Here is a 110,216-nt window from a genome sequence, read left to right as displayed (position 1 = left end):
GAGCACCGCGAGCAGCGCCGCGATCACGACGAGCCGGTCGCGATGCCAGGCCCAGTACGGCCGGAACACGGACGGATGCAGCGAATGGCTGACCGCGAAGATCACGATCGCCGCGAGCACCGGCTCGGGCGTGCGCGCGAGCTGCGGCAGCAGCAGCCAGACGATCAGCGCGACCACGCCGGCCGCCCACAGGCCGGCCACGCGCGACTGCGCACCGGCCGCCTCGTTCGCCGACGTCGCCGAATAGCCGGCGCCGACCGGCATCCCGTGCAGGAGGCCCGACACGAGGTTCGCACAGCCGAGCGCGACGAGGTCGCGGTTCGGCGATACGGTATCGCCATGCTTCAGCGCGAAATTGCGGATCGATCCGTACGATTCCGCGTACAGGATCAGCATCAGCGCGAATGCGAGCTCGACCGTCTGCATCCATGCATTGCGATCGAGATGCGGCAAGCCGAATTCGAGATGCCGGAAGTCGATATGGCCGACGATCGCGATTCCGTACCGCTGCCAGTCGATCGCATAACTCGCCGCGATCGACAGCACGATCACGACGAGCGTCGCGGGCACGCGCGAGCGGCGCCCGAGCCCGAACAGCAGCGCGAGTGCGGTCGCACCGAGCACGACGCTCGCGAGATTCGCGTGCGGCGCGCCTGCGAGCAGGTCGAGCGCGACGTGCGGCGCATCGCCGTGCTGCACGGCAATCGCGAGAATCTTCGGCAACTGCTTGATGACGATCGTCAGCGCGAGACCGAACGTGAAGCCGCGCAGCACGGGCCGCGCGACGAAATCCGACATGCCGCCGAGCCGCGCGACGCCGGCCAGGATGAACAGCACGCCCGTCATCGCGACGAGCGCCGCCGCGAGCGCGAGCTGCGCGGCCAGCGCCACCCCCGATTCGGCGAGCACGGTCGCGGCGAGCACCGCGGCCGACGACGACGTCGACGACACGATCGCGAAGCGGCTGCTGCCCGTCAGCGCATAGACGACGAGCCCCGACAGCAGTGCGATCAGGCCAGCCTGCGGCGGCAGGTTGGCGAGCCCCGCATACGCGACCGCCTCGGGAATCAGCAGGCCGGCAATCGACAGGCCGGCCAGCGCATCGAGGCCGACGCGCCGCGTGCGCGGCGCGGCCGGCGCGTCGAGCGTCGCGAAATGGTCCGGATGTTGCGGGCCGGCGTCGGGGCGAATCGGAGCGGTCGTCATGGGGCGGTGCGCGCCGTGCGCCGGTCAGGGTTTGAAGGCAATCACGCCCGACCAGCCGGGCAGATAGCGCGCATCCTGGTCGTGCGCGCGATGCAGCGCGATATCGAGCGCCTTCGCGAAGTTCTTGCGGATCTGCTCGGGCGACACGTGCTGGCGCAGATAGTCGGCCCACAGGAATTCGCTGAACGGCGTCGCATCCTTCGCATAGCCGCCCGCCGTGCGCAGCTCGCCGGCGAGGCTGCGGTACGGATCGTCCTCGAGGCCCGTCAGCGCCTTCGGCAAATGCGCATAGTCGCGCCGCGAGCCGTCCGGACCGAACGGATGCACCCACTGGTTGTGTTCCATCATCCGCCAGAAGATCGTGTCGTCGAGCCACGACAGGTCCTTCAACAGCATGGCGTTCACGCGCGCCTCGCCCTCCTCGATCAGCGCGAGACCGAGATGATGATGATCGGTGATGTAGTGCAGCCCGTCCGGGCCGAGCACGGCCGGGAACCAGTGCGATTCGATCGCGGCCTTGCGGGCGCGCCTGTTCAGCGTCTTCCAGCGCTTGCGCTTCGCCTTGACTTCGCGATAGCCGACCGTCATCTGGGTCGGACGCAGCGCGTCGAGCCTGACGGGAATGAGATGAACGTCGTTGCCGAGTGCCATGGTCGTACCCCATGTAGCGAAATTCCGGCAACGATACTCCTGATCGCGCACGCCGTTAATCCGTCGTCACCGCGATCCGCCTTCGCTCAATGATCCGCGACGCCCGCTGCCTGCGCGACGCCGCGCTACGCACGCAAATCGTTGCGTTCGAGACGATGACGAATGTAGGGAATGTCGTCGTGCACGATGCTCACGCGCCGCATCCCGAGCTTGCGCGCCACGTTCAGCGAGCCGCTGTTGGCCTCCGCGATATCCGCGATCACGCGCGGTAGCCGCACGGTGTCGAACGCATGCCGCACGACGGCCGCCGCGGCTTCGCTCGCGATGCCGCGCCCCCACGTCGCACGCACGAGCCGCCAGCCGATCTCGACGTCGCGCGACCCTTCCTTGTAGTCCGGAATCAGCAGGATCCAGCCGATGAACACCTCGGGCGCGGCCTTCTCGAAAATCGACCAGTAGCCGAGACCCGGAGGATAGTCGCACGTGATCCGGTGCGTGACGAAGCGGCGATGCTCGACGGGGTCGTGCCACGGGCCCGCGATGTGGCGCGTGACCTCGGGATCGCGATCCATCTCGATGCACGCATCGAGATCGGCCAGCACGCGCGGACGCAGCCACAGCCGCGCGGTTTCGAGCATGGGCAATGGGTCGGCGGAACGGTCGTTCATCCGGACTCCTGATTCGGTGGCGATGCGCAGCGAGCGCATTACAGAACGGATACAAAAAGCCTTCCGCAATGATACAGAGTCCTGTCGCGGGCCTCGCACCGTTCCGTTTCCGTTTCCGAAACAGTGCATTTCGTAGGGATTATTCCCGATTCTCGGTTATCGCGCCCCACAGCGCGCGGCGCGCAAGCCTACACTCGATCAGTGCCCCGCGTCGCGCGCGAGCCGGGCCGGCATCCGCATGCACAATCGCGAGCGCGCAAGCCAACGAGGAGACCCGCACATGAGCTGGACCCGCGAGCAACGCAACGTCACGATCGCCGCCTACCTGGGCTGGACGCTCGATGCGTTCGACTTTTTCCTGATGGTTTTCGTGCTGAAGGACATCGCCGCGGAATTCGCGTCGACGATCCCCTCAGTCGCGTTCGCGCTCACGCTGACGCTCGCGATGCGCCCGCTCGGCGCGCTGATCTTCGGCCGGCTCGCCGACCGCTTCGGTCGCCGCCCCACGCTGATGGTCAACATCGCGTGCTATTCGCTGCTCGAGCTTGCGTCGGGTTTCGCGCCGAGCCTGACCGCGCTGCTCGTGCTGCGCGCGCTGTTCGGCATCGCGATGGGCGGCGAATGGGGCGTCGGCTCCGCGCTGACGATGGAGACCGTGCCGACCCACGCGCGCGGCTTCGTGTCCGGGCTGCTGCAGGCCGGCTACCCGAGCGGCTATCTGCTCGCGTCGGTCGTGTTCGGCCTGTTCTACCAGTACATCGGCTGGCGCGGGATGTTCATGGTCGGCGTGCTGCCCGCGCTGCTCGTGCTGTACGTGCGCGCGCACGTGCCCGAATCGCCGGCCTGGAAACAGATGGAGAAGCGAGCGCGCCCGGGCCTCGGCGCCACGCTGAAGCAGAACTGGAAGCTCACGATCTACGCGATCGTGCTGATGACCGCGTTCAACTTCTTCTCGCACGGCACGCAGGATCTCTATCCGACCTTCCTGCGCGAACAGCACCACTTCGATCCGCATACCGTGTCGTGGATCACGATCGTGCTGAACGTCGGCGCAATCGTCGGCGGCCTGTCGTTCGGCGCGATCTCGGAGCGGATCGGCCGGCGCCGCGCGATCTTCATCGCCGCGCTGATCGCGCTGCCCGTGCTGCCGCTGTGGGCGTTCTCCAGCGGCGCGATCGCGCTCGCCGCCGGCGCGTTCCTGATGCAGATCTCGGTACAGGGCGCGTGGGGCGTGATACCGGTTCACCTGAACGAGATCTCGCCCGACGAAATCCGCGCGACCTTCCCCGGCGTCGTCTACCAGCTCGGCAATCTGCTCGCGTCGGGCAATGCGACGATGCAGGCGTCGCTCGCCGTGTCGAACCACGACAATTACGGCTTCGCGCTCGCGCTCGTGGCCGGCATCGTGGCCGTCGCGATCGCCGTGCTGATCCTGTTCAGCCGCGAACGGCGCGGCATCGACATGACGCAATCGGTCAATACGCGTACCACCGCCGGGTGAACCCGCACGTTGCGGCAGCGCGTCATCGCGCGCGCCCCGCCCCGTCGGGCGCGGGCGCCGGGCTTTCCGCACCTGCACATCGAACTAGAGGAATTGATCCAGATTCCGCGCTTGCCCGGCCTACCCGCGATTTTTTATCTTAATAAAAACGACTGTTTGAATCAGATAATCAAATCACCTGTTCGCGGCCGGGAAACCGGCATGGGAGGCGGAACATGGCAGTAAGTCAGGACGGGCGGCCATCTGCGGGACGGCCGTCGGGGGCACGATCATCCGGCACGCGGCAGACCGGCGGGACGAAGGCGCGCATTCTCGATGCGGCCGAGGATCTGTTCATCGAACATGGCTTCGAAGCGATGTCGATGCGGCAGATCACGTCGCGCGCGACGGTCAATCTCGCTGCAGTCAACTACCACTTCGGCAGCAAGGAAGCGCTGATCCACGCGATGCTGTCGCGCCGGCTCGACCAGCTGAACCAGGAACGCCTTGGCATCCTCGACCGCTTCGATGCGCAACTCGGCACGCACATCACCTGCGAGCACGTGCTCGGCGCGATGTTCATTCCGGCGCTGAAGGCGTCGCGCAATCCCGAACGGGGCGGACCCGGGTTCCTGCGGCTGATCGGCCGTGCGTACACCGATCCTTCGCCGTTCGTGCGCAACTTCCTGACCGCGCACTACGCAAGCGTCGCGGGCCGCTTCTTCGACGCGTTCCAGCGCGCGCTGCCGCACCTGCCGCGCACCGAGCTCGGCTGGCGGCTGCACTTCGCGATCGGCGCGCTGTCCGGCGCGCTCGCGGGCGCCGAGACGGAAAGCCTGATCGACGAGTTTTCGCAAGGCCGCACGATGAACGACGTGCAGATGATCGCGCGGCTGTCGTCGCTGATCGTCGCCGCGCTGAAGGCGCCGATGCCCGACAGCGCGCAGTTGTCGATCTTCGCGGCGGTGCTCGACGACGCGGGCGCAAGCGAAGCGTTCGGGCTGCCGCAGTCGGGCACGACAGCCGCCGAGGCGGCCACGCTGCATTCCACGAACTGAGCGCGCGAGGCCACGCGCGGCTTCCTGTTCACGATTTGATTGATACGCGCGATCGGGCGCGGCGTCGAGAGGCCCGCGTCGACCAGCCGCGAAGCACGGGGCATGGGCAGGCGTTCAAGCGCGGGCCCGCGCCGAGAGCCAAGACCGGAGACACGTCATGTCATCTTCCGCAGCACCCACCTCGGCCCAACTTCCGCCGAACACCGACGCCGTCTGGTACGCGTCATACCCGCCCGGCGTTCCGCACGAGATCGACGTCACGCAATACGCGTCCCTCGTGCAGTTCTTCGACGAATGCACGACCCGCTTCGCCGACCGCGTCGCCTACGTGAGCGCCGGCGCGTCGATGACCTACCGCACGCTCGCGCGGAAAGTCGACGCATTCGCGTCGTATCTGCAAAGCATCGGCGTGAAGCCCGGCGATCGTGTCGCGATCATGCTGCCGAACACGTTCCAGTATCCGGTCGCGCTGTTCGGCACGCTGAAGGCGGGTGCGATCGTCGTCAACGTGAATCCGCTCTACACCGCGCGCGAACTCGCGCATCAGTTGAAGGACAGCGGCGCGCAGACGATCGTCGTGTTCGAGAACTTCGCGCGCACGCTGCAGGACGCGCTGCCGGAAACGCAGGTGAAGCACATCGTCGTCACCGCGCTTGGCGACCTGCTCGCCGACGGCTTCAACGCGAAAGGCCGCCTGATCAACTTCGTGCTGAAGCACGTGAAGAAGCTCGTGCCGGACTACCACCTGCCGCAGGCGATCCGGCTGCGCTCCGCCCTCGCGCTCGGCGCGCGCGGCAAGCCGCAACCGGTGCAGATCACGCGCGACGATCTCGCGTTCCTGCAGTACACGGGCGGCACGACCGGTGTCGCGAAAGGCGCGATGCTCACGCACGGCAACCTGATCGCGAACCTGCTGCAGGCGAAGGCCTGGATCGCCGACCAGGTGTCGGGCGACGTCGAAACCGTGCTCACGCCGCTGCCGCTCTATCACATCTATTCGCTGACGGTGAACGCGTTCATCTTCATGGGGCTCGGCGGGCGCAACATCCTGATCGCGAACCCGCGCGACATGAAGATGGTGATGAAGATCATCCGCCACGAGACGTTCACGGGAATCACCGGTATCAACACGCTGTACAACGCGTTCCTCGACAACGAGGAATTCCGCAAGCGCGACTTCTCGAAGCTCAAGCTCGCGATGGCGGGCGGGATGGCGATGCAGCGCGCGGTCGCCGAGCGCTTCCAGCAGGTGACGGGCCGGCCGGTGGTCGAAGGCTACGGCCTCACCGAGTGTTCGCCGATCGTCACGATGAATCCCGTGGACCTGAACGACATGGCCGCATTCAGCGGTTCGATCGGGCTGCCCGCGCCGTCGACCGTCGTGCGCTTTCGGCGCGAGGACGGCACCTGGGCCGCGATCGGCGAGCCGGGCGAGCTGTGCGTGCACGGCCCGCAGGTGATGCGCGGCTACTGGCAGCGCCCCGACGAGACGGCGAAGGTGATCGACGCCGACGGCTGGCTCGCCACCGGCGACATCGGCGTGATGGACGAGCGCGGCTTCATCCGCCTGATCGACCGCAAGAAGGACATGATCCTCGTGTCGGGCTTCAACGTGTATCCGAACGAGATCGAGGAAGTGCTCGTGATGCATCCCGGCATCAGCGAAGCCGCGGCGATCGGCATTCCGGACGAGGTCCAGGGCGAACGGATCAAGGTATTCGTCGTGCGGCGCGACCCGTCGCTGACGGCCGAGGACGTGCTCGCGCACTGCCGCAAGAACCTGACCGGCTACAAGATGCCGAAATTCGTCGAGTTCCGCGACGCGCTGCCGCAGACGAACGTCGGCAAGATCCTGCGCCGCGCATTGCGCGACGAGGAACTCGCCAAACTCAAGGCCGCGAAGCAAGGCTGAACGATCCATCGCTCCGGGAGTTGCCGTCGATGAACGAAGCAATGAAACGCCACGCGCGACATGTCGCTACGGCGGCCGCTGCGTGCGTACTGTCGCTCGCACAGGCGGGCCTGCATGCACAGGAAACGGCTGGCGCCGCGAGCGCGGCGCAGGCGGCCGCGCTGCCGACGGAGCTCGCGAAGGTCACGCACGAGCCGCTCGCGCAACAGGCGCGCTGGCTGCGCACGGCGGCCCAGCGCGGCACGCTCGCGCAGCTCGACGACGCGACGCTCACCGCGCTCTTCAAGGCGCTCGATCCGCTCGCCGTGCCGCTCTACATCCGGAACGGCCCGAACGGCTATCCGTCGTACCAGTTCACGATGGTGCGCCAGGAGCGCATCAGCGGAAAATGGCCCGACACGCCCGACCGCATGCTCGTGAAGACGACCCGCGAGCCGCTGCGCGTGTATGCGAAATGGCTGCCGGGCGGCGCGCATGCCGGACAGGAAACCATCTACGACACGACGCAGCGCAAGGACGAGATGTACGGCCATCTCGGCGGCCTGCTCGGCAAGATTCCGCTGTGGACGGCGATCGACGGCGCGCTCGCACGCGCCCAATCGAATCATCAGGTGAAGGATCTCGGCACCGAGTTCATCGCGAACCTGTACCTGACCGAAGGGAAGAAATACGTGGAGGCCGGCGTCCAGCGGCCGACCGATGTGGAGGCCAAAACGATCGACGGCGTGCGCGTCGTCGCGCTCACCTACGAAACGCCGACCGGCCGGCCGCAGTTCTATGCGAAAAAGGAAGTGCTGGGGCTCGACCTGCACGCCCCCTATTTCCGGACCGTCGAATCCTATGACAACGACGGCAGGATCTTCGAGCGGATCGTCATCGAGAAAATCGCGCCCACGCCGTTCGACGACACCGCATTCGACCCGAAAAACCCCGACTACGCGTTCTGACGCGCGTCGGCGGGGCTCGCCACGGGCTCAATCGTCATCGTCGTCATGGTGCCGATGCCAGTGCTTGTAATAGTGCTTGCGCCACTTGCGGTAGCGATCGTCGTCGTCATCGCCGTAATAGCCATATCCGTAGCCCGGATAGGCGACGACGGCGGGCTGCGGCGCGACATAGACGGGCGCCGGCTCGACATAGACCGGCGCGACGGGTACGCCGATGCCGACCGACAGGTCCACGTGCCCCGCCACTGCACTACCGGAAACGAGCAACGCCATGCTTCCGATCACTGCTGCCACTTGCCTCTTGTTCATGCTCCGCATCCCTGATAAGCCGGCCCGTCCGGCTCGCGCGACCAATGTAAGCGCGGCGCGCGGACCGCGGTGATACGGGGTTGCGAGAGTCGTAACGCAGCGTAACGAAACGGCTTCGGCCGTTCGGCCTAATCGCGAAAATGCGCCGGAACGTCTATAGTGGGTTACGGTTCGACACAATCGCGACTGCGCGCTCCCCTATCGAACAGGGTAGAATTCCGCCAAACGCCTTGTGGACGAACACGCCACACACACGCACAACATATTCACTGACGCAGGCTCCTGCCGCACCTCAATGGCCAATCCCGCAGAATCCCATCCGCAAAACGACTTCATCAATTCGGCGCGCAAGGAACGTAAGCGTGTTGAAATCTATCTCGTCAACGGCATTCGTCTGACGGGGTGTATCGAGTCGTTCGACCAGTATCTGGTGATGCTGCGCACCCCCGTGGGTCTGCAAGGCATCTACAAGCGCGCGATTTCCACGATCCAGCTCGACACGGGCGGCTCGCGCCCGGGCGGCGGCGGCCCCCGCGGCCCGCGCACCGGCGGTCGCCCCGGCGGCCGTGAAGGCGGCGGTCACAGCCCGTACGGCTCGCACGGCGGCTCGCGCGAATCGCGCGGCGACGGCGGCTACGGCTCCCGCGAGCCGCGTGAAGGCTACGGGTCGCGCGAACCGCGCGAGGGTTACGGCTCGCGTGAGCCGCGCGAAGGCTACGGCGCACCGCGCGAGCCGCGTGAACCGCGCGAAAGCTACGGCGCGCCGCGCGACACCGGCGACGCCTCGGGCAACGCCGCGCCGTCGGATTCCCGCGGCGGCAACGGTCCGGTCATCGTGACGCGCCGCCGGCGAATCGTGCCGGACGGCCAGTAAAACAAAAAGGGCAAGCCAGTCGGCTTGCCCTTTTCACTGGTGCGGCCGGCGCGGCACGTCGTCGCACCGCCGCTACCGCGTTCAGCGTGCCGTCGCCGGCAGGCCCGCGTCGGCCTCGCGCTGCAGTGAACGCACCTGCTGCTGCAACGCCCGCAGCTGCGACTGAAGTTGAGCCTGTTGCGCCTGCAGCGTCGCCGTTTCGCTCCGTACGCTCTTCTGGCGATCCGCCACCGCCGCCTGCTGCTGGCGGGCGATCGAGATGTCCGCCTGCAGACGCCGCGCGCGGTCCTGCACGACTTCGATCTGCTTGTCCATCTGCGCCTTCTGCGATTCCAGCTTCGCCGCGCGCAGTTCGTCGACGGCCAGCCGCTCGGCCTGGTGCGAGAAATCGCGATAGATCGCTTCCGCCCGCGCTTCGTTGTAAGTCTTGATCACGCGCCAGAACGCCTTTTGCTGGAACAGCGCGACGAAGTACGCACCGTCCTTGACGTTGAATAGCAGGCTCGCGCCGTAGCTGCCGTTGTAGCTCGTGCGCATTTCCGTCAACGCGTGCGACTGGATCTGGCGCTGCAGATCGTCAACCGTGCTCGGCCCCGTCGACTCGCCCGCTTGCGGCTGCACCGACGTCTGTGCCTGCGAATCGATCACCGGAATCGCGGCTACCGGCGCCGACGCCGGCTGCACCGCCGACGAATCGCTGCCTGCCAGCCCCTGCGCGAACGCGCCTTGCATGCCTCCCACCAGGGCGAGCACTACGCTCACCCGCCCCAACCCCGTCATATGGCTCATGAAGTTTTATTCCCGCGCGGATCGTTGTCATTCCACGCGATTTTATCTCATTAATTACTCGCTTTCGCGGGTCTCGGGTTCTTCGTCGAAGATCTGGTACTTGCGCATTTTTTCCCACAGCACCTTGCGGCTGATGCCGAGCTGCTGGGCCGTGTCCTGACGCCGCCAACCGTTTGCGTCGAGCGCGGCGATCACGCGGTTACGCTCGTTCATGTCCCACTTGCTGCGATCGACGAACACCTCGGCCGCACTCTCCGCCGGCACCGGCTGGGCCGAGCTGCGTGCGTGCGCGATCAGCCGCTGCAGCCGCGCGGCATCCCAGCCGCCCGTCTGCCGTACCGTCACGCCGACGCGCTCGGCCAGGTTGCGCAATTCGCGCACGTTGCCGGGAAAATAGCTGTCCGCCACCGAATCCGTGAGCCAGTACGGCAGGTCCGACAACTCGGCGAGCCGCTCCTCGCCGACCACCTGGGCGACGAACGACTTGAACAGTGCGATCTTGTCCACCGCACCGCGCTCTTCCAGCGACGGGATGCTCAGTTCGATCACCGCAAGCCGATAGTAGAGATCGGCGCGGAACAGCCCTTCCTTCACGAGCTGCGGCAGTTTCTTGTTGCTCGCCGCGACCAGACGGAAATCGACCTTGACCGGCGCCGTCGCGCCGACGCGCAGCACCGCGCCGTCCTCGAGCACGCGCAGCAGCTTGACCTGCTGGTACAGCGGCAGATCGCCGACTTCGTCGAGGAACAGCGTGCCGCCGGCCGCCTGCTCGAAATAGCCTTTATGCGCAACAACCGCGCCCGTGAACGACCCTTTCGCATGGCCGAAAAACAGCGATTCGAACAGGCCGTCCGGAATCGCGCCGCAGTTCACCGGCACGAACTCGCCGTGCCGATAGCGGGAATGCTTCTCGTGCAGCAGCTGCGCGATGCGCTCCTTGCCGACGCCGGTTTCGCCGTGCAGCAGCACGTTGGTGTCGCAGTCGGCGAACGTATCGACTTCGTGCAGCAGCGCCTGCATCGATTCGGAGTGCGCGACGAGTTCCGACGGCCGCAACGTTTCGGCGGCGTGCGCGCGCAGTTGCGTGACGAGCTTGCCGATCATGCCGCGCAGTTCCGCGCACGTGAAGTCGAGCGGCAGGATGTGCGAATACTCGGGCGGATACTGCGACGCGTCGTGGTCGCGCGCCGCGCCGACCCAGACGACCGGCATGCCGATATTGGCCTGCCAGTCGCGCAGGAATGCCGCGCCGCCTTCGATCATCGTCACGCTGATGATCGCCAGCGATCGCCGCATCGCGGCGCGCTCGGGCGAGACCGTCGCGTTGTCGGCGCGGATCACTTCGACGTCGAAGCTCGCCATGCACCGGGCGACGCGGTCGACGATGTCCGCCTTGCCTTCCCAGACGTACAGGTCGAGCTCTTCGATTGCGGGCGTATTTCTCATCTGATCTGCTTCTTCAGTAAACCGTTTGGGCGACCCCGCAATTGAGCGAGATCTGATGGACCGTCGCCGCACCGACCTGGACGCCGAGGAGATTCAGCAGCGGAACGAGGACTGCATCGAGACTCGACAGGAGCGGGCCGAGCAGGCCGGTCAAAAACGTGAGCAATGTGGAGACGAAGTTCCCCGGGACCGTCAGGACGTTGGCGCCGAACAGGCCGAGATTGACGGTGATATTCGCAGCCGCGAGTTGCGTCAAAGCCGAGCTAAGCGCCGAGCCGAGCGCATTCGAGTTCACTGTCCAGTAATTCGCATCGATCCCCGGTACGCCGCTGAACGTATGCGATTGAGACGCGCCTTGGACCTGAACCGATATGTTGGACATGGAAACTGTCAACTGGGCCAGCCCGAGAACATTGGAGTTGATGATCTGTGCAGGCGACGTACAGCTGTAATTCGACGACAGGCTGATCTTGCCGGATGAATCGAGCGGCGGCTTGCCGATACACAGATTGGCCACGCCCGGTTGCGCGGTAATGACGACCGTGCTTGCCGCCTGCGTGGAAGCGCATTGCGTCGAGTTCAACGTTGCGGTGCCGGTACCGGCCTGAAGATAAATCGGCAGATTGACATCGACGTTCACGTTCAGCAATGCCAGCAAAGCCCCCAGCAGCGGCAACTGCGCCGTCCCAAGATAGACATTCAGATACACGCCCACCGCCGCCGTCGACGCCTTCGTGCGCCACGTTCCCGTCGCCGGATCGATCCCGCCCTCACCGATGCCGATCGACGGCGGGCTGATGATTTGCACCTGCAACTGCGTCCCCGTCAGCCCGCCGAGATTCAGCGACGGCACGTTGACCGCGACCGCCGGCTTGCCCGTTGCCGCGATCTCCGCGCCGACCATCAGCAGGTCGAGCAGATCGACCTGCGCGTTGAGCGCCGCCTGCGTATCCGCGAGCGCGACGTTCAGCAACCCGCCCACGCCGCCGAGACCGATCGACGTGCCCGGAACGTTCGCGTTCAGAATCGCTTGCAGCGTGGCAATGCTCGCCTGCAGGCTTGCGTTCGCGACGGTCGTCTTCGTGGCCGCGTTCACCATCAACTGAATCAGTTGCGGCAACGTGAGCTTCAGCGCGAGCAGTTGATCGACCGTCCCCACGCCCGCCGCCACGACGAGGTCGCCGACCGTCACGTTCGTGCACGCAAGCGCTTGATACGATGCGATGTTCAGGTTCAGATTGGCGCCGAGCAGCGCACCGACCAGTCCGTTGACGAGCCCCGGATTGCCGGACGTCGGCGCGGATCCGCCCGCGCAACCGACCCCGCCGAGCGCAGCCAGGGTTGCGCCGACCGAGAACGTATCGATGTTCGTCGAACGCGCGGTCGATACCGCCGATATCGTCTGCGGCGGTCCGACGAAGAAGAACGGCACCTGACGCGTGACGACCACCTTGGCCGCGTTCAACTGCGTGGTCCCGGATGTCGCGGCAGCATAGTAGCTGGGTGCCGGGTTGACGGACGTATCCCAACGGCCGCACTCGATGTTGATCGTGTCGCCGTTCGACACGTTGAGCCCGTTCGACTGCGCGTTGCTGGTCGCGGTGGCAGTCGGCTGCGAACAGACGTCGTCCATCCGCTGCACGGCCGCGAGCGCGGCCATGTCGGCAATCCGTTGCACGTCCCGGCGCTGGTAAAAGAGATTACCGACGCCAATGGCGCCAAGCGTCGTGATGGCGATCAGCGTGGCGATGATCGCCATCACCGAGAACGCGCCGCGCTGTCGTGACGCGCGACGGATCCTGCCGCCACTGTGCCGGGTAGTCACCGTTGTGCTCCGTCAGCGTGCGAGATCGCCACCGGACAATCCGCCGCTGCCGCCGCCGTTACCGCCGCCCGACGCCGACATCGTGCCGAACCACTGCGGAATCGGCGTCTTGAACGAGTCGATATAACGCTGATAGGCAAACGTACCGGCGGCGCCGTCGATCGGTTGCGGCGTGGCGGCCGCTCGATTCGAGCGCTGCAGGTCGAGCAGCGCGCTCGTCGCATGACCGATTTCGGACGCCGGCGTGTCGCCTTGCGCATACGCGACGCCCGCCCCCAGCGAGCATGCGAACGCGATGCCCACGGCCCACACGCGGATTGAGGAAAGGTGAAACATGATGGCCTCCGTGAATATCGTCGTTATCGCGCGAAACGCTGCAGCAGCGGCACGGCAAGATCCAGATTGTCGCTGCTCGCCACCGACGGCACGGACACATTGGCCGGTGCATAGGCGATGGCGCGTTGCTTCGCGCGCATCGCGGCTGCGACCTTCGTCTCGTCGTCGCGAATCTGGCTGCGCACCGCGGGCGACAGCTTCTGCTGATCCATCAGCCGCCGCGCGTCCTTCGCATGACCGGTCGCGAGCAGGTAAAGCACGAAGTTGCTGAGGATCTTCGGGTTCTTCTGCTCGAGTTCGGCCGCCTTCAGTAGTGGCACGCGCGCGCCCGCCAGATCGCCTTCGCGCATCTTCGAATACGCAAGGTCGGACAAGGTCGCCGCATCGGTCGGCGCAAGCGCCGTCGCCTGTTCGAGCTGCTGCGCGGCCAGCGCGAAATCGCCGCGGGCGCCGGCGGTCAGGCCCAGCCCGCGATAGCCGCGCGCGGCGAGCGGCGTCGTCAGCAATTTGGTATAGGCGGCCACGCCGGCGTCGTACTGGCCGGTCGCGCGCAATGCGTCGGCGCGCAGCAGGATCGTGTCCGGCGATGCGCCATATTGCTTCTCGTACTGATCGATGTGCGCGAGCGACGCAAAATACAGCCCCTGCGCCTGCATCCGCTCGATCAGGCCCAGATACATGCCCGGCGTATCGGGCGTCGCATTCTTGTCGGCGGCGGCCTGCATCAGCGCGCCGCGTTCGGCCTGCGCACCGATTCCGTATCCGGACTCCTTGAACATCGCGCACCCGCTGGCAAGCAACGCGCACGCCGTCGCGCCTGCAATCGTGCGAACCCAGCCCAATCGATTCATCTTGTGTCGCTCCTTCCCCTCATGCCGCATCAGCGCTGAAACGCAGCGAGCGCGGACAGCACGGTCATGATCCCGGGCCCCGCGGTCACGATCAACAGTGCCGGCAACAGCGTGACGATCATCACGCCGGTCATCTTCACCGTCAGGCGGCCGATCTGCTCGCGCAGCGTCGCGCGACGCCCTTCGCGCAGACGGTCGCCGAATTGTTTCAGCGGCTCTTGCACCGCGCCACCATGCTTGTCGACCTGAATCAGCAAGCGCACGATCGCGCGCAGATCCTCGTTGTCGAAACTGTTCGTCAGGCGTTGCAGCGATTGCTCGCGCGTGCGCCCGGCCGCGAACTGCCGCTGCGCGACGCCGAGCTCCCACGACAGCACCGGCAGCATCGTCTGAAAATCGTGCGTGACCACCTGGATGCTCTGGTCGAGCGACAGGCCGACGCCCTGCAGCAGCCGCAACATGTCGACGAGCAGCGGCAGTTCGGCCCCGATGCTCTGCCGGCGCGCGGTCGCACGCCGCCGCACGTAGATTTTCGGCAGCATGTAGCCGGTCACGAGCGCGACGGAGATCCACAACGGCCAGCGCGTCTGCTGTCCGCGGCCAATCAGTACCAGCACGGCGAGCGCAGGCAGCAGGATCGCGCAGACGATGCGCGCGCCGACGAACAGCGCTCTGGCGCGTACGTCGACGAAACCGCACTGCTCGAGCAACTGGCGATCTTCGTCGGCGATCAGATACCGGCTGAAGCCGGTCTCGAGCCACCGCATCCCGACGTCTTCGAAGCGTTCGCGCAGCCCCGCGAAACGGACGCGCGGCGCGGCAGGCGCCACCGCGTCGCGCGCGGGCTCCGTGCCACCGGCACGCGCGGCGGCCGCTTCGACCGCCGCTGTCCGGCGATCGAGCGCATCCACCAGTGCGCGCTCGGCACGCTGCACGAGCACGATGCGAACGATCGCGAGCGCGGCGAGCAGCAACACGCCGACCGATCCGAGCACCAGCGCAAGGGCGCCTAAACGGTTTGCATCCATCGATTCACCTCAGCCGCGCGAGCCGGTACAGCCAGAAACCGCCGACCGCCTGCAGCACGAACGCCAGATAAATCATCTGACGCCCGCTATCGTCGCTCCACATCGTCGTGAAGTAGCGCGGGCTCGAGGCGATGACGAAGCTGCCGACCGCGATCGGCAATAGCGCCAGCACCCATGCGGACAGCCGCGTTTCGGCCGACATCGCGGACAGTTCGCGCTCCGCCTGCTCGAGATCGCGCATGAACGTCGACATCCGGTCGAGCATCACGTCCGCCCGCCCGCCGTAGCGGACCGACAGACGCAGCACCGCACCGACCAGTTCGAATTCGCGGATACGATAGGTGTGCGCGATGTGCAGCATCGCGCGATCGATCTCGACACCGGAGCGCAGCATCCGCGACACGTCGTCGAGGCAGCAGCGCAGCGGCATCTCGGTCGTCTGAAGCGCTGACTGGAACGCCGCCGGCACGCTGTTCCCGAGCGTCACGAGCCGCACGATCCCGTCGAGAAACGACGGCAACTGACGGACGATCTTCAGGCGGCGCCTGCTGATGCGCGACGCGATCCACAGCACGACGAGCACACTGCCGGCAACGACCGCGGCCGCCGCGGCGAGCACGCCGCCAGCCATGCCGGCCCATAGCGCGAGCAGCACAAGGACCCCGAGCGCCAGCACGAGGCCTGTGCGCACTTCGTCGAGGCCCGCACGGTCGGACAGCACGGCCCATGCACCGAACGCCGACGCGCGCCAGCGCGCGAACCCCTGTTCGGACTCCGGCGCGTTGGCCGTACCGGCCGCCGGGGCGCGTGCGGTGCGCGTCTCGCCGGCCGGGGCCGCGGCGCGCGCGCCCTGTCCCACCCGGCTGTCGAAGAACCGCTGCGCATGCGCACGCCCTTCCCGCACCTGGCTTGCGCGCCACAGCAGCAACCCGGCCGCCGCGCAGATCAGCGCGAACATCAGCGCGAGCAAGGTGGCGCTAGACATTGAAGCCTCCGCCTCGCCCGAAGTGGCCGCCGAACCCGCCACCGCCGGACGACACCAGCGTGCTGCGGAAACGTGCCAGCTTCGGCGAATGCGGATGAATGCCGAGCGACTCCCAATGATCGATCTCTTCGCCCTCCGGCGTGACGCGTGCCTCGTAGCGATACAGCTCCTGCGTCGATACGATGTTGTCCGACATGCCGGTGACTTCGGTGATCGACAGGATGCGGCGGCGACCGTTGGACAGCCGCCCGATCTGCACGATGAAGTCGATTGCATTGGCAATCTGCCGCCGCAGGCTTGCTTCGGTACCCTGAAAACCGGCGAAACCGGCCAGCATCTCGAGCCGGTACAGGCATTCGCGCGGCGAGCTGGCGTGCACGGTGCCCATCGATCCGTCATGGCCGGTATTCATCGCCTGCAGCATTTCGAGCACTTCGCCGCCGCGCACTTCGCCGACGATGATCCGGTCCGGCCGCATCCGCAGCGTGTTCCGCAGCAGGTCGCGAATCGTCACGATGCCGCTGCCGTCGAACCCGCCGGGACGGCTCTCGAGCCGCACGACGTGCGGGTGATTCAACGACAGTTCGGCCGTATCCTCGATCGTCACGACGCGTTCCGCCATCGGGATGTGGAACGCCAGCGCGTTCAGCAGCGACGTCTTGCCCGAGCTCGTGCCGCCCGACACGAGGACGTTGCAGCGCGCATCGACCGCGGCCTCGAGCAGCCGGCCGATTTCTTCGTTGTAGGTGCCGTTGCCCAGCAGGTCCTCCGGCTTCAGCGGATCCTTGCGGAACTTCCGGATCGACACGACCGGGCCGTCGATCGACAGCGGTTCGATCACGACGTTGACCCGCCCGCCGTCGGGTAGCCGCGCATCGACCATCGGGTTCGATTCGTCGAGCCGCCGGCCGACCGGCGCGAGAATCCGTCGCACGATCCGCAGAAGATGCGCGTTGTCGGTAAAGCGGATCGGCAGCTTCGACAGGATCCCGTGGCGCGACACGTAGATGTCGTTGTAGCCGTTGATCAGGATGTCCTCGACATGCGGGTCCGCCAACAGGTCTTCGATCGGCCCGAAGCCGGCGAGCTCCTTCGTCAGCGCCTCGGCCACCGCGCGCACCTCGCTCTCGTTGAGCGGGATGCGCCGCAGCCGCACGAAGCTGTCGATTTCGAGATCGACGAACTGGTTGATCGCCTGTCGCGACCAACGGCCGAATTCGGCGCCCAGTTCCTCGATCCGCGTGAGCAGATGCTCGTGCGCGGCATTCTTGATGTCGTGGAACTGTTGCGTTTGCGAGAACGGCGCTGCGCCGTCGGCAAATTGAATGTCGTGTGCCATCGCTTACGACCGCTTCGTTGAGGATTGAATGATTCGCCTGAGCGCCGAGAGGCCGCCGGCCCCACGCTGTGTCGCTCCGGGCGCCGGCGCGCCCGCGAGGCGCTCGACCAGCGGCCCGAGCGCACGGACGTACGGATCGCGTTCCGCGACCTCGGCGATCAGCTTGCCCTGGTTCGCCGCATGCCCGATCGACACGCGCCGCGACGGCAGCGTCGCGATCAGCGACAGGTCGAGCCGTTCGGCGATTTGCGCGGGCATCAGCCCGAGCTCGGCGTCGAACTGGTTGACGACGAGCCGGATCCGGTCGGTCGCCGCGCCTGCCTCGCGCAACCCGTCCAGCATCTCGACCGCCGATACGACCGATGCCACGCCCTGGTCGCAGACCAGCCATGCTTCGTCCGCCAGGTTCACGACCTGCGCGATGAATTCGGGATTCGGGAAGCCGCCGAGATCGACGATCTGGTGATCAAAAAACGCTCGCAGCCGATTCAGCAACGCCGCACACGACGCCGTCGCCACGTCGCGCAACTCCGCGAGATTCGGCGGCAGCGTCGTCAGGGCGACGCCGCTCGAATGGCGCGCGAGCGCGGTCGTCACGAACGTGCGGTCGATCCGGCGCAGGTTGCGCACGGCTTCGACGAAATGGAATTCGCAGCGCGTGTTCAGGAACAACGCGCCGTCGCCGGCCGGCAGCCCGAGATCGAGCAGCGCCGCCGTGCGTGCCGGGTCGGCCGGCCGTCGCTGCATCAGCACCGACAGGTTCGCGGCGAGCGTGCTCACGCCCATCCCGGCGCGCGCGCCGAGCAACGCGGTGACCTTCCCGTGACGATTGGCCGGCTCGCCGACGTTGTCGAGCAACACACGCGTGATCCGCAGCGCCTCGTCAGCCGGCGCGGAAAAATCGACGAAATCGCGCACGCCGGCGCGCAGCGCGGCGAGCGCCCCTTCCGGTTGCCCGAGCGAGCCCAGCGCGACGACAGGCACGCCCGCATGCGCCGCGCGTACCGCGGCGACCACCGTACTTGCCGCCGCGCAATCACCGGAAAAGTCGATGAACACCAGCGCCGGATTCAGCACGCCGATACGCTGCGACAGCGCGGCGCCGTCGAGCGGCACCCCTTCCACCGCGCCGGCGGACACGAGCGATTGCGACAGCCAGTGCACATGCTCCGCGACCGGGGATGCGCAGACGAAGTAGTCAGTGACGGCGGGCTCAGCCAAAGAGTAGGTTCTCGCATTCATCTTGGATACTCCCCATGCAGCAAGGCATCGCGTCGTGCGCGACGGCCTGCGCGGTCCGGTAACGATTCGGCGCGCTCATTTCGAGAACCCCGGCCCCGCGTCCGGCGATGCCATGCCGCCCAGATACGAACGCCACACCGGACCGTCGCGCTGTTCGGACAGCTCGCCCGGCGTCGCCGGCAGCGGTGCACCCTGCGCGATCGGTGCAACGAGATGCGGCGTCACGATGATCACGAGTTCCTTGTCGCTCTGCTGGTAGCTCAGATTCTTGAAAAACGCGCCGATGATGGGCAGATCGCCCAGGAAAGGCACCTTGTTGACGTTGGACGTGGTCTCGCGGTCGATCAGGCCGCCGATCACGAAGCTCTCGCCATCGCCGAGCTCGACCGTCGTGTCCGCACGCCGCGTCGTCAGCGCAGGTACCTGCACGCCGTTGATCGTAATCGAATGCACGAAGTCGAGCTGGCTCGACTCCGGCGCGACCTTCAGCGCGATCCGCCGCGGATTCAGCACGGTCGGCGTGACCGTGAGCCCGACGCCATAAGGTTTCCATTCGATCGAGATCGTGCCGAGCGATTGCGGCACAGGCACCGGAATCTCGCCGCCCGCGAGGAAGTTCGCGCTCTGACCGGATAACGCGACGAGCGTCGGCTGCGCGAGCACGCGGGCCAGGTTGTTCGCTTCGAGAATCGACAGGTCGGCGAACAATCCGTGCGACACCGAATTGACGACGAGATTGAACGCCGACGAAATCGGCACGTTCGTGTTGTAGGTGAGCGAGCCGCCGGGCGTACCGGTAATCGAGGTGAGCCCCGTCGGCGCGAAGGCCCCGAACGCAAAGCCGTTGCTCTGCTTGAAGAAGTTCAGGCCCGCCTGCTTCAGCACCGAACGGCTGAATTCGACGACACGTACGTCGACCTGCACGACATTCTTGCCGGAGATCGTCGACGCATCGAGCGTCGCCCCGTCCTTGCCGCCGACCGTCTTGGCCGCGTGGACTGCCCGCTGATGTCCGTCGAGCGTTGCGGCCGCACCGCCGATCACCGAGGTGCCGCCGTACGTGCTCACGGTCGGCGATGCGCCGTCCAGCAGTGCCCGCGCCGCCCCGCTCGTGACGTTCACGTTATAGACGGTCGGCTCGTCGCGGCCGCGCTCCCAGATCATCACGTTCGTCGCACCGGCATTCTTCGCCACCAGCAGCACGCCGCCGCGCCCGCCCTTCACGACAAGCACGTCGGCCACCGACGGATCGCCGATCGCGACCCGCTGCAGTGCGCGCCCCATCGCAAGCTGCCGCTGCGCGCCGACCGCAAGGCTGATCGTGCCGCTCGTGTCGGCCGCATCCGACAGCGGCGGCATTGCCAGTGCGCTCAATGCAATCGCCAAACCAATCAGTTTCTTTTTCATTGTTTTGCCGTCTTCGTCCCGCTCAATAAGCGACCGTTTCGGTCCGCCCACCCCGAATCACTTCGATGCTGCCGCCGCTCGGATGCCGCGCGACCACCCGCGGCGCCGCACGCGGGGCCGGCGCCGGCGTCGCGCTCTTCGACAACTCGCCCAGCACCACGCCGGCCGCGGCAAGCGCCGACGGGCTCTTGTCGTCGCCGACGCGAACCGCGACGGTTTGCGCCGCGACGTCGTCGTCGCGCGGACTACGCAGCGCGAGCACGAGCCGGCCGCTCTGCTCGGCGAGCGTCAGCGCGTCGACCTGTGCAGTGGGCACGGCCAGCACCGCGGTCCGCGTCCCGATCACCGAGCCGTTCGAGCTGTCTCGCTCGGTCGTCGCATCGCCGAACGACAGCACGCGGACCTTCGACATCAGCAGCCGCGCCTGGGTATTCACGATCTCGGCCGTCGACGTCCCTCCGATCGCCACGCCGGTCCCGTCGCGCTTCAGATTCACGAACACGTCGACATAGTTGCCGGGCCGCACGCGGTTGCCGACCGCGTTGGTCTCGTCGACCTTGATTGCCACGGCCCGCTCTCCCGGTGCAATCTGCTCGGCGAGGCCGGACGACAACGCGCTCGCGACGACGGCCGCCTGCGCGGGGATGTCCGCTGCCGGGATGCGGCCGACCAGTTGCAGCGGGTCGGCGAACGCCCCCTGCGGCGCGGCGGTCGACTGCTGGACCTTCAGCGCATCGGCCGGAATCGGCTGGCCGGCTTGCAACGGCCGCGTCGTCACGACGACCGGCACGCTCTGCGTCGCGACCGTCGAGGCAACCGGTGCGACGTCGGCCGGCTTGCGACCGAGCATCCACGCATAGATGCCGAGCAGAATCGCGATCGCGATCAGCAAGCCTGCAATGATCTTCGTCAGGTTGTTGGCCATGGTGTTGTTATGTTTCCCCGCTACTCACGATTGAATTCTCCGCGCAACGTGGCCGACCGGACGCCGTCGACCGGCACGACGCCGTCGCTGCCGTCTATATGATGTTGACCGGGCTGATCTGCACCATCGCGGTTCCGGTGAGTGTCGACGGCACCGGCAACAGCGAACCGAGCAGCGGGAACGACGGAATCAGCGGGCTCTGCGAGTACGGGTAGGTCAGCGTGATCTGGACGCACAGCATCGTCGCGTCGTACGAACAGTTGCCTTGCTGCGTGGGCGAGCATGTCGCCCCTTTCAGCCAGGTGGTCAGGTTCGTCGCGGCCGTGCATGCGGCCTGGGCCCGCGCCGCCAGCGCGGCTTGCTGCGCGGCCTGCACCGATGCGGCCGCACCGACCTGCTGATAGTTCAACGCGGCGCGCGCGCCTTCGGTTGCGGCAAGCGTCAGGTTTTGCTGGGCCGCGAAGATCATTCCGTACGTGATGATCGCGTACAGGATCAGGAAGAACACCGGGAGCATCAACGCAAATTCGATCGCCGTCGCGCCGCGCTCGCGACGCCGCATTCCGGATGCCGAACGAACCGCCGTCATTGCATTCCCCCGGTCGCGATCCGATACAGGCACCACAGCGCCGCGGGGATCACGAGAAACGCCGCATACGGCGAGGCCCGGAAACCGGCAATCTGCATCGTGGGGGAACGTCGCTGCCACAGTGCCGACACCGGCGTACGGGTAGCGAAGACCAGCGTGCCCGCATGCGCGAATGCCAGCAGGCTCGCGACGATCCAGAGCCACAGCAGCGCATGCGGGCCGCACCATGCGCCCAGCACCGCGAATACCTTGACGTCCGCGGCGCCCATGACGCGCAGCACAAAAAACGGGAAAAGAGCGAGAAAGCCGACCAGTACGCCGATGAGCGCGTGATTCACGGATATGCCGAATGGATTATGTCCGGCGAGCACAAATGCAGATACGAATCCACCGACCACCAGTGAATTCGGTATGCGCCTATGCCGGATGTCCTCGAGCGCGACGAGCGTCGCCCACGCGAGGAAAACCCCGACGCCAGTTAGCAGGATCATTTACGCCCCGAACGGCAAAACTTACCGCGCGGATTGCCGAAGCAATCCGCGCCCCTGACAACAGGGAAATGAGCAAAAGCTCGTTCGTTATGCCTTCGGCAACTGGTTCGCGATGTAGCTGAACGCCCCGGAAATGCCGCCCGTCAACGTGCCAACGGCAGTGACGAGAGCAACGGCGATCAACCCTGCGATGAGACCGTACTCGACCGCGGTAACCCCGTCTTCTTCCTTAAGGAAACGCTTGATGATTGCTTTCATTTTATTCCTCGTGCCTGCATTTACGTTTTCTGGCCTTTTATACGTATCGATCCCCGCATATCTGGCCGTTTGCCCCAACCGTTCGCCACATCTGCTGTAACGTCAACCGGGTGCGCTTTCTTTATAGGTCGCCCCGAAGGGCATTGCTCACGATTTGATGCAAGTTAACATTCGCGATAGCGCTCCTCCTCGAACGTAGTGTACCGAACCGTACATTTCCTTACATCTGCTCCCGATTCTATATCCGATCCTATTTAAGTTCCAACCTCTTTTAACCGCTCTGACGGGAAAAAAAGACCAGGAGCACGACGTATTTGTACGGCGTTTCGGTACGACTTACACATAGGATTTACGATAGGTTAGATGTGCACACCTAATCCACCAGTAAAACCATTGCCGTGTCCACCAAGCCTGCGGGGGACCCACGTTACGCCGCACGCGTAACGCCAATGTTGTGACGTTACGTTACGAAACGGCCGAAACCGTTCTCATTCATCCGCTCTTAAACAGATTCAACAATCTTTCAATTTCCGGAAGTCCCTTTTCCGACAAGGAATTGCCTCGTTTAAAACCCGTTGTCGAACCGTCGGCCATCGAAATGGCACGACAGTTGCAGAGTAGTCCTCGCATCACTCAACACAACGCAGTTCACAACACATTTTTAATGCGAGGAAGAAATGGACATTAAGGTTATCCCTCATGGCGTGTTCCGGACGACTCTGATCGCGGCCACCGTTGCAGCCATGCTCTCCCTCTCCGCGTGCGGCGGCTCCGGCTCCATCAGCCAGGGCCTCGGCGGCGGCTCCAGCTCGGGCGGCGGCGATACGATCTCCACGTCGGGCGGCAACGGCACGAGCGGCACCTCGGGTACGAGCGGCACCTCCGGCACCAGCGGGACCTCGGGCACGAGCGGCACGTCCGGCACCTCCGGTACCAGCGGAACCTCGGGTACGAGCGGCACGTCCGGCACCAGCGGAACGTCGGGAACGAGCGGTACGTCCGGCACCTCGGGTGTCTCGTCGAACGCCGTGGGAACTGTCCTCGCACAAACCAGCACGATCGCCACGGGCCTCGGCAGCACCGTCACGGGCCTCGGCACCGTCATCGCCGGCCAGTCGCTGCCGGGCGTCAATCCCGCCACCACGCAAGCCGCAGGCGGCATCGTGCAAAGCGTAGGCGGCGCTGTCACTGCGCTGGGCAACGGCCTCGGCAGCGGCCTCGGCCAGCTTGGCGCGACGAAGGACCCGGTCGGCACCACGGTCGCCAGCACCGGCGGCGTGGTCAATCAGCTCGGCGGCGCAGTCACGCAAACCGGCAATCTGGTCACGAGCCTCGGCAGCGGCCCGCTGTCGCCGCTCGCGCCTGTCACGGGCGCCGTCGGCGGCCTCGTATCGACGCTCGGCGGCGCCGTGTCGAACGGTGGCACCACGCTCACCAACGCGCTGTCGACCGGCCCGATCCAGCAGGTCACGCAAACGGTCAGCTCGGCCATCACACCGATCACGACGATGGTCGGCCAGACGACCCAGACGATCGGCGCGGCAACCGGCCTCGGCGCACCGGTCAACACGCTGCTCGGCACGGTCGGCAACGGGCTGAACCAGGCCGGCGCCCTGCTCGCATCGACGGGAGGCAACCCGGTCACCACGGGCCTCGGCGGCACCATCTCGTCGACTGGCAACACCGTGAAGGCCGTCGGCGGCCTGCTTACGGGCAGCACCGGCGGCGCGACCAACCCGCTCGCCCCGCTCACGGGTCTCGTTTCCACGGTGACCGGCGCACTCGGCGGCGCAACGGGCGGCGGCAGCGGCCCGCTCGCTCCGGTCACAGGCCTTGTGTCGACCGTCACCGGCGCACTGGGCGGCGCAGCAGGCGGCAGCGGCGGCCCGCTCGCTCCGGTGACCGGCCTCGTCTCGACGGTCACCGGCGCACTGGGCGGCGCAGCAGGCGGCAGCAGCGGCCCGCTCGCTCCGGTTACCGGCCTCGTCTCGACGGTCACCGGCGCGCTCGGCGGCGCAACGGGCGGTACCAGCGGCGGCCCGCTCGCACCGGTCACGGGTCTCCTCGGCGCCGTCACCGGCGCACTCGGCGGCGTAACGGGCGGCGGCAATCCGATTGCAGCTCCGGTCCCCGCAGCCACCAGCACCGTCAGTGCGCCGGCGCTGAGCGGCAGCACGGGTGCCGTCACGAGCTCCGGCTCCGGCACGAACCTGCTCGCACCCGTCACGTCGCTGATCGGCGGCTTGCTCGGCGGCACGCACAAGTAATCCGACATCCATTCATCGACAAGACAGCGAGGAGTCCATCATGCCCCAGCGTTCCAACACGACGACCACCCTGCGCCAATGGCGCGTACCCCTTACCGTTTTCGCAACGGCCTGCCTGCTCGCCGCGTGCGGCGGCAACAGCGTCAGCGCGCCGCCGAGTGCCAGCACCAGCGGGACGAGCGGCACCAGTGGCACGAGCGGTACCAGCGGGACGAGCGGCACCAGCGGCACGACGACCGGTACCAAAGGCGCCGTCAGCACGCTCGGCCAGACCGCGACCGACCTTGGCAGCACCATCGGGAACGTCAGCCTGCCGGGCCTCGGCGACGGCGTGACGAAGGGCGTCGGCAGCACCGTGTCGAGCACCGGCACGATCATCGACGCGGCCGCCGATGCGTTGAGCAACGGGCTCGGCCAGACCGGCTCGATCAAGGATCCGGTCGGCACGACGGTCGCCGGTCTCGGCAACGTCGTCGGCGCGACGAGCAACACGGTGTCCGGCCTGAGCTCGACGGTCAAGGCGCTGGGCACGGGCCCGCTGGCGCCGCTCGCACCGGTCACGACGTCGGTCGGCTCCGTGCTCGACACGGTCGCCAACGGCCTGACGGCCGCCGGCACGACGATCGGCTCGACGCTGTCGTCGGGCGCCGTGCAGCAGGTCACGCAACCGATCAGCTCGGCGATCACGCCGCTCGTGATCACGGCCGGCCAGGTCACGCAGCAGGTCGGCACGACGACCGGCCTCGGCCAACCCGTCTCGGGCCTGCTCGGCCAGATCGGCGGCGCCATCAGCTCGGCCGGCAAGCAGGTCGGCGGGACGTCGAGCCAGCCGCTCGTCGGCGACGTCGGCCAGCTCGTGACCGCGGTCGGCAACACCGTGACCAACGCGGGCGGCCTCGTCAATCCGAACGGCCCGAACGGCGCAGCCCCGATCCCCGGCCTGATCACGAGCCTCGTCGGCGGCTCGACGGCAACCGTTCAGAACGGCTCGTCGTCAAGTTCCGGTTCGACGAACCCGCTCGGCGGCCTGCTGTCGGGTCTCGGCTCCACGCCGCTCGGCTCGCTCACCGGCGCAACGGGCGGCTCGGGCAGCGGCCCGCTCGCACCGGTCACGGGCCTCGTCTCGACGGTCACCGGCGCGCTCGGCGGCGCGACGGGCGGCGCAGGCAGTGCAAACCCTCTCGCGCCCGTCACCGGTTTGCTGAATACTGTCACCGGAGCAGTGGGTGGTGCAGCAGGGTCCGGGGGCTCGAGCCCGCTCGCGCCGGTCACGTCGCTGGTCGGCAGCGTGTCGGGTACGGCATCGTCGGGCGGCGCTTCGACGGGCCTGCTGGCGCCGGTCACGGGGTTGCTGGGTACGCTGGGTAGCGTCGGCAAGTAAGGAGGACGGCCGCGCCATCGCAGCCGGAGCGAATGGCGCGGCCGTACGAATACAACCGGCATGGCGGCACGCGGCGCGCGACACCCAGGTGTCGCGTGCCGGCATTACAAAGAAGACGAAAAGCAAGGCCTACGAGGAAGAACAATGAAATCCAGACTCGACAGATGGATGATGATGCTCGCCATCGCGGCAGCAGGCACGGCACAGGCGCAAACGCGCGTCGGCGGCAACCCGCTCGATTCCCTTCCCCAGATCAACGCACCGAAGACGGGCCCGAACGTCACCGTTCAGGTCGCGCCGCAGGCGCCGCAATTACAGGAGCTGCTGTCGCGGCACCTGACGCCGAAGACGTTCCAGGTTGAAGGCGTGAAGTCGATACCGTTCGAGGAAATCACGCGCCGCTTCACGCCGCTCGTCGGCAAGGACATCACGATCGGCGAGCTGATCGAAACCGCCAACGGCGTGACGAAGCTGTACCAGGAACGCGGCTACGCGCTGTCGTTCGCGTTCGTTCCCGCGCAGACGTTCGAGAACGGCGTCGTGCGCATCACGGTGGTCGAAGGCTATGTGTCGGACGTCAAGGTCACCGGCAAACCCGGCGCGATGGAACCGAAGATTCGCGCGATTGCCGCGCACATCACGGCCGATCGCCCGCTGCGCCGCGCGACGTTCGAGCGTTACGTGAACACGTTCGGCCTGTTGCCCGGACTCACGGTGAAGGCGAACGTGCCGCCGCCGCAAACCACCGACGGCGCGACGACGCTCGAACTTGCGGTCGATCGCAAGCCGTTCAACGTCAGCACGGGGATCGACTTCAACCACCCGGGCGTCCAGGGCCTCATCACCGCGACCGAAAACGGCCTGACACGTTTCGGCGAGCAGTTGAGCATTTCGGCGCTCGCGCCGCCGGGACGCGATAAACAGACCTACTTCGCGTTCAGCGGCGCGGTGCCGGTCGGCAGCAACGGCCTGATCACGCGCCTCGATGCCAGCACGTATCGCGGCAAGCCGACCGACAATCCCGGCCTGCCGTCGTCGGTCGAGCGCACGGTCAAGAACGAGAAACTGGGTCTTTCGGCTTCCTATCCGATCTTGCTGAACAATCAGCGCAGCCTGCTCGGCACGGTGTCCGGCTATGCGTCGCACAACGAAGACCGTTACCAGAGCAAGATCAACGGCAACAGCATCGACACGCGCTCGCAAGTCCGCGTGCTGCAGATGCAGCTCGACTACACGAGCGTCCAGCCGAAACAGGTGCAGAAGCTGAGCGTCAACGTCGCGAAGGGCTTCAACATCCTCGGCGCGTCGAAAGCGCAGGACATCACCATCGGTACGACGACGACCTCGGTGGACAGCCCGATCTCGCTGACCTTCGTTCGCACCGGCGCGACCTTCACGCAGACGAACGAATGGCCGTTCCGGATCGGCACGTCGGTTTCGCTGACCGGGCAATACAGTCCCGACTCGCTGCCGACGTCCGAACAGGTCTCGTTCGGCTCGACCCGTTACGCGCTCGGCTATCAGCCGGGCGAAACGTCGGGCGACTCGGGCTGGGGGATGTCGCTGGAAATCAACCGCGGCTTCACGCCGGGCTGGACGTATCTGAAATCGATCACGCCGTACATCGCGTACGACATGGCGCGCGTATATCTGCACGCGGGCACGCCATCGCCGAATCGCATGTCATCGGTCGGCATCGGTGTGCGGCTCACGGACAGCCGCTACTACAGTCTCGACCTGAACGTCGCCAAACCGGTCGGCGATGCGCCGGTCGAAAGCGCGTCACGCAGCCCGCGCATCAACGCGGCGTTCTCTTATCAGCTCAACTGATCGGTCACCACAGAGTCACGAAACGGCCAGCGTCATGCTGGCCGTTTCGATTAGAGTCCCCTCTATCAAACGCGGCGTGCGGTTTCACGTATTCTGGCGAAGCTCGCAACATGCCCGCCCCATGCAGACGGTCGTGCGAGCGAATCGAACCGACATGCAAAACAAGGAGGACGACAATGATTCAACTGACCCGCCCGTTGCGCGCAATCGCCATCGCCGGCGCCCTGCTCGCATGCGCAGCCCCCACGTTCGCACAAGCCGACAGCCCCGTCGGCATGTGGCAAACGATCGACGACAACACCCATCAACCGAAGGCACTCGTGCAGATCGCCGAGGACGGCGACGGCGCGCTGACGGGCAAGGTCGTCAAGGGCCTCGGCGCGAACGATACGCCCGATCGCCGCTGCACTGCGTGCACGGACGAGCGCAAGGATCAGCTCATCAAGGGTATGACGATCATCAAGGCGATGAAGAAGGACGGCGACCACTGGGACGGCGGCAACATTCTCGACCCGGAGAACGGCAAGGTCTACAAGTGCAAGATGACGCTTGAAGACGGCGGCCAGAAGCTCGTGGTGCGCGGCTACATCGGCGTGTCGCTGCTGGGCCGGTCGCAGACCTGGGTTCGCCAGCAATAACGCCGTACGCGCCAGAACGCGCGGCTCAATGAAAAATCGGCCTGCGACGACGTCGCCAGGCCGATTTCTTTTGGTGCGCGCACAACGAAAAACCGATGGGCCTCACGCCGCGTGCTTCATCGCATCCGATGGATAGCTGCCCGGCGCACGATACGCCGGTGCCGCGTTGCTACGCGCCTCCGCCGCCTTCGATTGCGTGTGCTTGCGCATCCGCGCGGACAGTTCATTGCAGAGATTCATGCCGGCGTCGCCATAGAGCTCACGCATCACGTTCATCAGCGTGCCCGTTTCGTGCCACACCTTGAAGCGTCGGTGGCATGTTTGATACGACGGGTAACGGCGCGGCATGGCCGACCATGTGGCACCACTGTAGATTATCCAAAGCACACCGTTCAGCACGGCCCGCGTATTGGCTAACGGCCGGCCGCGCAACTCGGTGCGCGGCTGCATTTCGGGCAGAAGCGGCGCGACGCGGCGCCATTCGTGGTCGGTCAAATCGCGATACGGTGTCATGGACATCTCCAGCCTTAATAACCATGACACCACAATATCGGCTCACCTCAACGATGAATATAAGACAAATCCGAAAATACCCGGAGATTCGCTGAATTTAACCGAAATTGACGTTTAAATGCCGCCAATTACCCAAACCAGCAATCGGTTCAGGTCAACGACGTATCGACGATGCGGCGCGGTGTTTCGAGATACTCCTTCGACTGCATCTCGACGATGCGCGACACCGTACGCGCGAATTCGTTGGCCATCGGCCCTTCGACGTACAACGCCTCGGCCGGCACCGCCGCCGACATCAGCAGCTTGACCTTGTGGTCGTACAGCACGTCGATGAGCCACGTGAAGCGGCGGGCCTCGGACGCCATCCGCGGCGACATCTGCGGCACCTCGGACAGCACGATCGCATGGAAGCGGCTCGCCAGTTCGAGGTAGTCGTTCTGCGAACGCGGACCGCCGCACAGCGTCGCGAAATCGAACCACACGACGCCATCCGCCTTGCGCAGCGCCTTCAGCTCGCGCTTCTCGATATGCAGGATCGGGCTCTCGTCGGGCACGGCCGCGAGCTTGCCGAATGCATGGCGCAATTCGCGATCGGCCTCCGCGCCGAGCGGCGTGTGATACATCTTCACCTGCGCGAGCGTGCGCTGGCGATAGTCGACCCCCGCATCGACGTTGAGCACGTCGAGCTTTTCCTTGATCAGCGCGATCGCCGGCAGCATGCGGTCGCGATGCAGGCCATCCGGATACAGGTCATCGGGATCGTAATTGGACGTCATCACGAACTGCACGCCGTTGTTGAACAGGCGGTCGAGCAGACGGTACAGGATCATCGCGTCGGCGATGTCCGACACGTGGAACTCGTCGAAGCAGATCAGCCGGTAACGCTTCGCGATGCGTCGCGCGAGTTCGTCGAGCGGATCGGCCTGCCCTTTCAGTTCCTCGAGCTCACGGTGCACTTCGCGCATGAATTCGTGGAAATGCAGGCGCGTCTTGCGCTGCACGGGCACCACCGCGTAGAAGCTGTCCATCAGGAAGCTCTTGCCGCGGCCGACACCGCCCCACATGTAGACGCCGCGCGGGAGATCCGGGTGATTGATGAGCTTCTTGAACGCGTTCGAGCGGCGCGCCTTGTAGTCGACCCATTCGTCGAAACAGCGCTGCAGGCGATCGACGGCCGCGCGCTGAGCGGGATCGGACTGATAGCCGCGCGTAGTCAACTCGCGCGTGTAGTATTCGGTGACGTTCATCAGGGCAAACCGGAAAAAACAAAGGCGAGCGGGAAAACCCCGCCCGCCCTCGTCATGAGACGGTTGCGCCAGCCGGTGGCCGGCCGGCGCTATACCGCGCTCAGCTGTTCAGCGAGCGCTTGTCGACCGCGAGCGCCGCTTCGCGCATCACTTCCGACATCGACGGGTGCGGATGGCAGATGCGGGCGATGTCTTCCGACGCCGCCTTGAACTCCATCGCCACCACGGCTTCCGCGATCAGGTCCGACGCGTTCGCCGCGATCACGTGCACGCCGAGCAGCTCGTCGGTCTTCGCGTCCGCGATCATCTTCACGAAACCGTCCGGCGCGTTCATGCCGAGCGCGCGGCCGTTGATCGAGAACGGGAACTTGCCCGTCTTGATCTCGCGGCCTTCGGCCTTCAGCTGCTGCTCCGTCTTGCCGACCCATGCGATTTCCGGGTACGTGTAGATCACCCACGGAATGCAGTTGTAGTCGATGTGCGGCTTCTGGCCGTCGATCACTTCCGCGACCAGCACGCCTTCGTCTTCCGCCTTGTGCGCGAGCATCGGGCCGCGCACCACGTCGCCGATCGCGTACACGTTCGGCACCGCCGTGCGGCAGTGGTCGTCCACGTCGATGAAGCCGCGCTCGTTCGCCTTCAGGCCGATTGCCTCGAGGCCGAGGTTGTCGGTGTTCGGCACGCGGCCGACCGACACGATCAGGCGGTCGGCGTCGAGCGTCTGCGCGTTGCCGTCCTTGTCCGTGTAGGCGATCGACACGCCGTCGGCACTCGTCTTCACGTCGCCGATCTTCACGCCGAGATGGATGTCGAGGCCCTGCTTCTTGAACAGCTTCGCCGCTTCCTTCGCGAGCGCTTCGTCGGCTGCGCCGAGGAATGCCGGCAGCGCTTCGAGCACCGTCACTTCGGCGCCCAGACGACGCCACACCGAGCCGAGCTCGAGGCCGATCACGCCCGCGCCGATCACGGCGAGCTTCTTCGGCACCGAGTCGAACGTCAGCGCGCCTTCGTTGTCCGACACGATCTTGTTGTCGACCGGGATGTTCGGCAGGTGACGCGCCTTCGAGCCCGTCGCGATGATCACGTTCTTCGCGGTGACGACTTCGGTTTCGCCCTCTCCGCTCACTTCGATCTGCACGCCGGCGTCCGTCTTGCCGGTGAACTTGCCATGGCCCTTCAGCCAGGTGATCTTGTTCTTCTTAAACAGGAACTCGATCCCGCTCGTCATTTTCTCGACGATCGCGTCCTTGCGGCCGAGCATCTTCGCGACGTCGATCTTCACGCCGTCGACCGTGATGCCGTGGTCGGCCAGATGATGCGACGTGTTCTCGAACTCTTCCGACGACGCGAGCAGCGCCTTCGATGGGATGCAGCCGACGTTCAGGCAGGTACCGCCGAGCTTCAGCGCGCCGGCCGGGTTCTTCCACTTCTCGATACAGGCAACGGTCTTGCCGAGCTGCGCGGCGCGAATCGCGGCGATGTAGCCGCCGGGGCCGGCGCCGATCACGACGACGTCAAATTCCTTGGACATGACAATCCTTTCTACTTGTACGCCCGCACGCTCGCGCAGGTGCGCGAGCGTGCGGGGCGGGTCAATGCAGTGAGACTCGGCTTACAGGTCGAGCAGCAGGCGGGCCGGATCTTCCAGCGCATCCTTCATCGCGACGAGCGACAGGACGGCTTCGCGGCCGTCGATGATGCGGTGGTCGTACGACAGCGCGAGGTAGTTGATCGGGCGAATCACGATCTGGCCGTTTTCGACGACCGGGCGCTCCTTCGTCGCGTGCACGCCGAGGATGGCCGACTGCGGCGGGTTGATGATCGGGGTCGACAGCATCGAGCCGAACACGCCGCCGTTCGAGATCGAGAACGTACCGCCCGTCATTTCCTCGATCGACAGCTTGCCGTCCTTCGCCTTCTGGCCGAATTCGGCGATCTTCTTCTCGATCTCGGCGAGGCTCAGCTGATCCGCGTTGCGCAGGATCGGCACGACCAGGCCGCGCGGCGAACCGACCGCGATACCGATGTCGAAGTAGCCGTGGTAGACGATGTCGTTACCGTCGATCGACGCGTTCACGAGCGGGAACTTCTTCAGCGCGTGCACGGCCGCCTTCACGAAGAACGACATGAAGCCGAGCTTCACGCCGTGTTCCTTCTCGAACTTGTCCTTGTACTTGTTGCGCAGTTCCATGACCGGAGCCATGTTCACTTCGTTGAACGTCGTCAGGATCGCGTTGGTCTGCTGCGATTCGAGCAGGCGCTCGGCGATACGCGCACGCAGGCGCGACATCGGCACGCGCTGTTCCGGACGATCGTTCAGCCAGGTCGCTGCCGACGCCGGCACCTTCACTTCCGGCAGCGCCGGCTTCGCAGCAGCGGCCTTCGCCGGTGCGGCGGCCGGAGCCGCCTTCGGTGCGCTGCCTGCGGCCAGCGCGTCGCCCTTCGTGACGCGGCCGTCGCGGCCCGAACCTGCGACGTCGCCGGTCGACAGCCCCTTCTCGGCCAGCAGCTTCGCCGCGGCCGGCGATGCGGCGGCCGAGCTCGATGCGGTTGCAGCGGCCGGTTGCGCGGCCGGTGCGGCTGCAGCAGGCGCTGCCGCCGGCTTGACTTCGGCGGCGCCCGCCGCGGCTTCGGCAGCACCTGCCTTCGCTTCGGTGTCGATCGTCGCGATCACCTGATCGGCGACCACCGTGTCACCGTCGTTCTGCAGCACTTGCGCGAGCACGCCCGCGGCCGGTGCCGGCACTTCGAGGACGACCTTGTCGGTCTCGAGTTCGATCAGGATTTCGTCCTGCGCGACTGCTTCGCCCGGCTTCTTCTTCCACTGCAGCATGGTGGCTTCCGACACCGACTCCGACAGCTGGGGGACTTTGACTTCTACGATAGCCATGTGATTTTCCTGGATGCTTAATCTGGGGTGTGACGAGGTTCGTGCGATTCCCTCGGCCGGTGCGGCGCGCGACGCGCCCGGCGGCCATAAGGGACGGGAAAGCGCCGCGCGCCTTCCCGTTTCGCTTGACGTCGGTTATTTCGCGATCGATGCGCTCTTCAGGCGGCCGAATGCACCTTCGATCAGGGCCTTCTGCTGCTCGTAGTGCTTCGCGTAGTAGCCAACCGCCGGCGAGGCCGAAGCCGGACGGCCGCTGTATGCCAGCTTCTGCCCTTCCTTCATGCCTTCCTTCAGGTGGTGCTCGACGTAGAACCAGGGGCCCTGGTTCTGCGGCTCGTCCTGCACCCAGACCACTTCAGTCGCGTTCTCGTACTTCTTCATTTCGGCTTCGAACTGCTTGTGCGCGAACGGATACAGCTGCTCGATACGGATGATCGCGACGTCGTTCGCCTTCGCTTCGCGGCGGTGCGCGACGAGGTCGTAGTACACGCGGCCCGAGCACACCAGCACGCGCTTGACCTTCTTCGCGTCGATGCCGCCGTCGGTTTCGCCCAGCACCGGCTGGAACGAACCCTTCGCCAGTTCCGACAGGTCCGACACCGCTTCCTTGTGACGCAGCAGCGACTTCGGCGTGGCGACGATCAGCGGCTTGCGGAACAGGCGGATCATCTGGCGACGCAGCAGGTGGAAGATCTGCGCCGGCGTCGTCGGCTGGACGACCTGCATGTTGTGGTCGGCACACAGTTGCAGGAAACGCTCGATACGCGTGGACGAGTGTTCCGGACCCTGGCCTTCGTAGCCGTGCGGCAGCAGCATCGTGAGCCCCGACACGCGGCCCCACTTCACTTCGCCCGACGAGATGAACTGGTCGATCACGACCTGCGCGCCGTTGACGAAGTCGCCGAACTGCGCTTCCCACAGCACGAGCGTGTTCGGCTCGGCGGTCGAGTAACCGTATTCGAAGCCCAGCACCGCTTCTTCCGACAGCACCGAGTCGATCACCGTGAACTTCGCCTGACCGTCGGCGATGTTCTGCAGCGGCACGTACGTGCCGTCGTTCCAGCGCTCGCGGTTCTGGTCGTGCAGCACCGCGTGACGGTGCGTGAACGTGCCGCGACCCGAGTCCTGACCCGTCAGGCGCACCGAATAGCCCGATGCGACGAGCGACGCGAACGCAAGATGTTCGCCCATGCCCCAGTCGAGCGGCTGGTCGCCGCGCGCCATGTTGCGACGGTCGTTGATCACGCGCTCGACGAGCGGGTGAACCTTGAAGTTTTCCGGGACCGTCGTGATGCGTTCGCCCAGGCGCTTCAGTTCGGCGAGCGGCACGGCCGTGTCGGCTGCGTCCGTCCACTTGCGGTTCAGGAACGGAACCCAGTCGACCGCGTACTTGCTCTTGTAGTTCGACAGGACCGGATCGACGGTGTGGTGGCCGTCGTCCATCGCCTTGCGGTACGCCTTCACGTAGTTGTCGGCGTCTTCCGCGGTGATCACGCCCTGCTGCACGAGCTTCTCGGCGTACAGCGCACGGGTGCCCGGGTGCTGCGCGATCTTCTTGTACATCAGCGGCTGCGTGACCGCCGGCGTGTCCTGCTCGTTGTGACCCAGCTTGCGGAAGCAGACGATGTCGATCACGACATCCTTGTGGAACTGCATCCGGTAGTCGATCGCGATCTGGATCGCGAGCACGACGGCTTCCGGATCGTCGCCGTTCACGTGCAGCACCGGCGCTTCGATCATCTTGACGACGTCGGTACAGTACAGCGTCGAGCGCGCGTCGCGCGGGTCGGACGTCGTGAAGCCGATCTGGTTGTTGATGACGATGTGCAGCGTGCCGTGCGTGCCGTAACCGCGCGTCTGCGCGAGGTTCAGCGTTTCCATCACGACGCCCTGGCCGGCGAAGGCCGCGTCGCCGTGGATCTGCACCGGCAGCACTTGCAGGCCGTCTTCGTCGCCGCGACGGTCCATCCGCGCCTTCGCAGAACCTTCGACCACCGGGTTCACGATTTCGAGGTGCGAAGGATTGAACGCGAGCGACAGGTGGACCGGGCCGCCTTCCGTCGACACGTCCGACGAGAAGCCCTTGTGATACTTCACGTCACCGGCCGGCAGGTCGTCGACGTGCTTGCCTTCGAATTCGGCGAACAGGTCGGCCGGCATCTTGCCCAGCGTGTTGACCAGCACGTTCAGACGGCCGCGGTGCGCCATGCCGATGATGATTTCCTGCACGCCGCGCTTGCCCGCGTGCTGGACGACTTCGTCCATCGCCGCGATGAAGCTTTCGCCGCCTTCGAGCGAGAAGCGCTTCTGGCCGACGTACTTGGTGTGCAGGTAGCGCTCGAGGCCTTCGGCGGCCGTCAGGCGATTCAGGATGTGCTTCTTCTTGTCGACCGAGAACGACGGCGTCGCGCGGGTCGATTCCAGACGCTCCTGCCACCAGCGCTTCTGTTCCGGGTCGCTGATGTACATGTACTCGGCGCCGATCGTGCCGCAGTACGTGTCGCGCAGGCCCTTGACGATGTCGCGCAGCGAAGCCTGGTCGAAACCGAAGTACAGGTTGCTGGCGCTGTACGTCTGGTCGAGATCGCCTTCGGAGAAGTCGTAGAACGCGGGTTCGAGCTCGGGAATGGCGGGACGTTCGCGACGCTTCAGCGGATCGAGGTTGGCCCATTGCGAGCCGAGGAAGCGGTAGGCGCTGATCAGCGACTGGACGTGCACCTGCTTGCGTGCGGTCGCGAGGTTGCTCGTGCTTTCGCGCGGGATGAAGGCATTGGCCTTCGCGCGCTCGGCGAACGATTCGACGATCGGGAAGTGAGCGACGTCATTGGCGTTGGAGCCGTCCGTCGCAGGCACGTTCTGCAGCGCGTCGAAATACTCTCGCCAGTTCTCCGGCACCGATGCCGGATTGTTGAGGTATGCATCGTACAGTTCTTCAACGTACGAAGCATTGCCGCCGAACAGATAGGAGTTCAGCTGAAACTGCTTCATTACATCTGACATTTTACGCTCACCTTTCTTCGAGCTTCTCGAGAAATAGCGGGTTACTCAACCTTCCGCGACACGGCCTGACCGTTTAGCGGATTGCGAATCAAGTCTTGCTTGGAAGGACCTAAAACTTGCGTGCGCGCAGCATATCACAGAACCGATACCGGAGTTCACGGCGAAATGTGCCCGAAAGCACCGCGCGGCGGGGTTTTGCCGGATTGTCGCGACCCGCCGGAACAGTGTTTTGCAGGCAATCCGGTTGCGCGATGCGCGGATGCAAAAAAGGCTGCCCGAAGGCAGCCTTTTTCGTCGTGCTCGGGAACGGTCGATGCTTAGTCGACCGCGCCTTCGCGGCTCGCGCGGCGACGCTCGTGCTCCTTCAGGAAGCGCTTGCGCAGGCGGATCGACTGCGGCGTCACTTCGACGAGCTCGTCGTCGTCGATGAATTCGACCGCGTACTCCAGTGACATCTGGACCGGCGGCACGAGACGCACGGCTTCGTCGGTACCCGACGCGCGCACGTTGGTCAGCTGCTTGCCCTTGATCGGGTTCACGACGAGGTCGTTGTCGCGGCTGTGGATGCCGATGATCATGCCCTCATACAACGCGTCGCCCGGCTTCACGAACATGCGGCCGCGATCCTGCAGCTTCCACAGTGCGTAGGCGACCGCTGCGCCGTCGTCCTGCGAGATCAGCACGCCGTTGCGGCGCTCGAACACCGAGCCGTCCTTGACCGGTGCGTACGAGTCGAAGATGTGGCTCATCAGGCCCGTGCCGCGCGTGAGCGTCAGGAATTCGCTCTGGAAGCCGATCAGGCCGCGCGCCGAGATCTTGTATTCCAGGCGCGTACGGCCGCGGCCGTCCGACGCCATGTCGAGCATTTCACCCTTGCGGCGGCCGAGCTCTTCCATCACGCCGCCCTGGTGTTCGTCCTCGACGTCGACCGTCAGCAGCTCATACGGCTCGTGACGCACGCCGTCGATTTCCTGCATCACGACGCGCGGACGCGACACGGCCAGCTCGTAGCCTTCGCGGCGCATGTTCTCGACGAGGATCGTCAGGTGCAGTTCGCCGCGGCCCGACACTTCGAACACCGTTTCGTCGCCGGTATCCTTCACACGCAGCGCGACGTTGTGGTTCAGCTCCTTCATCAGGCGGTCGCGGATCTGGCGGCTCGTCACGAACTTGCCTTCGCGGCCGGCGAGCGGCGACGAGTTGACGAGGAAGTTCATCGTCAGCGTCGGTTCGTCGACGGTGATCATCGGCAGCGCTTCCGGCGTGTCGACCGCGCAGATCGTCGCGCCGATGCCGACGTCTTCAATCCCGTTGATCAGCACGATGTCGCCCGCTTCGGCCGATTCGACCTGCACGCGCTCCAGACCCTTGAACGACAGCACCTGGTTGATCTTGCGGTTCAGCACGTCGCCTTCCGGGCCGAAACGCATCACGACCGGCTGGCCCGGCTTGATGCGGCCGCGCGTGATGCGGCCGACGCCGATCCGGCCGACGTACGTCGAATAGTCGAGCGACGTGATCTGGAGCTGCAGCGGCGCTTCCGGATCGGCCGGGCGAACCGGCACGTGCTCGAGGATCGCCTCGAACAGCGGGCGCATGTCGCCTTCGCGCGCCGCCGGGTCGAGCGACGCATAGCCGTTCAGGCCCGATGCGTAGACGATCGGGAAGTCGAGCTGCTCTTCGGTCGCGCCAAGCTTGTCGAACAGGTCGAAGGTCTGGTTGATCACCCAGTCGATCCGCGCGCCCGGACGGTCGATCTTGTTGACGACGACGATCGGCTTCAGGCCGAGCGCGAGCGCCTTCTTCGTGACGAAGCGCGTTTGCGGCATCGGGCCCTCGACCGCGTCGACGAGCAGCAGCACCGAGTCGACCATCGACAGCACGCGCTCGACTTCGCCGCCGAAGTCCGCGTGCCCCGGGGTGTCGACGATGTTGACGTGCGTGCCTTCGTATTCGACCGCGCAGTTCTTCGCGAGAATCGTGATCCCGCGCTCTTTTTCGATGTCGTTCGAGTCCATCACCCGCTCCGCAACCTGCTGGTTGTCGCGGAAGGTGCCGGACTGGCGGAGCAGCTGGTCGACGAGCGTGGTCTTGCCGTGGTCGACGTGGGCAATGATGGCGATATTGCGAAGGGCGCGGGTCATAGAAACCTGGAAATCGTTTGAACGCGCAAACGCGCGCGCTCGTTTTTCACGGCGCGCGCGTTGCAGCTTGGAGAGCCTCAAATTATAGCACGTACTCGTGTCGACGGCTGACCCGCGCGCTGCAACGCAACAAAACGGGCTGCGCCAACCCGCTTCGCCCCCTCCGCGCCCGGACGAAAAACCTTATCGAGATAAGGGATTCTCGCCGTGCTGAGCACGCGCTTTGCCGTTCGATTAACATTTGCCGCGGCAAGCAATTGTACCTATACTGCTGCCTAGTCAACTATTGCAGCTTCAGGGTTTTATGTCGGATTCTCCTACCCCACCGCCCGTTTCGCCGTTGTCCACGTATCAGATGAACGACAGCGTCGGTTATCTGATGTCGCGCGTGAAGTCCGTGATGACCAACCTCGTCACGCAACGCACGCAGGAAGAGCTAGGCATCACGGGCACGCAGGCGAGCATGCTGTTCATGATCGCGGTCGGCAAGTGTTCGACGGCCGCCGAACTGGCGCGCGAATACGGGATCGACGCAAGCGCGGTCACGCGCCTGCTCGACCGGGTCGAGAAACGCGGCCTGCTGTCGCGCGTGCGCAGCATCGAGGACCGGCGCGTCGTGCGCCTCGAACTCACCGACGAAGGCCGTGCGCTGGCCGAACGGCTGCCGCCCATTTTTCGCAGCGTGCTCGACCAGGTGCTGGACGGGTTTACGCCGGAAGAAGTCGGGTTCCTGAAGAGCATGCTGCGCCGCATTCTCAGCAACTATTGCGAAACGGCCGGCGGCAGCATCACGTAATAGTTGCCATAACAATTACTTTTGACAGATTAATGTAAGGAAATCCTTGCAGTGTCCATCATTCATTCCGAGTCAGGGGTTAGCGCGATGAAAACCTCCCCGTTGTCCGTGCGCGCCGGGTCGTGCCGCGCCGCCGTCGCCGCCGCGGTCGCCGCGCTGGCGCTGGCGGGCTGCGCGAATTACATCGGCATCAAGAGCGACAAGCAGATCGCCCCCGCGTCGCAATTCGAATCCGCCCAGAGCCTGCCCGCCCAGGGCGGCCAGTGGCCGGCGCTCGACTGGGCCAGCCAGTTCGGCGACCCGCAACTGCCGAAGCTGATCGACGAAGCGCTGCAGGGCAACCCGTCGATCGCCCAGGCGCAGGCGCGCATCGCGAAGGCGTCGTCGTACATCGAATCGTCCCGCTCGAACCTGATGCCGAAGGCCGAAGCCAGCTATTCGTGGACGCGCGAGCTGTATTCGTCGAACGCGCTGTTCCCGCCTCCGTACGGCGGCCAGTGGTACAGCGAGAACAATGCGCTCGCGAGCGCGTCGTGGGAACTCGACCTGTGGGGCAAGAACCGCGAACGCCTGCACACGGCCGTGTCGCAGGAAAAGGCCGCCGAAGCCGACATGCAGCAAGCGCGCATCACGCTCGCGTCGTCGGTCGCGCGCACCTACAACTCGCTCGCGCAGCTCTATGCGCTGCGCGACATCGCGCAGCGCGAGATCACCAACCGCGAGACAGTCGGCAAGATCACCGACGGCCGCGTCTCGGCCGGCCTCGACACCAACGTCGAACGCCAGACGGCCCGCGGCAATATCGCGACGACCCAGGCTTCGCTGTCGGACCTCGACGGCCAGATCACGACCGTGCGGTACCAGCTCGCCGCGCTGCTGGGCAAGGGTCCGGATCGCGGGCTGCAGATCGCGGCGCCCGTGATGAACCCGAGCGGCGACGTCACGCTGCCCGGCAACCTGCCGGCCGATCTCGTGTCGCGCCGCCCCGACATCGTCGCCGCGCGCTGGCAGGTCGAAGCCGCGATGCACGACGTGAAGGAAGCGAAGGCCGAGTTCTACCCCGACGTGAACCTCGCGGCCGGCTTCGGCTTCGATGCGTTCGGCTGGGGCAAATTCCTGAACTTCGCGAGCCGCCAGGCGCAGTTCGGCCCGGCGATCCACCTGCCGATCTTCGATGCCGGCGCGCTGCGCGCCCAGCTCAAGGGCCGCTACGCCGACTTCGATCTGTCGGTCGCGAACTACAACCAGACGCTGATCAGCGCGCTGAACGACGTCGCGACGCAGGTCGCGTCGATCCGCGCGGTCGATCGCCAGATGGGCGACGCGCAACGTGCGCTCGACGCATCGACGCGTGCGTACGATCTCGCGGTCATCCGCTACAAGGCCGGCCTGTCGCCGCAACTGCAGGTGCTGACGGCGGACAGCAACCGCCTCGCATCGGAGCAGACGGTGACCAACCTGAAGATGCGTCGCCGCGACATGCAGCTCGCGCTGATCAAGGCGCTCGGCGGCGGGTTCGACGCGACCGGCACGCCACTCGCCGCGCCCGATGCGGCCACGCCGACCAAACAAGCCGCCAACTGAGCCGGCGCCACCACTACGCAGACACTCGAAATAACGGACGGAGAAAATCGCCATGAGCGACCAACAAAACGCCGCCAGCGCGCAGCCGCAGAACAACGGCAAGCGCAAACGAATGATGACGCTGCTCGTCGCGGTCATCGTGATCGCGGCCATCGCGTACGGCCTGTACTACTTCCTCGTCGCCCGCTTCCATGAAGACACCGACGATGCGTACGTGAACGGCAACGTCGTGCAGATCACGCCGCAGGTCACCGGCACCGTGATCGCCGTGAAGGCGGACGATACGCAGACGGTCAAGGCCGGCGACCCGCTCGTCGTGCTCGACCCGGCCGATTCGCAGGTCGCGCTGCAGCAGGCGGAAGCGAACCTCGCGCAAACGGTGCGCCAGGTGCGCGGCCTGTTCGTCAACGACGACCAGTACCGCGCGCAAGTCGCGCTGCGCCAGTCCGACCTGTCGAAGGCGCAGGACGACCTGCGTCGTCGCCTCGCCGTCGCGCAGACGGGCGCCGTGTCGCAGGAAGAAATCTCGCACGCCCGCGACGCGGTGAAAGCCGCGCAGGCATCGGTCGATGCCGCCCAGCAGCAACTCGCGTCGAATCGTGCATTGACCGCGAACACGACGATCGCATCGCACCCGAACGTGATGGCCGCCGCCGCGAAGGTGCGCGACGCGTACCTCGCGAACGCGCGTAACGTGCTGCCGGCGCCGGTCACCGGGTACGTCGCGAAGCGCTCGGTGCAGGTCGGCCAGCGCGTGTCGCCCGGCAACCCGCTGATGTCGGTGGTGCCGCTCAATGCCGTGTGGGTCGACGCGAACTTCAAGGAAGTCCAGCTCAAGCACATGCGCATCGGCCAGCCGGTCGAGATGACGGCCGACATCTACGGCTCGTCGGTCACGTATCACGGCAAGGTCGTCGGCTTCTCGGCCGGCACGGGCTCGGCGTTCTCGCTGCTGCCGGCGCAGAACGCGACCGGCAACTGGATCAAGGTCGTGCAGCGCCTGCCGGTGCGGATCGAGCTCGACCCGAAGGATCTCGACAAGCATCCGCTGCGCATCGGCCTGTCGATGCAGGTCGACGTGGACATCAAGGACGAACGCGGCGACCAGCTCGTCAACGCGCCGAACACCGTCTACGAGACCAACGTGTTCGCGAAATACGGCGACGAAGCCGACGCCGAAATCGCGCGCATCATCGCCGAAAACGCAGGCGGCAACACGTCGGCGCCGGTCGCGGCGAAGCAGAACAGCGCCGCGAAAATGATGTAACCGCTCCGACTCCGGAAAGACAACCGACATGGCACAGGCTCCTGTCTCCTACCCGCCCCTGCAGGGCGGGCAACTCCTGCTCGGGACGATCGCGGTATCGCTCGCGGTGTTCATGAACGTGCTCGACACGTCCATCGCGAACGTCGCGATCCCGACCATCTCGGGCGACCTCGGCGTGTCGTCCGACCAGGGCACGTGGGTCATCACGTCGTTCGCGGTCGCGAACGCAATCTCGGTGCCGCTGACCGGCTGGCTGACCGACCGTTTCGGGCAAGTCCGCCTGTTCCTCGCGTCGATCATCCTGTTCGTCATCTCGTCGTGGATGTGCGGGCTGGCGCCGAGCCTGCCATTCCTGCTCGCATCGCGCGTGCTCCAGGGCGCCGTCGCGGGCCCGATGATTCCGCTGTCGCAAGCGCTTCTGCTGTCGAGCTATCCGCGGGCGAAGGCGCCGATGGCGCTCGCACTATGGGCGATGACGACGCTGATCGCCCCCGTCGCGGGCCCGATTCTCGGCGGCTGGATCTCGGACAACTATTCGTGGCCGTGGATCTTCTACGTCAACATCCCGGTTGGCATCGCCGCCGCCGCCGCGACGTGGATGATCTACCGCAATCGGGAGTCCGCCGTGCGCCGCGCGCCGATCGACGGCGTGGGCCTCGCGCTGCTGGTCGTCTGGGTCGGCTCGCTGCAGATCATGCTCGACAAGGGCAAGGATCTGGACTGGTTCGCGTCGACGACCATCGTCGTGCTCGCGCTGACCGCCGTCATTGCTTTCGCGTTCTTCGTGATCTGGGAGCTGACCGCCGAGCACCCGGTCGTCGACCTGTCGCTGTTCCGCATACGAAACTTCACCGGCGGCACCGTCGCGCTGTCGATCGGGTACGGCCTGTACTTCGGCAATCTCGTGCTGCTACCGCTGTGGCTGCAGACGCAAATCGGCTACACCGCGACCGACGCCGGCCTCGTGATGGCGCCGGTCGGGTTGTTCGCCATCCTGTTGTCGCCACTCACCGGGAAGTATCTGCCGCGCACCGATCCGCGCTTCATCTCGACGGCGTCATTCCTCACGTTCGCGCTGTGCTTCTGGATGCGTTCGCGCTACACGACCGGCGTCGACGAATGGTCGCTGACGCTGCCGACGCTCGTGCAGGGCATCGCGATGGCCGGGTTCTTCATCCCGCTCGTGTCGATCACGCTGTCCGGCCTGCCCGGCCACCGCATTCCCGCGGCTTCCGGCCTGTCGAACTTCGTGCGGATCATGTGCGGCGGCATCGGCACGTCGATCTTCCAGACCGCGTGGGATCATCGGAACAACTTCCACCACGCGCAACTGGTCGAGCAGGCGAACCCGTACAACCCGACGTTCAACCAAGCCGTCACCCAGATGGGCAACCTCGGGCTCACGCGGGAGCAGGCACACGGCCTGATCAACAACATGGCCACGCAGCAGGCTGCACAGCTCGGCGTGAACGATCTGTTCTACATTTCGGCGGCGATCTTCGTGCTGCTGATCGGACTGATCTGGATCACGAAGCCCGAACGCGCGGGCGGCGGCGATGCAGGTGCAGCGGCGTCGGCCGCGCACTGAGCGCCACGTTCAACGCAACGTACCCAACAAAAAACCCGGCCGACCTCGACCGGGTTTTTTAATTCCGCCGATGGCGCTTGCGCGCCTCGCATCACTCAGCCGTCACGACGAGCCGTTCCGGTGCGAGCACGCCATTCGCCTTGCGCGCGACACCGAGCAGCCGCGTTGCGTCGTACACGCGCACGCGCTCGCCTTCGGCCGCATCGATCGAATCAAGCGCCGACAGCGGGAGGCGCTGCCCGTGGAGGAAGCGCTTCGCGCTTGCTTCGTCGAGACGCACCAGCGGAAACGTCGACAGCAGCGCATCGACCGGCTGCAGCCATGCATCGCGCGCCGATTCGGCAGCGTCCGACAGCGCGTCGAGCGTCACCGCATGCTCGAGCGTCAGCGCACCGACGCCCGTGCGACGCAGCATCGTCAGATGCGCGCCGCAACCCAGCGCCTCGCCGATATCCTCGGCCAGCGTGCGCACATACGTGCCTTTGCTGCAGGTCACGCGAAACGTCACGTCGGGCAACTCGCAAGAGAGCAGTTCGAGCGCGTGGATCGTCACGTTGCGACCTTCCCGCTCGACGGTCTGACCAGCGCGCGCATATTCATACAGCGGCTTGCCGTCGCGCTTGAGCGCCGAATACATCGGCGGCACCTGCACGATGTCGCCGGTGAAGCGCACGAGCGCGGCTTCCACCGCCGCCCGATCGCATTCGACCGGCCGCGTGTCGATTACGTCGCCTTCCGCGTCGCCCGTGGCCGTGCGCTGGCCGAGATGCATCGTCGCTTCATAGGTCTTGTCGGCGTCGAGCAAATCCTGCGAAAACTTGGTCGCTTCGCCGAAACACAACGGCAGCAGGCCCGAAGCCAGCGGATCGAGCGTGCCGGTGTGGCCGGCCTTCTTCGCAAGAAGCAGACGCTTCGCGCGAATCAGCGCATCGTTGCTGGACAGGCCGACCGGCTTGTCCAGCAGAAGAACGCCGTCCAGCACGCGCCGAGGCACGCGCGGACGTTGGGGTGCTGCATTCGTCATAGGCCCGTCGAGCTCAGTCGTCCTTGGCAGGCGCGTCGGCCTCGTCGTCGTCCTTCGCGCGAGTCGAGTTCGCTTCCTTGATCAGGCGCGACATTTCGACGGCCTTCTCGATCGTCTGGTCGTAATGGAAATGCAGCGTCGGCACCGTATGAATGTGCAGGCGCTTGAACAGCAGGTTGTGCAGGTGACCCGACGCATGGTTCAGCGCCTCCTGCGTCTTGTCCGGATCGCCGGTGAGCGCCGTGAAGTAGACCTTCGCGTGCGCATAGTCCGGCGTGAGTTCCACGCTCTGGATGGTCACGATGCCGACGCGCGGATCCTTGACCTCGCGCATGATGAGTTCGGACAGATCGCGCTGAATCTGGTCGGCGATCTGAACGTTGCGATTGGGGGAAGTACGTTTCCTGGACATGATCGATCCGTGATCCGTTTATCAGGATGAAGCGACGGCCGCTTTCGGCACGCCACCATGAAAATGGGCGGGACAGGCCCAAGCCTGCCCCGCCCATGAGCCGATGCGCGACGATTACAGCGTACGCGCGACTTCGGTCACTTCGAAGACTTCGAACTGGTCGCCTTCGACGATGTCGTTGAAGTTCTTCACCGACATACCGCACTCGAAGCCTTGCTTCACTTCCTTCACGTCGTCCTTGAAGCGCTTCAGCGATTCGAGTTCGCCTGTGAAGATCACGACGTTGTTGCGCAGCACGCGCACCGACGACGAGCGCTTGACGATACCGTCCGTCACCATACAGCCGGCGACCGTGCCGATCTTCGGTACCTTGAAGACCTGGCGCACCTCGACCATGCCGGTGATGACTTCGCGCTTCTCCGGCGCCAGCATGCCCGACATCGCCGCCTTCACCTCATCCACTGCGTCGTAGATGATGTTGTAGTAGCGGATATCGATACCGTTCGCCTCGGCCAGCTTGCGTGCCTGAGCGTCCGCACGGGTGTTGAAGCCGATGATGACCGCCTTCGATGCCGTCGCGAGGTTGACGTCGTTTTCGCTGATGCCACCGACCGCGCTGTGCACGATCTGCACGCGCACTTCGTCGGTCGACAGCTTGAGCAGCGACTGCACGAGCGCTTCCTGCGAACCCTGCACGTCGGCCTTGATGATGAGCGGCAGGTTCTGCACTTCGCCTTCGCCCATCTGCTCGAGCATGCTTTCCAGCTTCGCGGCCTGCTGCTTCGCGAGCTTCACGTCGCGGAACTTGCCCTGACGGAACAGCGCGATTTCACGTGCCTTGCGCTCGTCCGGCAGCACGATCACTTCCTCGCCCGCACCCGGCACTTCCGACAGACCCTGGATTTCAACCGGGATCGACGGGCCGGCTTCCTTCGTCGGCTTGCCGTTCTCGTCGAGCATCGCACGGACGCGGCCGTAGGCCGTACCCGCCAGCACGATGTCGCCGCGGTTCAGCGTACCGGACTGCACGAGGATCGTCGCGACCGGGCCTTTACCCTTGTCGAGCTTCGCTTCGATCACGATGCCCTTGGCCGGCGCTTCGACCGGTGCCTTCAGTTCCAGCACTTCGGCCTGCAGCAGCACGTTCTCGAGCAGATCGTCGATACCCGCGCCCGTCTTCGCCGACACCGGCACGAACGGCGAATCGCCACCGTACTCTTCCGGCACGACGCCTTCCGCGACCAGCTCCTGCTTGACGCGATCGGGGTTCGCATCCGGCTTGTCGATCTTGTTGATCGCGACGACGATCGGCACGCCGCCCGCCTTCGCGTGGGCGATGGCTTCCTTCGTCTGCGGCATCACACCGTCGTCGGCTGCCACCACCAGCACCACGATGTCGGTCGCCTTCGCGCCGCGTGCACGCATTGCCGTGAACGCTTCGTGACCCGGCGTATCGAGGAACGTGATGACGCCACGCGGCGTTTCGACGTGATACGCGCCGATGTGCTGCGTAATGCCGCCCGCTTCGCCCGCAGCCACCTTCGCGCGGCGGATGTGGTCGAGCAGCGAGGTCTTGCCGTGGTCGACGTGACCCATCACCGTGACGACCGGCGGACGCGGCAGTTGCTCCGCATCGGTACCGGTTTCGCCTTCGACGAGCAGCGCTTCCGGATCGTCCAGCTTCGCGGCAACCGCGCGGTGGCCCAGTTCCTCGACGATGATCATCGCCGTTTCCTGGTCCAGCACCTGGTTGATCGTGACCATCTGGCCCATTTTCATCATCACCTTGATGACTTCGGAGGCCTTGATCGACATCTTGTGCGCGAGATCGGCAACCGACACGGTTTCCGGCACGTGCACTTCGCGAACGATCGGTTCGGTCGGCGCCTGGAACGACGATGCGCTGTCCTGGTGACGGCCGCGCCCCTTCGGGCCGCCGCGCCAGCCGCGGTCCACGCCGCCGCTCGAGTCGCCGCGCGTCTTGATGCCGCGGCGCTTCGATGCGTCGTCCTGCCAGCCGCCCTTGCCTGCGCCCGGCTTCTTGTTGCGGTCGCCCGCACCTGCCGGCGCCTGCGTGGTGGCCGGAGCCGCCGCACCAGCCGGCTTCTTCACGGCCGGACGCGCCTGTGCGCCTTCCGGCTTCGCCGGCTTGTGCAGCGTGCCCTTCGCTTCAGCCGGCTTCGGCGGCTCGACCGGCTTCGGCGGCTCGACTGCCTTGACCACGGCCTTGCGCGGCGTGTTCATCATTTCGCGGATCGCGCGTGCTTCGGCTTCTGCCGCCGCGCGACGCTTGCTGATCTCTTCCTGCTCGGCGCGCGCCTTGTCGGCTGCCTCGCGGGCAGCGTCCTCGGCCTTCTTCGCCGCTTCGCGCTGGGCCGCGCGTTCGGCGGCTGCGCGTGCTTCGTCCTGCGCGGACTGCGTCGGCGTCGCTTCCTGCTCGGCAGCAGCAGCCTGCTGCGCTGCCGCCTGCTGCTGGGCTGCGGCGGCTTCCGCCGCGGCACGCTTCGCCGCCGCTTCTTCCTCGGCGCGACGGCGCTCGGCCTCGGCCGCTTCCTCGCGGGCGCGACGTTCGGCTTCCTCGCGTTCGAGGCGTTCCTGACGCTCGCGCAACTCCTGCGCCTGCTTCTCGAGCAGCTCGGCCTCGCGGCGCGCCTCTTCCTCGCGACGCTTCAGTTCTGCATCGTCGTCCGCTTCGGCGACCTGCGCCTGACCCTGTTCCGCACCATCGGCCACGTCGTCGCGCTTGACGAACGTACGCTTCTTGCGGACCTCGACCTGAATGGTGCGAGCCTTGCCCGTCGCGTCAGATTGCTTGATCTCCGACGTATGCTTGCGGGTCAGCGTGATCTTGCGCTTGTCGCCGTCGGTTGCGCCGTGCGACTTGCGCAAATGATCGAGCAGACGCGCCTTGTCCGTTTCGGACAGCGCATCGTCTTCACTCGCTTTCTGGACGCCCGCTGCCTGCAGCTGTTCGAGCAGCACACCAGCAGGCATTTTCAGTTCCGCGGCAAATTGGGCTACGTTGTTACTCGCCATTCATTCCTCTTAGTGCAAGGACCGATTCCTTGCGGTTAGCATCGGGTCAGGCCATACGGCCGCCATCAAATCAGTGCGCCATGGTCATTTCTCACTGGAACCAATGTTCACGTGCTTTCATGATCAACGCCTTAGCGGCATCCTCTTCCATTCCGGTCATGTCGACCAGTTCATCTACAGCCAGCTCGGCGAGATCGTCGCGCGTCTGCACGCCGTGTTCGGCCAGCTTCGCGAGCAGCTCCGGCGTGATGCCGTCGAGGCTCTTGAGATCCAGCGCTGCGTTCTCGACCTTTTCTTCGTTCGCGATGGCCATCGTCAACAGCGCGTCGCGTGCGCGATTGCGCAGTTCGTGCACGGTGTCCTCGTCGAACGCTTCGATTTCGAGCATTTCGTTGAGCGGCACGTACGCGATTTCTTCGAGGCTCGTGAAGCCTTCGTCGATCAGGATGTCGGCAACTTCTTCGTCGACGTCGAGACGCGCCATGAACAGCGCACGCAGCCGGTCGCGCTCTTCGCCCTGCTTCAGCGCGGATTCGTCCGGCGTCATGATGTTGATCTGCCAGCCGGTCAGTTCGCCGGCAAGGCGCACGTTCTGACCGCTGCGGCCGATCGCGACAGCCAGTTCGTTCTCGTCGACGACGACGTCCATCGAATGCTTTTCTTCATCGACGACGATCGACTGGACGGCTGCCGGCGCGAGCGCGCCGATCACGAACTGGGCGGGATCTTCCGACCATAGCACGATGTCGATGTTTTCGCCACCGAGCTCGTTGCGCACGGCCTGCACGCGGGAACCGCGGATACCGACGCAGGTGCCGATCGGATCGATCCGCTTGTCGTACGCGATCACGCCGATCTTCGCGCGCACGCCCGGGTCGCGGGCGGCCGCCTTGATCTCGAGCAGGCCCTGCTCGATTTCCGGCACTTCCATCTCGAACAGCTTCATCAGGAACTCGGGCGCCGTGCGCGACAGCTCGATCTGCGGGCCGCGCGCGGTGCGGTCGACCTTCGCGATGTACGCCCGCACGCGGTCGCCGACGCGGAGGTTTTCCTTCGGGATCAGCTGATCGCGGCGCAGCAGCGCCTCGACCCGGCCCGATTCGACGATGAAGTTGCCCTTGTCGAGGCGCTTCACCGTACCCGTCATGATCTTTTCGCCACGCTCGAGGTAGTCGTTCAGGATCTGCTCGCGCTCCGCGTCGCGCACCTTCTGCAGGATCACCTGCTTCGCGGCCTGCGCGCCGATGCGACCGAATTCGATCGACGGAACGGGTTCCTCGACATACTCGCCGACTTCGACGTCGGGCTTCTGCTCACGTGCTTCGAACAGCAGGATCTCGCGATCCGGCTCCTGCAAGCCTGCCTCGTCGGGTACGACGAGCCAGCGACGGAAGGTTTCGTGCTCGCCGCTTTCGCGATCGATATGGACGCGGATTTCGGCGCCTTCGTCGAACAGCTTCTTGGAAGCGGACGCAAGCGCAGCCTCGAGGGCGCCCAGCACCACATCCTTGTCGACGTTTTTCTCGCGCGCCAGCGCATCCACCAGCATCAACACTTCGCGACTCATTATTTGCGGCTCCTAAAGTCAACTTGCGGAATCAGGCGGGCTTTGTCGATATCGGCCAGCGTGAAATCCAGCATGGCTGCCTCGCCCTTCTTCCCCTCAAATTCCAAACCGATCGTTTCGCCATTCGGCGCGTGCAGAATGCCCCGGTACGTCTTGCGCCCGTCCAGCGGCTTTTTCAAGGTCACGGAAACTTCGCTGCCGGCGAAGCGCTCGAAGTCGGCCAGCTTCTTCAACGGGCGGTCGAGCCCCGGGGACGAGACTTCGAGCCGTTCGTAATCGATGTTTTCGACCGTCAAGACGTGCTGGAGCTGACGCGTGACCTTTTCGCAATCTTCGAGCGAGATGCCGGCAGGCTGATCGATATAGATGCAAAGCATGCCGCGCCCGGTGCGCTCGAGATCCACCAACTCGTAGCCGAGCCCGGTGACCGTGGTTTCTATCAGTTCCGTCAGTTGCACAGTGTCCTCTCAGGTGTTCGCGCCCGCCGCTCGCGATTCACCCGCGGGCGCGCGCCTTAGCCGGCGCAGGAAGCGCTACCCGAGATGCCTAACCGTTTCAGCAAAAAAAAATGGGCGGAACGCCCATCTTCTCTTACTGGTGGTCGCACCTGAGCCGCACATTGAATCCGTACGCCCAGCGACTCCGCGATTATAGCGATTTTTGGCGCAAACGCCAAGCCAGCCGGTAAAAGCAGCGCGTCGACTGCCTTTACGGGCCGAAAATGCGAAATCGGGCTGCCCGATCGACCGGCGCCACCTTACCGCACCTGTGATCGTCGCTGTCGCGACACCCGACATGGCGGCAGCCGAAACCCGTCAACGCGATCCGCCGTGTCGCCCCAACCGGCCGGCGAACCGGCGGCGTAGCGCCGCCGAACGCCAATCCAATAGCGCTCAGCGGCCGCGCGTACGACTGCGCTGCGGACGCTGACCGCCGCGCGGGCCGCCGTTGCCGGCGCCTTCGGCACGATTGCCGTTCGGGGTGCGATTGCCGCCGCCCTTGCTGCCGCCGCGCTTGCCGCCCGCGCCATCGCGCTTCGGACCCGCGCCATACGACGCGCGATTGCCGTCGACGTCGCGGCCGCCGCCTGCGCGGTTGCCGTCGCGGCCGCCGCCCGTGCGGTTGCCATCACGGCCGCCGCCCGCACGGTTGCCGTAACCCGACGGCGCGACCGGCAGGCTGCCGTAGCCGCTCAGGCCCGGCAGGCCCGGCCCGCCGCGTCGGCCGCCGCCGCGACGCGGCTGGTCGAGTTGCCCGTGCGTCGTCAGCACCGGCTCGCGGCTGATGAAGCCCATCGACGTCTGCATCGGATCAGGCTGGCGACGCTCAGCCGGACCGGCAGCCCCGCGCTTGCCCTTCTCCTCGGCCGGCGCCTTCAGGCCGACGGTCGCCATCAGCTTGCGCACCTGCGCGTCGTCGAGCTCTTCCCAACGGCCGCGCTTCAGGCCGCGCGGCAGCGGAATCGGGCCGTGACGCGTACGGATCAGCCGGCTCACCATCAGGCCGACCGCCTCGAACATCCGGCGCACTTCGCGGTTGCGGCCTTCGGCCAGCGCGACGTGATACCAGTGGTTCGTGCCTTCGCCGCCGCCATCGCGGATGCGCAGGAAATTCGCCGGACCGTCGTCGAGCTCGACGCCGTGCAGCAGCTTCTGCCGCATGCCTTCGGCCAGCTCGCCGACGACGCGTACCGCGTACTCGCGCTCGACGCTGTAACGCGGATGCATGAAGCGGTTCGCGAGATCACCGGAAGTCGTCAGCATCAGCAGACCTTCCGTATTGAAGTCGAGGCGGCCCACTGCAAGCCATTTCGCCGTCTTCATCGGCGGCAGACGGTCGAACACCGACGGCCGGCCTTCCGGATCCGCGTGGCTGACGATCTCGCCCGTCGGCTTGTGATACAGCAGCACGCGCGGCGGCTTGTTCGGCAGCTTGCGCTTGACCGGCTTGCCGTTGATCCGCACCTGGTCGGTCGGCATGATCCGCTGGCCGATGTGTGCGGGCTCGCCGTTCACCGACACGCGGCCGGCGACGATCAGCTCTTCCATTTCGCGGCGCGAACCCATGCCCGCCTCCGCCAGCACCTTATGGAGCTTCGGCGCGTCGTCGTCCGGCGACAGCACGCGCTTGTTCGCCGGCTGGCTGCGGCCGCGGCGCAGCATCGGCGCACGCACGCCACTGCCGCCCGCGGAGTTGTCCGCGTCGAAGGCAGGCGACGTCACGTAGGCGAACAGTTCGTCCTGGGACGCATCGCCTTCCGCTGCCTTCGCCGGGCCGCCTTCAGCCTTCGCCGCACCGCGACGGCCCTGCCCGCCCTGGCCACCCCTGGGCGCGCCTTCGCGCTTGGCGGCCGGCTTGCGACCGCCCTTGGCCGCGCCTTCCTTGCGCGGCGCACGCGCCGGCGGCGCGTCGGCAGCGTCGGCCGGCTGCGCATCCGCGCCCTCGGCACCCGGCTGCTCGCCTTCGGCGCCCTTCGACTTGGCCGCCGCGCGACGCCGCGCGATCAGGCTGCGCGGGCCGCGCCGCAGACCGCGGCGAGGACGCTCGTCGCCACCCGCGGCCGAAGCATCCTGCTCCGGCGCATCGTCGGCACGCGCTGCCTGCACGGCAGGCGCGGACGATTCAATATCGTGGATATCTGTCAAAACAACCTCAAAATGTCAGGTCTCGCGCCCGGCGCGGGCGCGGCAAGAAGTTGGCCGCGATCAGGCGCGACGCTGTTCGGGTTCTGCTTCGTCGTCCGGCAGCGCGTCGGCGCCGATGGGCGCATTCGCGCTTCGCACGGCATCCGCGAGACTGTCGGACGTGTCGTCCAGCGTCTCGTCGTCCGCAGGACGGGAGCGAAATGCGTCGGCCTGATCGGCCTCGCCGGGCATGTCGCCGGCAGCTTCCGCTCCGTCTCCGGCAGCCGCTTCGGCGGCCGGCTTGCGATCTTCCTCGCTCCAATCCGCACGCTGCGGCTCGGGCTGCACATCGGTCGGCACTGCTTCGGCGCCAACCTGTTCCGTCTGTTCCGTTTGCCCGCGATCAGCATCGAGCGTATCGCGACTCGGAATTTCCTGCGTCGACGCGACGTGGGCCGCGGCATCGCCGGCCCCGTCGGCGGCTGCTTCATCCGCCAGCGCCTGCGGCGCGTCGGCCGACGGCATGTCGCCGTCGAAATCCATCGCCTGCTGCGCGAGCAGCGCGGCCTCGATGTTCGCGGCCGGCTCCTCGAGCGCGGGCAGGTCGTCGAGCGCCTTCAGGCCGAGATCGTCGAGGAACTGCTTGGTCGTCGCGTACAGCGCCGGACGCCCCGGCACGTCGCGATGACCGATCACCTCAATCCAGCCGCGATCCTCGAGTTGCTTGACCACCTGCGTATTGACCGTGACGCCGCGAATCTCTTCGATGTCGCCGCGCGTGACGGGCTGCCGGTACGCGATGATCGCGAGCGTTTCGAGCACCGCGCGCGAATATTTCGGCGGCTTCTCGGGATGTAGGCGATCCAGATAATGACGCATCGCCGGCTTGCTCTGAAAGCGCCACCCGGTCGCCAGCGCCACCAGTTCGACACCGCGACCGGACCAATCCTGTTTCAGATCTTCGAGCAACGTGCGGACCGTGTCAGCCGACACGCCGTCGGCAAAGAGCTTGCGCAAATCGCCGAGCTTCAGCGGTTCCTGCGCACAGATCAAAGCAGTCTCGAGGACGATCTTCGCCTCTTGGGTATTCATGCAGCTAGGCCAGACCCTGTGGTCAAACGAACCGGATCAACAAACAGACGAAAGGAACGGAAGACGCGCTCGCCCGATTCTGATCGGTCATATTGATGGGAGCACGAACCGGGGGCGGCGAACCAACTTCAGGCCAGGCCCAAACCGGACGGAACAGCACGGCTCAACGACGGAGCCGCGTGACTGAACGCCATATTACGCAAAATTGCCCGGTGCGTAAAGATGAGCGGAACAGGCCACCGCCCGGGCGGCACACCCGCTCCGCCCCCGCTTCAGCGAGCGCCCGCGCCATGCGCGAGGAACCGGCGCAGCCGCTCGACGCCCGCGTCGAGCCGCGCCGGATCGCACGCATAACACCAGCGCACGAACCCTTCCCCCTCCGGGCCGAACGCGCGCCCGGGCGCCAGGCCGAGCCCCGCGTCGCGCACCAGCGTCTTGCAGAACGTCAGGCTGTCGGTCGCGCCCGGCAGCCGCAGGAACAGGTACATCGCGCCTGGAGGAGGCGGCACCTCGACGCCCGGCAGTGTCCGCAGCGCGGCGACCAGGTGGTCGCGCGCGTCGCGCAGCGCCGTGACGAACGACCGCACGAACGGCTCGCCGTCGCGCAACGCGACCTCGGCCGCGGCCTGCACGAAGCCCGGCGCGCACGACGTGTTGTATTCGACGAGCTTCGACAGGTCGCCCATCACCGACGCCGGCGCAATCAGCCATCCGAGCCGCCAGCCCGTCATCGCCCACGCCTTCGAAAATGAATTCACGACCACGACGCGCTCGTCGCGCGACGCGATATCGAGGAACGACGGCGCGCCGCCGTCGTCGAAGGCAAGCCGCTCGTACACCTCGTCGGCGACCAGCCAGATGCCGTGACGACGGCAATGGGCGAGCACGGCCTGCTGATCGTCGCGGGACATCGTCCAGCCGGTCGGATTGTTCGGCGAGTTGATCAGCAGCATCCGCGTATCGGGCGTCAGCGCCGCGAGCAGCCGGCCGACATCGAGCTGCCAGCCCGCGTCGCCGTAGCCGAGCGGCACGCAATCGACCTGGGCTCCCAGAATCTTCGGAATCTCGACGAGATTCGGCCACAGCGGCGTGACCGCGACGACACGCTCGCCCGGCCCGACCAGCATCTGGGCAGCCAGCATCAGCGCGCTCACGCCCGAACTCGTCACGGCGACCGTGTCGGCCGCCGTCGCACCGTGGCGCGCGCTGACGTAGGCCGCGATCGCGTTGCGCAGCGGCGCCGTGCCGAGATTGTGGGTGTAGAAGGTCGCCCCGTCGCGCAGCGCCGCCGCCGCCGCGTCGCGGATGAAGTCCGGCGTCACGCGATCGGATTCGCCGAACCAGAACGGCAGCATGTCCGGCACGCCGAAGCCGGCGTTCGCGACCTCGCGAATCAGCGACGGCCGCAGCGCGTGCACCGCGGTGCGCGCCGCCGGCTCGTCGTTCGCCGGGAAAAAACCTGCGGAATGCGTCATCGAGAACACCGCGGAGAAACACGATCCGCGTAGTGTACCGGCCGGCAAGCCGGACCGGCGCACGGCGGCGCACGTCAGTCGAGATCCTCGGCCCTCGCCGGCATCTGCCGCACGAGCTCCCAAATCGCCTGCGCGGCGGGCGACAACGACCGGTCACGGCGGCGCACCAGCTCGACGGTTCGTTCGGTGCGCGGCGTGAGCGGCCGTGCGACCAACGTGGAGCCGGCAGGCAGCGGCAGCGACAGCCACGGCTGCACGCTCACGCCGATACCGGCCTCGACCAGCCCGAACACGGTCGCCGAATGCCCGAGCTCCTGCATGACCGTCGCGTTGACGCGATGCGCGGCCAGCGCCGCGTCGATCAGCGGCCGGCTGCCCGACGCATGATCGAGCAGCACGAGGCGCTCGCCGTCCAGCGCCGTCCACGGCACCTCGGCCCGCGCCGCAAGCGGATGGTCGGCGCGCGCGACGAGGCAGAACGAATCGGTCATCAGCGGCTCGCAGACGATATCGGCAACCGTCAGCGGCCCGATCACGACGCCGAAGTCGACTTCGCTCGACTTCACCTTGCGCAGCACGTCGCTCTGCACGTCGTCGCGCAGGCCGAGCGTCACGAACGGGAACTGACGTTCGCACGACGCCACCACGCGAGGCATCAGCCTGCATGCGATCGTCGGGCTTGCCGCGACGATCACGCGCCCGCGACGCTGCTCCCCAATCTCGCGAATCTCGCGCAGCGTGTCGTCGAGATCGTCGAGCAGGCGCGACACGCTTGCGATCAGGTTTCCGCCAACGTCGGTCAGTTGCACGTCGCGCGTCGTGCGGTCGATCAGTTTCAACCCGAGTTCGGCCTCGAGCTCACGCACGCAACGGCTGACCGCGGACTGCGTGAGCCCGATCTCGTCACCCGCCCGACTGAAGCTCTTGAGCCGCGCGACCTCGATGAACACGCGAAGCTGGCGCAGCGTAACGTTCATGTCCCGACCTCATCAATCGCCGATATCGATGCGTGATTCTAATGTGCGAAGCCGTCTACGGTGAGCGAATCCGGCCCCCTTCGTCCATGTTTCGCTGCGGTGCAATACATTCGCAAACGCACGTGACATGGGCGAATTGCACAAGATTGGTGATTGTCCCGATTTGCTGACGGGTTATTTTGGCGTCTTATACGCCCCTAGCTGACTTAGCCGTTAGCTCGCTGCCAAGCGGCTCTCGAGGGATTCACCTCCGACATGGCACGCTTCGTGCATTACCTTGCGCACAGGGTGCAGGTTTCGTCGGACGGAAGAGCAGAAACGCCGCTGCCGGCCAACCGGACGCCCCCACCCGGCACTCGAGGATCGAGTGCTTGAAGAGTGCGCGGCGCAGGGCAGCGCACCGGAGTTAGCTTCGCTGAGGTGAGGACATGATGCTGTTCGACGATTTGAGAGATAACGAGTGGGCGCTGGTCGAGGGTCTGTTTTGCTCGGAGCCCGCGCGGAGCGAGCGGCGCGGCCGTCCCCGCGTGGAAGCCCGGTCGGTGGTCAACGCCGTGCTGTGGGTGCTGTCGACGGGTGAAGGCTGGTCGAAACTGCCGGGCCGCTATCCGTCCCCGCCGACCTGCCGCCGCCGCTTCGACGAATGGCAGGCGGACGGTACGCTCGCCGAAATCGTGAAACGACTCGGCACGAGCGGCCGGCAAATCTCGCTGCGCGGACGCATCGGCGCAAGCGCGGCGAAGCCGCCCGCGCCGCCGAGCCGCGACCGGCTGCGCGGCGCCTTCTGGACCAATCCGGAGTCCTGGCGCGCGCCCGTCAAGATGGCGTAACGAATGCTCGATCGGGCGGCTGCGGCCGCCCGGTGTCTTTCTGCGATGCGACCTCATTGCAACGCATGCGTTGTCGTCGATTCCCGTTGTCGTGCCGCGAAACATCTATTTACCAATATTTACAGCAAGCCTGCACTCCCACGCTTACCTTAGCGTCATATCAACAGGCCGCACGGACGGCTTGAGAGGGAGCCCCGCCATGAAAACAATGTCACTGCTCGTTGCATGCGGCATTGTCGTTTCCGTGGCGCTGGCCGCCCCTGTCCATGCCGACGATCGCATGAAGCCGCCCCATCGCCAGCAGGATCATCGCAACACCCTCCGCCAGCCGCCGGCCGCGAATCCATCGAGCCGGCAAACCGTGCCGCGCGGCGACTTGCGCGGCGACATCGCGAGCAATGCTCGGGCGCGGATCGGCTCACAGCCGCCCGGCATGTCGCGTCATCCGTAGTCCTGCCGATTTCGAGATTTCGCCAAAGAAAATGCCCGGATCCGGGAACTGCACCGCCTGCGGCGAGTCACAACGTTGCCATGAGCACAGCGTGGCAGCAGCAAAAGTATCCGGTACGCCCGTATCCTCGCGATACGGGCTTTTTTTTGCATCGCCGGCCTGCGCGGCGACGCACGGGGCGGGATGAAGCCTGCTACAGGCGGCTTTCGAGAATCGCCACGGCGCCCGCTTCGCTCAATGCGTAGTCGTCCATGCGGCGATCAGTCCAGGAAAGTAATTTCTCGGCACGCTCGAGGCGCGAGAATTCGGCTCGACCGCTTTCGGTCAGTACGGCAATGTCAACCGGTGCATGAAAGCCCGGTGCGGGGGCAACGGTCTTCTGCCTGACCGTGTCCATCAGCCCGAGCGATCGGAGATACTCGAACACGCCCGGGCGGCGTGCCCACGGTACCTGGCGGTACTGCACTCGTCTCAATGCGTCGAGCACCGCTTCGTTGGAATACGTGGCCATCTCGATTCTTTCTTAAAGTGCAGCGACAATGCGAAGCGGCGCACCGGGCGGGGTCTCCGCCCGCCGAAACCGCCACCGATTCTGGAGGCCAACGTTGTTCGGCGTCGCGTCAGGGCCGTATCGTCAGCCGTCCATAAAAAGACACCATACCCCAATCAAATTGATTCTGTTCGATTCATTTGTACTTCTCTTCATCGGTTTCATGCTCTGCCGCAAGCAGCGTCGAACCCTTTCGATCGCCGCCGCCGCGCTGTTCTGGCTGCTCGCGACGGGCTGGCTCGCGGCGCCGCTGATCGCCTGGACCGAGGCCGGCGTCACGCCGGTCGAGCACCCCGACATGCACGGGCGCACTACGCTGATCCTCATCGGCGCCGGCACGCGCCGCACCGACGCCGGATTGCAGCCGCCGCCCGACGGCGTCGCGCGCATCCGCAAGATTGCGGCGCTCTATCGCACGTGCCGGCAGCAGGCCGAGCGCTGTACCGTCGTGATGTCGGGCGGCGACCCGCAACATCACGGCGACACGGAGGCGGCCGTCTACGGACGCCAACTCGTCGCACAAGGCGTGGCGCCCGCCGACCTCCTGCTCGAACCGAACAGCCGCACGACCTACGAAAACGCGAAATTCACTGCATCTATACTACGCTCACAGTATGACGACGCGCGCATTCTCGTCACGTCGTCGTATCAGATGCGCCGCGCCCTGCTCGATTTCCGCCGCTTCGGCATCGATCCGCAACCCGTTTATGCGAATCTCCGCCACGCGCAGACGGGCTGGCTGCCGCGCTGGCGGAATGTGGTCAACGCCGAGCACGCGCTGCACGAGCTGGTGGGAATCGCGCAATTCCACGTGTATCGCTGGCTCGGCTGGTTTTGACGACACCAGGAAAACCGGCGAGAAAATCACGGCGCCACCCCGAATGGCTGACGCGTGACGAAGTACGCGAAGTGTTGCGCGACTTCAACGGGGCCTTGCGTCGCGCGACGATCCGGTGCACATTGATCCGTCACTTTTGTTACACTCGACACGCACTCGACTGCAGTCGCCAGACAAAACGGCAACACTCGGGTTCATCACCACTTAGCGGAGGTAAAGCAATGAAGAAGACGTCCCTGGCTATCCTGGTAGCGATGTCGGCGCTGACTGGCGCAGCGTATGCGCAAGAGAGCACGCAGATTCAAACCATCACCGATCCGGCCAAGATCGCCGAGATCGAGCAGCGCGCGCAAGCGCTGCAACAGCAACAAGCGGCCGAAGCGGCTCAGCCGGCGGCGCAGGAAGAGCACCACCACGGCAAGAAGGGCGCGCATCACAAGGCAGCGAAGAAGGCCGCCAAGAAGGCGAAGGCTGCAGACGCTGCCAGCCAGTAAGTTCGGCGGCACCGCACCAGCGAAAAGCCGAATCCGGGCAACCGGGTTCGGCTTTTTTGGTTGCGGCGCCTGCGCGCTGTGCTAAAGTCGCGCACCGAAATTTTCCACCCGTGCGCACCCCGGTGCGGAGGACAGCATGAGCAACATTCAACTCGACATCGAGTGGACCGAAGCCGCCACTCGCCAGATCAAGCAACTGATGCCCCGCGGCTCGGACGACGCGTTTCTCGCGCTGCCGCCGATCGAGTGCCTGCCGATGGAGGGCGACGTGCTGTTCCTCGGCCCGCAAGGCAAGCAGCAACCGTTCATCGTGGCCGAGCGCCAGTATCACCATGACGGCGACGCCGACTGGACGATCATCCTGATCCTGGACGTACCCAGCGCGTCGCACTGACGCGCCGCCGCGACCGGACACGTCCGGTCGCCCCGCCCGGCTCACGTTCAGACGAGCTTCGACAGCACGCGGATTTCGGAACGCTCGATCCACTCCGCGGCCGCTTCGCGATAAGCGAGAATATGCGCGGAACGCGCATGAGCAGCCAATGCTTCCTCGCTCTCCCAACGCTCGACGAATACGAACCGCGCGGGCTCCTTCAGATCCCGGTGCAGGTCGTACTGCAATGCGCCGGCTTCGTTGCGGGTCGGTTCGACGATTCCCTCGAGCACGGCGCGCAGTTGTTCCTCCGCGCCCGGCTTCGCCACGATCAGCGCCACGACTGCGATTTCCGCCATTCCCGCCTCCTTCGTCCGAAAAAGTCCGAGAATACGCGAATCCCGCAGCGCGCATCGGCTACGCCGATACGGCATGACGACGGCACAAAAAAAATAGCCCGCGCTTCAGAGAAGCGCGGGCGAAACCGTCGCCCTACGAGGATAGGCGACGGGGCCATCGAGATCCGCACGCGGGCGCGGATCGTCATCTGTTGTGCGGACGCTTGTCGCGTCGGCATGTGAAGGCGTCGAGACCGTTGTTCGGCGCACGCGGCGCACGCTCCGGACGCTGACGCCCAGCCTCCCTCTTCTAACGATTCAAACCTATAAAGCAGGTTGCGTGCCAAGCATGACATGCGCGACACTCCTTTGATTTGTAAGGACAATTTTTTGGATTGGCGACAATGTGACACGTGTTCTGTCGTCGTAACGCCCGGATGTTACGTAACGTCACGAGGCGGGCCGAACCACTAGAACAATCGCACGCGCCGGCGAGCGGCCATGAAAAAAGCCCGCCGAATGGCGGGCTTTTCAGGAGTGTGGGAAACGCCGGGTCAGCGGAGCTGATTCACGAGCAACCCCATGATCTGCCGAGCCGGCGACGACGTATCGATCACGCCCGCATCGTCGACGACCGCGACGCGCGTCTGATCGGCCGTGAGCGCCTTCACGTTGACGCGATACTGCTTCGCCTGCTTTTCCTTCTTGCCGTGGAACAACTGGCTCCAGAAGCCCTGCTCGGCCGAGCTCAGATCCTTCGGATCGACATAGCGCACGAAATACAGGCCCTTCGAGCGATCGCGATCGTCGACCGTGAAGTTCGCGCGATCGAGCGCGAGACCGACGTGCAGCCACGACCGGTCGTACGGCTCGCCGAGCGTGACTTCGGACGGCACGGTCGCTTCGGCCGCGTCGCTGCCTTGCGCCGACGTGCGCGACACGTTCTGCGCGGCGATTGCCGCAGCAGCCTTCGACGACGCGTCGGCATCGGCCTTCTTGTCCTTCGGTACCGCGTTGTCCTTGATGTTCGCGATCGGCGGTTCGCCGTTCTTCGCACGTTGCTCGTTCTGCGCGAGCACGGCCATCAGCCGCTTCAGGTATTCCGTCTCGAGCGCCGGATCGTTCGGCTTCGGTTCCCACTTGCTCGAATCGTTGTTCGCGCCGGTGATCGCCTCGCGCATCCCCTTCTGGCTGATGAATACGTAGGTGCCGCCGTTCGGCGCCGAATCGAGACGCGTACGGTACTTGTTGCGCTCGGCCGTCACGTACGAATTGCCCATCGCCTTCGAGATCACGCTGCGGATCAGGCCGTCGTTGATCTGCGGATGAGTTTCGTTCCAGTCGGTTTCCATCACGCCCTTGTCGCGCTGGTCGACGACGAGCAGGAAGCCTTGCTCCTGCCAGAAACGGCGAACCTGCGGCCAGATCGCGGCCGGTTGCTTGCCGTCGATCACGAGCCAGCTTTCGGTGCCGTCGCGCTGGATATGCATGCCGGCCACGGCCGGTGCGACGGTATCCAGCGCGGGCGCGGCCTGCTGGACCTGCTTGAGCGCGGACAGGGAAGTCGCGCCGCCCTGGGGCGGCAGCGAACGCTGATCGGCCGTCTCGTCGAGCATGTTGGGCGGCACTGCGAGCGACGCTTCCTTCGATTTCGAATCGCTCTTGTAGTCCACTTTCGTGGGCGACGACGTACCGCAACCGGCGACGAGCGCGCCGGTGGCGAGCACTGCAGCGAACCGCATGGTAAGACGAAGATCAGTCATGTTCGGGGAATCCTCTTCCGCTAAATCACGGCGCTTTCCGTGGATCAACCTTGCATTTTACCGGGGCCGCGCTGCGATGTGCAAAAAAGCGACGGCCAAGAAAAAACCCGCGTCAGCTTGAACTGACGCGGGTTCTTGTCTGGTCGGGGCGAGAGGATTTGAACCTCCGACCACCTGCACCCCATGCAGCAGCGAAAACCGGCTGTCGCGCCCGTCGAATATGGGGGCGAAAGATCGGCCCTCCAACAAATTGCTCAAGAAATGAGCACGAAGCGACGCGGCATTCCGGGAAACGCCAAGCTGATTATTAGAGGGCGGTCCGCGCGCGTTGCTGCATAGCCGGCATCTTGGCATGGGCGCGCAATGACGCGATACACTGTACATCCATACAGCGAAATGTAGCCTCGTCATGCTTCGGCAACCTCTTCCCATCTTTCAATCCCCATCCAACCGCGAGCTGCGCGAAATGTGGCGCCGCTACCCGGCCGGCCACGAGGTACGGCGCCTGATCCTCGAAATTGCACGATGCAGGAAACGGTTCTATGAAGCCGAGGATCTCCGGAAAACGGTGCAGTCGGTGTGGAACGAGGATGTGGGGGGCCACCTTGTGGCCCTTCACCAGCTACGCCTGATTCTCCAGGACGAAGCTCGGTTCGCCGAGGGCTAGCTTCGTCGCGGCATAGCCGTCGTCATACAGGCGCTGGCGCGTCGCGACTGGCATGCGGCGGTCGAACGAACTGGCATAGCCGGTCTGCACGCGCACGAATGTCGCTCCCATAAGCTGATCGAAAGCAAAATGCGCGGCCTCGTTCGAGGCGAGCATCACGTCGATCATCCGTGGTGCCAGGGTTGTGAACCCATACCGGCCAGGCAGCAGCGGCGAATCGTCGGACTCAAGAAAGATCCCGACCCGCGGCACCTCGTCCACCGTCAGATCGCTCACCGGCATGTTGTCGCACATGCCGCCGTCCACGAACAAGCCGCCTGCCACCGCGACCGGAGCGAACACAATCGGGATTGACGCGCTCGCGCACGCCGCCATCGCGATCGGTACGTCGGGCGTCGACGCGCGAGAGAACTGGAACTCGCGTTCGCTGAGAAGATCCGTCGCGATTACTTTCAGGTCGATTTCGAGTTCCGCGAACGTTTTGCCGCTGGTGACTCTGGTCAGATACCCGCGCAGGGCTTCCCCGCTGCACAGAGCCTGGCGACGGATCAGCGTCCACAGCGAAAAGCTCATCATCCGCGACCAGTCGACCTCCATCAGCATCTGCCGCATCACGTCGAGCGGCAGGCCGCTCGCATACAGACTGGCGACAATGGAGCCGCCAGACGTCCCCGCGAGCTCCACGATCGTGTAACCGGCCTCCTCGATCGCCTGCAGGGCGCCGAGATGGGCTCCCAGCCGAAAGCCGCTGCCGCTCAGCGCGACGCGGATAGGTTTCACAGTGCGCTCCCCGCGAGCGGAGTGGACGCGGCCGCCGGCGGCGCTGCGACTGCCTGGTTCATCGAGATCGCCACATTGAACGCAAGGACCGCCGTATCGATCGCGGCATCGGCCGCTGCCTTGTTCGGCAGCGACGACGCGTCGACCAGCGCCTTAAGCGCGGGCAACGTAGCGTTGACGATCGTCTGCAGGTCCGGCGTGGTGATGGTCGCGCCGACCGCGCACACCTTGGCGATGGCCGGCTGCACAGTGTCGTCCAACATGGTGGCCGCGCCGCCGGTGAACACGCCGTCGGCCTTCAGAATGGCGATCTCGCCATTCGCCGCGCCGCAAGCAATCGCCACCTGCTGTTGGAACGTGAGCGCGGGCGCCGAGCTGCAGCCGACGAGGATGGAAACGGACGCGACAATGCCTGCCGCGAGCAGCATCGAAAAACGCTTCATGGGATTTCCTTACTTGAGGGTCTTGAGCGCCGTCACTGCGGCGGCCGTGGCCGCGCCGACGACATCGGATGCCGCGGACGCGGCGGTTGCTTGCCCTGCGAATGCTTCGACGTCGGTTTCGCGGAGCGAGATGGAATAGCTGTTGTCGGACTGATGCACAAACGTCGCCTCGACGGTCGCCATCTGCTTACCGTTCCAGACACGCAGCACGCAGCAGCCGGCCGGCGCGCCAGTCGCGTCGACGAGCGGCGATACCTCGTATCGAGCGATGCCGGCATATCGGAGCGAATCGCAGCCAGCGAGCGCGAGACACGCGGATACCGCGATCGCAGCGCGGATCACTGGATCGTCGGCGCCGGGGCCGCCTGCGGCATCGGCGGTGCCGGCACCGCCGATACGGTCCCGGAAACGGAGACCGCCGCCGGCGGCGATGCAGGCTTGTCCAGTTCGGCTGCACCGAGTACGGCCGTTCCCGTCAGTGCGGTCACATTCGGCCCGGCCGAACCGGCCGTTGCGTGATAGACACCGAGGCCGGCCAGCGTGTAACCGACCGCATCGACAAACGACTGGGGCGGCACGTAATGCAGCAGGACCAGCGCGAGCCAGGCGCTGAACAGCAGGACAGCTGCGATGAACTTCATCCACGGGTTCATGTGGGTTTTCTCCTGAAATGCCGCGGGGTGCGGCGGGTTAAATTGCGAGGCCGAGCGCAGCCCTGCAGGAATCCCAGAGCGCCAGGCGGTCGGCCATGCCATTCGGCGTGCCCTTCGATCGGGGGTTGCCGATGTTGATCGCACGGCTGATCGAGAGGAGGTCGCCGGCATCGGCGAAAGCATTCAACGCGTTGTCGGTCCAGAATTGCGCCGAAACTTCGGCGGCGATGCTGGGCTGCGAAATCTGGTCCGGGTTGTCCTCAAGGTCGATGCCGATCTTCTGACCCATCACGCGGAAGTTGTAGCGACCGGTGATGCCAATCAGGCCGCCAGCGCGAAACTTGAATCCATCACCGGGCTGCGTATTTCCCAGCGCCGTCGCTTTTGCGGATGGCGGCTCATAGGTGAGCTGCGTCGGCGTCGGCCCCCAGATCTCTCTCAGCCACTGGAAGCGGCCCGATTCGTGTCCGCACTGCGCGAGAAACGCGGCCTGGCGGGCAGGCGAGTCGATCGCATATAGCGCCATCGCGGCGGACAGAGGGTCTGCCCATTGCGTCGCGCGCGCGACCGGGATCTGTAGCGCAGCTGCAAGGGTTTGTGGTGTCATGCTCATCCCAGAAGAAGCTTCACGACCGCGTTCGCCCAATCGGGAATGGGTTCGTGTCGTATGTAGCGATAGACGATCACGCCGATCGTGATTCCCGCAATCGTCGGACCGGCGACGTGCCGAACGAGAAAGCGCCACGCATCAGCGAGGCGGCACAACGCGCGCACAGCGCGCGCACCGCCCTCCCATGTGTCCACCATGGATTGCGTATTCGCCTGAATCGATTTTGTGTCCGCTCTAAGGTCTGCCATTTCGGCGACGAGGGTATCGATCTTCTCGTCCTGCTGTTGAAGGTGCTCCTTCACGGCTTCGTCGCTGGCGTCGATGCGCCGCTCGAGCCTTGAAAAGCGCTTCTCTCCTGCTCGGAACCGCTCTTCGACGCGCGCGTTCCCCGATGCGTTGTCCGACATTCATCCCCCGGAAATGAAAAACCGCCCGTAGGCGGCTCGGCTTATAGGCGAAAAAAAACCGCCTGACGGCGGTTTCTCGCTGATTCAATACTTCTAGAACCTGAACAGTACTCCGTGATAGGAACCTGGAGAATTCCTATAAACATCCTTCGAAATGAAGTACTCGGCACTTCGCGCGCCTAGACTCATCCCCATGTGCTTCATTCCCTCCACGCTGAAGTTCGTGATATGGACGTCATTATGCGAGAACACATCAGCGGGGTGCTTATCGTCAAGCCGATCGGCGTTCCAGAGGAATTTCCACTGATTCCGTTCAACAAATGGAACACTGATGTAGATTGCTCCGTCTCGATTAAGATGCCGCCGCATCAGCGAGAAAAGATCGCGCGGGTTTTCGAGGTGCTCGAATACCTGAATCGCTGCGATCAGGTCATACCGCTGATCGTGACTCTCGTCAAACATTCCGAGGCGGCTATCTACCTTGAGGTGCTCGATGGCGAACCGATGGCAGTGCGGATTCACTTCGAAGCCTGTAGCCGTCAATCCGTAGTCGGTGCACGCCTTGAGGAAAAATCCAGCCCCATGGCCGATCTCCAGAACCGTCCGCACACCCGGCACGAGAGTTGTAAGCTCTAGCACCAACTGGCTCTGCAGCGCGTAGTGATTTTCCCTATCCGCAAACAGGAATTCGAAGTCTTTCAACTGCTGCTCCGGGCCCTCCACATATCCCGTCCTGTGGAAGAAGCTCAGGCAATCCATGCAGAACCATTGAGGGTAAGCTTTTCTGGTGCGGCGCCCGATGACGTCCTGGACGTGCAGCGTATACGCTGAGTCACAAACTGGACAGGGAAACTCGGCTTTCAAGAACCGCCTCCAAAATAGCTTTTCGGAAGCGCGATATTACCATTTGCCCCAACGAGTGGATGCTGAATTCTCAATTCAGCTCATAGACCGCGACGATTCCGCCGCTGCCCGCGCCGCCGGTATTGCCCGAAGCTTGACTTGCAGCGTTTGCACACCCACTCCCGCCCGCGCCATAGCCGGTTGCAGCCGTTCCCGTAACGGTAGTAGTGGTGACGCGCGCTGTCGCGCCCCCTCCGAGGACGCTATACGTGCCCGGAAGTGACGACACAATAGCCGTCGATGCAACCGCCGTGGGAGAGCTTCCCGCTCCTGCGACATTCAGAACGCTCCCGCCAGACGCGCTTCCGCCCGCGGAACCTGCGACCGAGTACGGGACGCTGCTCGCGGCACCAGCTGCGCCGCCCGACCCGCCATTCGCAGTGACAAGCGAGCCAAACGAAGAGCTCCCCCCGTTACCGCCATTGCTCGATACTGCGCCTGCGGTACCAGCTGCCCCTACCGTCACGGTGACGCCGCTGTATCCGCTGGTGATATAGCTTTCGGAATACCCGCCAGCGGCACCAGGGCCGCCGACGGATGCCTGCGACGAGCTTGTCGGGGAACAGCCGCCCCCACCCCCGCCAGCGCCCTGCACACGCACCAAGACCCTCGTCGTGCCAGTGGTCTGCGTGTAGGTGTAGCTGCCCGGCGTGCTGAAAACCTGCACATTCAGCAGTCGTCCGGTTGCTGCCGTGATCGAGCTGTTGACGAACGCCGTCGTCGCGAGCTGCGTCGTGTTCGTGCCGGTGGTCGCGGTCGGCGCCGTCGGCGTGCCGGTGAGCGACGGCGAGGCGAGCAGAGCATAGGATGCGGCCGCGGTGCCACCGAGGCTCGCCGCATTGATGCTCGAGTTGCACGCAAATCCGCTCCCGCTCCCCCATTGCAGCGCGTTTGCCGAGCTGCTGCAGCTCGGCATCGTGAATGCGGTCACGTTGCCCGTCGAGCTCGTCGCATTTGCGAGCACGGAGTTCGCGGCCTGCTGAGCGATCTGGCTAAGTGCGACACCATTAGTCGCAACCGATATGGTGACGTTGCCGGTGGTGCCGCTGACTGCGACCCCGGCGCCGGCCACAACCGAATCGACGATCGAGGACCACGCCGGCGACGACGACGCCCCTGTCGATACGATCGCTTGACCGCTCGTTGACCCGAGCGGATTTAGCAACTGGACCGGAACGTACGTTGCGGCGGTGGAGGCAACCGAAATTGCCCCGGCAATAAGTGCGATGAGGAGTCGTTTCATTTTTGGGGTTACGAAAGTAGGTTGTTTCCGACGATCTTGCTACTGCCCGTTCCGCCGTCGAGCAACGCTCCGGTTGTGTTGCCGGTCAGATCATTGCTTTCGATTATGTAACGGTTACTCGGCCCACCGATTACGCGAGCCCCATATCCGCCATTTGGGCCACGCCCAGAGCACGGCCCACCACAAGCCCCGACAAGCCGGAATTTCGTCGTTCCATTTGTGAACCGATAGCCGTCCAGCGCATTCCCCGCAGCCCAACCGCCGGTCACGATGACGTTCATCACATTCGGACCAGATACATCGAGCCCACATGCGCCGTTGCTCGGAAACTCGCAGTTCGAAAGACCGACACCGTCCACCGTACCGCCTCCTGAATCCGTAATCAGAAGGCCGTCCTGATTGCCCAGGCCAAACCAGCAATCCGAGAATTTTGCGCCCCAGACACCCCCGCCGACTGGGGCAATTTGCCCGGACGCTTGTCCATAAGCACTGTCGAAATCACTGTCTGAAAAAACCGCAGAATAGATATTCTGTCCGGCAGCGGGGTCCATCAGGAGTGCTGCACCGTGCTTGGTGAAGTTCACCCGCGAGGAAAACAGGGTGTCGCCGTTGATGACTCGCAGCCCGCCGAACGGCTGAATACCTGACGCAGGGCCGGCACCGATGACGCTATCGATGAGCATGTTCCCGAAGTTCGCTGCGATGATCGCGCATCCCCCGAGCGTCAACGACGGATTGAACATGTTGCCGTCGGCCACCTTAGCCCCGACGACTTCAAGCGATGGCGTGCCGGCGACGATACCTGTGTAATAGTTCGTCATCTGGAAGTCACTGATTTCAGCGAGGTTGCCCATCAGAAGGACGAGCGCCCCACCGGTCATCGGTGTCGCCGAGCTGATCGTCATTTCGCTGAGCTTCGACGAGTTTCCAACCTGAAATACGCCGCCGTTCAGAGTCCCCGTACCAGCGACATTGAGAGTCACCAGCCCCGATCTATAGCGGCCGCGGCCGTAGATCCGGACACCATCCGGGATGACAAGATTCTTCAGCGCGAAAAACCCGCCGGCCCCGAGGTCGATCTCTCCGCCTCCGATCGCAGCAATGTCGTTGACGAGCCGCTGAAAATTCAGCGTATTATCGCTCCCTGTCACACCGTTCCAATCAGCAACGCATTCGTAATAATCGGGTGTAAGTTGCGTATTCTTGTTGATATAGAAAATTCGAGATCCGTTCGCCAGCTGCGCATCACCCACCGCGCCGGTGCCGATAGCACCCACCGGCACGGTCAGCGCGCCCTTGATGGTGATCTTCGAAACGTTCGGGATACCTCCATTCGGAAAGCTGAGCACATTCCCGGTCAGCGTGCAGTCGAGCTGCGGCGCTGCGTCGGCGAAGACATCAATGTTGTTGATCGACCCATAGCCATTCGCCAGAGTGATCGACGCTCCGCCAGGAAGAAACGTGCCGGGCGTCACGCCATCACCCGAAATGAACGTCTCGACATTCTTGTTCTGGATGACCTTGCCCTGCATGTAAACCGCCAGCTGCGCAGCAGTCATCTTCTTCTCGAGGCCAGCCTGCGCCGAGTAGAAGATGTCCGAATCCGATGCGCCTGCCGCTGGGTCGAAATCTTTGAGCTGTTTACCAACACCAGTCGTCATGGGAGGTCATATCCAAATCGATGGCGCTTGGCGCCAGAAACAAAAAAGCCACCCGAGAGAGTGGCTCCATGCAAGTAATCAACGAATGCTGCTACTTGACCCGCACGCCGGAAAAGTATGTGAGTGGGGCACCAGTATCGAGTGTGTCCGCAACTGATGTCGAATAGACGACGCGTACGTTATCACCAGCTGCAAGCTGCACGGGGCCCGAAGATCCCGCGAGCGACGAGCTCAGAACAGAACCATCAGCTTCCTGCATTCGAACACGTGGCAGGTTGTTCACGTACAGGTCAAGGATCCTGTTCGCCGTGCTGTTGGAGGTTCCGTGAATCGATGCGTTGAAGTTGTAGAAGCCGGGATTTGTCGCGACGAATAACCCGCTTACCAGGCTGAATTCGTTCAGGTCGTCGAACTGCTTGGCCTGAAAGTTCACGGTCGACGGCACCCCAGCACTGAATGCCTGGGCAGTCAGCTGTTTGACCGAGAAGCATGAAACACCTGCCTGAGGCAGGCTGAGCTTCTGCAGGGCCTGGAGCAACTGCGTATTGTCAGTTTTCTCGAGCGAGAGACCAGCGGCCTCGACGACGTTGATCAGTTCAATCATGACTGCATTGAACCAATCCTCATCCAGGATCGTCGCCGGCGTCCCCGTAGCCGGATTGCCTCCGGTGAAATAGCCGGGAGTACCAGCCGGCTTCGGTGTCGGCAAAGAAGTCGCTGCTCCGGGAGCGTCAATCTGATACATGATTTACCTCAGGTTTAATATCCCACTACCACAGAAGATCCGTCGCCGAGCACAACGGGTCGATCATCATGCGTCACGACGGAGTTATCGAATATCTCCGTCTGATACGAGAACTTGAGGATGGTGTGCGCCGGACTCAACGCATTGAGTTCGCATTCGAGAACGTCATTCCCCCATGTCGCCAGTGGTTCACCCGCTGCCGATTGCCCGGCGCGCGCTCTGGTGATCGTATTCGTAGGCGCGATGATCGACCACGCATGGGCCCATGATTCTGAATTGCAGGGATCGCCACATCGCGACCAACCAGCTCTAGCCGCCGCATTATTCTCGATCGAGATGCTATATCCGAGGTTTCTCGCAAACTCAACGAAATAGTCAATGGATTGGCCGCCGGTGGCAGTCAATCGCGCGATTACTTGCGCCCGACGTTGCTGAACGGTTGGCGCTGCCCCAGCGCACGGATCAGGCAGTCCCAGCGCTGACTCCCATTCCGGAAGCAGTTCATAGGCTGATTCCGGGAAACCATCAGTAATCAGGTTTTTAGAGCGAGCAGCGTGCCTTGCGAAACTCGGAGCACATCCTGCCAGAGTTTTCGTCTGGATAGCATCTTGATCGCGAGGCCAAACACGGCCGCGAGGCATCAATGCCTGCAAGGCAGCAAGATAGTCGGCAGCGGTCAAATCGGGAGCGTACATAAGCGTTCAAATGTAATCGACCGTTCCAAGTACTGGCAGCGAGCCGAAGCTACCGGTTATGTTGTCGGGATACGACGTGGTCACGCCATCGACAACGCCGGTAATTGCTTCGATGACGAATCCTGCTGTCGCCGGAATGGCACCAATCGCGGAGTTGAGGTCCGATCTGTTGACGGTCCCACCGCGCGGATCACCGCTGCGGAATAGGACGTTTCTGATCTCCGATGCAATTGCATTACGAGTAGCGGTCGATGCGGTACTCAGGCCGCTTATCTGGAATGACAAAATATTGCTGATCGGCGCGCATATATACACAAGCGCCGTCACCGGCTCGAGACTCACCAAAGCGTCAGCAACGACCAACTGATCACCTGTCGCCGGATTATCTCGTGGGAGGCCACCCGGCCCCTGATCAAATTGGGACACGCCGTTTGTGCCCTGCGGAAATCCTCCGTGCGCTGCTTGTGCATCGTCCATCATGATATAGACGACAACCGTTCCGGCGCCGAATGCATTCGGCGCACACCATGCTCTCGTAACGCCGGCCACGCCCAGTGCCCAGCTCACGTAATCAGCCCGATCACCACCTTGTGCAGGGTTCTGATAAGCGTATAGAACGCGAGCTCGATACTCTTCCTGATCTTCGATATCGGCACCGGACGACACCGTGCCAAGGACAACGCCACTCGATTGAATTCCATCGACGGCGACGCCGAGAGATACGACTGTTCCTGCATCAGCGTTCCCAGCCGCGCCCGCGACGTCGGCAACGATGGCTACTGAGACGGTCGTCCCAACCACAACCCCAGTCGCTACGGTCGTATAGGTAACGCCATCACCGCGAACTACGGGCACATCAGCATCGAGTTGCCTTCCGGCAATACCTGTGAAAGCCACCGACACACTAGCTGCGCTGGCATCCTTGCGAAATACCTTCTTCAGTGCACCCCACGCCTCGAGATATTCATCTTCTGCCGTGAAAGGGTTAGTCTGTTTTGCGATCCAATCGAGGTATCCGTATTCCTCGTTGGTCATACCAGCGAGCACAACGCCGATGATCTTCAGCGCCGCATTACGCAGTAATGGGTCAGATCCTTCCAGCGCGGCCGCGATGTCGGCCATCGCATCGGCGCGGAGCTGAGCGAGTGTTTTTCGTGCGTATGGCATGTCAGGCGATCTGGTTCCAGGCCCATGCGTAGCTAAGGGCAGCTTTCATGGTGCCGTCTTGATTGTAGAAAATGACCTGCAGGCCAAGAAATGATGTGCGAACCCATTGCGCAAATACGTCGATACGTGCCGCCACGCCGTCGTCGATGAACCACTCGAGCGACTCTTTCGCATAGTCGACTGCGTTGTTCAGCGTCTCCTGCGTCTGTTTCGCACGTGACAGCAACCACAACCGCGAACCAATCGGGCGGTCCTCACCAAGATCGCCCCACCATCCGCGTGCGTCATCGGTACCATCCGGAATTACGTCGTCGGGATTCGCTGTGCGATCCGTGAACAGACTGATCAGCACCGCGCTCGCGAGATCGTTTCCCATCGCAAGAACGGGCCCGACAAGCTGCCAATCGCCGCGGCTGTTGTCGACGTCCCAGATGAGAGAAATATCCGGCATCGGTTACTCCTGTTGCGTCGGCACTTCGGAGGTGATAGTGCTGCCGCCGCCCTGCACTTCCTTAATGTCGTGGGTATGGCCGTCGAAGATGATCCGGTCAGCGGCCATGCTGCGTCCCGTTGTATCGCAATTGTCGACTATGTCACCTGTGCACTCGAGCAACGCTGTTTCAGCGCGAATCTTTTGCGTATTGGTGATAGTCAGCGGATTTCCTCCGCCATTTATCACGATCCCAGCCGCCGTGAGATACACGGACTGCCCGATGTTGTCGTGGATCGCTACTTCACCGGTCGCAAGCTGAGTCAGGCGGTATTTCGCATTGCCGGTCGCGATCACAACCCCGTTTGAGCGATCGCCGCCGGCGAACGCGACTACGGCATCCGAGTCTTCGGGCGGATTCGATGTGAATCCATACTCAGCGCAGCGCGGCAAATTGTCGTTCGTCTGCAGCGGGTTGAACTTCACCTGCATGAACTGAATTCCGCCGCTATCGTTGACCACCTTCACCAGACCGCGTGCAAGAGCGCTCATTACGCGGCGCGCCGTTCGGTCGATATAGCCTCTCATGGTGCGTTCGGAGCGCCGAGCACGACGTCCGGAGAAAGTGGCTGCAGGATTGTAGGCTCCGGCTTGAATGCATCGGGCGGCATCAACAGCAGCTCCGCGTGAGTGCCGTGTTCGTCAAGGGTATAAGTCACTTCGGAAATCAGCAGGAACGTTTCTTCTGGAATTTTCAGAGACGGCAGCGTCACGGGTACCAGTACGTTTGGGGTCCACAACATGCCATCCCCGTCGCGCCAACTGTCGGTCACGATGCGAATCGCCTGAGATCGCCCGGCACGGCGCGCTGCCTCCCAATTTGCCCGTTCCTGGGCGATGTTGCGGCCGGCCTGGACCTGCTCTGAGACGATGTACAGCTTTCTGTGGCGGCTGACCGTCGCATCTTTCGCCGTGGCCACGGGAACTAGGTTGACACCAGCGTCGCCCATCGTTTGCATGGTGAGCAGATAGCAATCGATCTCGGAGTACCGAAGGTCTGCACCCCATTCAAAATCTGCATCTTCGACGTTCTGCCCTTCGGTGAATCCAGACGTGTGCGAATCGATGCCAGCGCGAGCTAATCGCAAATTTCCATCTGGCAGGTCATATGCGAGGACGCCGGCATAGCGCGCGATCCGCTCGATGACATCGAAAGCGGTCTCGCCGATCATCAGATTGAACTGGGGAATGCTAGGTCCGTTGTTTCCATCGCTCGTGACGGAAATGCCATATGGCAACGCTAGCTTCTGGGCGATCTGCAACGCATTTGAGCCGCTAATCTGGCCACCTTCCCACTCAGCGCTGCAGTCGACGAGGTCTTCACATTTGCCTCGGCCGACCACTGCAATGCGATGGTGGTCACGGCTTATGCCCGGCCGCACGCGGTCAACATAGCCAGTGATTACGACATCGTCGCCGATGGCAAGCTGACAGCTCTGGCCCGGAATCGCACTGATCTGCGTGAGATCTCCGGGATACAGATCGGTCATCTCGATTTCGAAATCGCTTGGCAACCTCTCGACGCCTCGCGTGACTCGGATCTTCGTCCAGCCGGACACGCGCGAGCCGTCCATGATCAAACTCAGATCGTCTGCCATCGTCAGGACGAGAGTGCCCGGAAGGAGAGAGGCATAAATGCGGGATGGACAGGATTAACCTGCGCGACCAGTTCGTCGGCGCGGCCGGCGTCCCGGTACAAACGGTGAGCCAGCACGAGCGCAGGCAGACCAGCCTTCATATTGAATGTTCTGATCGACGCCAGGGCTGCACCACGCTTGTTCAGGTCCTGTACGACCGCAGCACGCAGCGATCGCAAGGCGCCATACGTCTGGTCTTCTCCCTGATTGCCGGCGACCTCGATCTCGCTATCAATCAATGCCGTCAAGGCATTACGCACGGCAGCGGCGTCATCAGCTGACGTCGGCTGATACTGAGACGCGGCAATCGCGGCCGAGCCAATCGCCGCCCGCCGAAATAGGTCGCCACACGCCGACTGCATCGTCGCCATGCCTGTCCCGATTACGGAGGAGGTCGTGATCGTCGAGGGTTGGAAGTTGGCCAACGATGTCAACAGACGGATCGCGTCCGCTGGCGCAGGTGCGGCCGCAAGGACTGCGGCGGCGACATCCTGTGCTGCCGCAGTGAACGTAGGTATAGAACTCGAGCTTAGCGACGCAGCTGCCATCGACAGTGCGCCGGCGGCGGTCGAAACGGCGGTACGCGCGCGCGTCGCCTGCTCGATGAGATCCTCAACGGTCAGTGATGAAGAGCGCGCCGGCGAGGTTGGATATTTGCTGAACGTCGGCACCGTGGCGCTGCCCGCGAAGCGTCCGAAGTTACCAGGCAGATTGAACACCAACCGAACCAAATTCCGGGCGTCGCCAACGATGTTTTTCGCGTTCGTGTACCACGTCAACGCGGTATTTATCGCCATTCCGACGACAGCGGCGCCGTACGACAGACTACTGAGCACGCGCGCTCCAAAATCAGCAGCGGCCGAAAGACCGAGCGCATCGACTGCCGATGCAATAAGACTGGTGGTCGCATTAGCGGCGCTCGGGAAAATCCGGTCGCCACTCTCGACAAAATCGAACTGCAGCTCGAAATAGCGCGCCTTGTCCCACCGCTCGATCACCCTGAATTCCATCAGGCTGACAGTGCGGCGACCATACGTCGGATGCACGAGCTCGCCGGGGTCCTCCGTCTCGCACATTTTGATCATGACGTCGCGCTTCTGAATGACGTCATCCCCTACTAGATACCCCGTGACCTGAAAGCGGCGCGATGCGCGGCCCATGTCTTCGACCCATGGCGTGTCACGTTTGACGTACTCATGAAGCGCATTGCGACGCCCGAAGGTTCCGTCCGCGCTGAGCGAGACGAACTGTATGCCGCGAAACGATGCCGGCCGCAGTTGCTCGAAATAGGTGCCAATCGAACCGCCGAGGCGCGCCGCAAGTGAGCTGGCGAGATTCGAGATGCCGGACACCGTCCCAAGTACCGCCCCCGCTCCGCCACCAATATTCATGTTGCTGCTCCCAGATCCATCGTCGAGCCCGTACGCACGTTTGTATCAACGTTGCGCGACGAGCTCACCGAGGTACGCGTACCTCGCGGCGCACCTTTCAGATGGATATCCACTTTTACTATCGATTCGCCCTGGCTCAGCGACGCCTGGGTGTTGTCGGTAGCTGGTTGATTGGCCGGCTCAACGGTCGCGCTAGACGGCCCGTAAAGTCCGCTCAGGCTGGATGCCAGTTGCGCACGCCGAGCGGCCTCTGCGTCGGCAGCTTGCGGACGTTCGTATAGGCGCGAAACGACGCTCGCAGCCTCTTCGGGTGTTCCCGCGCGTGCGAGAGCCGCGCCTGCCTGCTTTTCGCCGCCCTGCCGGAGTTCATAATCGACAAACCCAAGCTGCTGTTCGAGCGTCGAATTGCCGATCCAGTTACCGGCCCATTTCCGGAATGCCTGCTGCCGATCCTTGTGCCACTGCGCGATCCCGTAGGCCTGCCCGTTGTCCCCCTCCGCAGTCGGATCTACTTTGCTTTCCGCCTGCAGATTCGCTGCGATCCCGAGTGCTTGCGCATGCGACCAACCTCGCGACTCGAAGAACTGAACTGCAGCAGTCGTATTACCGTTGACTCCGGCCGCAACTTCGGCGTTGGTGCTGAGCCCGTTGCCACGCAAGGCGTTGCCGAACCGCTCGAATCCATCGCCGACCCTCGACGTGGTACGACTCACCTTCTGCAGCAGTTCGTACGAGCGCGAAATAAGGTCAAAAAACTCGTTCGCACCTTTTTTCGCCTTATCCCAATCGAAGCTTTTCACTTCTTCGGACAGCCAGCGCACTGCGCCCGCAACGCCCTGAATCAGCTTTTCCTTGTTTTCTGGCACTGCGAGCCACTCAGTCATCAACTGAATAGCAGGCTGCAGGACCGGGATCAACGCATTGCCGAGAGAATTGCGCAGAGACTCAACCGAGATTTCCAGCTTCGAAATGTTCTGTGCATACTCGTCCGCCTGGCGGATCGCCTGACCATCCATCGATGCATGGAGGCGGTCGAATTCACGCACGAGATCCTGAATCGCGGCAGGCCCCTTCATCAGAAGCGGCAGCAGCGATTCAACACCGAAAGCCTGCGCGATCTGCCGGGCGGATTGAATCGTGCCGCCGGCGCGCATGTTCGACTGTATCGCCTTCGACACGTCGAGCAGCGCGCGCGATGTGTCGATGGCTCCGTCGGCCGTCTTATGCAACCCGATCCGCCATGCGCTCATGAGGGCCAGCGCTTCCGGTGCGCGACCGTTGACTGCACCCTGCATCGTGTCGCCAAGCTGCTGCAGCGACGCATCCATGTTTTCTGTGGACAAGCCAGCAAGCCGCGCTACGCCGCGGTATTGCTGGAGCTCATCCGTGTTCACGCCGAGTAGCGCAGATGTTCGGTCGAGTTCCTGCCCCGCGCGCCCCCAGCTGGTGATGATCGCCGCGAGCCCAGCTACCGACCCGAGGCCGCCGAGGAGCCCGAGCGGCGTTGCTCGCATGACAAGCTTGCTAGCAAGCGAGCCTGCCGCTCGAGCGGCGCCGAGAAGACCACGTGTCAGTCGCGACAGCCCCGTTTCGCGGCTCAATGAGGCTAGCGATTTCGCCAAATCCGTGACGGGCGATATCGTGCTGGCGATCGACCCTTTGACCTTCCGCACGGTCGATGTAGCCCGATCGACGGCGGTGATGACGAACTGAATCTTATTGGCCATTGGGTGTTCCAGTCGCGCTGCGGATACGCAGTGCTTCTTTCAAGTGCCACTCGGTTTCGGACCAGGTCATTGCCCAGACGGTGGACGGAGCGATGCGCCAGAAATACGCGACATCGGCGATCCACTGCTCCCAATCGTCGGGTATATGCGTCGCATCGGCGGCGATCAGTCGTCCGAGCCCGGCCGCCGCCCGATCTGAAAACCGTTGAAATAGCCCACCGCTGTGAGGAAATCCCGAGCGCACATCGCGCGCACGGTCTTTTTCGGCACCTTCGCGACTTCGGAAATCAGCGCGACGGACGCCGCAAAGGGACCGCCGGCAGCCCGAGCTTTCCGCCGCTGTTGGTTCGTCGGTTCGCATAGGTCGAGCGACGCGGCGTTCAGGCCCGTCTTGTCTTCGGTCAGCTGCACCGGCTGCTGGAGCAGCAGTGTCATTTCGTCGTCGCTGCGTTGCACGGGATCGCTCACCCCGTCAGCGAATGTGGCGAAATAGTCTTCGGCCTCGTCGAGCTGACTGCTGAACATCTGATCGACGCCGTCGATCGGCACTTCTGAGATCAGCGCGATGAGCGCGACGAGAAATCCATATTTGCCCGCGTTCTTCTCAGCCGCCTCATAATCCCCAGCAAGCGGCTCACGCAGCGTCACCGATTCGTAGGTCTTCGCCCCGTCGCCGGTGCCTACGGTGATCGGTTTGCGGAAGGTGATGGTCTTCGTGGATTCCATCGATCAGTGCTCCGTGACGCTCGGGCCTTCCCACGTGACCGGCACGGTCGCGTCTTCGGCCTTTGCACCCTGCGGATCGACCGTCCACATGTTCCGGCCAATCACAGTCTTTCCGTTGGCCAACTCAGCGACGACCGTGACGTCGTCCATGGCGTTGATCGCCGCGAGGGAAAGACCGCCCATATCGCGCAGCGTTGCCTTGATCTGGCCGGCCTTCGGTTTCTCGCTGAAGCCGTCGACGCCGGACTGACCCGCGAGCGTCTCACGCGTGACCGAACTCGGGTCGTATTCGAAGTCTCCGGCGACGGTGTAGGTCGTGCCGTCCACCGTCAGATACGCCGTACCGGCAATGCGGTTCGTGGTATTCGACATTTATGAGCTCACAAAAAAATACCGCCCGAAGGCGGCTCATGCTGGTGGAGGAACTGGTTATTGCAGGCGGAACTGTGCGAGCAACGCGAAGATTCGCAGACCGTCGATGAGCGTGCCGTCCCAGAGCTCGTTCACGCGGTTCGGGTTCTGCGAATCCTGCTCGACGATGAGGCCTTCCGCGAAAGCGGCGCTGTTCTGCACATACCCATCGTACTCCATCGCCTGGTACTCGGCGATCTGGTCCGCGCGGATCATGTTCGGCGTAACGATGTTGGCACCGGGCGCGAATCGAGTGCCATTTGCTGCCAGCTTCTTGCGGGCGTATTTGCTCGTGACGACACCCTTGAGGCGCCGGATCACGTACATCAGCAGAAACAACGTCTCGACCTGCAGGTAGCTGTTGTCAGGCTGCCCGAAGCTGTTCTTCTGGTAGGTCGTGATCAGGTTTTCGATCGAGACCGTGCCATCATCGGCGACCGTGAAGGTAGAAATGCCGTCGAAGAGCAGCATATTGCGATCGGTCAGGTCGAACCGCGATGCAACCGGCGGTGCGAGGAACGTGGACAGCGCGACGGTCTGAAGAGGGAGGCCAGGATCCGCACGCAATGCAACAGCAGCAGCTCCGCAAAGGTCCGCGGCTGCGACCCATGCAGGTGTCGGAGAGCCGTTGAAGCCCATGACCGAGCCGTGCTGATCGTTACGCGTCACACCGAACGTCGTGAGCGCGCCGACCGTCCCGCGGTAAAAAGCGAAGAAGTGCCCGTAGATTCCCTTCGACCATGCCCAACGTCCGTTCTGGTCGTTCAGGAACGACTTGAGAGCATCGAGCGACGTCGAGTCCGTGTACGGCATGGCAATGAAGTCGAACGGCATGTCCGCGAGATTCGCCAGAGCGGTCGTCAGGGACGGATTGACCAGGCCGCCGCTCATTGCGACGATCGTGAAGGTCAGGCCGGCCGGCGTCACCTCGCCGTTGGCCGTGCCGCGGAAGTTCACGCTGACGTCAATGTCGTTGCCAGCGAGCCCCTTGTTCTTCGCCGTGAAGTTGACCTTGCTTGAGGTCGTGCCGTCAACGGCTGCCGTTACCGGCAGATCCGTCGCGGCGTTGACGGTTGCGGCAAGAGCCGTGGCGAGCTGCGCGGGCGTGAGCGACGACGTGACCGTCTGTGTGACGAGCTGCCCCCCCAGATACAGGAAGAGGACGCCAGTCGCCGTGGCAGCGGTCAGGAAGTTGATGGACCCGGTCGCAGCAACTGAGCTTCCATCGTCGGCGAGCGGCAGGTACCAGACCTCGCCGAAGTCATCGCTGTCGCGATACGCCGCCGTCATGAGTGCAAGCATTGAACCGGGGCCGCCCACCGTCTTCGCGTCGGACTTGCCTTGGCAGATGGTCGGCATATTTGCAACGCCGGTACCGCTGGCAGTGATCTGGCCAATGATAAGCGCACGCTGCGACTGCGTCGCGGAGTTCGCCTGGCTATTGTCGACCTCCGCATAGAACAGCGGGACGCGGATCTGGTCGCCAGCAGGAATATTCTTGAACGGAACGGTCACGATTATTCGCTCCCAAGGTCACGCGCCGGCGATGCAGCCGCCCGCGTATTGGTTTTTTCGACGAGGACGACGTCACCATCGCGCAAACGGCGGTGCCAATACAGATCGTCGTCCGACACGTTCCGTCCTTCGTCCGGAATGAGGTCCTTCAGTTCAGGGTCGCGGATCTTCAGACCCGGCGCGGGTTTGACGAACATGCGTCACTCCTATTGGGGGAATTCGATATCGAAGCCGCCTTCTGCGCGGCCGTCTGGCCCCGACGTTCGCGGCGCTGGCTGGACTGCGTCCGGGAATGGCGGATTGGGGTAAGTGCCGTTCGGGTCGTAGACGTTTCTGAGATCGGCCGTGAGCGACAACTCTTGCAAATCTGTCGTCACAACCGGGTCGAACGCTTCGTAGATCTGGAAGTGCATCGCGATGCTTATCGCCCCGAAATGCACCCGCCCATCGGCCTTTATTTCGGTGGCGCTGGCGATCACCGGGAAGTCCTGCGTCACCGCGCGAATGCCGACATCGCGGAGAAGCACATCTTCGATCGTCGCGCCAAGCTCCTCGAGGGCATCCTGCGCGGCTTCCGCCGTCGTGCCGGACACGATGCCGCGGATTTCGATGGCAAAGTCCGTGTTGAACTGCGTCTCGCCGTTCGTACCCGTCGACGTCTTCTGCTCGTCGCCGCAGCGAACAAGAACCGCCGGCAGCTTCACCGGCGGCACAGTCCAGTCTCCCGGTGACTGGATCGTCGGCGCCGCAGCTGCTGCCTGCAGCGCCGCGACAACCAGTTTGCGCATCGCCGACCGGCCAGTTGGCTCAGCCATTGCCACCACTCACGAGGTTGAGCATCAGGCCACCACCGCCCCACCCGTCGAGCCGGGGCTCGCGCACGACGTACACGAGCCCCGTCCTGATGATCTGAAGCTGATCATCCTGCGCGGGGGGGATGGTGAATTGGGAAAGCTGAATGCCGAGACGCGGCTGAACAGTCGCTACCTGAGCCCCGTCAACGATGCTCAGATCCAGGAAGGCCTCGTCGAATATGCCGTCGATCTCGTACGGCGTATCGCCGTTCGCTGGCATGAACAGCACCCGCTCTACCTCGCCGAACGTCTTCATCACCACGCCGTTCATCCTGTCTGTGACGGCGCGCCAGTCGAATGGCACGATCAGGCGCCGGCGCGGCCGGTCTGCAGCACTTCGGGACGCGTGCAGATGTGCAGCGGGTAGCTGTACACCTCCATCTTCCAGAACGAATTGCGGTCGCGATCGAAGATCGGAATGACGTACATCGGCTTGCCCGGCGTGTTCACCCATTCGAACGATTCGCCCGGCGCGTATGCAACGCGGAAAACGCCCGGGGCGCCGACCGGGAAGAACTTGACCTTGTCGTCGGGGATCTTGAGCGTCGTGTTGTCGTCCGAACCGCGATAGTTCGACCAGATGACGCCGGCGAACGGGAAGGCCTCGAATGCGGCGCCCTGGCTGTTGTCGCGCAGTTCCTGCGCGGCACTCCAGTTCAGGTACGTGCGGATCACGTCCGGATGGTTCGTCAGTTCGTCGTAGAACAGGTCGCCGCACAGCGCATAGACCTTCGTCGTAGGCAGAAATGCGCCTTGCGACTTGCGCGCCATCGCCCGCACGATGTTGTTGACGATCGGCCGCAGGCTATTGGCGGTACCGGCAGCGAGGTTGAACGCCACTTCCGTCGGCGCCGTGATGCCGAACTCGTCGAACCAGTTGTACTTCACCGAACCGTCAGCGTCGAGCAGCATGCCTTGCACGGCAGCGAGCCGGTGGTATTCCCACGTGTATTCGATGTTGCTCGTGAGACCCGTCGGCCCGTTCAGACGACGCGCGACTTCAGCCTGGACTTGCATCAGTTCCGATTCGGTGCCGAACGCGCGAATGTCCTGGATCTCGTTCGCATACAGCGTGTCGCTATGCATGATCCGCGGCACCTTGAAATACCGCGCTTCACGCTGTTCGGTCGTGCGCTGCGTGCCTTCCTGGCCACGCTCGCTGAACGGAACGACGACGAGCTTGCCCTGACGCTGCTCGACCGCGAGAGCCGTCGTTCGGATCGGATCCGGCTCGAAGATGTTGAGGTCACCGAGACCGGTCGGTTGAAACGGCTTTTTCTCGATCGCGGTCGTCAGTTGGATGGTCGAAAACGCATCCTGATGAAACACGTCCAAACTGGCCATTATTGGCTCCCAGAAATAATAATGGCCGCTTGCGCGGCCGAGATTTACCTTTGAAGAGAAGTACTTCTGGAGATCAGCGGACGATGATTCCCAGGGTCGCGAGCTGCGCGGTGGCCGTGGCGATCTGCGCATTGGATGCGCCGGTCGGCCAGAACAGTTCGAAGCCGTTGACCTCGCAATCGCGCGTCACGACGGTGCCCGGTTGGTCCGCGAGCGTAGCGTCCACGTTCGCGAACGAGATACCGGCCGCAATCTGCGAACCGTCCGTCGCCGTCAGACTCAGCGGCACGTAGATCTTCGAAAGCGCCGACACGGTGACGTCGAACTCGTCGCCGACCACGAAATCGGTGGCGCCGTCGGCGATCACGAACTTGATCTGGTCATTGAACGTCGCGCCAACGGCGACGTCGCCGATGACGTCACCCGTCGGATCGAAGACCCGGAAAGTGCCACCGTTCGCCGCGGCAGCCGTACAGCGCACGACGTACACGCCGGCTTGAGCGTTTCCAACCACCGGCGTGGTCGCATCGAGCGTGAAGGTGCCGTTGCCGGTGTTACCGGCCTTGGCGGCGGCCGTTGCCGTACCGCCGGTCTTCTTGCCGAGCACAGTGCCGGCCTGGTGCTTTACCGCGCCGCTGAGCGTGCCGCGGTCGCGCGAACGGTGTCCGCGTGCTTCACTGACCAGAAAGCCACCATCGTGGCGGCCTTCGACGAGAGGGGTTTGACTCATGATGTGCTACCTCTGATTTGGATTGACGAAGGACCGCCGTTTAGCGCTGGCGGCTGGGCCGGGCTTTTTCCATCGCGACTTCCCAGCTGGCCTCGATTGCCTGATGGGAACTGACGCCGCGCTCGCCGCCGGCGCCGAGCTGCGGATTGCGGCGTGCAGTGGGCGCTGCAGCCGCCGGCGCCGGCGTTCCTTGGAGAACCGCGAGCGCTTCCTTGCGTGTCATCGAAGTGTTGAACGCGAGGTTTGCAGCCAGCACCGGGTTTTTGCCAGCCGCTGCGGAGCCCATGATCGTGGCGCAGCGCATGCGCTCGCGACGACGCGCCTTGGCCGACGCGCTGTTGCCGCGCATCTCTTCTTCGTCGTCATCGTCGTCGGCATCCGGGTCATCCTTTTCGTCTGCCGCTCGATTACCCTTCTTTCCGCCCTTGTCGTCGTTGGAAGGCGGATCATCGTCTTCGTCGCTTGCGCCCTTGGCATCGCCGTTTTCGCGATCCTGATCGTTGTTGTCCAGATCGTCGCCTTCGGCTTTGCCCTTCTTTCCGCCCTTGTCGTCAGCGGGCGGCGTATCGTCTCCGGCGCGTGCCGGAACTTTGGCGAGGTGGGCAAAACTCAGCCCACGCGAGGTCAGATTGCGAAGCAAGTTACTCATTTGATGGCCCTGTTGGTGGGGGAATCAGCCCAGCTCGTCGAGCAGGGACGCAAAGGCTTCGTCCGGCGCCATCACGGCATCGGCGAAGCCGATCTCGACGCCGGCGGCGCCCAGAAAGGTTCCTGCCTCGGTGGCACGCACCTTGGCAGGAGAAAGATTTCGATTGCGCGCGACGGTCTCGACGAAGAGCTCGCCCATTGCGTCGACGTCTGCCTGATAGCGCGCAAGGGCGTCCTTCGACAGAGGCTTCATGTCGCTGCCGTCGGCCTTCTTCGCGCCGTAATGGATGAGCGTCACCTCGATGCCTGCTTTCGACAACGCTTGCGAGAAGTCAACATGCATGCAAATGACGCCCACGCTGCCAGTGCCGCCCGTGCGGGGCACGATGATTCGCGTAGCGGCGCTGGCGATCGCGTACGCCGCGGAGAATGCATGCTCGGTCAGGATCGCCCAGATGGGCTTCGTGCCGCTTGCCTCATAGATCGCGTCGACGAGGTCGAAGCACCCGGCGACTTCGCCGCCTGGCGAGTCGATATCGAGCACGATAGCGCGCACCTCTTCGTCATTCATCGCCATGCTCAGGTTCGCGCGGATGCCGTCGTAGCCGGTCATACCGGAATACGGCCGCATTTCGCCGAGCTTCTGCACGAGCGTGCCCTCGATCGGGATGATCGCCACGCCAGCGATCACCTCGTATGGGCGATAGTCAGCTCGGCCGTTTGAACCCGCGTTGTCGAGGAATGCTTTCGCGCCGCCATCGGCGAGCACGACGACGTCGCCAGACGCGCGGAATAGCTTCGAGATACCGAAACGGTCCGCCAGCGCGGCCATTACGATCTCGGCTTTCTGCGGTGCGATCGCGATAGGCGTGTTGAATAGCCGCGTGGCGAGATGCGGATAGTTGCTCATGCTGCTTGCGGCTCCTGTGGAGGTTCGTCAGTGCGCGTCGCGATCTCTGCACCACCCCATTCGGGTAGCGGAATTTCGCGCTCGCGAAACGCCGCGATTTCGATCTGTCGCTGGTCGAGCACTTCTTCCCAGTCGAGGCCCTGTTCGGCCGCTTCCTGTTTCAGGGTGGTGAGGGCCGCATCCATCTTCAGGATTGAGCCCTGCGGTTCCTTAACCGGATCAACCCATCCGCGCGCGGGGCCGAGCCAACTGCATCCCGCATAGGCCGTAATCGCTTCGATGAAGTCCGGCGCGCCGGCGGGCAATGGCAACTCGCCGTTCTCCATCGATTCGCGCAACCACACTGCATACATCGGCGTGGCAGTGCCAATGGAAAACTCCTGCCGACGCCGGACGAGCGTTTTCCAGCTTTCGAGCAGCGCCGAGCGACCGCTCGTATAGGTTGTCTTGGACCAGTCCTGCGTCACCTGCTCAAGCGAGACTCCCAAAGCAGAAGCGACGCAACCCTGCATCTCATGAACGAACTCCGTGAAGCCGTTATGCGGATGATCCGAGGTAAGCGCCTTGATGTCTTCGCCCGGTGCGAGAGCTGGCACGCGGACGCCGTTGAACATGGCCGGCCGCTCGTCATTCCACTCCTTCCGGAGGCCCTGATAGAAACCGAGCTCCTGATCGCCGCCGACAGCATCCTGCACTTCTGACGGGTCGTACGGGCTCGTCACGTACGTGCCAATCGACGCAGCGAGAGCTGCAGCCTGAAGTTCGATCCCGTAATAGCGGGCCAGCATTCGCGCGTGTGCGAGAACCGGGATGAAAACGCCCACGCCGCGATTCTGGCCGGCGCGATCGCGCTCGAAGTCATGAATGACACGCAGCCATCCGTCGTCGTCTTCGCGCACGACGCGTTCCCAGATCATGCTTTCGACCGAGTTGTACCAGTCGTTCTGATGCGCTTTTCGGATGTGATATGCAATCGGCACACCGTCGTCGTCCACCTCAACGCCGTTGCGCATGTATCGCGTGTCGACCATCTGGTTCGGATTCGACAGGCGATCAGGATCCACGATCAGATATGACGTGGCATACCGCGCGCCGCCGCGGCCGACGCGCTCAGGCATCCAGTAATTGACGACAAGCGCCTCGCCATCGATGAGCTTGTGGCGCAACGCAAGACGCAACTGCTGTGACACAGTCAGCTGCCGCGAGACGTCGTTGTACCGCCCGAAGTCATTTGCGAACAGACGCCAGCGCGCTTCCACCGCCCGCCGAAATTCATTCGCCCACTCGTTGTCGAACGCAGCACCGCTGATCGCTGCGAGGGCGCGATAGTCTGGCGCAGCCGACAGCCGCAGCGACGCGCCAACAGCGTTGTCGAGGATGCGTGTGATGCCGCCGCTCGAGCGACCATCGTTTCGAACTTGATCGCGCGAGCGCGCGACCATGCGGTCGCGAAACTGGTTGATCTCCGCATCGGGCGACCGAATCCACGGCAGCCACGCACCCATCTCCTGCGTCTGCCAGTCGGCGGCCTGATACGGGAAGAAGGCGCGGCCGACGTTATTCGCGAGACTGCCCGGGCCCGCGCCGGTATCGGCTCGAGCACGCAGCGGCTGTCCGCACGAATCGACGAGAGTGATGGCGTTGCTCATTAGAACAGCGGCACCATGCGACGGCGTCTGCAGACGCGCACGCCAGGATTGAGAGCTGCCTGCAGCTCGGCGATGAACATGCGAACCGCCGCGACGTTCGTCGACTGGAAAGTCACGCTGCGCGAGCCATCGCCTTGAGCATAGGAGACCGTCACTGTCTTATTCCCTGACCGCAGGTCAAGATATGCCTCTTGCGCGGCCGCGAGCGCATCCTGAAGCTGCGCGTCGGTCATGCCGTAGAGCGGCGAGCAAAGATCGGTTGTGGCCATGGCTATCGATATCGGTGAACTGCAGACTTCTTCTTTTGAACTGGTGCACCTTGTTCAGACGATGGCGCTGGCGCAGTGACGGTGCTCGTGCTGACTGCCGTGCCGGCCGCGCTAACGAGAAAGGTGTTCGTGTCCCACGGCTTTGCCCAGGACGGTGGTTTGTCCCAGGAGATTCGGTTAAGGCCATGCAGCTGCGCGAGCATGTGGGTCATCACCATCAGGTCGAGCGCCTCATTCCGGCGCCCGGCAGCAGTCTTCTCCCATCCACCGTTCTTGAGCCGCGTCTCAGCCGTCAGCTGTTCAAACCAGACATGCGGCTGCTCCGGCGATCGAAGCGCATGGGGGAAATGCACATAGAGCTTGCCTGGCTCAGCAAGCTGCAACTGCCCGGCGAGATCGTCCTTAAAGAGATTCGGATTGAAACGTGCTACCGGCACATCGCCGCTCGACGCTGCGCGATTCGCTTTGCGCGACGTGTCGGGATAGACGACTGCCAATCGCGGCGCAGCGAGTTTGTCAGCGCCCTTCGTCGGTATGACCGTCCATGCATCGCGGCCGGAGATCTTTCCGATCAGGCGCGCGAGTCCCGCCTTTTTCCAGCGGCGCCATGCTGCGTAGGCCTGCTGTGTCACGCCCGGCTGGCCGTAGCTGTCGAAACCCAACGCGCGCACGGGCATCGCGCGACCAGAGCCGTCAGCGAGCGGATATGTCCGGGTGATGAGGTTGATAATCTGGTCCCAGTCCTCAGCCGACGTCGCCGGATCGCCGGGAATGCGGCCCTTGTCGATGACCCAGCTTTCTCCATCGACACCGAATCCGCGCGTAAGCCATTCAAAGTGCGCAATCTGGCAATCAACGGCAGTCACGAGGAAACGCACGCCCTCGGGCACCGTGCCGAGCTTGAGCTCCGAATCAGCTCGCTCGGCAAGTACGTTTGCATCGATCGACCCGACACCGCGCGCCGCCGCATATGGAAAGCCGAACTGCTTGACCATGACCTGGCGAATCGCCATGTCATCGCCGCTCATCTCAAGCTCGCGTTCGGCCTTCACCTTCGCGCGGGCGAGGCCACCAATCCCCCCTAGGATGAACGGCGACATTGTTCCAACGATCCAGAATCCGGCACTCTTACGAGCAGCGAGCTCGCCCGTCACAACACCGTCCTGCGAAATCTCCTGCCCGTCGCCAATCCAGCCTCCGAATGGCGACCGGAACGCGGCCACGTTCATCCCACGACGTTCCCGGTCTTCGATCAGACAGCCATTCACGGGGCACAGGAGACGTGTGTTTTTCTCGATCTCGTCGAGCGACTGGTTCTCGTCGTAATGCAGCGTCATGTGCCGCGGAGCGATAGGCACCGGGCTTGACCACGCACCACAATGCGGACAGGGCCAATACCAGATGCGGCGATCGCTGTCGCCGTACATCGCCATGATCCCGGCCGACCAGTCCCGATCGGGAACGAGGCCGCGCGCCCGGTCCGGGTGGCTCATTGCCAGCAACATCGACTGGCGCTGGAACGTCTGACGCCGCACGTCGAGCAGCGTCTTGATATCTCCGAGCGACGGATCGTACGCGTCCACCTCATCAGCGACGATCCGCGGCGCAGACTTGTTGATCACGTTGTTCGGTGCGGCCGAAAGGAACTCGACGCGCATTCCGTCGAACCGCTTGAAGTGCAGCGAATCGTCGATCGGCCTTGACCCGAGACGCCTCGCCATCTCGGGATGCGAGTCGATCATCGGGTTGATCCGGCTCTTCACATACGACTCGAGACCCGGATCAGTCTGCATGTACCACAGCATGTCGGCCGGATCGTTCGCGACCGACTTGAGCAACCAGTTCTGCGCGATCTCCGTTTTGCCAGACTGACCGGGCCCGACCACCACCGTCGTGAGGTAGTCGAGGCGCGTGAGCGTCTCCATCGGCGCGACGAGATATGGCGCTTTCTCGTGGTGCCAACGCCCGACGTAGCCGCCGCCCTGATTCGACAGGTGCCGGTGCAGCACGGCGTATTCCGCTACGGACTGCCGCTCGGGTGGCACCAACGAACTGAGCGCCTCGCGCGCGACCTGATATGGGTCGGCGTATTCGTGCTCGAGCATCGCGTTACCCCAGAAGCACGCGCAACTCGTCGGCCATCGTGCGGCGCAGATCGTCGGTGACCACCCGGATCTGATCGGCGTATTCCTCCGGCAGCCCGCACCGCTCGACAACCTGGTCGGACAGACGGTCAAGCCCCTTGCCGAGGTGCGCGAGCATCGTGTTCAGCACCTGACGCATTACCTCGACCTGTACAAGCTCGCCGCGATCGCGGCGCAGCTTGTCTTCGAGAATCTCTGCCTGTACCGCGTCGCGTCGTTGCCGCGCGCTCTGCTCGCCAGCATGTACGACCGGTTCCGTTCCTGCCGGCGGCACGACGGTGAACTTTGGCGCGGCCATCTGGGCACGCGAGTCGATCGGGGCGCGGCCCTCAGAGTTCGGCTTTTGTTTCGGCTTCGGCGCCGCGGTGGGCGCCATCGGAACCTCGATCGTCGGCTCGCCGGCCAGGTATGCACGCACCGCGACGAGATCGAACTCCCACCCGCCGGCGCGCGTACCTCGCTTCGCTACCGGGAAGTTGCCGTCGCCGTCGAGCCGGCGGTCGAGACGCGGCCGCGTCCAACCGAGTGCCGCGCAAAGCGCTGCCTTGCCGATCGGCTCCGGTGTAACGCTCCCCGCGTTCGGTGTAACGCCGCGATTTTTCCGCGTTACACCGGTTTCGCCAGTTGCCATAAGGGTTTGCGCCGCTCGCCGCGTCACCACCGTGTAACGTGTAACGCGTTTTTTTTACTCGAAAGAACGGGAAGAACGGGCGCGCGCAGTGCCCGCGTTCCGGTAGGGCGGCGGAAGGACCCGCACCTACATGGTGCATCCCGCCCCATTTGCCTATTTTTTGAGCAACACCCCGAAAACCCTTGACTGACAAGGCTTTGCGGGATGCTGTCGAGGAGATCCGTCGCGGACCGCAACTGTGCGACGTGCCGCGCGCTCCGTAAGGCGGGAGCGTCACTTGCGCTTGGCAGTTGCCAGCGCCTTCGCCAACCCTTTGGCGAACTCCGCTGCAGCGTTAGCCTTTACAACAGCTTCCGCACGCGATCCGAAGTTCAGGTGTTGCTTGACCGGCTGTGCATCTCCGAAGCGGACAAGCAGCTTGAGGTGGCCCGTCTTGTTTGCCCCGCGGACCTTGGCGGCGCTCTTGCCCGTCGTCCTCACGACCTTCGTAGGCGCAGGACGTTGCCAGACGCCGCCAATTTGCTCCCCGCTGCGGGTATGAATGGTGCCGATGAAGATATCTGGACGCGACTTCAGACGATTGAGCGCAGCCTTCGAGAAGTTGCCGTATTGATTCAGCAGCGCCATGTCCTTCGGGTTCAGCCACGTGCGGCCAGAACCGATCAGCTTATGGGGACCGCCGAATTCAAACGGAGCCAGATAGGCTGCTGCGATGTCCTTCACGAAGACCATTGCTTCGAGCGACGATTTACGCGCTGCCTTTATGCCTATCGAATTGATGGTGAACGGCGTTGGCCTATCGAATACCTGCGGTAGAGCCTTCTTCTCGGCGCCTTGGGCTAATTTAGCCAGCGACGTAAGTGCCATCGCTGTCGCAAACGGGACCTGTTTTTTTTCCAGCGCGCTCAGCCCTCGCGCGGCCGCCTGAAAGTCAGCGCGCACAGAGATCGAGAGCATCGGCGGACTGGGTGAGCGTTTACGGGATTACGCCGGCCACACCGCTGCCTGCACATCGTCGTCCGGCTCAGCGCTGTAGAACGGGATCGCCGGGATCTGCATGATCTCCCGCTCAACGGGAAATGCCTGCACGATGACGTCGTCGGTATCGGCTTCGTACAATCCGATGACGATGCCGACAGTCATGGGCTTCACGAAACGAGATCTGACGATCACGGCCTGTCCGAGCTTCGCGCGCTCGACCTTCAGCGCTTCAGCTTTCAAAGCAGGTTTAGCCATCAGAATCTCTCCGACCGGGGCTCGATCATGGCGGTGCGCGCGGCATCTGTTCTCGCACATACCGGTTGTGAAGCGGCCGGTCTACCAGTGGAGCGCACGGGCAACAGGCAAAGAAAAAGCCCCGCGAGGCATGCCTGCGGGGCTTTGGGCGCACTGATTCACAGTGTCAGATTGGGGGCTATTCTGCGGTCCAAAACCGCAAGTGTCAAGCACCGATGAACGGTAGGCCTGAAAGAATGCTGTCGGAGTGCTTGCGCGCACGCGAAAGCAAACCATCACGCGTCTCGACGTGCGGATCGCTCGCGTCGACATCAGCATGCTCGCTGCGCTCGCGCTTCGCCTTACCTTTGCGCCGGCCCGAGACGCCTTCCATCCATTCGCGGACGATCTTCCAGTGAGCGGATGCCGTGTTCTCGCTGACGCCGCATTCACGGGCTAGACCATGCAGTTCAACCTTTATGCCCAATGACTTCTCGACCAGCTTGCGCCTCAGTCGATAGTGCACAATGTGACCCGAGAACAGGGACAGGGCCTCCTGCTCGAGATGGCGGATTGCAGCTTCCCATTCCGGGTTCGGTTTGAATTTGGAGCAGCACGGGCTGCCACATGCGCACGGACGCGACCGCGGCGCATAGCGGCCGAGTAGCGCAGCCATTTCAGACGTGCTGAGCGGATCGAGCTCGCGCAGGATCATTCCGCCCTGGCCGGCGCCATCCAGGCCCGCCAAACCGATACCGCGCCGCCCGGCGGGCATCGCCATCCGGTTCATCGCAGGGCGGTCCTGCTGCTGCATGCTGTAGTTGAACGCGAAGATCAGCGCGGCTTCGGGCGTGCGGAACAGTTTCTCGATCACTTCAGTCATTTCGCGTTTTCCTCATATTTCAAACAGCGTTGTCCGTATTTCCTGCCCTTCCTGCACACCATTCGCACGCCGCCGAATGGGTCTATCCGTTCTACTGCGTGAGCGCAGCCGGTGCATCGAGAACCTTCGCGTCGCTCAAGCACCTTCAGCGGGTCGCCGTATTCCCATCGGCGGAGATCAGCCATCGGACGGTGCTCCCACGTTCGCCGCGCCGAACAGTGCGATCGCGGCAACGTCTCGGCGCACCAGCTTTCCTTCCCTCTCGAGCCGAAGTACTCTGTCGCGCGCGACACGGTGCCCGGCATAATCCGGCCGCTCTCGCCTGGCTTTTTCCCACCAGTCAGCGCATCGTTCTTTTCTGGTTTTGGGCGCCGGCTTCGGCACGTTCTCTCCCGGGCCGGCTTTCAGGATCTCGGACCGCGCCCCGCCGGTAGTCCATCCGCAGACGTGAATTCTTCCCTCATACAACTGCACGAATTTCACGACGGTGCTTAACGCAACGCCGGCCCGCTCAGCCAACTGCATGCGGGTAGCGCGCCGCCGCTTCAGCTCTTTCCAGATCTTTTGCATTACCGGATGGTCTGCGGCCACAGCCTTTGGACCGCCACGACACGGCAATCCGAGACGGCAACGATGCATCGACAACGCGTGTGCAGATCGTCCCGGGAAATGGTCCGCCATTTTTTTCAGCGGCTCGCCGGCGCGCCAAAGCTGTTCGAACAACGCATCGTCGGCAGGCGTCCAATCGCCCGGTCGCGGCGTCCGCTTACGCATCGTGGTTCTCTCCTTCAGAAATGCCCATGCGACGATCTCGAATAGGCTTCCATCGCGCATAGCCGGCGTCGAACGCGGCCACCTTCCGCTCCAGCGGCGCGCCGCCCTGATCAAGCCATGTGTGGCATGCCAGGCATGCCGGAAGCGTGAATTCGTTTTTCGCCTTCAGCCCCATGCCCTTCCCATGCATGCTCTGATTCGAATGCGCCGGAACGACAGTCGGGTCGGCCCAGTCCGTCCAAGGGCACATCACGTTGAGGTAGCAGGGCTGACCGGCGCATGCGGCGAGATATTTCGAGCCTTCCGCGACGGTCGGCTTGCGGATGCGGCGCTTGGTCGCGGCGCGGTGCTTCAGCGTCGACGCAGGCGCGAGCGAGCTGAATGGTGATTTCGATTTCTTGGCGAAGCCAGAGCGCGCCATAGGCGTCTTGCGTTCGAGCGACTTCGAGCGCTTCAACATACCCAGCCCTCGCTCGTGAGCCGCATGTGGTCGACGCCATCTGGGAATGCCGGGAACGGCGCCTTCCGATTGAAGTGCGACGGCACGCTGAGCTGAACCGCCCCGCCCTCACGGCGCGGCCAACCCTCCGGTGCTTCGATCCAACCCGGGAGACGGGCGTATGCGATGAAGGCCGTTGCGCGTGCGCGTCGCTGGGCACGATGGCGTCGCCACGGCCCACTCGAGCGCATGCGGATCAGCTCGGTGACGTCCAGCTCGACCACGCACGGCGTACGGCGGCGCTGCGGCATGCCATAGACCGTGAATTCGGGCGGGATGATGAACGTCAGGCGCATTGCTGCCGGCGCTCCATGAACTCGACGAGCTCTGCCGCCATGAAGATCGGCAGGGATAGCGTGAGCGCGATGTGGTGCTCGAGGCGAGCGCCTTTCGATTGCTCCCAGCCAGCCAGCATCGCAATGCCGTCGCAGGTCACCAGCTCGCGGATGTCGGCCTTCATGCATTCGCGCCATGGCAATACCATGTCTGCGTTGATCTCGGCCGGGTTGACGACCTCGAAGCCGAGCGCGCGCAAGCGCTTCGCCTCGGCACGGAAGACCGGGAAGTTCAGTTCCGGATAGCCCGTCATCGGGCCGGCGAGGTAGAGCCTCATTCTTTCACCTTGATGACGCCGGCTGCGATCTCGGCACCGACAAGACCGAGCGCAAGGAACGCATTCGAATCGGTGGCAACCATGGCGCGTATTTCGGCAGCGCGTGCACTGATGGCGTCCTGCTCCTCCTGCGGCATCAGTGCGATCACGCCGCGGAGCATCAACATCTGCGCCTCTTCCGGCGTCGGCTTGTTCAGGGGGTCCATATAGAGCAGCTCCTATTCGGAAGGTCACGAACGCGCCGTCACCGAGACAGCGCGTCAATCGGCGATCAGTCAGCGCATTGATCCGCGACGGCCAGCGAGAAATCGATGTAGACCTCGGCGCCGAGCTTGAACAGCCGTGCCGCATCGTCGTTCACGGTGCTCAGCGCGATCTGGCCGGCGGGCGTTGCGGCATAGAAGCGCTCGTTCTCGGCCGAGCCCGACACGACCGGCTGCAGCTGGATGTCATGGATCAGGCCTTTCTGCTTGTCCCAATGCTCGCGCTGGCTCAGCTGCGTTACCTTGAACTTCGCTCGTACCTTCGTCATTTCCTGCTCCTGGTTGAGGTTGTCACCAGCTGCGGCCGGTGAGATCTTCGACGCGCCAGCCGTGCCGGCCGTCACGTTGAATCGCGAGAAATCGAAACGGGAATTGCTCGGCGGCCATCTTCGTTTTGGCGCGCGCATCGTCAGTCCAGCGGCCTTTCACCTCGTGGAATTCGAGCGCGCCGCCCGCGGTGATGACTGGAAAATCGATCGTGATGAAGGTCTTGTCAGCGAGGCGCAGCTTCAGCGCTTCGAAGCGGAACCAGAGGATCTCGCCGGCGTGGAGGCGGGCTGCCAACACATCTGCGTATGCGGCCTCGGTTTTGTTCATGCGGCCCTTCGGGAGCCGGCCGAGCTGCTGCATGCGTTCGATTGGCGACGGTTGCGCAGGCGCGGCCGCAATCGCTGCTGCGACTTCCGCCACCGGCAACCCAAGGCCACTCGCGATCCCGCTAACGCGAGCCGTGCCAATACGACCGCCGGCGATCGCGCTCTGAGGAAGACGGATGGTTCCCTTGCTCACGATTGCGGCCCGTGGCCAGGCTGCAGGTGAGGAACGGCAACAATCATCGGATTCGCTTCCGGATATCCGGAAAGATCAACGATGACGTTCACGGAGACTCGGGCTGCGTTGAACCAATCGCCGAAATTCATGCGGGACCAATGCCCAAGCGCATACGCTTCGAGTTCCGTTTCCGGCGTGACCTGGAGCGCGCCGCCAGCGAGGATGGTCGCCTTCATGCTTTCGCCCCGTCAGCGAGGATCGGCACGATGACCGACAAACTGTCCGGTGCAAACGCATAGCCGATCGAAATACCATTCGGACCGAGGCGTTCGAGGTCGCGATCGTCGAGATACTGAACCTGCGTTTCTCCGTGGCATCGAGCCGTGAATGTCCGTCGCCCGGCGATGAATTCATGGTTCACATCGAAGTGGTCAACCATGCGCCGGCAGACCCAGCAAATGGGCGGCTCGAACTTCATGCAGGCATCTCCTCATTGGGTACGACGTCGCCAAATTTCGACGCGACGTAGGCGCGCATCGCAGCCTCAAGAGGAGAATCTCCGACCTCGCTCACACCGCGCATGTCCGCGAACCAGTGATCGCCGCGTTCGATTATGCTGATGCGCTGGCGCTGAATGATCGGGCCGCCGATCAACCAGCTGCGTGATGGCCGATAAGGCAAGCTGCCACCGATCTTCGCTTTCACGGCTGCGATAACGATCGCGTCGAGCCGACGACCCGCGAATTCGCCGAGCTCTGCACGGCAGACCCAGAAATCCAACTGATCGTCGCGAAGTTCGCTGACCTTCATGCGGTCACCTCATTGCTGATGTCGTCGGTCACCGGCACGCCGTTGATCGGCCGCAGGCAGCAATCCTGAGCCGCTCCTTCCGTGCCCATCCGGCCGTCGCCATATTTCGCCGGACGAACGGCGCGCACGTTCCACGTCGGTCCAAAGAGGTCCGATGCCGCATCGTTGAATGACAAAACCTCGAAAATTCGTCCGATGTTCTCGGGAATTTCCGATCGCACCATGATCGCCAGGTCACCCGGTTTGACGTTCATGCCTTTTCCTTTGCTACATTGCTGCGGAAACAGTCGAACTCTGGCGGTTCAAGCAAGAAGAACTGACGGCCGATACGCTGCACCGTTACTTCGCCATACAAGTCCCAGCGCCGACCAATCTCATCGCGCGTTATGGCCGTTCGGTCCGACCGGTAAGCGGACGCCGCGAGACGAACCATCGACTGGCCGGGGAGGAGCGCCATGTCACCAACCATGATCGAAACAAGCCGCGCTCGGAATGAATTCGTGGTCATGATGCGTAGTCGTCCACAGGCATGAGCGCGTCGCCGAACGTCGCGCGCGCGAACTGGTAGAGGGACACAGCGTTGAACCGCTGCGCGTCTTTGAGTACGAATTCGATTGCACGCGGGTCCCGCGCCGCCGCGGCGACGATCACGCGATGGCGCTGCCACGCCTCGTCGGGTTTCCGGCTCGGCACGTTGAGCTCGGAGCCCTTCGCGTCGCAGCCCTCGGGCGTCAGGTACCAGTCGCCGTCCGATGCTGTCGGCGCCGCCTGCGGAGTCTGCGCAGATGCGACGAACGTCGCGACGAAACCGACGTACGTCGGCCGGTCATCGCCATCACGCTTGCGCGCCGACACCGCCGCCTTATGCGCATCGCGTAGCTGCAGGTCGGTGAGGTTCTTGCCGATCCACGTGAGGAGGTGGACTCGATCCTTCGCCGGATCAATGGTGAGCTGCTTGCCGCGTGCGAGCTCGAGCGAGACGAGCAATTCGCTGAGCTCGGTCTCGCGATTCGGTTGTTCGGGGGGAGGATCTTGCTGATCGGCAGCAGCAGCAACTGGGTTATCCACAACGCCGGTCGCGCGCGTTGCTGCTGCTGATGGTTCTATGACGGTTAACTGATGGTTAACCTTATATGGTTTGTCGAGTTTTGCACCCATTTCCGTCGCAGATTGCACCCATTTCTGCTCTGGATTGCACCCATTTCCGCCACCAATGGGTGCAGAATCTGCATCCAATTCAATGTTATCCACAGGCTTATTGGATGCAGATTTTTCACCCTTTTTACCTTCGACGCGCCGCGCTTCAATGGGTGCAATTTCTGCACCCTTTATCCATTCGGCATTGATGCGATACTCGGCCGGCGCGCCGCCCTTGCGGCCGCCACGGGCCGCGCGAACAAGGATCAGCCAGCCGCATTCCTGCATCTTCCCGAGCTGGTACTGGACGGCGCGAACGGACTGGCGCGTCTTCTCCGCCATAGTCTCGACCTTCGGGAACACGTGCGTGCCGTCGTCGTCAGCGTGATCGGCCAGCGCCAGCGCGAGCAGCATCTCGCCGGCACCTACCGGATAGCGTTCGAATACGGCGTTCATGACCTTCACGCTCATCTGGTGACGCCTCGCCACACGAAATCGCCCTTGTCCTCGACGATGGCCGGCTCATCCGCCTTGCACGCACATTCGAGGCCGACCAGGTTGTCGGCTATGGGACGCCAGAAGTTGCGCACGCGGCCGTTCGGAACGTGGTTGTCCTCTTCTGCTTCGAGCAGATCAAACGCGGCCAGGACGAAAAGCGCATCGGCGCTCGTGCAGCGCGCTGGCCCTTCCATCGTCTGCAGGCTAATGCTGACGTGATACTCGGGGCCCTTGCTGACACCGCCTTCCGGTGCCGCAACCTCGACCGCGCTGATCACATAGAGGCGCGACGCGCGATGGAACCAGCACTCGCCTTCGTAGCCGAGCGTGACCTCGCGCGCTGCCGGCCCCATAAACTTCCACCCGTCCGCCTTCGGGCGCCGCGGCTTGATGACTGACTGGATCACTTGAGCGGCCCCACGGTGATGCGGTAGCGCTGTTCGCCGTCGACGGTAAGCGACTCGACACGGCCAGCCCCCTCGAGCAGCTTCAGCTGGTCGCGCACGCCGCTGTCGGACAAGCCACACATGAACGCGAGTTTGCGCACGGTCGGCGCACATTCACCGGTCGATTGCTTCGCGAGGTGCGCGAGCGCCAGCAATACGATCTTCTGGTTCGAGCGCAGCTCGACGTCCCAGGCTTGATTCGAAAGGTGGAACGACATCAGGCGGCCTCCTCGATCGTCAACTGGCGGTGATCGACCGTCTGGACCGGCTCGGCGACGCCGCCGAGCACCCAGCGCAACGCTTCGGCGCGCTCGCCACGGCTCTGCTCTAGTTCCCTGATGATCTCGGCCTTCGACTTCATCCGCGGCCCGGCAGACAGCACTGCACGCTGCGCGCGGGCGCGAGCGTGGCCAGCCTTCCCCTCGGCTGCAGCGATCAACTGGCGAACCTTCGCGCGCTGTTCGTCTGGATTCATCTTCGAAAGGCGAATCGCGGCCGTGACGGTGATCTGGTCGGCCTCGAGCGCATTGCGCACGTCGGCGCAGCATTCGAGCAACCGCAGTTGCTGCTTCACGGTTTGCGGATCGACGCCGAAGTGAATCGCGATCGTTTCCTCGTCGCTGCCGAGGTCCTGCATGCGCTGCATCTTCTCGGCGCGGTTGATTGGCGAATCCTGCCGGCGGATCTCGTTCGCGGACGCCATCATCCCGGCGAGGCCGCTCTTGTCCGCGCGCTTCGGGAGCGCCGGCACGAGGATCGGCTCCTTCCCGAGCTCGTGCAGACGGCGGTTCGCCTCGCGCGCGTTGATCACGCGCCGCCGACCGTCGACGACGATCACTTCGCCCGTCTCGGGATCCTTGTGGATGAGGATCGTTTCCAGCACGCCGAGCGCCATGATGTTGCGCACGGTCGGCTCGTCGGGCGGGAGGTGAACGCGGCGGTCGTACAGCGGATGGGCCGGGTCGAGGATCAACACCAGGTCTTCGGGATCGAAATACAGCACGTTGCTCTTGCCGCGCGCGCCGTATGCGTCGATGGAATTCTTTGCCATTGCGTCTCCTACGCGGCCGCTTCGAGCGGCGAAAAGGTTTCGAGCGATTCGGACTGGTAGCGGGCAACAAGCGCGTCGTGCTGCTCTTGCGTCATGTCGCGCGTCCAAAAATCAGGGTGGCCGGGCAGCCGGTCGCTGCCGTCTTTTCGATGCAGGCAATAGAAGCAGCCCATGCGGTGTGGAAACCACCAGCCGGCGCAATCGCATCGCGTCGTGCCGGCGTTCCGCTGCATCATCCATTTGTCGATTCGCCAGTTCCGTTCGCCGCAGTCGCATTGCGGATAGGCCGATTGCTCGAGCACGTCCGGCTTGTCGAGCAGCACTTTGCGTCGATCACAGTGGCGGCAGCGGCAATGGAACCGGGCCATATCAGGCGTACAGAACGAGAAAGGTGCAGAGGAAAGCGGCGAACACCGCGAGCAGCTGAAGGCGGATGTGATGTCGAGCCGGGAAGAAGGCGCACACCATCAATGCGCATGCACTGGCCTGCAACACGATGTCCACAAACGATTTCACGTGAAACATTAGGACTCCTCCTCTCCGAGTGTCCCAATCTGTCCCTGCTTCGGCCGCCGCTCGAACTCGATCACAACGGGGTGCAAAGCCCCGTAGGCGCTGCGAAGCACATGAATCCCGAGAAATTCGGGAGTGGAAACGCCCTGCTCTGCTGCTTTCGTCGCGAGATCCGCAGATTCAGCCAGCGGCAGGATGATCGGCTGTTCGACCGAATCGCCATTCATGCGCGCACCCGCGGGCCGATCTGTCCCACGTCGGCACTGACGCCGACCAGCCGTGCCGGCAAAGTGCCAACAACGCCAAGCAGCAACAGGCGCGTGATGCGTGCGAGTGCAGCCGCGTCGGAGTCGATACCGTGCAGAGCCTTGAACGTCTGCATCGCGTCGTACTCCTCGTCGGTCAGCCTTGTTTTCACTTCGTTCTTGTACTCGGCACGTTTGGACATGACGATCACCTTTCTTGCTAAAAAATGCGAAAAACTGCCCTTCTGTTATTGACGTCCCGCGCCGCCAACGAGCGGCATAGCCGGAACGACTCCCTGGGTTACTGCAGCTGCAAACTGCGCCAGCTCCGGCGCAGCAAAGATGGCGATGCCGATCTCCATACGGACCGTGTCGCCGACCTTCACTTCGGCGCCGTCTGCGGTACGGATCGAGAAAAGTCCGTCACGCACCACAAACGACTCGTCGAACAAGAATGCGGCGACATCGCTCGCGAGCTCGGGCCAGCGGCCGACCGCGTCGACCAGGTCGTCAATCACGGTTTGAAGCTTTCGCAGTTCCATCGCATCAACTCGACATCTGGAATAAAAAGGCCCGACCGACTGGCCGGGCAAAGCCTCGCGTTACGGGGTGGTCACGCGCGGATCAATCGTCGTTGCGAAGGCGGTCATTCAGATCACCATCTTCGCCAGCTTCTCGTTACCGGATGGCGTCCCCGCCGGCGGCTGAACATCGTCGCTGGCCGCTGCCGCATCGATGCCGTTGCCCCAGATATCCGGACGCAGATCCGCAAGCGTGAAGCGAGGTTCGAGCTTGACCAGCGCCTTGCAGAGCTCGGCCCCAGGCTTCCTGGTCCCCCGTGAGCAGAGGTACAGGTAGTCCACGCTCGTCCCGGCCGATTCAGCGAGCACCTTGCGCTCGGCCGGCTTCGTCACGCGGAAATAGGTTTTCAGATCCATGGGGTCGGGCTGGTTACGGTGGTCGATGCCCGCACTATAGATCAAAACGATTCATACATCCAAATCTTTTTGCATGTTTATCAAAATGATCAATCTCGCTAGCCTTACCGGTATGAAGACATGCCTAGAGATGCGCCTTGAGAACGCCCGGGGACTTGCAGAGGGTGCGCCGGCCGAGTTCGCGCGCGCATTGAATATGACCCCGCAGCAGGCGAACCAGCTGATCGGGCCGAACCCCAAGCGGGGCATAGGCCACGCGATGGCGCGGGACATTGAGGATGCGTATGGGAAGGAAGTCGGATGGCTCGATCACGACCATTCAACCGACGACGTACATCGCTCAATCAGCGGGCAAAACAACGCCCTGAGCGACGAAGCAAAAAGCCTGATTTCGTGTGTCGTCCGTCTGGACTCAGTTGGCGAGGTCGCGCGGAAATCGTTCATTTTGCATACGGGTTTACTCCAACTTTCTGCAGCTTTCACTGAATTTCAAACTGGCTCCGCGCAGTCCCAAATGCTGGCAGAAGTCGACAAACTCCTGGGACCGCGCTACGAGAATCTGACGGGGCCCCACAATGAGCGAAATCCGAAGAAATAGCCAAGTCGTCGACCTCAGCGAGTACAGAGCTCGTGCAGGTCGGCAAGACAGAGGGAAAACCGACGCGAAATCATCAGACGTCGAGAAGTTGCTGTACGAAGTGTCGTATCACCTCCTGATGGCCGCCCGCGCCATCGCATCGCACTCCCCCTCCTCATCCCACTGACGTTCACCGTCCCGCGCCCGCGGGATTTTTTTCGCCCTCGCGCGCCCCCGACCCCCTCATCGCTATTGGGCCTTCACCGCCCATAGAAATCTTTTTGGTTGCCGGTGCGGCCGGCACGAATCATTTTGCTTTACTTCGCAAATCATTTTGCTACACTTCGTTCCATCAGCAGTCGAAGCAGATGTTGAGCTTCTGACCAACGCAACACGAAGGGGAACGACGATGCAACTGATCAAGGGCTTTGGCGCGGCCGTCATCCGCCGGTTCTATGACGCTGGCCGTCGTGCGGGGTATGCGGGACTGTCCGACAGCACGGAAGGCATCGACGACGCGCGGCTGCGTCAAGCATGGCTCGATGGCTACGCTGCGGGCCTTGTCGCCAAATTCCCCGACGCGCGCGAATACGCCTGAACAACCGTTCCCGCTACAGGAGAAAGACGATGGAACTGCAATTCGGCACCGTGCGCGTTACCGCTGAAACCGCCCAGCGCTGGCACGACAAGCGCATGGCCGACGCTGAAACGGCTCGCCAGCGCGGCATGTTCGAGATTGAAGCCGAATGGCGTGCGGAGGCAGTCCAGATCGCCGAGCACTTCAGCCTCGCTACCGCCTGACCACCCGCTCCCGCCCTGCGGGCAATCACACCACACCGAGGATAGAACATGAACGCGACGAACCAACCGACCGCCGAATCCCTGATCACCTGGAAGCGCACGAAGCGCGACTCGCGCGCGCGTCGTATGGCGCGCAAGGCATTTCAGATTTCCCGCAACGTGTTCGCGGTCCTCGGCGTGTGCTTCGCCTATTTCCTCATCCTGGGCTACTTCCAGTATCAGGACCAGGCAGCGCAATACGAAGTCCAATGCGCGGTTTCGCGCTGCATGTGAGCTAGACATGCGCCCGACCCCGACCCGCCTGCCTGACGACGTGCTCGCCCCTGCGTGCGCAACGCTGGGTGCCGGGTCGCCGGAGAAGGCGCTTTCGAACCCGGCTCTGCGCGCCGCGATTCAAGCCGCTGTCCGCGCACAGCTGAACCCGAATCCGAAGGTCCGCGATGTGACGATCAAGCGCGTCGCGCGACCCGTTCGTCCGGCATCTGACGCCGATCGCGATTTCGACATCAAGCGGCGCGCCGCGAACGACTGCGACGAGGACTGATCGTGGAATACCGGACCCTTTTGTCGCTGATCGTCGTTCTCGGGCTGCTCATCGCCGTATGCCTTTTCCATATCGCCCGACTCTCCGACGAGATCTGCATGGATCGCTACCCGAAACCGCGCGTGCGTTACAGCGCAGAACTCACCCGCATCGTGGGGCAACGGCTCGAGCAGCATGGTGACGCCGCACCGTCGCATCCGACCCTGTGGCAGGTCATGGCCGATCTGCATGCGGGGAATCTGACTCTGCGCGATGCGTACCGCGTCGCGCGAGCTCACCTCCGCGCCGCGAAGCGCGGTAATCGAAACAGTTGAGGTACCCGAAATGAAGATCGTCTACGTGTTCAATGACCGCCGTCCCACCGACCCGAGCCATCCCATCGTCGCACTTTCGGAGGACGGCGTCGTGATTGGCGTCGCCTATTTCGATGACTGGACGCTCCCCTTCGCCCGCTTCGCAATGCAGGTCGACAGCGAGTGCGATGCACCTGGTAGCGACGTCTTCCTGATCGCACAAACTCGCGCCGATACGCAGCGCCAGATGGATGAGCGCTTCGGCGCCGGCCAGTGGTCGGCCGTCTGGCTCGACAACCCGGCGAGCGACCCGGGCTGGCAGAAGGCGCTGAGCCTGCTACGCGCGGAGCAGGAACGTCAGATCGCACGGCAACGCCGTGTGATGGACGTGATCACGGACACGGTTATCAACTGGCTTCCGACGGCCGAAGAAATCGAAACGATCGTCGCGCCGGAAGTCTCGACGACGCACGCGCTGCACTGATCAGGAGCCGGTCATGGAAATCGCAGACATCGCTCGCCGAGCTGGACTCGCAGTCACCCTCGACGCACGTATCGGGCGCGAGGAATACCAAAGTGCCACCGGCTCGCTCGAGGCGCTGCGGCGCTTCGCTCTTGCCTATATCGTCGCGCCGAGCAACACGGCCGAGCTCGTCGAGCGTCTGCGAAACCGTGCCGCCCTCCAGATCGACGCGCGCGATAGCGAAATCATGCTCGAAGCCGCGCGCGTGCTCTCCCAGAATCGCCTCGGAATGACCGGTGCTGCGGCCGGCCCCGACGGCGCCGAACCCGTCGCCGCAGACAATCAAGGCTGAGCGAAACATGCGTGACCTGATCGAAAAGTACCTGTCGAGCGTCGTCAATTCGACCGCCAAGAAGATCTCGCTGAACATCGGTATGCCGCAGCTCGACGTCGCACATGCGTTGAACAAAATGCACGCGGACGGACTCGTCGAGCGCGAGAAGCGGCCCGGCGGCGGCAACGAATACACATACTGGCTCTCGGCCGCCGAAGCTCAGCCGGCGGCACACGGAACCTCCGATTCCACCATTGGCGGTGCCGCGGACGTCCCAACCGCGGAGCCTGTCGGCAAATCGCAGCCAGTCAGTATTCCCACGCTCGCGCCCGGCGAGCAAATCGTCGAAGACGTTGCAGACAGCGCGATGGCTGCTCTTTCCGAACGCGTACGCACCCTGCTCGAAATCCTCGACTTGCCCCCGACGATGACGCTTGCGATTGAAGCCGCACGCGAACGTGCCGCCGCAGCGAAAGACCGCGACGAAGAGCATGTCGCGCTGGTCGCTGAACTCTCGTCGCTGAAAGATCTGAATGCGCTCATCAAGGCGAACAACGCTCATCTTGAGCAGCGCATCGACGCGCTTAGCGGTGACGTGCGGCCGCTCGGGTCGATGTTCGTCACCATTGGCCGAGACGCGAAGCCCATGCGCCACGCAACCATCGAGAAGGCCCAGAAGCGCGGCCGCTCGCTCGTGAGCGGCAATCGCGAAACCGAGGTGCTCGTGCTCCAGCCGATCGGGCGCATTGTCCGCGGCGCCGAATGGCGGCCGGGCGGTCAATAACGGATTCAACCAGTCAGTAGCCGCGCCGCCTTTTAACTCGGAGGGCGGCGTCTTTCAGGGGGTGGCCTGTACGGCACCCTTCTTTCTGAACTCAGGATCGAAACGAATCATGAACATTTCGCGCTTGCTTCTTGTTTTCACAGCGGTATGTCTGTCATTGCTCGGCGCATGTACCAACGACGCAGACGTGGCGTCGCACAATCTGTCGAACGCAGCGGACAACTTCCAGATCAATCGCCGGATTGTGTTCTACAACGGTTTCACCGGCGATTACATCCTCACGATCGAGGGGCTGTGTTCGAAGGACAACTCAAGCACGGAATCGAAGCTTGCGATCATCTGCAAGACTGGCCCGAACGCCTACAAGAAGCATTTTCTCGGCCTGTCCAATAACGTGACGTATTTCATCGAACAACTCGATGCCGCGCCGGCCAGCACTTACCACTACAAAGTGGTCTTCAAGCCGTCGGTCATCGTTCCTGACATATCCATTCGGTAATTCCTCCTCGTTCGTACTGTCTGCTGCCATATGCGAGCGGAGTACCCACCACTGATGTTGATACAACGAATTGAGGATGACGATGACTTCGCGTAACCCTTACTTTCTCGATGGCCCGAGCCAGTTTGGATTCAGCGGCGGCCGATCGTCGGCGTTCATGCTGGCGGAGACGGTCGACGCTCACGGCGGCAAGCTGCCCGACGAGGTGTACGTGACGTTTCATAACACCGGGAAAGAACGTCCGGAGACGCTCGAATTCGTGCGTGACGTTGGGCTGCATCTCGGTGTTCACGTCTACTGGACCGAATTCACTGGCGTCTATGGCTCGGGCCTGTCATGGCGACTCACCGATTTCGAGCACGCCGAGCGCAACGGCGAACCCTTCGACCGCGTGATCGAGTACTACCGCCAGTACCGCGCGGCCGAGAAAGGCGAGCCGCCGATCCTGCCGAACCCCGCAAACCGCATGTGCACCGATCGCATGAAGATCAAGGCCGCGTCCTGGTTCATGCGCGATCGCGGGTACGACGAGTGGGACGCGATCATCGGCGTCCGGGCTGACGAGGAACGTCGGTATCACAAGCGCATGGCGGCGAACGAACGCGGCTCTGACCGCTGGACCAATTACATGCCGATGTTCCATGCCGGCGTGACGAAGCCAATGGTCAACGAGTTCTGGAAATCGATGCCGTTCGACCTGAAGCTCGATCCGAACAGCGACGAAGGCAACTGCGACGCGTGCTTTCTGAAGGCTGAGCACAAGATCGTGCGCATCTTCATGAAGCGGCCAGAGGCAGCTGAATGGTGGATTCGGCAGGAACGCGAAACCGGCCAGCGGTTCCGACAGGACCGCCCCTCCTATGCCGACCTGCTGCGCCAGGCTGATTTCCACCGCGCGCAGATGAACCTGTTTCAGCCTGACGAAACCGAAGAAGATCTTGCCGACTGTGGCTGCGGCGACTGACCAATGGCCGCGTACTACAACGAGATCGACCCATACGCCGCGCAGTGGCTGCGCAACCTGATCGCCGCCGGGCACATCGCTCCTGGCGACGTCGACGAACGGAGCATTGAGGATGTCCGACCTGATGACCTGCGAGCCTACGACCAGTGCCATTTCTTCGCCGGAATCGGCGTCTGGTCGCACGCGCTTCGACGCGCAGGCTGGCCCGACGATCGACCTGTTTGGACCGGTTCCTGTCCGTGCCAACCTTTCTCCGCGGCAGGCAAAGGAGCTGGGTTTGATGACGAGCGGCACCTCTGGCCTGCGTGGTACTGGCTCATCGGCGAGTGCCGCCCTCCAGTCATCTTTGGAGAGCAGGTTGCGAGCCCTGCTGTCGACCCGTGGATCGACCTTGTACACGCTGACATGGAAGCGCTGGACTACCCCTTCGGGTGTGTCCCGTTCCCGTCTGCGGGCGTCGGCTCCCCGCACATCCGAGACCGGGCGTACTGGACGGCCTACGCCGACCACGCGCGATCACAAGGACGGCGCGGAATGCGCGAACGTGCCGCTGAACGCGCTGCTCGGTCGGGTGGCATGGCTGGCCGGATGGGGCACGCCGAATGCATCAGCACCGGGCGGCACACCGGAACAGGCACTGGCTCGCAAGGCGGGACTGAACTGCGGGCAGTCGGTGACGACGCTCGATCACCAGGTGCAGCTTGCTGGCTGGCCGACACCACAGGCCCGCGACGGAGATCCGAACGGCCGCACCGCGACGCCGCAAACAGCGCTCAAGCGCTTCGCTCAGGGGAAACGGAATCTGGACGATGCAGCGCAGTTAGCGACCGGGCCGGCCCGACTAACGGCGTCTGGCGAGATGCTGACTGGCTGCTCTGCCGGGATGGAAAGTGGCGGCCAGTTGAACCCGGCACATTCCCGCTGGTTGATGGGGCTCCCTCGCGAGTGGGACGACTGCGCGCCTACGGCAATGCGATCAACGCCGAAGCGGCGACGCAATTCATCCTCGCCGCGCGAGACATCCTGACCACCTGAGGGCCAACACCATGACGACCACCATCCGCCGATTCATCTGGACGTTGCGCTGCGCTCGCGCTTTACGTCGCCATGGAGGCATGCCACTGCGCCAAGCGTGGGATGTCGCCGTATCGTGCCACGAACAATACGCTGCCGAAGGCTTCAGCCCGACTGACGCCGCCTGGGAAGAAATGTCCTACTGGAGCGAATGACCATGACCACCGAAAATAGCCGCGCTGATGCGCTGACCGGGCAGCATGTCCATGCCCTGATGATGGCTCAAACCGCGAGTTGCACTTGCCTGACCAAGACGCCCGAGCCGCAATATCACGATGCCACGTGTCGGTATCGGCTGTTGGCCGAAGTGATCGACTTCATCGAGCACCGTTCTTCGCAGCCCGCAGCAGCGCCGAAATTTGACAAGCAGAAGATGCTAGCTTCGGCCCGTGAACATGGAATGGACCTTGGCGACAACCCAGTTGCCTACGAGTTCTACAACAAGGAGACAGGTCACGCGATTGTCGACTACACCCGCTGGACGCACCGTGGTCACCTGACCGAGAAAGATGGTTACGAGGCCCGTCCTCTGGTCTACGCTCATGCCGAGAGGGCACAACCCGCAGCAGCGCCGATCGACGATGTCGAGGCAACGCTTTGCGAAAAATGCAATTGCTGGGTCAGGCCGAGCGACGACTGCTCTGTGTGCAGACCCAAGCAACCCGCACCATCGCTGGCGGACGAGCGGGCGGCTAATGAGTCGGGTGGCATAGGGCACACTCGGCAAATTTCTGAAACTGCACGCGAGCGGATTGCGCAACTCAAACGAATCGACAGTTGGGCTCACACGGGGGCAATCGGCTGCATCGAAGCCGATGAACTCGAAAAGCTCGGCTCGCCCGAATTTGCAGACGTTCCGGAGAACCATGTGCGGCTGTGGCATCCCGCCAACCCGCCGTCTCGCGCACTGATTCCCGTCTTCGCCCGCGCCGCGTCTGCCAATGAGACGGCCGACGAGCGGGCGGCACTTCTCCGCGAAGCGATTGGATTGCTGTATCGGGTTCGCCATGTGCACACTGGACAATCTCGCGACCCTGCAATCGTTCAGCAGGCGGTCAAGGATTTTCTGGTACTTCATGGCGATATGCCTGCCCGAGTCGTATCTCCCAGCACGCCAGCGGACGAGCAGGTTGCGCTGACCGCTTCCGAAGCGCTGGATGCTGCCGTGGAACGCGAAATCGACGCTGCCGTGGCCGAGTCGTTCCGACCAGATGTTCCCTATCTCGATGCATGGGTGGCCATCTGTCGAACCCTCTGGGGAGCGGTGCCTGATTGGGATAATGGCAGCGGGACCGGCATCGAAAAGGCATGCGCTGCGATTCAGCGACTCATCGCCCGCGCCGCATCTGCCACGAAGCCGGCGGACGAGCGGGCGGCGTTCGAGGCGTACGTCGAGTGCCGCCAATGCGACGAATGCGGCCACGTCGGCATCAATGACAGCCACCCTACCGATGCAGCGTGCGGCTACTCGTGCGGCTATACCGGCCCGTCTCCGGCCGAGGATAAGTGCCCCGGATGCGGCCAAGAGAACGTCATGAGCGTCGCATGCCCGAAGTGCAGCGGGCGCTATTCGCTCTTGGCCGGAGAGACAGTCCGCGCCTCCTCTGCCAACGAGACGGGGGCGGAAGCGGTGACGATCCCGGCCGGCTACGTGCTCGTGCCGATCGAGCGCTCATACGATATGCGCGTGAAGGCGATCCTTGCTTTCAACGCGGCCGAGAAAGATGGAAAGGATCGCGACGACGCGCTTGACGCCGCGCACCAAGCCATGATAGCCGCCGCCCCGCAGCCCTCGCAGGCAGACGCTCGGGTCTGGCTGACGGATCGCTTCATCGCTGAATTCGGGCACCGGCTCGCGACGTTACTGAAAATTGACGCATTCGATATTGCGGATCGCGACGCTCAGATCCTCGCACTTCTCCAAGGAGCCAACCATGGCCGGTAAGCTTCCCGACTGGATTGCCAATTACATCAATTCGAGCATCGAATCGAGCGAGAACGGCATGGCGAAAGTATCTCGCGCGTTCCTCGTCGAGTTGCGCAACGCTCTTATCTCGACACCGCAGCCGGCGCCGGAGCCGGCTGCATCGCCCAGCGTGATTGCGGCCGCGCTTGCCGTGATCGAGGCGGACCGGTCGCAGACGCTGACAAACGAACACGTTGACGCGCTAGACATCGCCATCAAGATCCAGCGAGGCATGTTCAAACTGCCGGAGCCGCGCGCCGAGGTGACGGACGAACAGCCGAGCCTCACGAATCCGCTGACGCCCTACGGCATGCTGTGCCGCGCGCTGCGGATCGCTTCCGGCACGACGCTGATGGACATGGCGGAGCACCTTGGCCGCGGTCCCGCAGGGCTGTCGGCCATTGAATTCGGGCGCAAGCCGGTGCGCGATGCTGACATCGTAGACGCAGCGCACTTCTTCGCGTGTGTCGGCATTCAGAGCACGACGCATGCGCTGACGATCGCCGCCCGCGCAGGAGGTGCGTGATGGTCGACTACGCACGCTTCCGCGCGATTGCCGAAGACCTGAAGGAAGGCGGCAACCACGTCGCATCCGAGGCGATCGACGAACTACTGACCGGCGCCATGTCCGCACACGACGCCAAGCAGGAGGCCGCGCGGCACGCGAAGCGCATCACCGAACTGGAAGCCGCCCTCGAAATGGTCCGAGGCATCCGGTATCAGGAGATGCGCCTGCACCTGCCAGAAGGCGGCCACGTCAGCCTGCGCTGGCCCGAGTCGATGTCGCTGGAAAGCGCCGAAATGCTGCGCGAGGTGTTTGACCTGCAGATGAAGGCGCATGCGAAGTACATGGCGAGTCGAGTCGTGGCACCCGAGATCGACGCCGCCCGCACCGGAGCCTCATCATGACCCACAAAGACGACCTCCCAGCCCCGCGCCTTCAGCTTCGCTGGACGCCCAGCGACGAGCCGGGCTACGGCTGGGAATGCCACTACGAGCTCGTGCTACCCCTGGGTCAGAACGACATCCGTGCCGAGCAAGAAGGCCCAGACGGTGAACGGCTTCCGAATCTGAAAGAACTTGTCGTGCCGATGGTGGAACCCTGTTTGCGCAGCAGCTCGGCAACTCCGTGCATGACCTCGGACGGAAGCCGCTATTACGACGATCCGTATCGCGATGGTGCGCATGCATGGTGGGATTCGAAAGAGCTCGGCAACCCGCCGATTTTCGTGATCGCGCCAGATGGGATGGCTTTTCCTCGTCCCGATCGTGAGCGCGCTAGCGCAGGAGAAAACCAATGAGTAAAAAACCGAATTGCGATTGCCTCAACGATTGCGGAGACGATCGAAACGTCGAGAACGGCACTGCCGAACCGTGCGGCTTCTTCAAGATGCGCAAGGCACGCGACGAAGCGCGCGAGGCAGCACTCCGAGCACGGAACGCAGCTGTACGAACCCTCGAAGCCAGGGGGTACACGTATGTGGATGGCGCCGAGCAGTGGAAGCCGCCGCTCGGAAAACCGCCTGCTTGGGTCGCGCATGACACGCAGGCGGTACGGGACGTCATTGCCGAGCGTCGGCGGCAGGTCGAAGTCGAGGGATGGACGCCCGAGCATGACGACGAGCACGACAACGGAGAAATGGGTTTCGCAGCCGCATGCTACCTGTTGGCCGAGCTGTTTGTGTTCGACGTGTTCGGGCTATTTAGCAAGCTATGGCCGGCCGACTGGTCGCGCAAATGGTGGAAGCCGACGACGAAGCGCCGCAACCTCGTAAAGGCAGGCGGCCTGATCCTCGCCGAGCTCGAGCGCCTCGATCGCGCCGCTGCGACTGAAGGGGATGCACCATGAGCAAGTATCAGAATCTCGATGCGCTGATCCTCGCAGCAATTGACGAAACGCCGAAGAAATTCGTCTTCATCAATGCAGGCCCGGTACGAGTCGAAAGCGAGCGGATTGCCCAAGACGAAGCGACGCCGCGCACCCGTGGCGAGGTTGTCGGCTGGCGCGTCATCGACCGGCGCCTGCAAGCTCTTCGCAAGGCGGGGAAGATCCGTTCCACGTCGACGGGATGGGTACGAGCATGACTGTCTATGTCGACGACATGTATCGCCATCCGATAGGCGAATTCAAAACGGCAAGCGGCCGCGTCTACAAGATGTCGCACCTCATTGCGGACACTTCCGACGAACTGCTCGCCATGGTCAGGGCGATCGACGTCAATCCGAAGTGGATCCAGCACCGCGGCACGCGCGATGAGCACTTCGACATTGCGATCAGCAAGCGCGCCGCCGCCATTGCCGCCGGTGCCGTTCCGATCACCTACGAGCAGTGCGGCGCGATGAACAAGCGCCGCAAGGTCACCGGCTCCCTCGGTTCGCCCGATGACGCGGTCGAGTGGCTGAAGAAGTTCATTGCAGACCGTCACGCAGCTCGCGCAGCTGCGGCGCCGGCCGATAACCTCAAGGAGTCCCAGTCATGAGCAGAAGTGGATATAGCGATGATTGCGAGAACGTCGAACTGTGGCGCACGACGGTGCGCAATGCGATTCGCGGGAAGCGTGGCCAAGCCTTGCTCCGGGATCTGGCTGCCGCGCTCGACGCGATGC

Annotated in this window: 130 protein-coding genes and 1 pseudogene (2 of these 131 cut by a window edge); 39 read left to right on the top strand and 92 right to left on the bottom strand. The window is 63.8% G+C overall.

The window, feature by feature from the left end:
• The 3 genes from CFB49_RS08105 to CFB49_RS08095 all read right to left on the bottom strand — a co-directional run.
• Positions 1-1,206, bottom strand: the 5' portion of a protein-coding gene (locus CFB49_RS08105) for a SulP family inorganic anion transporter (RefSeq protein ID WP_069621399.1). It extends 525 nt beyond the left edge of the window; 1,206 of the gene's 1,731 nt are visible here — the first part of the coding sequence; it begins with the start codon at positions 1,204-1,206; the stop codon falls past the left edge of the window.
• 24 nt (positions 1,207-1,230) lie between these two features.
• Positions 1,231-1,857 (bottom strand): ParB-like protein, encoded by a 627-nt coding sequence (locus CFB49_RS08100; RefSeq protein ID WP_089491104.1) that lies wholly within the window; start codon positions 1,855-1,857, stop codon positions 1,231-1,233.
• Between the two features lie 125 nt (positions 1,858-1,982).
• A complete protein-coding gene (locus CFB49_RS08095; protein WP_089434955.1) occupies positions 1,983-2,525 on the bottom strand; it encodes a GNAT family N-acetyltransferase in 543 nt (180 codons plus the stop codon).
• Positions 2,526-2,805: 280 nt separating this feature from the next.
• On the opposite strand from CFB49_RS08095, the gene CFB49_RS08090 reads away from it, so the two are divergent.
• The 4 genes from CFB49_RS08090 (at position 2,806) to CFB49_RS08075 (ending at position 7,922) form a co-directional block, all read left to right on the top strand.
• Positions 2,806-4,026 carry an MFS transporter gene (locus tag CFB49_RS08090; protein ID WP_089491103.1) on the top strand — a complete coding sequence of 407 codons (1,221 nt, stop codon included), beginning with the start codon at positions 2,806-2,808 and terminating at the stop codon, positions 4,024-4,026.
• A gap of 215 nt (positions 4,027-4,241) precedes the next feature.
• Positions 4,242-5,063, top strand: coding sequence for a TetR/AcrR family transcriptional regulator (locus CFB49_RS08085; RefSeq protein ID WP_089491102.1), 822 nt, complete (start codon positions 4,242-4,244; stop codon positions 5,061-5,063).
• A 157-nt stretch (positions 5,064-5,220) separates the two neighbouring features.
• On the top strand, positions 5,221-6,975 hold the full coding sequence (locus CFB49_RS08080) for an AMP-binding protein (RefSeq protein WP_089491101.1): 1,755 nt from the start codon (positions 5,221-5,223) through the stop codon (positions 6,973-6,975).
• A gap of 29 nt (positions 6,976-7,004) precedes the next feature.
• Positions 7,005-7,922 (top strand): DUF1571 domain-containing protein, encoded by a 918-nt coding sequence (locus CFB49_RS08075; RefSeq protein ID WP_089491100.1) that lies wholly within the window; start codon positions 7,005-7,007, stop codon positions 7,920-7,922.
• A 27-nt stretch (positions 7,923-7,949) separates the two neighbouring features.
• On the opposite strand, the gene CFB49_RS08070 is transcribed toward CFB49_RS08075, so the two are convergent.
• Positions 7,950-8,231, bottom strand: coding sequence for a hypothetical protein (locus CFB49_RS08070; RefSeq protein WP_069621392.1), 282 nt, complete (start codon positions 8,229-8,231; stop codon positions 7,950-7,952).
• A 295-nt stretch (positions 8,232-8,526) separates the two neighbouring features.
• Here CFB49_RS08070 and hfq point away from each other — a divergent pair, with 295 nt between their 5' ends.
• Entirely contained in the window at positions 8,527-9,105 is a 579-nt protein-coding gene (gene hfq / locus CFB49_RS08065) for an RNA chaperone Hfq (protein ID WP_069621391.1), read from the top strand.
• An 81-nt stretch (positions 9,106-9,186) separates the two neighbouring features.
• Here hfq and CFB49_RS08060 read toward each other — a convergent pair whose 3' ends face one another.
• From CFB49_RS08060 to CFB49_RS07995, 14 genes are all read right to left on the bottom strand, one after another.
• The gene (locus CFB49_RS08060; protein WP_089491099.1) at positions 9,187-9,894 is read right to left on the bottom strand and encodes a DUF2968 domain-containing protein; all 708 of its coding nucleotides are present in this window, start codon (positions 9,892-9,894) and stop codon (positions 9,187-9,189) included.
• A 54-nt stretch (positions 9,895-9,948) separates the two neighbouring features.
• Entirely contained in the window at positions 9,949-11,340 is a 1,392-nt protein-coding gene (locus CFB49_RS08055) for a sigma 54-interacting transcriptional regulator (RefSeq protein WP_089491098.1), read from the bottom strand.
• Positions 11,341-11,353: 13 nt separating this feature from the next.
• Entirely contained in the window at positions 11,354-13,165 is a 1,812-nt protein-coding gene (locus CFB49_RS08050) for a TadG family pilus assembly protein (RefSeq protein WP_089491097.1), read from the bottom strand.
• 12 nt (positions 13,166-13,177) lie between these two features.
• The gene (locus CFB49_RS08045) at positions 13,178-13,501 is read right to left on the bottom strand and encodes a DUF3613 domain-containing protein (protein WP_089491096.1); all 324 of its coding nucleotides are present in this window, start codon (positions 13,499-13,501) and stop codon (positions 13,178-13,180) included.
• 23 nt (positions 13,502-13,524) lie between these two features.
• Positions 13,525-14,352, bottom strand: coding sequence for a pilus assembly protein (locus CFB49_RS08040; RefSeq protein WP_089491438.1), 828 nt, complete (start codon positions 14,350-14,352; stop codon positions 13,525-13,527).
• A 29-nt stretch (positions 14,353-14,381) separates the two neighbouring features.
• Positions 14,382-15,380 carry a type II secretion system F family protein gene (locus CFB49_RS08035; protein WP_089491095.1) on the bottom strand — a complete coding sequence of 333 codons (999 nt, stop codon included), beginning with the start codon at positions 15,378-15,380 and terminating at the stop codon, positions 14,382-14,384.
• Between the two features lie 4 nt (positions 15,381-15,384).
• The gene (locus tag CFB49_RS08030; protein WP_089491094.1) at positions 15,385-16,365 is read right to left on the bottom strand and encodes a type II secretion system F family protein; all 981 of its coding nucleotides are present in this window, start codon (positions 16,363-16,365) and stop codon (positions 15,385-15,387) included.
• Positions 16,358-17,704 carry a CpaF family protein gene (locus tag CFB49_RS08025; RefSeq protein ID WP_050012503.1) on the bottom strand — a complete coding sequence of 449 codons (1,347 nt, stop codon included), beginning with the start codon at positions 17,702-17,704 and terminating at the stop codon, positions 16,358-16,360. Before CFB49_RS08025 ends, CFB49_RS08030 begins: the two co-directional genes overlap by 8 nt.
• Before the next feature lie 3 nt (positions 17,705-17,707).
• Positions 17,708-18,946, bottom strand: a complete 1,239-nt coding sequence (locus tag CFB49_RS08020; protein ID WP_089491093.1) for a fimbrial protein — start codon at positions 18,944-18,946, stop codon at positions 17,708-17,710.
• 75 nt (positions 18,947-19,021) lie between these two features.
• Positions 19,022-20,353, bottom strand: coding sequence for a type II and III secretion system protein family protein (locus tag CFB49_RS08015; RefSeq protein WP_089491092.1), 1,332 nt, complete (start codon positions 20,351-20,353; stop codon positions 19,022-19,024).
• A gap of 22 nt (positions 20,354-20,375) precedes the next feature.
• Entirely contained in the window at positions 20,376-21,278 is a 903-nt protein-coding gene (gene cpaB, locus CFB49_RS08010) for a Flp pilus assembly protein CpaB (RefSeq protein WP_089491091.1), read from the bottom strand.
• Between the two features lie 94 nt (positions 21,279-21,372).
• Complete coding sequence (locus CFB49_RS08005; RefSeq protein WP_089491090.1) at positions 21,373-21,867, bottom strand: TadE/TadG family type IV pilus assembly protein; 495 nt, start codon at positions 21,865-21,867, stop codon at positions 21,373-21,375.
• Entirely contained in the window at positions 21,864-22,358 is a 495-nt protein-coding gene (locus CFB49_RS08000; RefSeq protein WP_089491089.1) for an A24 family peptidase, read from the bottom strand. The genes CFB49_RS08005 and CFB49_RS08000 overlap by 4 nt, the downstream gene beginning before the upstream one ends.
• An 87-nt stretch (positions 22,359-22,445) precedes the next feature.
• On the bottom strand, positions 22,446-22,616 hold the full coding sequence (locus tag CFB49_RS07995) for a Flp family type IVb pilin (RefSeq protein ID WP_050012498.1): 171 nt from the start codon (positions 22,614-22,616) through the stop codon (positions 22,446-22,448).
• Positions 22,617-23,293: 677 nt separating this feature from the next.
• On the opposite strand from CFB49_RS07995, the gene CFB49_RS07985 reads away from it, so the two are divergent.
• From CFB49_RS07985 to CFB49_RS07970, 4 genes are all read left to right on the top strand, one after another.
• Positions 23,294-24,883, top strand: coding sequence for a collagen-like triple helix repeat-containing protein (locus tag CFB49_RS07985; protein ID WP_089491088.1), 1,590 nt, complete (start codon positions 23,294-23,296; stop codon positions 24,881-24,883).
• Positions 24,884-24,920: 37 nt separating this feature from the next.
• Positions 24,921-26,264: a collagen-like triple helix repeat-containing protein gene (locus CFB49_RS07980; protein ID WP_089491087.1), complete on the top strand. Its 1,344-nt coding sequence runs from the start codon at positions 24,921-24,923 to the stop codon at positions 26,262-26,264.
• A 144-nt stretch (positions 26,265-26,408) separates the two neighbouring features.
• Positions 26,409-28,094, top strand: a complete 1,686-nt coding sequence (locus tag CFB49_RS07975) for a ShlB/FhaC/HecB family hemolysin secretion/activation protein (RefSeq protein WP_089491086.1) — start codon at positions 26,409-26,411, stop codon at positions 28,092-28,094.
• Positions 28,095-28,270: 176 nt separating this feature from the next.
• Positions 28,271-28,732 carry a DUF2147 domain-containing protein gene (locus tag CFB49_RS07970; RefSeq protein WP_089434946.1) on the top strand — a complete coding sequence of 154 codons (462 nt, stop codon included), beginning with the start codon at positions 28,271-28,273 and terminating at the stop codon, positions 28,730-28,732.
• Positions 28,733-28,834: 102 nt separating this feature from the next.
• Here the strand turns inward: CFB49_RS07970 and CFB49_RS07965 are convergent, their stop codons facing one another.
• The 6 genes from CFB49_RS07965 to typA all read right to left on the bottom strand — a co-directional run bounded on the left by CFB49_RS07965 (position 28,835) and on the right by typA (position 38,526).
• Entirely contained in the window at positions 28,835-29,245 is a 411-nt protein-coding gene (locus CFB49_RS07965) for a transposase (RefSeq protein ID WP_179234868.1), read from the bottom strand.
• 149 nt (positions 29,246-29,394) lie between these two features.
• Positions 29,395-30,492, bottom strand: coding sequence for a cell division protein ZapE (gene zapE / locus CFB49_RS07960; RefSeq protein ID WP_059499047.1), 1,098 nt, complete (start codon positions 30,490-30,492; stop codon positions 29,395-29,397).
• Positions 30,493-30,592: 100 nt separating this feature from the next.
• Positions 30,593-32,023, bottom strand: a complete 1,431-nt coding sequence (gene lpdA, locus CFB49_RS07955) for a dihydrolipoyl dehydrogenase (RefSeq protein ID WP_089434944.1) — start codon at positions 32,021-32,023, stop codon at positions 30,593-30,595.
• An 81-nt stretch (positions 32,024-32,104) separates the two neighbouring features.
• Positions 32,105-33,382 carry a 2-oxoglutarate dehydrogenase complex dihydrolipoyllysine-residue succinyltransferase gene (gene odhB / locus CFB49_RS07950; protein WP_089491085.1) on the bottom strand — a complete coding sequence of 426 codons (1,278 nt, stop codon included), beginning with the start codon at positions 33,380-33,382 and terminating at the stop codon, positions 32,105-32,107.
• A gap of 135 nt (positions 33,383-33,517) precedes the next feature.
• Positions 33,518-36,382 (bottom strand): 2-oxoglutarate dehydrogenase E1 component, encoded by a 2,865-nt coding sequence (locus CFB49_RS07945; RefSeq protein ID WP_069621374.1) that lies wholly within the window; start codon positions 36,380-36,382, stop codon positions 33,518-33,520.
• Between the two features lie 317 nt (positions 36,383-36,699).
• Positions 36,700-38,526, bottom strand: a complete 1,827-nt coding sequence (gene typA, locus CFB49_RS07940; protein ID WP_006490690.1) for a translational GTPase TypA — start codon at positions 38,524-38,526, stop codon at positions 36,700-36,702.
• A gap of 304 nt (positions 38,527-38,830) precedes the next feature.
• Here typA and CFB49_RS07935 point away from each other — a divergent pair, with 304 nt between their 5' ends.
• The 4 genes from CFB49_RS07935 (at position 38,831) to CFB49_RS07920 (ending at position 43,761) form a co-directional block, all read left to right on the top strand.
• On the top strand, positions 38,831-39,322 hold the full coding sequence (locus CFB49_RS07935; RefSeq protein WP_069621373.1) for a MarR family winged helix-turn-helix transcriptional regulator: 492 nt from the start codon (positions 38,831-38,833) through the stop codon (positions 39,320-39,322).
• Positions 39,323-39,409: 87 nt separating this feature from the next.
• Positions 39,410-40,906, top strand: a complete 1,497-nt coding sequence (locus CFB49_RS07930) for an efflux transporter outer membrane subunit (protein WP_089434943.1) — start codon at positions 39,410-39,412, stop codon at positions 40,904-40,906.
• A gap of 52 nt (positions 40,907-40,958) precedes the next feature.
• Entirely contained in the window at positions 40,959-42,173 is a 1,215-nt protein-coding gene (locus tag CFB49_RS07925) for an HlyD family secretion protein (protein WP_089491084.1), read from the top strand.
• A 28-nt stretch (positions 42,174-42,201) separates the two neighbouring features.
• On the top strand, positions 42,202-43,761 hold the full coding sequence (locus CFB49_RS07920; protein ID WP_089434942.1) for a DHA2 family efflux MFS transporter permease subunit: 1,560 nt from the start codon (positions 42,202-42,204) through the stop codon (positions 43,759-43,761).
• Positions 43,762-43,852: 91 nt separating this feature from the next.
• Here CFB49_RS07920 and truB read toward each other — a convergent pair whose 3' ends face one another.
• The 9 genes from truB to CFB49_RS07875 all read right to left on the bottom strand — a co-directional run bounded on the left by truB (position 43,853) and on the right by CFB49_RS07875 (position 55,968).
• Positions 43,853-44,785, bottom strand: coding sequence for a tRNA pseudouridine(55) synthase TruB (truB, locus tag CFB49_RS07915; RefSeq protein WP_089491083.1), 933 nt, complete (start codon positions 44,783-44,785; stop codon positions 43,853-43,855).
• A 13-nt stretch (positions 44,786-44,798) separates the two neighbouring features.
• Positions 44,799-45,197 carry a 30S ribosome-binding factor RbfA gene (gene rbfA / locus CFB49_RS07910; protein ID WP_050012484.1) on the bottom strand — a complete coding sequence of 133 codons (399 nt, stop codon included), beginning with the start codon at positions 45,195-45,197 and terminating at the stop codon, positions 44,799-44,801.
• A gap of 114 nt (positions 45,198-45,311) precedes the next feature.
• Complete coding sequence (gene infB, locus CFB49_RS07905; RefSeq protein ID WP_069621368.1) at positions 45,312-48,233, bottom strand: translation initiation factor IF-2; 2,922 nt, start codon at positions 48,231-48,233, stop codon at positions 45,312-45,314.
• 91 nt (positions 48,234-48,324) lie between these two features.
• A complete protein-coding gene (gene nusA, locus CFB49_RS07900; RefSeq protein WP_006476166.1) occupies positions 48,325-49,800 on the bottom strand; it encodes a transcription termination factor NusA in 1,476 nt (491 codons plus the stop codon).
• Entirely contained in the window at positions 49,800-50,258 is a 459-nt protein-coding gene (rimP, locus tag CFB49_RS07895; protein ID WP_011351796.1) for a ribosome maturation factor RimP, read from the bottom strand. Before rimP ends, nusA begins: the two co-directional genes overlap by 1 nt.
• Positions 50,259-50,693: 435 nt before the next feature.
• Positions 50,694-52,445 (bottom strand): 23S rRNA pseudouridine(2605) synthase RluB, encoded by a 1,752-nt coding sequence (gene rluB, locus CFB49_RS07890; RefSeq protein WP_089491082.1) that lies wholly within the window; start codon positions 52,443-52,445, stop codon positions 50,694-50,696.
• 60 nt (positions 52,446-52,505) lie between these two features.
• Positions 52,506-53,516: an SMC-Scp complex subunit ScpB gene (scpB, locus tag CFB49_RS07885; RefSeq protein WP_089491081.1), complete on the bottom strand. Its 1,011-nt coding sequence runs from the start codon at positions 53,514-53,516 to the stop codon at positions 52,506-52,508.
• 272 nt (positions 53,517-53,788) lie between these two features.
• Complete coding sequence (locus CFB49_RS07880; protein WP_089491437.1) at positions 53,789-54,991, bottom strand: pyridoxal phosphate-dependent aminotransferase; 1,203 nt, start codon at positions 54,989-54,991, stop codon at positions 53,789-53,791.
• 74 nt (positions 54,992-55,065) lie between these two features.
• Positions 55,066-55,968: a LysR family transcriptional regulator gene (locus CFB49_RS07875; RefSeq protein WP_069621365.1), complete on the bottom strand. Its 903-nt coding sequence runs from the start codon at positions 55,966-55,968 to the stop codon at positions 55,066-55,068.
• Between the two features lie 431 nt (positions 55,969-56,399).
• On the opposite strand from CFB49_RS07875, the pseudogene CFB49_RS07870 reads away from it, so the two are divergent.
• A pseudogene (locus CFB49_RS07870) lies at positions 56,400-56,795 on the top strand (transposase); the annotation flags it as partial.
• A gap of 202 nt (positions 56,796-56,997) precedes the next feature.
• The gene (locus CFB49_RS36720; protein WP_069621364.1) at positions 56,998-57,249 is read left to right on the top strand and encodes a hypothetical protein; all 252 of its coding nucleotides are present in this window, start codon (positions 56,998-57,000) and stop codon (positions 57,247-57,249) included.
• 193 nt (positions 57,250-57,442) lie between these two features.
• On the opposite strand, the gene CFB49_RS07860 is transcribed toward CFB49_RS36720, so the two are convergent.
• Complete coding sequence (locus CFB49_RS07860) at positions 57,443-57,760, bottom strand: hypothetical protein (RefSeq protein WP_069621363.1); 318 nt, start codon at positions 57,758-57,760, stop codon at positions 57,443-57,445.
• A gap of 160 nt (positions 57,761-57,920) precedes the next feature.
• On the opposite strand from CFB49_RS07860, the gene CFB49_RS07855 reads away from it, so the two are divergent.
• From CFB49_RS07855 to CFB49_RS07845, 3 genes are all read left to right on the top strand, one after another.
• Positions 57,921-58,637 carry a YdcF family protein gene (locus CFB49_RS07855; RefSeq protein ID WP_089491080.1) on the top strand — a complete coding sequence of 239 codons (717 nt, stop codon included), beginning with the start codon at positions 57,921-57,923 and terminating at the stop codon, positions 58,635-58,637.
• 221 nt (positions 58,638-58,858) lie between these two features.
• Positions 58,859-59,131, top strand: a complete 273-nt coding sequence (locus CFB49_RS07850; RefSeq protein WP_069621361.1) for a hypothetical protein — start codon at positions 58,859-58,861, stop codon at positions 59,129-59,131.
• A gap of 136 nt (positions 59,132-59,267) precedes the next feature.
• Positions 59,268-59,525, top strand: coding sequence for a hypothetical protein (locus CFB49_RS07845; RefSeq protein WP_006476176.1), 258 nt, complete (start codon positions 59,268-59,270; stop codon positions 59,523-59,525).
• A gap of 47 nt (positions 59,526-59,572) precedes the next feature.
• Here CFB49_RS07845 and CFB49_RS07840 read toward each other — a convergent pair whose 3' ends face one another.
• From CFB49_RS07840 to CFB49_RS07565, 58 genes are all read right to left on the bottom strand, one after another.
• Entirely contained in the window at positions 59,573-59,863 is a 291-nt protein-coding gene (locus tag CFB49_RS07840) for a putative quinol monooxygenase (protein WP_069621360.1), read from the bottom strand.
• 533 nt (positions 59,864-60,396) lie between these two features.
• Complete coding sequence (bamC, locus tag CFB49_RS07835) at positions 60,397-61,605, bottom strand: outer membrane protein assembly factor BamC (protein WP_089491079.1); 1,209 nt, start codon at positions 61,603-61,605, stop codon at positions 60,397-60,399.
• Positions 61,606-62,227: 622 nt separating this feature from the next.
• A complete protein-coding gene (locus CFB49_RS07825) occupies positions 62,228-63,052 on the bottom strand; it encodes a patatin-like phospholipase family protein (RefSeq protein ID WP_089491077.1) in 825 nt (274 codons plus the stop codon).
• On the bottom strand, positions 63,049-63,495 hold the full coding sequence (locus CFB49_RS07820; protein ID WP_089491076.1) for a hypothetical protein: 447 nt from the start codon (positions 63,493-63,495) through the stop codon (positions 63,049-63,051). The genes CFB49_RS07825 and CFB49_RS07820 overlap by 4 nt, the downstream gene beginning before the upstream one ends.
• A gap of 9 nt (positions 63,496-63,504) precedes the next feature.
• Positions 63,505-63,837 (bottom strand): hypothetical protein, encoded by a 333-nt coding sequence (locus tag CFB49_RS07815; protein WP_089491075.1) that lies wholly within the window; start codon positions 63,835-63,837, stop codon positions 63,505-63,507.
• Positions 63,834-64,148, bottom strand: a complete 315-nt coding sequence (locus tag CFB49_RS07810) for a hypothetical protein (RefSeq protein ID WP_089491074.1) — start codon at positions 64,146-64,148, stop codon at positions 63,834-63,836. The genes CFB49_RS07815 and CFB49_RS07810 overlap by 4 nt, the downstream gene beginning before the upstream one ends.
• 37 nt (positions 64,149-64,185) lie before the next feature.
• Positions 64,186-64,761: a glycoside hydrolase family 19 protein gene (locus tag CFB49_RS07805; RefSeq protein ID WP_256979901.1), complete on the bottom strand. Its 576-nt coding sequence runs from the start codon at positions 64,759-64,761 to the stop codon at positions 64,186-64,188.
• Positions 64,758-65,165, bottom strand: coding sequence for a hypothetical protein (locus CFB49_RS07800; RefSeq protein ID WP_089491072.1), 408 nt, complete (start codon positions 65,163-65,165; stop codon positions 64,758-64,760). The genes CFB49_RS07805 and CFB49_RS07800 overlap by 4 nt, the downstream gene beginning before the upstream one ends.
• A 93-nt stretch (positions 65,166-65,258) precedes the next feature.
• A complete protein-coding gene (locus CFB49_RS07795; protein WP_143329260.1) occupies positions 65,259-66,029 on the bottom strand; it encodes a class I SAM-dependent methyltransferase in 771 nt (256 codons plus the stop codon).
• Between the two features lie 70 nt (positions 66,030-66,099).
• Positions 66,100-67,311 (bottom strand): glycine-rich domain-containing protein, encoded by a 1,212-nt coding sequence (locus CFB49_RS35545; protein ID WP_143329259.1) that lies wholly within the window; start codon positions 67,309-67,311, stop codon positions 66,100-66,102.
• A gap of 8 nt (positions 67,312-67,319) precedes the next feature.
• The gene (locus CFB49_RS07790) at positions 67,320-68,972 is read right to left on the bottom strand and encodes a hypothetical protein (protein ID WP_089491070.1); all 1,653 of its coding nucleotides are present in this window, start codon (positions 68,970-68,972) and stop codon (positions 67,320-67,322) included.
• A gap of 91 nt (positions 68,973-69,063) precedes the next feature.
• Complete coding sequence (locus CFB49_RS07785; RefSeq protein WP_143329258.1) at positions 69,064-69,717, bottom strand: C1q-like domain-containing protein; 654 nt, start codon at positions 69,715-69,717, stop codon at positions 69,064-69,066.
• 14 nt (positions 69,718-69,731) lie between these two features.
• The gene (locus tag CFB49_RS07780) at positions 69,732-70,412 is read right to left on the bottom strand and encodes a YmfQ family protein (RefSeq protein WP_089491068.1); all 681 of its coding nucleotides are present in this window, start codon (positions 70,410-70,412) and stop codon (positions 69,732-69,734) included.
• Between the two features lie 6 nt (positions 70,413-70,418).
• Positions 70,419-71,579, bottom strand: coding sequence for a baseplate J/gp47 family protein (locus CFB49_RS07775; protein ID WP_089491067.1), 1,161 nt, complete (start codon positions 71,577-71,579; stop codon positions 70,419-70,421).
• A 1-nt stretch (position 71,580) separates the two neighbouring features.
• Complete coding sequence (locus tag CFB49_RS07770; protein WP_089491066.1) at positions 71,581-72,030, bottom strand: phage GP46 family protein; 450 nt, start codon at positions 72,028-72,030, stop codon at positions 71,581-71,583.
• A 3-nt stretch (positions 72,031-72,033) separates the two neighbouring features.
• Positions 72,034-72,597, bottom strand: a complete 564-nt coding sequence (locus CFB49_RS07765; RefSeq protein ID WP_249190324.1) for a phage baseplate assembly protein V — start codon at positions 72,595-72,597, stop codon at positions 72,034-72,036.
• Positions 72,594-73,667: a phage baseplate assembly protein gene (locus CFB49_RS07760; RefSeq protein ID WP_089491064.1), complete on the bottom strand. Its 1,074-nt coding sequence runs from the start codon at positions 73,665-73,667 to the stop codon at positions 72,594-72,596. Before CFB49_RS07760 ends, CFB49_RS07765 begins: the two co-directional genes overlap by 4 nt.
• Before the next feature lie 2 nt (positions 73,668-73,669).
• Complete coding sequence (locus CFB49_RS07755) at positions 73,670-75,097, bottom strand: DNA circularization protein (RefSeq protein WP_089491063.1); 1,428 nt, start codon at positions 75,095-75,097, stop codon at positions 73,670-73,672.
• The gene (locus CFB49_RS07750) at positions 75,094-76,824 is read right to left on the bottom strand and encodes a phage tail tip lysozyme (protein ID WP_089491062.1); all 1,731 of its coding nucleotides are present in this window, start codon (positions 76,822-76,824) and stop codon (positions 75,094-75,096) included. Before CFB49_RS07750 ends, CFB49_RS07755 begins: the two co-directional genes overlap by 4 nt.
• A gap of 165 nt (positions 76,825-76,989) precedes the next feature.
• Complete coding sequence (locus CFB49_RS07745; protein WP_089491061.1) at positions 76,990-77,550, bottom strand: phage tail assembly protein; 561 nt, start codon at positions 77,548-77,550, stop codon at positions 76,990-76,992.
• 3 nt (positions 77,551-77,553) lie between these two features.
• Positions 77,554-77,922, bottom strand: a complete 369-nt coding sequence (locus CFB49_RS07740) for a phage tail tube protein (RefSeq protein WP_089491060.1) — start codon at positions 77,920-77,922, stop codon at positions 77,554-77,556.
• A gap of 57 nt (positions 77,923-77,979) precedes the next feature.
• Positions 77,980-79,476: a phage tail sheath subtilisin-like domain-containing protein gene (locus CFB49_RS07735; RefSeq protein WP_089491059.1), complete on the bottom strand. Its 1,497-nt coding sequence runs from the start codon at positions 79,474-79,476 to the stop codon at positions 77,980-77,982.
• Positions 79,477-79,478: 2 nt separating this feature from the next.
• Positions 79,479-79,673 carry a DUF2635 domain-containing protein gene (locus CFB49_RS07730; RefSeq protein ID WP_089491058.1) on the bottom strand — a complete coding sequence of 65 codons (195 nt, stop codon included), beginning with the start codon at positions 79,671-79,673 and terminating at the stop codon, positions 79,479-79,481.
• Positions 79,674-79,682: 9 nt separating this feature from the next.
• Positions 79,683-80,264 (bottom strand): hypothetical protein, encoded by a 582-nt coding sequence (locus tag CFB49_RS07725; protein ID WP_143329257.1) that lies wholly within the window; start codon positions 80,262-80,264, stop codon positions 79,683-79,685.
• Between the two features lie 19 nt (positions 80,265-80,283).
• On the bottom strand, positions 80,284-80,634 hold the full coding sequence (locus CFB49_RS07720) for a head-tail joining protein (protein ID WP_143329256.1): 351 nt from the start codon (positions 80,632-80,634) through the stop codon (positions 80,284-80,286).
• Positions 80,635-80,636: 2 nt separating this feature from the next.
• Positions 80,637-81,674: a major capsid protein gene (locus CFB49_RS07715; RefSeq protein ID WP_089491055.1), complete on the bottom strand. Its 1,038-nt coding sequence runs from the start codon at positions 81,672-81,674 to the stop codon at positions 80,637-80,639.
• Positions 81,675-81,747: 73 nt separating this feature from the next.
• Positions 81,748-82,404: a head decoration protein gene (locus CFB49_RS07710; RefSeq protein WP_089491054.1), complete on the bottom strand. Its 657-nt coding sequence runs from the start codon at positions 82,402-82,404 to the stop codon at positions 81,748-81,750.
• Positions 82,405-82,444: 40 nt separating this feature from the next.
• Complete coding sequence (locus CFB49_RS07705; RefSeq protein WP_143329255.1) at positions 82,445-83,053, bottom strand: hypothetical protein; 609 nt, start codon at positions 83,051-83,053, stop codon at positions 82,445-82,447.
• Between the two features lie 24 nt (positions 83,054-83,077).
• Positions 83,078-83,962 carry a S49 family peptidase gene (locus tag CFB49_RS07700; RefSeq protein WP_089491052.1) on the bottom strand — a complete coding sequence of 295 codons (885 nt, stop codon included), beginning with the start codon at positions 83,960-83,962 and terminating at the stop codon, positions 83,078-83,080.
• Positions 83,959-85,611, bottom strand: a complete 1,653-nt coding sequence (locus tag CFB49_RS07695) for a phage portal protein (protein WP_089491051.1) — start codon at positions 85,609-85,611, stop codon at positions 83,959-83,961. Before CFB49_RS07695 ends, CFB49_RS07700 begins: the two co-directional genes overlap by 4 nt.
• Positions 85,611-85,880, bottom strand: coding sequence for a gpW family head-tail joining protein (gene gpW / locus CFB49_RS07690; RefSeq protein WP_089491050.1), 270 nt, complete (start codon positions 85,878-85,880; stop codon positions 85,611-85,613). Before gpW ends, CFB49_RS07695 begins: the two co-directional genes overlap by 1 nt.
• Before the next feature lie 2 nt (positions 85,881-85,882).
• On the bottom strand, positions 85,883-87,985 hold the full coding sequence (locus tag CFB49_RS07685) for a phage terminase large subunit family protein (RefSeq protein ID WP_089491049.1): 2,103 nt from the start codon (positions 87,983-87,985) through the stop codon (positions 85,883-85,885).
• 4 nt (positions 87,986-87,989) lie between these two features.
• The gene (locus CFB49_RS07680) at positions 87,990-88,655 is read right to left on the bottom strand and encodes a hypothetical protein (RefSeq protein ID WP_143329254.1); all 666 of its coding nucleotides are present in this window, start codon (positions 88,653-88,655) and stop codon (positions 87,990-87,992) included.
• 273 nt (positions 88,656-88,928) lie between these two features.
• Positions 88,929-89,612, bottom strand: a complete 684-nt coding sequence (locus tag CFB49_RS07675) for a hypothetical protein (protein WP_089491047.1) — start codon at positions 89,610-89,612, stop codon at positions 88,929-88,931.
• A gap of 27 nt (positions 89,613-89,639) precedes the next feature.
• On the bottom strand, positions 89,640-89,891 hold the full coding sequence (locus CFB49_RS07670; protein ID WP_143329253.1) for a hypothetical protein: 252 nt from the start codon (positions 89,889-89,891) through the stop codon (positions 89,640-89,642).
• 205 nt (positions 89,892-90,096) lie between these two features.
• The gene (locus CFB49_RS07665) at positions 90,097-90,753 is read right to left on the bottom strand and encodes a hypothetical protein (RefSeq protein ID WP_089491045.1); all 657 of its coding nucleotides are present in this window, start codon (positions 90,751-90,753) and stop codon (positions 90,097-90,099) included.
• 177 nt (positions 90,754-90,930) lie between these two features.
• On the bottom strand, positions 90,931-91,527 hold the full coding sequence (locus CFB49_RS35540; protein ID WP_143329252.1) for a hypothetical protein: 597 nt from the start codon (positions 91,525-91,527) through the stop codon (positions 90,931-90,933).
• Positions 91,520-91,984, bottom strand: a complete 465-nt coding sequence (locus tag CFB49_RS07660) for a hypothetical protein (protein ID WP_089491436.1) — start codon at positions 91,982-91,984, stop codon at positions 91,520-91,522. The genes CFB49_RS35540 and CFB49_RS07660 overlap by 8 nt, the downstream gene beginning before the upstream one ends.
• The gene (locus CFB49_RS07655) at positions 91,981-92,322 is read right to left on the bottom strand and encodes a hypothetical protein (protein WP_089491044.1); all 342 of its coding nucleotides are present in this window, start codon (positions 92,320-92,322) and stop codon (positions 91,981-91,983) included. Before CFB49_RS07655 ends, CFB49_RS07660 begins: the two co-directional genes overlap by 4 nt.
• A complete protein-coding gene (locus CFB49_RS07650) occupies positions 92,313-92,639 on the bottom strand; it encodes a DUF4406 domain-containing protein (protein WP_089491043.1) in 327 nt (108 codons plus the stop codon). Before CFB49_RS07650 ends, CFB49_RS07655 begins: the two co-directional genes overlap by 10 nt.
• Positions 92,636-92,845, bottom strand: a complete 210-nt coding sequence (locus tag CFB49_RS07645; RefSeq protein ID WP_089491042.1) for a hypothetical protein — start codon at positions 92,843-92,845, stop codon at positions 92,636-92,638. The genes CFB49_RS07650 and CFB49_RS07645 overlap by 4 nt, the downstream gene beginning before the upstream one ends.
• A gap of 65 nt (positions 92,846-92,910) precedes the next feature.
• Positions 92,911-93,171 (bottom strand): hypothetical protein, encoded by a 261-nt coding sequence (locus tag CFB49_RS07640; RefSeq protein ID WP_089491041.1) that lies wholly within the window; start codon positions 93,169-93,171, stop codon positions 92,911-92,913.
• Positions 93,172-93,193: 22 nt separating this feature from the next.
• Positions 93,194-93,691, bottom strand: a complete 498-nt coding sequence (locus CFB49_RS07635; protein ID WP_249190325.1) for a hypothetical protein — start codon at positions 93,689-93,691, stop codon at positions 93,194-93,196.
• Complete coding sequence (locus tag CFB49_RS07630; RefSeq protein ID WP_089491040.1) at positions 93,688-93,909, bottom strand: hypothetical protein; 222 nt, start codon at positions 93,907-93,909, stop codon at positions 93,688-93,690. The genes CFB49_RS07635 and CFB49_RS07630 overlap by 4 nt, the downstream gene beginning before the upstream one ends.
• Positions 93,906-94,151, bottom strand: coding sequence for a hypothetical protein (locus CFB49_RS07625; RefSeq protein WP_143329251.1), 246 nt, complete (start codon positions 94,149-94,151; stop codon positions 93,906-93,908). The genes CFB49_RS07630 and CFB49_RS07625 overlap by 4 nt, the downstream gene beginning before the upstream one ends.
• On the bottom strand, positions 94,148-94,483 hold the full coding sequence (locus CFB49_RS07620) for a phage protein NinX family protein (RefSeq protein WP_089491038.1): 336 nt from the start codon (positions 94,481-94,483) through the stop codon (positions 94,148-94,150). Before CFB49_RS07620 ends, CFB49_RS07625 begins: the two co-directional genes overlap by 4 nt.
• Positions 94,480-94,737 carry a hypothetical protein gene (locus tag CFB49_RS07615; protein ID WP_089491037.1) on the bottom strand — a complete coding sequence of 86 codons (258 nt, stop codon included), beginning with the start codon at positions 94,735-94,737 and terminating at the stop codon, positions 94,480-94,482. The genes CFB49_RS07620 and CFB49_RS07615 overlap by 4 nt, the downstream gene beginning before the upstream one ends.
• Positions 94,734-94,991 carry a hypothetical protein gene (locus CFB49_RS07610; RefSeq protein ID WP_143329250.1) on the bottom strand — a complete coding sequence of 86 codons (258 nt, stop codon included), beginning with the start codon at positions 94,989-94,991 and terminating at the stop codon, positions 94,734-94,736. Before CFB49_RS07610 ends, CFB49_RS07615 begins: the two co-directional genes overlap by 4 nt.
• On the bottom strand, positions 94,988-96,091 hold the full coding sequence (locus CFB49_RS35535) for a helix-turn-helix domain-containing protein (RefSeq protein ID WP_143329249.1): 1,104 nt from the start codon (positions 96,089-96,091) through the stop codon (positions 94,988-94,990). The genes CFB49_RS07610 and CFB49_RS35535 overlap by 4 nt, the downstream gene beginning before the upstream one ends.
• Positions 96,088-96,525 carry a hypothetical protein gene (locus CFB49_RS07600; RefSeq protein ID WP_089491034.1) on the bottom strand — a complete coding sequence of 146 codons (438 nt, stop codon included), beginning with the start codon at positions 96,523-96,525 and terminating at the stop codon, positions 96,088-96,090. The genes CFB49_RS35535 and CFB49_RS07600 overlap by 4 nt, the downstream gene beginning before the upstream one ends.
• A complete protein-coding gene (locus CFB49_RS07595; RefSeq protein ID WP_089491033.1) occupies positions 96,522-96,782 on the bottom strand; it encodes a helix-turn-helix domain-containing protein in 261 nt (86 codons plus the stop codon). Before CFB49_RS07595 ends, CFB49_RS07600 begins: the two co-directional genes overlap by 4 nt.
• Positions 96,782-97,615, bottom strand: a complete 834-nt coding sequence (locus CFB49_RS07590; RefSeq protein WP_089491032.1) for a ParB/RepB/Spo0J family partition protein — start codon at positions 97,613-97,615, stop codon at positions 96,782-96,784. Before CFB49_RS07590 ends, CFB49_RS07595 begins: the two co-directional genes overlap by 1 nt.
• A gap of 8 nt (positions 97,616-97,623) precedes the next feature.
• A complete protein-coding gene (locus CFB49_RS07585) occupies positions 97,624-97,938 on the bottom strand; it encodes a hypothetical protein (protein ID WP_256979900.1) in 315 nt (104 codons plus the stop codon).
• 46 nt (positions 97,939-97,984) lie between these two features.
• Positions 97,985-98,140, bottom strand: coding sequence for a hypothetical protein (locus CFB49_RS36245; protein ID WP_179234867.1), 156 nt, complete (start codon positions 98,138-98,140; stop codon positions 97,985-97,987).
• Positions 98,140-98,355, bottom strand: a complete 216-nt coding sequence (locus CFB49_RS07580) for a hypothetical protein (protein ID WP_089491030.1) — start codon at positions 98,353-98,355, stop codon at positions 98,140-98,142. Before CFB49_RS07580 ends, CFB49_RS36245 begins: the two co-directional genes overlap by 1 nt.
• Positions 98,352-98,576 (bottom strand): hypothetical protein, encoded by a 225-nt coding sequence (locus CFB49_RS07575; protein WP_089491029.1) that lies wholly within the window; start codon positions 98,574-98,576, stop codon positions 98,352-98,354. The genes CFB49_RS07580 and CFB49_RS07575 overlap by 4 nt, the downstream gene beginning before the upstream one ends.
• Before the next feature lie 45 nt (positions 98,577-98,621).
• Positions 98,622-98,915: a hypothetical protein gene (locus CFB49_RS07570; protein WP_089491028.1), complete on the bottom strand. Its 294-nt coding sequence runs from the start codon at positions 98,913-98,915 to the stop codon at positions 98,622-98,624.
• Between the two features lie 108 nt (positions 98,916-99,023).
• Positions 99,024-99,311 (bottom strand): helix-turn-helix domain-containing protein, encoded by a 288-nt coding sequence (locus CFB49_RS07565; protein WP_143329248.1) that lies wholly within the window; start codon positions 99,309-99,311, stop codon positions 99,024-99,026.
• A 73-nt stretch (positions 99,312-99,384) separates the two neighbouring features.
• Here CFB49_RS07565 and CFB49_RS07560 point away from each other — a divergent pair, with 73 nt between their 5' ends.
• The 21 genes from CFB49_RS07560 to CFB49_RS07470 all read left to right on the top strand — a co-directional run.
• Complete coding sequence (locus CFB49_RS07560) at positions 99,385-99,909, top strand: hypothetical protein (protein ID WP_089491026.1); 525 nt, start codon at positions 99,385-99,387, stop codon at positions 99,907-99,909.
• Between the two features lie 388 nt (positions 99,910-100,297).
• Complete coding sequence (locus tag CFB49_RS07555; protein ID WP_089491025.1) at positions 100,298-100,486, top strand: hypothetical protein; 189 nt, start codon at positions 100,298-100,300, stop codon at positions 100,484-100,486.
• A 29-nt stretch (positions 100,487-100,515) separates the two neighbouring features.
• On the top strand, positions 100,516-100,689 hold the full coding sequence (locus tag CFB49_RS36240) for a hypothetical protein (protein ID WP_179234866.1): 174 nt from the start codon (positions 100,516-100,518) through the stop codon (positions 100,687-100,689).
• A gap of 48 nt (positions 100,690-100,737) precedes the next feature.
• On the top strand, positions 100,738-100,962 hold the full coding sequence (locus tag CFB49_RS07550) for a hypothetical protein (RefSeq protein WP_089491024.1): 225 nt from the start codon (positions 100,738-100,740) through the stop codon (positions 100,960-100,962).
• 7 nt (positions 100,963-100,969) lie between these two features.
• Positions 100,970-101,233 (top strand): hypothetical protein, encoded by a 264-nt coding sequence (locus CFB49_RS07545; protein ID WP_089491023.1) that lies wholly within the window; start codon positions 100,970-100,972, stop codon positions 101,231-101,233.
• 2 nt (positions 101,234-101,235) lie between these two features.
• A complete protein-coding gene (locus CFB49_RS07540; protein ID WP_143329247.1) occupies positions 101,236-101,547 on the top strand; it encodes a hypothetical protein in 312 nt (103 codons plus the stop codon).
• Between the two features lie 10 nt (positions 101,548-101,557).
• Positions 101,558-102,010: a hypothetical protein gene (locus CFB49_RS07535; RefSeq protein ID WP_089491021.1), complete on the top strand. Its 453-nt coding sequence runs from the start codon at positions 101,558-101,560 to the stop codon at positions 102,008-102,010.
• Positions 102,011-102,023: 13 nt separating this feature from the next.
• A complete protein-coding gene (locus CFB49_RS07530; protein ID WP_089491020.1) occupies positions 102,024-102,341 on the top strand; it encodes a hypothetical protein in 318 nt (105 codons plus the stop codon).
• Positions 102,342-102,348: 7 nt separating this feature from the next.
• Entirely contained in the window at positions 102,349-103,107 is a 759-nt protein-coding gene (locus CFB49_RS07525; protein ID WP_089491019.1) for a hypothetical protein, read from the top strand.
• A 109-nt stretch (positions 103,108-103,216) separates the two neighbouring features.
• Complete coding sequence (locus tag CFB49_RS07520) at positions 103,217-103,606, top strand: hypothetical protein (RefSeq protein ID WP_089491018.1); 390 nt, start codon at positions 103,217-103,219, stop codon at positions 103,604-103,606.
• Positions 103,607-103,682: 76 nt separating this feature from the next.
• Positions 103,683-104,570, top strand: coding sequence for a hypothetical protein (locus CFB49_RS07515; RefSeq protein ID WP_143329246.1), 888 nt, complete (start codon positions 103,683-103,685; stop codon positions 104,568-104,570).
• Between the two features lie 3 nt (positions 104,571-104,573).
• Entirely contained in the window at positions 104,574-105,605 is a 1,032-nt protein-coding gene (locus CFB49_RS07510) for a DNA cytosine methyltransferase (RefSeq protein ID WP_089491016.1), read from the top strand.
• Between the two features lie 11 nt (positions 105,606-105,616).
• Positions 105,617-105,799 carry a hypothetical protein gene (locus CFB49_RS35530; RefSeq protein ID WP_143329245.1) on the top strand — a complete coding sequence of 61 codons (183 nt, stop codon included), beginning with the start codon at positions 105,617-105,619 and terminating at the stop codon, positions 105,797-105,799.
• A gap of 2 nt (positions 105,800-105,801) precedes the next feature.
• Positions 105,802-107,589: a hypothetical protein gene (locus CFB49_RS07505; protein ID WP_143329244.1), complete on the top strand. Its 1,788-nt coding sequence runs from the start codon at positions 105,802-105,804 to the stop codon at positions 107,587-107,589.
• Entirely contained in the window at positions 107,579-108,136 is a 558-nt protein-coding gene (locus CFB49_RS07500) for a helix-turn-helix domain-containing protein (RefSeq protein WP_089491014.1), read from the top strand. Before CFB49_RS07505 ends, CFB49_RS07500 begins: the two co-directional genes overlap by 11 nt.
• Positions 108,136-108,519: a hypothetical protein gene (locus CFB49_RS07495; RefSeq protein ID WP_089491013.1), complete on the top strand. Its 384-nt coding sequence runs from the start codon at positions 108,136-108,138 to the stop codon at positions 108,517-108,519. Before CFB49_RS07500 ends, CFB49_RS07495 begins: the two co-directional genes overlap by 1 nt.
• Positions 108,516-108,911 carry a hypothetical protein gene (locus CFB49_RS35525; protein WP_143329243.1) on the top strand — a complete coding sequence of 132 codons (396 nt, stop codon included), beginning with the start codon at positions 108,516-108,518 and terminating at the stop codon, positions 108,909-108,911. The genes CFB49_RS07495 and CFB49_RS35525 overlap by 4 nt, the downstream gene beginning before the upstream one ends.
• Entirely contained in the window at positions 108,908-109,459 is a 552-nt protein-coding gene (locus CFB49_RS07485; RefSeq protein WP_143329242.1) for a hypothetical protein, read from the top strand. The genes CFB49_RS35525 and CFB49_RS07485 overlap by 4 nt, the downstream gene beginning before the upstream one ends.
• The gene (locus CFB49_RS07480) at positions 109,456-109,695 is read left to right on the top strand and encodes a hypothetical protein (RefSeq protein WP_089491010.1); all 240 of its coding nucleotides are present in this window, start codon (positions 109,456-109,458) and stop codon (positions 109,693-109,695) included. Before CFB49_RS07485 ends, CFB49_RS07480 begins: the two co-directional genes overlap by 4 nt.
• Positions 109,692-110,090 (top strand): DUF4031 domain-containing protein, encoded by a 399-nt coding sequence (locus CFB49_RS07475; protein ID WP_089491009.1) that lies wholly within the window; start codon positions 109,692-109,694, stop codon positions 110,088-110,090. Before CFB49_RS07480 ends, CFB49_RS07475 begins: the two co-directional genes overlap by 4 nt.
• Positions 110,087-110,216: the 5' portion of a hypothetical protein gene (locus CFB49_RS07470; RefSeq protein ID WP_089491008.1), read on the top strand. It continues 308 nt past the right edge of the window; 130 of the gene's 438 nt are visible here — the first part of the coding sequence; it begins with the start codon at positions 110,087-110,089; its stop codon lies beyond the right edge, outside the window. The genes CFB49_RS07475 and CFB49_RS07470 overlap by 4 nt, the downstream gene beginning before the upstream one ends.

The organism is Burkholderia sp. AU17457 (assembly GCF_002223255.1).
Classification (GTDB): domain Bacteria; phylum Pseudomonadota; class Gammaproteobacteria; order Burkholderiales; family Burkholderiaceae; genus Burkholderia; species Burkholderia sola.
This window is presented reverse-complemented; position numbering and strand designations above follow the sequence as displayed.

Coding starts and splice junctions, on each gene's coding strand:
- CFB49_RS08100 (WP_089491104.1), bottom strand. CDS start 1,857: ATGGCACTCGGCAACGACGTTCATCTCATTCCCGTCAGGCTCGACGCG.
- CFB49_RS08095 (WP_089434955.1), bottom strand. CDS start 2,525: ATGAACGACCGTTCCGCCGACCCATTGCCCATGCTCGAAACCGCGCGG.
- CFB49_RS08090 (WP_089491103.1), top strand. CDS start 2,806: ATGAGCTGGACCCGCGAGCAACGCAACGTCACGATCGCCGCCTACCTG.
- CFB49_RS08085 (WP_089491102.1), top strand. CDS start 4,242: ATGGCAGTAAGTCAGGACGGGCGGCCATCTGCGGGACGGCCGTCGGGG.
- CFB49_RS08080 (WP_089491101.1), top strand. CDS start 5,221: ATGTCATCTTCCGCAGCACCCACCTCGGCCCAACTTCCGCCGAACACC.
- CFB49_RS08075 (WP_089491100.1), top strand. CDS start 7,005: ATGAACGAAGCAATGAAACGCCACGCGCGACATGTCGCTACGGCGGCC.
- CFB49_RS08070 (WP_069621392.1), bottom strand. CDS start 8,231: ATGAACAAGAGGCAAGTGGCAGCAGTGATCGGAAGCATGGCGTTGCTC.
- hfq (WP_069621391.1), top strand. CDS start 8,527: ATGGCCAATCCCGCAGAATCCCATCCGCAAAACGACTTCATCAATTCG.
- CFB49_RS08060 (WP_089491099.1), bottom strand. CDS start 9,894: ATGAGCCATATGACGGGGTTGGGGCGGGTGAGCGTAGTGCTCGCCCTG.
- CFB49_RS08055 (WP_089491098.1), bottom strand. CDS start 11,340: ATGAGAAATACGCCCGCAATCGAAGAGCTCGACCTGTACGTCTGGGAA.
- CFB49_RS08045 (WP_089491096.1), bottom strand. CDS start 13,501: ATGTTTCACCTTTCCTCAATCCGCGTGTGGGCCGTGGGCATCGCGTTC.
- CFB49_RS08040 (WP_089491438.1), bottom strand. CDS start 14,352: ATGAATCGATTGGGCTGGGTTCGCACGATTGCAGGCGCGACGGCGTGC.
- CFB49_RS08035 (WP_089491095.1), bottom strand. CDS start 15,380: ATGGATGCAAACCGTTTAGGCGCCCTTGCGCTGGTGCTCGGATCGGTC.
- CFB49_RS08030 (WP_089491094.1), bottom strand. CDS start 16,365: ATGTCTAGCGCCACCTTGCTCGCGCTGATGTTCGCGCTGATCTGCGCG.
- CFB49_RS08025 (WP_050012503.1), bottom strand. CDS start 17,704: ATGGCACACGACATTCAATTTGCCGACGGCGCAGCGCCGTTCTCGCAA.
- CFB49_RS08020 (WP_089491093.1), bottom strand. CDS start 18,946: ATGAATGCGAGAACCTACTCTTTGGCTGAGCCCGCCGTCACTGACTAC.
- CFB49_RS08015 (WP_089491092.1), bottom strand. CDS start 20,353: ATGAAAAAGAAACTGATTGGTTTGGCGATTGCATTGAGCGCACTGGCA.
- cpaB (WP_089491091.1), bottom strand. CDS start 21,278: ATGGCCAACAACCTGACGAAGATCATTGCAGGCTTGCTGATCGCGATC.
- CFB49_RS08005 (WP_089491090.1), bottom strand. CDS start 21,867: ATGACGGCGGTTCGTTCGGCATCCGGAATGCGGCGTCGCGAGCGCGGC.
- CFB49_RS08000 (WP_089491089.1), bottom strand. CDS start 22,358: ATGATCCTGCTAACTGGCGTCGGGGTTTTCCTCGCGTGGGCGACGCTC.
- CFB49_RS07995 (WP_050012498.1), bottom strand. CDS start 22,616: ATGAAAGCAATCATCAAGCGTTTCCTTAAGGAAGAAGACGGGGTTACC.
- CFB49_RS07985 (WP_089491088.1), top strand. CDS start 23,294: ATGGACATTAAGGTTATCCCTCATGGCGTGTTCCGGACGACTCTGATC.
- CFB49_RS07975 (WP_089491086.1), top strand. CDS start 26,409: ATGAAATCCAGACTCGACAGATGGATGATGATGCTCGCCATCGCGGCA.
- CFB49_RS07970 (WP_089434946.1), top strand. CDS start 28,271: ATGATTCAACTGACCCGCCCGTTGCGCGCAATCGCCATCGCCGGCGCC.
- CFB49_RS07965 (WP_179234868.1), bottom strand. CDS start 29,245: ATGACACCGTATCGCGATTTGACCGACCACGAATGGCGCCGCGTCGCG.
- zapE (WP_059499047.1), bottom strand. CDS start 30,492: ATGAACGTCACCGAATACTACACGCGCGAGTTGACTACGCGCGGCTAT.
- lpdA (WP_089434944.1), bottom strand. CDS start 32,023: ATGTCCAAGGAATTTGACGTCGTCGTGATCGGCGCCGGCCCCGGCGGC.
- odhB (WP_089491085.1), bottom strand. CDS start 33,382: ATGGCTATCGTAGAAGTCAAAGTCCCCCAGCTGTCGGAGTCGGTGTCG.
- CFB49_RS07945 (WP_069621374.1), bottom strand. CDS start 36,382: ATGTCAGATGTAATGAAGCAGTTTCAGCTGAACTCCTATCTGTTCGGC.
- typA (WP_006490690.1), bottom strand. CDS start 38,526: ATGACCCGCGCCCTTCGCAATATCGCCATCATTGCCCACGTCGACCAC.
- CFB49_RS07935 (WP_069621373.1), top strand. CDS start 38,831: ATGTCGGATTCTCCTACCCCACCGCCCGTTTCGCCGTTGTCCACGTAT.
- CFB49_RS07930 (WP_089434943.1), top strand. CDS start 39,410: ATGAAAACCTCCCCGTTGTCCGTGCGCGCCGGGTCGTGCCGCGCCGCC.
- CFB49_RS07925 (WP_089491084.1), top strand. CDS start 40,959: ATGAGCGACCAACAAAACGCCGCCAGCGCGCAGCCGCAGAACAACGGC.
- CFB49_RS07920 (WP_089434942.1), top strand. CDS start 42,202: ATGGCACAGGCTCCTGTCTCCTACCCGCCCCTGCAGGGCGGGCAACTC.
- truB (WP_089491083.1), bottom strand. CDS start 44,785: ATGACGAATGCAGCACCCCAACGTCCGCGCGTGCCTCGGCGCGTGCTG.
- rbfA (WP_050012484.1), bottom strand. CDS start 45,197: ATGTCCAGGAAACGTACTTCCCCCAATCGCAACGTTCAGATCGCCGAC.
- infB (WP_069621368.1), bottom strand. CDS start 48,233: ATGGCGAGTAACAACGTAGCCCAATTTGCCGCGGAACTGAAAATGCCT.
- nusA (WP_006476166.1), bottom strand. CDS start 49,800: ATGAGTCGCGAAGTGTTGATGCTGGTGGATGCGCTGGCGCGCGAGAAA.
- scpB (WP_089491081.1), bottom strand. CDS start 53,516: ATGAATACCCAAGAGGCGAAGATCGTCCTCGAGACTGCTTTGATCTGT.
- CFB49_RS07880 (WP_089491437.1), bottom strand. CDS start 54,991: ATGACGCATTCCGCAGGTTTTTTCCCGGCGAACGACGAGCCGGCGGCG.
- CFB49_RS07875 (WP_069621365.1), bottom strand. CDS start 55,968: ATGAACGTTACGCTGCGCCAGCTTCGCGTGTTCATCGAGGTCGCGCGG.
- CFB49_RS36720 (WP_069621364.1), top strand. CDS start 56,998: ATGAAAACAATGTCACTGCTCGTTGCATGCGGCATTGTCGTTTCCGTG.
- CFB49_RS07860 (WP_069621363.1), bottom strand. CDS start 57,760: ATGGCCACGTATTCCAACGAAGCGGTGCTCGACGCATTGAGACGAGTG.
- CFB49_RS07850 (WP_069621361.1), top strand. CDS start 58,859: ATGAAGAAGACGTCCCTGGCTATCCTGGTAGCGATGTCGGCGCTGACT.
- CFB49_RS07845 (WP_006476176.1), top strand. CDS start 59,268: ATGAGCAACATTCAACTCGACATCGAGTGGACCGAAGCCGCCACTCGC.
- CFB49_RS07840 (WP_069621360.1), bottom strand. CDS start 59,863: ATGGCGGAAATCGCAGTCGTGGCGCTGATCGTGGCGAAGCCGGGCGCG.
- bamC (WP_089491079.1), bottom strand. CDS start 61,605: ATGACTGATCTTCGTCTTACCATGCGGTTCGCTGCAGTGCTCGCCACC.
- CFB49_RS07820 (WP_089491076.1), bottom strand. CDS start 63,495: ATGAAGCGTTTTTCGATGCTGCTCGCGGCAGGCATTGTCGCGTCCGTT.
- CFB49_RS07810 (WP_089491074.1), bottom strand. CDS start 64,148: ATGAACCCGTGGATGAAGTTCATCGCAGCTGTCCTGCTGTTCAGCGCC.
- CFB49_RS07805 (WP_256979901.1), bottom strand. CDS start 64,761: ATGAGCATGACACCACAAACCCTTGCAGCTGCGCTACAGATCCCGGTC.
- CFB49_RS07800 (WP_089491072.1), bottom strand. CDS start 65,165: ATGTCGGACAACGCATCGGGGAACGCGCGCGTCGAAGAGCGGTTCCGA.
- CFB49_RS35545 (WP_143329259.1), bottom strand. CDS start 67,311: ATGAAACGACTCCTCATCGCACTTATTGCCGGGGCAATTTCGGTTGCC.
- CFB49_RS07790 (WP_089491070.1), bottom strand. CDS start 68,972: ATGACGACTGGTGTTGGTAAACAGCTCAAAGATTTCGACCCAGCGGCA.
- CFB49_RS07785 (WP_143329258.1), bottom strand. CDS start 69,717: ATGTATCAGATTGACGCTCCCGGAGCAGCGACTTCTTTGCCGACACCG.
- CFB49_RS07780 (WP_089491068.1), bottom strand. CDS start 70,412: ATGTACGCTCCCGATTTGACCGCTGCCGACTATCTTGCTGCCTTGCAG.
- CFB49_RS07775 (WP_089491067.1), bottom strand. CDS start 71,579: ATGCCATACGCACGAAAAACACTCGCTCAGCTCCGCGCCGATGCGATG.
- CFB49_RS07770 (WP_089491066.1), bottom strand. CDS start 72,030: ATGCCGGATATTTCTCTCATCTGGGACGTCGACAACAGCCGCGGCGAT.
- CFB49_RS07765 (WP_249190324.1), bottom strand. CDS start 72,597: ATGAGAGGCTATATCGACCGAACGGCGCGCCGCGTAATGAGCGCTCTT.
- CFB49_RS07760 (WP_089491064.1), bottom strand. CDS start 73,667: ATGGCAGACGATCTGAGTTTGATCATGGACGGCTCGCGCGTGTCCGGC.
- CFB49_RS07755 (WP_089491063.1), bottom strand. CDS start 75,097: ATGAATATTGGTGGCGGAGCGGGGGCGGTACTTGGGACGGTGTCCGGC.
- CFB49_RS07750 (WP_089491062.1), bottom strand. CDS start 76,824: ATGGCCAATAAGATTCAGTTCGTCATCACCGCCGTCGATCGGGCTACA.
- CFB49_RS07745 (WP_089491061.1), bottom strand. CDS start 77,550: ATGGAATCCACGAAGACCATCACCTTCCGCAAACCGATCACCGTAGGC.
- CFB49_RS07740 (WP_089491060.1), bottom strand. CDS start 77,922: ATGTCGAATACCACGAACCGCATTGCCGGTACGGCGTATCTGACGGTG.
- CFB49_RS07730 (WP_089491058.1), bottom strand. CDS start 79,673: ATGTTCGTCAAACCCGCGCCGGGTCTGAAGATCCGCGACCCTGAACTG.
- CFB49_RS07725 (WP_143329257.1), bottom strand. CDS start 80,264: ATGCGCAAACTGGTTGTCGCGGCGCTGCAGGCAGCAGCTGCGGCGCCG.
- CFB49_RS07715 (WP_089491055.1), bottom strand. CDS start 81,674: ATGGCCAGTTTGGACGTGTTTCATCAGGATGCGTTTTCGACCATCCAA.
- CFB49_RS07710 (WP_089491054.1), bottom strand. CDS start 82,404: ATGAGTCAAACCCCTCTCGTCGAAGGCCGCCACGATGGTGGCTTTCTG.
- CFB49_RS07705 (WP_143329255.1), bottom strand. CDS start 83,053: ATGAGTAACTTGCTTCGCAATCTGACCTCGCGTGGGCTGAGTTTTGCC.
- CFB49_RS07700 (WP_089491052.1), bottom strand. CDS start 83,962: ATGAGCAACTATCCGCATCTCGCCACGCGGCTATTCAACACGCCTATC.
- CFB49_RS07695 (WP_089491051.1), bottom strand. CDS start 85,611: ATGAGCAACGCCATCACTCTCGTCGATTCGTGCGGACAGCCGCTGCGT.
- gpW (WP_089491050.1), bottom strand. CDS start 85,880: ATGGCCACAACCGATCTTTGCTCGCCGCTCTACGGCATGACCGACGCG.
- CFB49_RS07685 (WP_089491049.1), bottom strand. CDS start 87,985: ATGCTCGAGCACGAATACGCCGACCCATATCAGGTCGCGCGCGAGGCG.
- CFB49_RS07680 (WP_143329254.1), bottom strand. CDS start 88,655: ATGGCAACTGGCGAAACCGGTGTAACGCGGAAAAATCGCGGCGTTACA.
- CFB49_RS07675 (WP_089491047.1), bottom strand. CDS start 89,612: ATGCTCTCGATCTCTGTGCGCGCTGACTTTCAGGCGGCCGCGCGAGGG.
- CFB49_RS07670 (WP_143329253.1), bottom strand. CDS start 89,891: ATGGCTAAACCTGCTTTGAAAGCTGAAGCGCTGAAGGTCGAGCGCGCG.
- CFB49_RS07665 (WP_089491045.1), bottom strand. CDS start 90,753: ATGACTGAAGTGATCGAGAAACTGTTCCGCACGCCCGAAGCCGCGCTG.
- CFB49_RS35540 (WP_143329252.1), bottom strand. CDS start 91,527: ATGCGTAAGCGGACGCCGCGACCGGGCGATTGGACGCCTGCCGACGAT.
- CFB49_RS07655 (WP_089491044.1), bottom strand. CDS start 92,322: ATGCGCCTGACGTTCATCATCCCGCCCGAATTCACGGTCTATGGCATG.
- CFB49_RS07650 (WP_089491043.1), bottom strand. CDS start 92,639: ATGAGGCTCTACCTCGCCGGCCCGATGACGGGCTATCCGGAACTGAAC.
- CFB49_RS07645 (WP_089491042.1), bottom strand. CDS start 92,845: ATGGACCCCCTGAACAAGCCGACGCCGGAAGAGGCGCAGATGTTGATG.
- CFB49_RS07640 (WP_089491041.1), bottom strand. CDS start 93,171: ATGACGAAGGTACGAGCGAAGTTCAAGGTAACGCAGCTGAGCCAGCGC.
- CFB49_RS07630 (WP_089491040.1), bottom strand. CDS start 93,909: ATGAAGGCGACCATCCTCGCTGGCGGCGCGCTCCAGGTCACGCCGGAA.
- CFB49_RS07625 (WP_143329251.1), bottom strand. CDS start 94,151: ATGAAGTTCGAGCCGCCCATTTGCTGGGTCTGCCGGCGCATGGTTGAC.
- CFB49_RS07620 (WP_089491038.1), bottom strand. CDS start 94,483: ATGAAGGTCAGCGAACTTCGCGACGATCAGTTGGATTTCTGGGTCTGC.
- CFB49_RS07615 (WP_089491037.1), bottom strand. CDS start 94,737: ATGAACGTCAAACCGGGTGACCTGGCGATCATGGTGCGATCGGAAATT.
- CFB49_RS07610 (WP_143329250.1), bottom strand. CDS start 94,991: ATGACCACGAATTCATTCCGAGCGCGGCTTGTTTCGATCATGGTTGGT.
- CFB49_RS35535 (WP_143329249.1), bottom strand. CDS start 96,091: ATGAGCGTGAAGGTCATGAACGCCGTATTCGAACGCTATCCGGTAGGT.
- CFB49_RS07595 (WP_089491033.1), bottom strand. CDS start 96,782: ATGTCGTTCCACCTTTCGAATCAAGCCTGGGACGTCGAGCTGCGCTCG.
- CFB49_RS07590 (WP_089491032.1), bottom strand. CDS start 97,615: ATGGCAAAGAATTCCATCGACGCATACGGCGCGCGCGGCAAGAGCAAC.
- CFB49_RS36245 (WP_179234867.1), bottom strand. CDS start 98,140: ATGTTTCACGTGAAATCGTTTGTGGACATCGTGTTGCAGGCCAGTGCA.
- CFB49_RS07580 (WP_089491030.1), bottom strand. CDS start 98,355: ATGAATGGCGATTCGGTCGAACAGCCGATCATCCTGCCGCTGGCTGAA.
- CFB49_RS07575 (WP_089491029.1), bottom strand. CDS start 98,576: ATGTCCAAACGTGCCGAGTACAAGAACGAAGTGAAAACAAGGCTGACC.
- CFB49_RS07570 (WP_089491028.1), bottom strand. CDS start 98,915: ATGGAACTGCGAAAGCTTCAAACCGTGATTGACGACCTGGTCGACGCG.
- CFB49_RS07565 (WP_143329248.1), bottom strand. CDS start 99,311: ATGGATCTGAAAACCTATTTCCGCGTGACGAAGCCGGCCGAGCGCAAG.
- CFB49_RS07560 (WP_089491026.1), top strand. CDS start 99,385: ATGTTTATCAAAATGATCAATCTCGCTAGCCTTACCGGTATGAAGACA.
- CFB49_RS07555 (WP_089491025.1), top strand. CDS start 100,298: ATGCAACTGATCAAGGGCTTTGGCGCGGCCGTCATCCGCCGGTTCTAT.
- CFB49_RS36240 (WP_179234866.1), top strand. CDS start 100,516: ATGGAACTGCAATTCGGCACCGTGCGCGTTACCGCTGAAACCGCCCAG.
- CFB49_RS07550 (WP_089491024.1), top strand. CDS start 100,738: ATGAACGCGACGAACCAACCGACCGCCGAATCCCTGATCACCTGGAAG.
- CFB49_RS07545 (WP_089491023.1), top strand. CDS start 100,970: ATGCGCCCGACCCCGACCCGCCTGCCTGACGACGTGCTCGCCCCTGCG.
- CFB49_RS07535 (WP_089491021.1), top strand. CDS start 101,558: ATGAAGATCGTCTACGTGTTCAATGACCGCCGTCCCACCGACCCGAGC.
- CFB49_RS07530 (WP_089491020.1), top strand. CDS start 102,024: ATGGAAATCGCAGACATCGCTCGCCGAGCTGGACTCGCAGTCACCCTC.
- CFB49_RS07525 (WP_089491019.1), top strand. CDS start 102,349: ATGCGTGACCTGATCGAAAAGTACCTGTCGAGCGTCGTCAATTCGACC.
- CFB49_RS07520 (WP_089491018.1), top strand. CDS start 103,217: ATGAACATTTCGCGCTTGCTTCTTGTTTTCACAGCGGTATGTCTGTCA.
- CFB49_RS07515 (WP_143329246.1), top strand. CDS start 103,683: ATGACGATGACTTCGCGTAACCCTTACTTTCTCGATGGCCCGAGCCAG.
- CFB49_RS07510 (WP_089491016.1), top strand. CDS start 104,574: ATGGCCGCGTACTACAACGAGATCGACCCATACGCCGCGCAGTGGCTG.
- CFB49_RS35530 (WP_143329245.1), top strand. CDS start 105,617: ATGACGACCACCATCCGCCGATTCATCTGGACGTTGCGCTGCGCTCGC.
- CFB49_RS07505 (WP_143329244.1), top strand. CDS start 105,802: ATGACCACCGAAAATAGCCGCGCTGATGCGCTGACCGGGCAGCATGTC.
- CFB49_RS07500 (WP_089491014.1), top strand. CDS start 107,579: ATGGCCGGTAAGCTTCCCGACTGGATTGCCAATTACATCAATTCGAGC.
- CFB49_RS07495 (WP_089491013.1), top strand. CDS start 108,136: ATGGTCGACTACGCACGCTTCCGCGCGATTGCCGAAGACCTGAAGGAA.
- CFB49_RS35525 (WP_143329243.1), top strand. CDS start 108,516: ATGACCCACAAAGACGACCTCCCAGCCCCGCGCCTTCAGCTTCGCTGG.
- CFB49_RS07485 (WP_143329242.1), top strand. CDS start 108,908: ATGAGTAAAAAACCGAATTGCGATTGCCTCAACGATTGCGGAGACGAT.
- CFB49_RS07480 (WP_089491010.1), top strand. CDS start 109,456: ATGAGCAAGTATCAGAATCTCGATGCGCTGATCCTCGCAGCAATTGAC.
- CFB49_RS07475 (WP_089491009.1), top strand. CDS start 109,692: ATGACTGTCTATGTCGACGACATGTATCGCCATCCGATAGGCGAATTC.